The organism is Actinoplanes sp. CA-051413 (assembly GCF_050955795.1).
Lineage (GTDB): Bacteria > Actinomycetota > Actinomycetes > Mycobacteriales > Micromonosporaceae > Actinoplanes.
The window spans coordinates 5,247,768-5,361,334 of sequence record NZ_CP192100.1; the positions used below are offsets into that span (position 1 = coordinate 5,247,768).

101 protein-coding genes and 1 riboswitch (2 of these 102 cut by a window edge) are annotated in these 113,567 nt (G+C 72.6%); of the genes, 47 read left to right on the forward strand and 54 right to left on the reverse strand.

The window, feature by feature from the left end:
* The 3 genes from ACQP2Y_RS24790 to ACQP2Y_RS24800 form a co-directional block, all read right to left on the reverse strand.
* Positions 1 to 113: the beginning of an NUDIX domain-containing protein gene (locus tag ACQP2Y_RS24790; protein ID WP_433717335.1), read on the reverse strand. It extends 304 nt beyond the left edge of the window; 113 of the gene's 417 nt are visible here — the first part of the coding sequence; its start codon is at positions 111 to 113; its stop codon lies beyond the left edge, outside the window.
* Positions 114 to 138: 25 nt separating this feature from the next.
* Entirely contained in the window at positions 139 to 4,692 is a 4,554-nt protein-coding gene (locus ACQP2Y_RS24795) for a glycoside hydrolase family 2 TIM barrel-domain containing protein (RefSeq protein ID WP_433717337.1), read from the reverse strand.
* A gap of 78 nt (positions 4,693 to 4,770) precedes the next feature.
* Entirely contained in the window at positions 4,771 to 6,198 is a 1,428-nt protein-coding gene (locus ACQP2Y_RS24800; RefSeq protein ID WP_433717339.1) for a phthalyl amidase, read from the reverse strand.
* 134 nt (positions 6,199 to 6,332) lie between these two features.
* Here ACQP2Y_RS24800 and ACQP2Y_RS24805 point away from each other — a divergent pair, with 134 nt between their 5' ends.
* Complete coding sequence (locus ACQP2Y_RS24805; protein ID WP_433717341.1) at positions 6,333 to 7,220, forward strand: alpha/beta hydrolase family protein; 888 nt, start codon at positions 6,333 to 6,335, stop codon at positions 7,218 to 7,220.
* Between the two features lie 69 nt (positions 7,221 to 7,289).
* Here the strand turns inward: ACQP2Y_RS24805 and ACQP2Y_RS24810 are convergent, their stop codons facing one another.
* Together ACQP2Y_RS24810 and ACQP2Y_RS24815 are read right to left on the reverse strand one after the other, a co-directional pair.
* A complete protein-coding gene (locus tag ACQP2Y_RS24810) occupies positions 7,290 to 7,667 on the reverse strand; it encodes a hypothetical protein (RefSeq protein ID WP_433717343.1) in 378 nt (125 codons plus the stop codon).
* The gene (locus tag ACQP2Y_RS24815) at positions 7,621 to 8,007 is read right to left on the reverse strand and encodes a winged helix-turn-helix transcriptional regulator (RefSeq protein ID WP_433717345.1); all 387 of its coding nucleotides are present in this window, start codon (positions 8,005 to 8,007) and stop codon (positions 7,621 to 7,623) included. Before ACQP2Y_RS24815 ends, ACQP2Y_RS24810 begins: the two co-directional genes overlap by 47 nt.
* Positions 8,008 to 8,081: 74 nt before the next feature.
* On the opposite strand from ACQP2Y_RS24815, the gene ACQP2Y_RS24820 reads away from it, so the two are divergent.
* Genes ACQP2Y_RS24820 through ACQP2Y_RS24835 form a run of 4 tightly spaced genes read left to right on the forward strand, consistent with a single transcriptional unit; the run spans position 8,082 to position 10,908 of the window.
* Positions 8,082 to 8,537, forward strand: coding sequence for an anthrone oxygenase family protein (locus tag ACQP2Y_RS24820; RefSeq protein ID WP_433717347.1), 456 nt, complete (start codon positions 8,082 to 8,084; stop codon positions 8,535 to 8,537).
* Positions 8,538 to 8,565: 28 nt separating this feature from the next.
* On the forward strand, positions 8,566 to 9,414 hold the full coding sequence (locus tag ACQP2Y_RS24825) for an alpha/beta fold hydrolase (RefSeq protein WP_433717349.1): 849 nt from the start codon (positions 8,566 to 8,568) through the stop codon (positions 9,412 to 9,414).
* A gap of 1 nt (position 9,415) precedes the next feature.
* Complete coding sequence (locus tag ACQP2Y_RS24830) at positions 9,416 to 10,174, forward strand: DUF427 domain-containing protein (protein ID WP_433717351.1); 759 nt, start codon at positions 9,416 to 9,418, stop codon at positions 10,172 to 10,174.
* Entirely contained in the window at positions 10,171 to 10,908 is a 738-nt protein-coding gene (locus tag ACQP2Y_RS24835) for a 3-keto-5-aminohexanoate cleavage protein (RefSeq protein WP_433717353.1), read from the forward strand. The genes ACQP2Y_RS24830 and ACQP2Y_RS24835 overlap by 4 nt, the downstream gene beginning before the upstream one ends.
* Here ACQP2Y_RS24835 and ACQP2Y_RS24840 read toward each other — a convergent pair.
* The gene (locus ACQP2Y_RS24840) at positions 10,890 to 12,746 is read right to left on the reverse strand and encodes a SpoIIE family protein phosphatase (RefSeq protein WP_433717355.1); all 1,857 of its coding nucleotides are present in this window, start codon (positions 12,744 to 12,746) and stop codon (positions 10,890 to 10,892) included. The two genes, ACQP2Y_RS24835 and ACQP2Y_RS24840, sit on opposite strands and share 19 nt — an antisense overlap.
* Before the next feature lie 286 nt (positions 12,747 to 13,032).
* On the opposite strand from ACQP2Y_RS24840, the gene ACQP2Y_RS24845 reads away from it, so the two are divergent.
* Positions 13,033 to 13,863, forward strand: a complete 831-nt coding sequence (locus tag ACQP2Y_RS24845; RefSeq protein ID WP_433717357.1) for a transglutaminase family protein — start codon at positions 13,033 to 13,035, stop codon at positions 13,861 to 13,863.
* A gap of 12 nt (positions 13,864 to 13,875) precedes the next feature.
* On the opposite strand, the gene ACQP2Y_RS24850 is transcribed toward ACQP2Y_RS24845, so the two are convergent.
* Complete coding sequence (locus tag ACQP2Y_RS24850; protein ID WP_212994587.1) at positions 13,876 to 14,190, reverse strand: type II toxin-antitoxin system PemK/MazF family toxin; 315 nt, start codon at positions 14,188 to 14,190, stop codon at positions 13,876 to 13,878.
* Positions 14,191 to 14,232: 42 nt separating this feature from the next.
* Positions 14,233 to 15,645 carry a diguanylate cyclase domain-containing protein gene (locus ACQP2Y_RS24855; RefSeq protein ID WP_433717360.1) on the reverse strand — a complete coding sequence of 471 codons (1,413 nt, stop codon included), beginning with the start codon at positions 15,643 to 15,645 and terminating at the stop codon, positions 14,233 to 14,235.
* Between the two features lie 160 nt (positions 15,646 to 15,805).
* Between ACQP2Y_RS24855 and gndA the strand changes: the two genes are divergently transcribed.
* Complete coding sequence (gene gndA / locus ACQP2Y_RS24860; RefSeq protein ID WP_433717362.1) at positions 15,806 to 17,236, forward strand: NADP-dependent phosphogluconate dehydrogenase; 1,431 nt, start codon at positions 15,806 to 15,808, stop codon at positions 17,234 to 17,236.
* A 36-nt stretch (positions 17,237 to 17,272) separates the two neighbouring features.
* Here the strand turns inward: gndA and ACQP2Y_RS24865 are convergent, their stop codons facing one another.
* Entirely contained in the window at positions 17,273 to 19,597 is a 2,325-nt protein-coding gene (locus tag ACQP2Y_RS24865) for a putative bifunctional diguanylate cyclase/phosphodiesterase (RefSeq protein ID WP_433717364.1), read from the reverse strand.
* A gap of 175 nt (positions 19,598 to 19,772) precedes the next feature.
* On the opposite strand from ACQP2Y_RS24865, the gene ACQP2Y_RS24870 reads away from it, so the two are divergent.
* Entirely contained in the window at positions 19,773 to 22,259 is a 2,487-nt protein-coding gene (locus ACQP2Y_RS24870; RefSeq protein ID WP_433717366.1) for a histidine kinase, read from the forward strand.
* The gene (locus tag ACQP2Y_RS24875; RefSeq protein ID WP_433717368.1) at positions 22,259 to 22,906 is read left to right on the forward strand and encodes a response regulator; all 648 of its coding nucleotides are present in this window, start codon (positions 22,259 to 22,261) and stop codon (positions 22,904 to 22,906) included. Before ACQP2Y_RS24870 ends, ACQP2Y_RS24875 begins: the two co-directional genes overlap by 1 nt.
* 111 nt (positions 22,907 to 23,017) lie before the next feature.
* Here the strand turns inward: ACQP2Y_RS24875 and pgm are convergent, their stop codons facing one another.
* Positions 23,018 to 24,661, reverse strand: a complete 1,644-nt coding sequence (pgm, locus tag ACQP2Y_RS24880) for a phosphoglucomutase (alpha-D-glucose-1,6-bisphosphate-dependent) (RefSeq protein WP_433717370.1) — start codon at positions 24,659 to 24,661, stop codon at positions 23,018 to 23,020.
* Between the two features lie 162 nt (positions 24,662 to 24,823).
* Here pgm and ACQP2Y_RS24885 point away from each other — a divergent pair, with 162 nt between their 5' ends.
* From ACQP2Y_RS24885 to yaaA, 3 genes are read left to right on the forward strand one after another with little or no spacing between them, the layout of a single operon-like run.
* A complete protein-coding gene (locus tag ACQP2Y_RS24885) occupies positions 24,824 to 26,467 on the forward strand; it encodes a copper resistance CopC/CopD family protein (RefSeq protein ID WP_433717372.1) in 1,644 nt (547 codons plus the stop codon).
* Positions 26,468 to 26,509: 42 nt separating this feature from the next.
* Positions 26,510 to 26,854: an STAS domain-containing protein gene (locus tag ACQP2Y_RS24890; RefSeq protein ID WP_433717374.1), complete on the forward strand. Its 345-nt coding sequence runs from the start codon at positions 26,510 to 26,512 to the stop codon at positions 26,852 to 26,854.
* A 9-nt stretch (positions 26,855 to 26,863) separates the two neighbouring features.
* Entirely contained in the window at positions 26,864 to 27,670 is an 807-nt protein-coding gene (yaaA, locus tag ACQP2Y_RS24895; protein WP_433717376.1) for a peroxide stress protein YaaA, read from the forward strand.
* Between the two features lies 1 nt (position 27,671).
* On the opposite strand, the gene ACQP2Y_RS24900 is transcribed toward yaaA, so the two are convergent.
* On the reverse strand, positions 27,672 to 28,283 hold the full coding sequence (locus ACQP2Y_RS24900; protein ID WP_433717378.1) for an FKBP-type peptidyl-prolyl cis-trans isomerase: 612 nt from the start codon (positions 28,281 to 28,283) through the stop codon (positions 27,672 to 27,674).
* 342 nt (positions 28,284 to 28,625) lie between these two features.
* Here ACQP2Y_RS24900 and ACQP2Y_RS24905 point away from each other — a divergent pair, with 342 nt between their 5' ends.
* From ACQP2Y_RS24905 to ACQP2Y_RS24915, 3 genes are all read left to right on the forward strand, one after another.
* On the forward strand, positions 28,626 to 29,594 hold the full coding sequence (locus ACQP2Y_RS24905) for a hypothetical protein (protein WP_433717380.1): 969 nt from the start codon (positions 28,626 to 28,628) through the stop codon (positions 29,592 to 29,594).
* Positions 29,595 to 29,671: 77 nt separating this feature from the next.
* Positions 29,672 to 32,803, forward strand: coding sequence for an MMPL family transporter (locus ACQP2Y_RS24910; protein WP_433717382.1), 3,132 nt, complete (start codon positions 29,672 to 29,674; stop codon positions 32,801 to 32,803).
* 144 nt (positions 32,804 to 32,947) lie between these two features.
* Positions 32,948 to 34,414: an SDR family NAD(P)-dependent oxidoreductase gene (locus tag ACQP2Y_RS24915; protein WP_433732057.1), complete on the forward strand. Its 1,467-nt coding sequence runs from the start codon at positions 32,948 to 32,950 to the stop codon at positions 34,412 to 34,414.
* Here the strand turns inward: ACQP2Y_RS24915 and ACQP2Y_RS24920 are convergent.
* Positions 34,393 to 34,773, reverse strand: a complete 381-nt coding sequence (locus ACQP2Y_RS24920) for a winged helix-turn-helix transcriptional regulator (RefSeq protein WP_433717384.1) — start codon at positions 34,771 to 34,773, stop codon at positions 34,393 to 34,395. The genes ACQP2Y_RS24915 and ACQP2Y_RS24920 overlap by 22 nt on opposite strands.
* Positions 34,774 to 34,853: 80 nt before the next feature.
* Here ACQP2Y_RS24920 and ACQP2Y_RS24925 point away from each other — a divergent pair, with 80 nt between their 5' ends.
* On the forward strand, positions 34,854 to 35,684 hold the full coding sequence (locus tag ACQP2Y_RS24925) for an SDR family oxidoreductase (protein WP_433717386.1): 831 nt from the start codon (positions 34,854 to 34,856) through the stop codon (positions 35,682 to 35,684).
* Between the two features lie 145 nt (positions 35,685 to 35,829).
* Here ACQP2Y_RS24925 and ACQP2Y_RS24930 read toward each other — a convergent pair whose 3' ends face one another.
* The 5 genes from ACQP2Y_RS24930 to ACQP2Y_RS24950 all read right to left on the reverse strand — a co-directional run bounded on the left by ACQP2Y_RS24930 (position 35,830) and on the right by ACQP2Y_RS24950 (position 41,131).
* Positions 35,830 to 36,474 (reverse strand): methyltransferase domain-containing protein, encoded by a 645-nt coding sequence (locus ACQP2Y_RS24930; protein ID WP_433717388.1) that lies wholly within the window; start codon positions 36,472 to 36,474, stop codon positions 35,830 to 35,832.
* Positions 36,475 to 36,621: 147 nt separating this feature from the next.
* Entirely contained in the window at positions 36,622 to 37,572 is a 951-nt protein-coding gene (locus ACQP2Y_RS24935; RefSeq protein WP_433717390.1) for a pectate lyase family protein, read from the reverse strand.
* Positions 37,569 to 38,531: a pectate lyase family protein gene (locus tag ACQP2Y_RS24940; RefSeq protein ID WP_433717392.1), complete on the reverse strand. Its 963-nt coding sequence runs from the start codon at positions 38,529 to 38,531 to the stop codon at positions 37,569 to 37,571. The genes ACQP2Y_RS24935 and ACQP2Y_RS24940 overlap by 4 nt, the downstream gene beginning before the upstream one ends.
* A 6-nt stretch (positions 38,532 to 38,537) precedes the next feature.
* Entirely contained in the window at positions 38,538 to 39,542 is a 1,005-nt protein-coding gene (locus ACQP2Y_RS24945; protein ID WP_433717394.1) for a pectate lyase family protein, read from the reverse strand.
* On the reverse strand, positions 39,539 to 41,131 hold the full coding sequence (locus ACQP2Y_RS24950; RefSeq protein WP_433717396.1) for a family 16 glycoside hydrolase: 1,593 nt from the start codon (positions 41,129 to 41,131) through the stop codon (positions 39,539 to 39,541). The genes ACQP2Y_RS24945 and ACQP2Y_RS24950 overlap by 4 nt, the downstream gene beginning before the upstream one ends.
* Before the next feature lie 420 nt (positions 41,132 to 41,551).
* Between ACQP2Y_RS24950 and ACQP2Y_RS24955 the strand changes: the two genes are divergently transcribed.
* From ACQP2Y_RS24955 to ACQP2Y_RS24965, 3 genes are all read left to right on the forward strand, one after another.
* On the forward strand, positions 41,552 to 42,247 hold the full coding sequence (locus ACQP2Y_RS24955; RefSeq protein WP_433717398.1) for a M23 family metallopeptidase: 696 nt from the start codon (positions 41,552 to 41,554) through the stop codon (positions 42,245 to 42,247).
* 60 nt (positions 42,248 to 42,307) lie between these two features.
* Positions 42,308 to 42,664 (forward strand): nuclear transport factor 2 family protein, encoded by a 357-nt coding sequence (locus tag ACQP2Y_RS24960; protein ID WP_433717400.1) that lies wholly within the window; start codon positions 42,308 to 42,310, stop codon positions 42,662 to 42,664.
* 257 nt (positions 42,665 to 42,921) lie between these two features.
* Positions 42,922 to 43,968, forward strand: coding sequence for an NAD(P)-dependent alcohol dehydrogenase (locus tag ACQP2Y_RS24965; RefSeq protein WP_433717402.1), 1,047 nt, complete (start codon positions 42,922 to 42,924; stop codon positions 43,966 to 43,968).
* 133 nt (positions 43,969 to 44,101) lie between these two features.
* On the opposite strand, the gene ACQP2Y_RS24970 is transcribed toward ACQP2Y_RS24965, so the two are convergent.
* Genes ACQP2Y_RS24970 through ACQP2Y_RS24985 form a run of 4 tightly spaced genes read right to left on the reverse strand, consistent with a single transcriptional unit; the run spans position 44,102 to position 48,888 of the window.
* Positions 44,102 to 44,500 carry a nuclear transport factor 2 family protein gene (locus ACQP2Y_RS24970; protein ID WP_433717404.1) on the reverse strand — a complete coding sequence of 133 codons (399 nt, stop codon included), beginning with the start codon at positions 44,498 to 44,500 and terminating at the stop codon, positions 44,102 to 44,104.
* Between the two features lie 8 nt (positions 44,501 to 44,508).
* Positions 44,509 to 45,240, reverse strand: coding sequence for a hypothetical protein (locus ACQP2Y_RS24975; protein WP_433717406.1), 732 nt, complete (start codon positions 45,238 to 45,240; stop codon positions 44,509 to 44,511).
* Positions 45,233 to 48,448 (reverse strand): SNF2-related protein, encoded by a 3,216-nt coding sequence (locus ACQP2Y_RS24980; RefSeq protein ID WP_433717408.1) that lies wholly within the window; start codon positions 48,446 to 48,448, stop codon positions 45,233 to 45,235. The genes ACQP2Y_RS24975 and ACQP2Y_RS24980 overlap by 8 nt, the downstream gene beginning before the upstream one ends.
* The gene (locus tag ACQP2Y_RS24985) at positions 48,445 to 48,888 is read right to left on the reverse strand and encodes a DUF5990 family protein (protein WP_433717410.1); all 444 of its coding nucleotides are present in this window, start codon (positions 48,886 to 48,888) and stop codon (positions 48,445 to 48,447) included. Before ACQP2Y_RS24985 ends, ACQP2Y_RS24980 begins: the two co-directional genes overlap by 4 nt.
* A 94-nt stretch (positions 48,889 to 48,982) precedes the next feature.
* On the opposite strand from ACQP2Y_RS24985, the gene ACQP2Y_RS24990 reads away from it, so the two are divergent.
* A complete protein-coding gene (locus tag ACQP2Y_RS24990; RefSeq protein ID WP_433717412.1) occupies positions 48,983 to 50,251 on the forward strand; it encodes an MFS transporter in 1,269 nt (422 codons plus the stop codon).
* Here the strand turns inward: ACQP2Y_RS24990 and ACQP2Y_RS24995 are convergent.
* From ACQP2Y_RS24995 to ACQP2Y_RS25020, 6 genes are read right to left on the reverse strand one after another with little or no spacing between them, the layout of a single operon-like run.
* Positions 50,248 to 50,730 carry an SRPBCC family protein gene (locus tag ACQP2Y_RS24995; RefSeq protein ID WP_433717414.1) on the reverse strand — a complete coding sequence of 161 codons (483 nt, stop codon included), beginning with the start codon at positions 50,728 to 50,730 and terminating at the stop codon, positions 50,248 to 50,250. The genes ACQP2Y_RS24990 and ACQP2Y_RS24995 overlap by 4 nt on opposite strands.
* The gene (locus tag ACQP2Y_RS25000; protein ID WP_360554457.1) at positions 50,727 to 51,050 is read right to left on the reverse strand and encodes an ArsR/SmtB family transcription factor; all 324 of its coding nucleotides are present in this window, start codon (positions 51,048 to 51,050) and stop codon (positions 50,727 to 50,729) included. Before ACQP2Y_RS25000 ends, ACQP2Y_RS24995 begins: the two co-directional genes overlap by 4 nt.
* Positions 51,051 to 51,060: 10 nt before the next feature.
* A complete protein-coding gene (locus tag ACQP2Y_RS25005) occupies positions 51,061 to 52,344 on the reverse strand; it encodes a cytochrome P450 (protein WP_433717416.1) in 1,284 nt (427 codons plus the stop codon).
* Positions 52,337 to 53,572, reverse strand: a complete 1,236-nt coding sequence (locus tag ACQP2Y_RS25010; RefSeq protein ID WP_433717418.1) for an ATP-grasp domain-containing protein — start codon at positions 53,570 to 53,572, stop codon at positions 52,337 to 52,339. Before ACQP2Y_RS25010 ends, ACQP2Y_RS25005 begins: the two co-directional genes overlap by 8 nt.
* Positions 53,573 to 53,583: 11 nt before the next feature.
* The gene (locus ACQP2Y_RS25015) at positions 53,584 to 54,609 is read right to left on the reverse strand and encodes an alpha/beta hydrolase (protein WP_433717419.1); all 1,026 of its coding nucleotides are present in this window, start codon (positions 54,607 to 54,609) and stop codon (positions 53,584 to 53,586) included.
* Positions 54,610 to 54,650: 41 nt separating this feature from the next.
* The gene (locus tag ACQP2Y_RS25020) at positions 54,651 to 55,001 is read right to left on the reverse strand and encodes an STAS domain-containing protein (protein WP_360832783.1); all 351 of its coding nucleotides are present in this window, start codon (positions 54,999 to 55,001) and stop codon (positions 54,651 to 54,653) included.
* Positions 55,002 to 55,338: 337 nt separating this feature from the next.
* Between ACQP2Y_RS25020 and ACQP2Y_RS25025 the strand changes: the two genes are divergently transcribed.
* From ACQP2Y_RS25025 to ACQP2Y_RS25035, 3 genes are all read left to right on the forward strand, one after another.
* The gene (locus ACQP2Y_RS25025; RefSeq protein ID WP_433717422.1) at positions 55,339 to 56,826 is read left to right on the forward strand and encodes an amino acid permease; all 1,488 of its coding nucleotides are present in this window, start codon (positions 55,339 to 55,341) and stop codon (positions 56,824 to 56,826) included.
* On the forward strand, positions 56,823 to 57,704 hold the full coding sequence (locus ACQP2Y_RS25030) for a universal stress protein (protein WP_433717424.1): 882 nt from the start codon (positions 56,823 to 56,825) through the stop codon (positions 57,702 to 57,704). The genes ACQP2Y_RS25025 and ACQP2Y_RS25030 overlap by 4 nt, the downstream gene beginning before the upstream one ends.
* A 70-nt stretch (positions 57,705 to 57,774) precedes the next feature.
* On the forward strand, positions 57,775 to 58,392 hold the full coding sequence (locus ACQP2Y_RS25035) for a hypothetical protein (RefSeq protein WP_433717426.1): 618 nt from the start codon (positions 57,775 to 57,777) through the stop codon (positions 58,390 to 58,392).
* A 4-nt stretch (positions 58,393 to 58,396) separates the two neighbouring features.
* On the opposite strand, the gene ACQP2Y_RS25040 is transcribed toward ACQP2Y_RS25035, so the two are convergent.
* The 5 genes from ACQP2Y_RS25040 to ACQP2Y_RS25060 all read right to left on the reverse strand — a co-directional run bounded on the left by ACQP2Y_RS25040 (position 58,397) and on the right by ACQP2Y_RS25060 (position 63,758).
* Positions 58,397 to 59,386 (reverse strand): serine/threonine-protein kinase, encoded by a 990-nt coding sequence (locus ACQP2Y_RS25040; RefSeq protein WP_433717428.1) that lies wholly within the window; start codon positions 59,384 to 59,386, stop codon positions 58,397 to 58,399.
* A 94-nt stretch (positions 59,387 to 59,480) separates the two neighbouring features.
* Positions 59,481 to 60,350 carry a hypothetical protein gene (locus ACQP2Y_RS25045; RefSeq protein WP_433717430.1) on the reverse strand — a complete coding sequence of 290 codons (870 nt, stop codon included), beginning with the start codon at positions 60,348 to 60,350 and terminating at the stop codon, positions 59,481 to 59,483.
* 2 nt (positions 60,351 to 60,352) lie between these two features.
* Positions 60,353 to 60,766, reverse strand: a complete 414-nt coding sequence (locus ACQP2Y_RS25050; protein ID WP_433717432.1) for an S-adenosylmethionine decarboxylase — start codon at positions 60,764 to 60,766, stop codon at positions 60,353 to 60,355.
* 1,050 nt (positions 60,767 to 61,816) lie between these two features.
* Positions 61,817 to 62,731 carry a hypothetical protein gene (locus ACQP2Y_RS25055; RefSeq protein ID WP_433717434.1) on the reverse strand — a complete coding sequence of 305 codons (915 nt, stop codon included), beginning with the start codon at positions 62,729 to 62,731 and terminating at the stop codon, positions 61,817 to 61,819.
* 91 nt (positions 62,732 to 62,822) lie between these two features.
* Entirely contained in the window at positions 62,823 to 63,758 is a 936-nt protein-coding gene (locus tag ACQP2Y_RS25060) for a sulfotransferase domain-containing protein (RefSeq protein ID WP_433717436.1), read from the reverse strand.
* Positions 63,759 to 64,651: 893 nt separating this feature from the next.
* On the opposite strand from ACQP2Y_RS25060, the gene ACQP2Y_RS25065 reads away from it, so the two are divergent.
* The 6 genes from ACQP2Y_RS25065 to ACQP2Y_RS25090 all read left to right on the forward strand — a co-directional run bounded on the left by ACQP2Y_RS25065 (position 64,652) and on the right by ACQP2Y_RS25090 (position 73,676).
* Positions 64,652 to 65,602: a glycosyltransferase family 2 protein gene (locus tag ACQP2Y_RS25065; RefSeq protein ID WP_433717438.1), complete on the forward strand. Its 951-nt coding sequence runs from the start codon at positions 64,652 to 64,654 to the stop codon at positions 65,600 to 65,602.
* A 50-nt stretch (positions 65,603 to 65,652) separates the two neighbouring features.
* On the forward strand, positions 65,653 to 66,609 hold the full coding sequence (locus ACQP2Y_RS25070; protein ID WP_433717440.1) for a glycosyltransferase family 2 protein: 957 nt from the start codon (positions 65,653 to 65,655) through the stop codon (positions 66,607 to 66,609).
* Positions 66,606 to 67,997, forward strand: coding sequence for a glycosyltransferase (locus ACQP2Y_RS25075; protein ID WP_433717442.1), 1,392 nt, complete (start codon positions 66,606 to 66,608; stop codon positions 67,995 to 67,997). The genes ACQP2Y_RS25070 and ACQP2Y_RS25075 overlap by 4 nt, the downstream gene beginning before the upstream one ends.
* Before the next feature lie 70 nt (positions 67,998 to 68,067).
* The gene (locus ACQP2Y_RS25080) at positions 68,068 to 71,793 is read left to right on the forward strand and encodes a hypothetical protein (protein WP_433717444.1); all 3,726 of its coding nucleotides are present in this window, start codon (positions 68,068 to 68,070) and stop codon (positions 71,791 to 71,793) included.
* Complete coding sequence (locus ACQP2Y_RS25085) at positions 71,790 to 72,707, forward strand: hypothetical protein (RefSeq protein WP_433717446.1); 918 nt, start codon at positions 71,790 to 71,792, stop codon at positions 72,705 to 72,707. The genes ACQP2Y_RS25080 and ACQP2Y_RS25085 overlap by 4 nt, the downstream gene beginning before the upstream one ends.
* Positions 72,707 to 72,790: riboswitch (ZMP/ZTP riboswitch) on the forward strand. It overlaps the preceding gene by 1 nt.
* Positions 72,791 to 72,806: 16 nt before the next feature.
* Positions 72,807 to 73,676, forward strand: a complete 870-nt coding sequence (locus ACQP2Y_RS25090; protein ID WP_433717448.1) for a bifunctional 5,10-methylenetetrahydrofolate dehydrogenase/5,10-methenyltetrahydrofolate cyclohydrolase — start codon at positions 72,807 to 72,809, stop codon at positions 73,674 to 73,676.
* Here the strand turns inward: ACQP2Y_RS25090 and ACQP2Y_RS25095 are convergent.
* Together ACQP2Y_RS25095 and ACQP2Y_RS25100 are read right to left on the reverse strand one after the other, a co-directional pair.
* Positions 73,666 to 74,715, reverse strand: a complete 1,050-nt coding sequence (locus tag ACQP2Y_RS25095) for a glycoside hydrolase family 26 protein (RefSeq protein ID WP_433717450.1) — start codon at positions 74,713 to 74,715, stop codon at positions 73,666 to 73,668. The two genes, ACQP2Y_RS25090 and ACQP2Y_RS25095, sit on opposite strands and share 11 nt — an antisense overlap.
* A complete protein-coding gene (locus tag ACQP2Y_RS25100) occupies positions 74,712 to 75,524 on the reverse strand; it encodes a polysaccharide deacetylase family protein (protein ID WP_433717452.1) in 813 nt (270 codons plus the stop codon). Before ACQP2Y_RS25100 ends, ACQP2Y_RS25095 begins: the two co-directional genes overlap by 4 nt.
* Positions 75,525 to 75,827: 303 nt before the next feature.
* On the opposite strand from ACQP2Y_RS25100, the gene ACQP2Y_RS25105 reads away from it, so the two are divergent.
* The 4 genes from ACQP2Y_RS25105 (at position 75,828) to ACQP2Y_RS25120 (ending at position 78,691) form a co-directional block, all read left to right on the forward strand.
* Complete coding sequence (locus tag ACQP2Y_RS25105) at positions 75,828 to 76,070, forward strand: hypothetical protein (protein ID WP_360833060.1); 243 nt, start codon at positions 75,828 to 75,830, stop codon at positions 76,068 to 76,070.
* A 66-nt stretch (positions 76,071 to 76,136) separates the two neighbouring features.
* Entirely contained in the window at positions 76,137 to 76,787 is a 651-nt protein-coding gene (locus ACQP2Y_RS25110) for a hypothetical protein (protein WP_433717454.1), read from the forward strand.
* Positions 76,788 to 76,803: 16 nt separating this feature from the next.
* On the forward strand, positions 76,804 to 77,475 hold the full coding sequence (locus ACQP2Y_RS25115; protein WP_433717456.1) for a nucleoside/nucleotide kinase family protein: 672 nt from the start codon (positions 76,804 to 76,806) through the stop codon (positions 77,473 to 77,475).
* A 34-nt stretch (positions 77,476 to 77,509) separates the two neighbouring features.
* The gene (locus ACQP2Y_RS25120; RefSeq protein ID WP_433717458.1) at positions 77,510 to 78,691 is read left to right on the forward strand and encodes a metallophosphoesterase; all 1,182 of its coding nucleotides are present in this window, start codon (positions 77,510 to 77,512) and stop codon (positions 78,689 to 78,691) included.
* Positions 78,692 to 78,700: 9 nt separating this feature from the next.
* Here the strand turns inward: ACQP2Y_RS25120 and ACQP2Y_RS25125 are convergent, their stop codons facing one another.
* Positions 78,701 to 78,988 (reverse strand): DUF1905 domain-containing protein, encoded by a 288-nt coding sequence (locus tag ACQP2Y_RS25125; protein WP_433717460.1) that lies wholly within the window; start codon positions 78,986 to 78,988, stop codon positions 78,701 to 78,703.
* Positions 78,989 to 79,177: 189 nt separating this feature from the next.
* Between ACQP2Y_RS25125 and ACQP2Y_RS25130 the strand changes: the two genes are divergently transcribed.
* Positions 79,178 to 82,639 carry an ATP-binding cassette domain-containing protein gene (locus ACQP2Y_RS25130; RefSeq protein WP_433717462.1) on the forward strand — a complete coding sequence of 1,154 codons (3,462 nt, stop codon included), beginning with the start codon at positions 79,178 to 79,180 and terminating at the stop codon, positions 82,637 to 82,639.
* Positions 82,640 to 82,691: 52 nt separating this feature from the next.
* Here ACQP2Y_RS25130 and ACQP2Y_RS25135 read toward each other — a convergent pair whose 3' ends face one another.
* The 3 genes from ACQP2Y_RS25135 to ACQP2Y_RS25145 all read right to left on the reverse strand — a co-directional run bounded on the left by ACQP2Y_RS25135 (position 82,692) and on the right by ACQP2Y_RS25145 (position 85,087).
* The gene (locus tag ACQP2Y_RS25135; protein WP_433717464.1) at positions 82,692 to 83,096 is read right to left on the reverse strand and encodes a PPOX class F420-dependent oxidoreductase; all 405 of its coding nucleotides are present in this window, start codon (positions 83,094 to 83,096) and stop codon (positions 82,692 to 82,694) included.
* Between the two features lie 33 nt (positions 83,097 to 83,129).
* Positions 83,130 to 84,017: a S1C family serine protease gene (locus tag ACQP2Y_RS25140; protein ID WP_433717466.1), complete on the reverse strand. Its 888-nt coding sequence runs from the start codon at positions 84,015 to 84,017 to the stop codon at positions 83,130 to 83,132.
* Between the two features lie 134 nt (positions 84,018 to 84,151).
* Positions 84,152 to 85,087, reverse strand: a complete 936-nt coding sequence (locus ACQP2Y_RS25145; RefSeq protein ID WP_433717468.1) for a saccharopine dehydrogenase — start codon at positions 85,085 to 85,087, stop codon at positions 84,152 to 84,154.
* 71 nt (positions 85,088 to 85,158) lie between these two features.
* Here ACQP2Y_RS25145 and ACQP2Y_RS25150 point away from each other — a divergent pair, with 71 nt between their 5' ends.
* Entirely contained in the window at positions 85,159 to 86,094 is a 936-nt protein-coding gene (locus ACQP2Y_RS25150; RefSeq protein ID WP_433717470.1) for a helix-turn-helix domain-containing protein, read from the forward strand.
* 17 nt (positions 86,095 to 86,111) lie between these two features.
* On the opposite strand, the gene ACQP2Y_RS25155 is transcribed toward ACQP2Y_RS25150, so the two are convergent.
* Positions 86,112 to 87,593: an amino acid permease gene (locus tag ACQP2Y_RS25155; RefSeq protein ID WP_433717472.1), complete on the reverse strand. Its 1,482-nt coding sequence runs from the start codon at positions 87,591 to 87,593 to the stop codon at positions 86,112 to 86,114.
* A 269-nt stretch (positions 87,594 to 87,862) separates the two neighbouring features.
* On the opposite strand from ACQP2Y_RS25155, the gene ACQP2Y_RS25160 reads away from it, so the two are divergent.
* Entirely contained in the window at positions 87,863 to 88,690 is an 828-nt protein-coding gene (locus ACQP2Y_RS25160) for a GNAT family N-acetyltransferase (RefSeq protein ID WP_433717474.1), read from the forward strand.
* Here ACQP2Y_RS25160 and ACQP2Y_RS25165 read toward each other — a convergent pair.
* Complete coding sequence (locus tag ACQP2Y_RS25165; protein WP_433717476.1) at positions 88,675 to 89,808, reverse strand: alkane 1-monooxygenase; 1,134 nt, start codon at positions 89,806 to 89,808, stop codon at positions 88,675 to 88,677. The two genes, ACQP2Y_RS25160 and ACQP2Y_RS25165, sit on opposite strands and share 16 nt — an antisense overlap.
* Positions 89,809 to 89,885: 77 nt before the next feature.
* Between ACQP2Y_RS25165 and ACQP2Y_RS25170 the strand changes: the two genes are divergently transcribed.
* The 3 genes from ACQP2Y_RS25170 to ACQP2Y_RS25180 all read left to right on the forward strand — a co-directional run bounded on the left by ACQP2Y_RS25170 (position 89,886) and on the right by ACQP2Y_RS25180 (position 94,025).
* On the forward strand, positions 89,886 to 90,461 hold the full coding sequence (locus tag ACQP2Y_RS25170; RefSeq protein WP_433717478.1) for a TetR/AcrR family transcriptional regulator: 576 nt from the start codon (positions 89,886 to 89,888) through the stop codon (positions 90,459 to 90,461).
* Positions 90,462 to 90,509: 48 nt separating this feature from the next.
* On the forward strand, positions 90,510 to 91,550 hold the full coding sequence (locus tag ACQP2Y_RS25175) for an LLM class flavin-dependent oxidoreductase (protein WP_433717480.1): 1,041 nt from the start codon (positions 90,510 to 90,512) through the stop codon (positions 91,548 to 91,550).
* Positions 91,551 to 91,772: 222 nt separating this feature from the next.
* Complete coding sequence (locus tag ACQP2Y_RS25180; RefSeq protein WP_433717482.1) at positions 91,773 to 94,025, forward strand: MMPL family transporter; 2,253 nt, start codon at positions 91,773 to 91,775, stop codon at positions 94,023 to 94,025.
* 66 nt (positions 94,026 to 94,091) lie between these two features.
* Here the strand turns inward: ACQP2Y_RS25180 and ACQP2Y_RS25185 are convergent, their stop codons facing one another.
* From ACQP2Y_RS25185 to ACQP2Y_RS25230, 10 genes are all read right to left on the reverse strand, one after another.
* A complete protein-coding gene (locus ACQP2Y_RS25185; RefSeq protein WP_433717484.1) occupies positions 94,092 to 94,766 on the reverse strand; it encodes an MBL fold metallo-hydrolase in 675 nt (224 codons plus the stop codon).
* 63 nt (positions 94,767 to 94,829) lie between these two features.
* Entirely contained in the window at positions 94,830 to 95,228 is a 399-nt protein-coding gene (locus tag ACQP2Y_RS25190; RefSeq protein WP_433717486.1) for a DUF6232 family protein, read from the reverse strand.
* A gap of 41 nt (positions 95,229 to 95,269) precedes the next feature.
* On the reverse strand, positions 95,270 to 96,292 hold the full coding sequence (locus ACQP2Y_RS25195; RefSeq protein ID WP_433717488.1) for an ABC transporter ATP-binding protein: 1,023 nt from the start codon (positions 96,290 to 96,292) through the stop codon (positions 95,270 to 95,272).
* Positions 96,289 to 97,083, reverse strand: a complete 795-nt coding sequence (locus tag ACQP2Y_RS25200; RefSeq protein ID WP_360829553.1) for an ABC transporter permease — start codon at positions 97,081 to 97,083, stop codon at positions 96,289 to 96,291. Before ACQP2Y_RS25200 ends, ACQP2Y_RS25195 begins: the two co-directional genes overlap by 4 nt.
* On the reverse strand, positions 97,071 to 97,991 hold the full coding sequence (locus ACQP2Y_RS25205; RefSeq protein ID WP_360829550.1) for an ABC transporter permease: 921 nt from the start codon (positions 97,989 to 97,991) through the stop codon (positions 97,071 to 97,073). The genes ACQP2Y_RS25200 and ACQP2Y_RS25205 overlap by 13 nt, the downstream gene beginning before the upstream one ends.
* A gap of 2 nt (positions 97,992 to 97,993) precedes the next feature.
* Positions 97,994 to 99,121, reverse strand: coding sequence for an ABC transporter substrate-binding protein (locus ACQP2Y_RS25210; RefSeq protein ID WP_433717491.1), 1,128 nt, complete (start codon positions 99,119 to 99,121; stop codon positions 97,994 to 97,996).
* A gap of 95 nt (positions 99,122 to 99,216) precedes the next feature.
* Positions 99,217 to 100,317 carry a serine hydrolase domain-containing protein gene (locus tag ACQP2Y_RS25215; protein WP_433717492.1) on the reverse strand — a complete coding sequence of 367 codons (1,101 nt, stop codon included), beginning with the start codon at positions 100,315 to 100,317 and terminating at the stop codon, positions 99,217 to 99,219.
* Between the two features lie 93 nt (positions 100,318 to 100,410).
* Positions 100,411 to 100,941: a hypothetical protein gene (locus tag ACQP2Y_RS25220; protein ID WP_433717493.1), complete on the reverse strand. Its 531-nt coding sequence runs from the start codon at positions 100,939 to 100,941 to the stop codon at positions 100,411 to 100,413.
* Complete coding sequence (locus ACQP2Y_RS25225; protein ID WP_433717494.1) at positions 100,938 to 101,612, reverse strand: ABC transporter permease; 675 nt, start codon at positions 101,610 to 101,612, stop codon at positions 100,938 to 100,940. The genes ACQP2Y_RS25220 and ACQP2Y_RS25225 overlap by 4 nt, the downstream gene beginning before the upstream one ends.
* Complete coding sequence (locus ACQP2Y_RS25230) at positions 101,609 to 102,322, reverse strand: ABC transporter ATP-binding protein (RefSeq protein ID WP_433717495.1); 714 nt, start codon at positions 102,320 to 102,322, stop codon at positions 101,609 to 101,611. Before ACQP2Y_RS25230 ends, ACQP2Y_RS25225 begins: the two co-directional genes overlap by 4 nt.
* A gap of 109 nt (positions 102,323 to 102,431) precedes the next feature.
* On the opposite strand from ACQP2Y_RS25230, the gene ACQP2Y_RS25235 reads away from it, so the two are divergent.
* Positions 102,432 to 103,283, forward strand: coding sequence for a sensor histidine kinase (locus ACQP2Y_RS25235; protein WP_433717496.1), 852 nt, complete (start codon positions 102,432 to 102,434; stop codon positions 103,281 to 103,283).
* A gap of 56 nt (positions 103,284 to 103,339) precedes the next feature.
* A complete protein-coding gene (locus ACQP2Y_RS25240; protein WP_433732059.1) occupies positions 103,340 to 103,945 on the forward strand; it encodes a response regulator in 606 nt (201 codons plus the stop codon).
* A 6-nt stretch (positions 103,946 to 103,951) separates the two neighbouring features.
* On the opposite strand, the gene ACQP2Y_RS25245 is transcribed toward ACQP2Y_RS25240, so the two are convergent.
* Positions 103,952 to 104,440, reverse strand: coding sequence for a MarR family winged helix-turn-helix transcriptional regulator (locus ACQP2Y_RS25245; RefSeq protein WP_433717497.1), 489 nt, complete (start codon positions 104,438 to 104,440; stop codon positions 103,952 to 103,954).
* A 73-nt stretch (positions 104,441 to 104,513) separates the two neighbouring features.
* On the opposite strand from ACQP2Y_RS25245, the gene ACQP2Y_RS25250 reads away from it, so the two are divergent.
* Both ACQP2Y_RS25250 and ACQP2Y_RS25255 read left to right on the forward strand, forming a co-directional pair.
* Positions 104,514 to 106,571: an MMPL family transporter gene (locus ACQP2Y_RS25250; protein WP_433717498.1), complete on the forward strand. Its 2,058-nt coding sequence runs from the start codon at positions 104,514 to 104,516 to the stop codon at positions 106,569 to 106,571.
* Positions 106,568 to 107,455, forward strand: a complete 888-nt coding sequence (locus ACQP2Y_RS25255; RefSeq protein ID WP_433717499.1) for a polyprenyl synthetase family protein — start codon at positions 106,568 to 106,570, stop codon at positions 107,453 to 107,455. The genes ACQP2Y_RS25250 and ACQP2Y_RS25255 overlap by 4 nt, the downstream gene beginning before the upstream one ends.
* Here ACQP2Y_RS25255 and ACQP2Y_RS25260 read toward each other — a convergent pair.
* Complete coding sequence (locus ACQP2Y_RS25260) at positions 107,445 to 108,143, reverse strand: anti-sigma factor (RefSeq protein ID WP_360554549.1); 699 nt, start codon at positions 108,141 to 108,143, stop codon at positions 107,445 to 107,447. The genes ACQP2Y_RS25255 and ACQP2Y_RS25260 overlap by 11 nt on opposite strands.
* A complete protein-coding gene (locus ACQP2Y_RS25265; RefSeq protein WP_360554550.1) occupies positions 108,097 to 108,669 on the reverse strand; it encodes an RNA polymerase sigma factor in 573 nt (190 codons plus the stop codon). Before ACQP2Y_RS25265 ends, ACQP2Y_RS25260 begins: the two co-directional genes overlap by 47 nt.
* Positions 108,670 to 108,815: 146 nt before the next feature.
* Between ACQP2Y_RS25265 and ACQP2Y_RS25270 the strand changes: the two genes are divergently transcribed.
* From ACQP2Y_RS25270 to ACQP2Y_RS25285, 4 genes are all read left to right on the forward strand, one after another.
* Complete coding sequence (locus tag ACQP2Y_RS25270; protein WP_433717500.1) at positions 108,816 to 109,637, forward strand: DUF4397 domain-containing protein; 822 nt, start codon at positions 108,816 to 108,818, stop codon at positions 109,635 to 109,637.
* On the forward strand, positions 109,634 to 110,308 hold the full coding sequence (locus ACQP2Y_RS25275; RefSeq protein ID WP_433717501.1) for a class F sortase: 675 nt from the start codon (positions 109,634 to 109,636) through the stop codon (positions 110,306 to 110,308). The genes ACQP2Y_RS25270 and ACQP2Y_RS25275 overlap by 4 nt, the downstream gene beginning before the upstream one ends.
* Before the next feature lie 311 nt (positions 110,309 to 110,619).
* Complete coding sequence (locus ACQP2Y_RS25280; protein WP_433717502.1) at positions 110,620 to 112,212, forward strand: hypothetical protein; 1,593 nt, start codon at positions 110,620 to 110,622, stop codon at positions 112,210 to 112,212.
* Positions 112,213 to 112,333: 121 nt separating this feature from the next.
* Positions 112,334 to 112,657 carry a hypothetical protein gene (locus ACQP2Y_RS25285; protein WP_360554834.1) on the forward strand — a complete coding sequence of 108 codons (324 nt, stop codon included), beginning with the start codon at positions 112,334 to 112,336 and terminating at the stop codon, positions 112,655 to 112,657.
* Positions 112,658 to 112,750: 93 nt separating this feature from the next.
* Here ACQP2Y_RS25285 and ACQP2Y_RS25290 read toward each other — a convergent pair whose 3' ends face one another.
* Positions 112,751 to 113,567: the 3' end of a putative bifunctional diguanylate cyclase/phosphodiesterase gene (locus ACQP2Y_RS25290; protein WP_433717503.1), read on the reverse strand. The gene runs 1,391 nt beyond the window's last position; 817 of the gene's 2,208 nt are visible here — the last part of the coding sequence; the start codon falls outside the window, past its right edge; the stop codon is at positions 112,751 to 112,753.

Sequence of the window (113,567 nt, forward strand, 5' to 3'; positions counted from 1 at the left end):
GTGTCCCAGGTCCCGGGCTCGTCGCGGGCACCAGCCGAACGCCGGGCGAGCAGGATGCGGCCGGCACCGTCGTGGCAGATGAAGACGCAGGAGACGCGTGGTTCACGGGACATGGCCGTTCATTCTGCCCGACCCGGCTCAGCCGCAGGCGAGCCGGGCGGCGGCCCAGTCGGCGTGGTCGTTGCCGTTGCCGTTGCCGCCGTCGGTGACCCGCAGCTCCAGGCCCTGCACCCCGGTCACGTCGACGTCCAGGCGCTGGGCGGGGTTCGCGCCGGTGAGCACGCCGGTCTGGGCCAGCCGGGTGCCGTCGCCCCAGACCTCGAACGTCACCGAGCCCGCGCTGCCCGTCTCGTCGTCGACGCCCACGTCGGCGCGCAGCCGGGTGCAGTCGCCGCCGAGGCCGACCTGGACCGTGGACGCCGCGTGCACGCCGACGCCCTTGGGGTAGACGACGTCGCCGATGGTCAGCGGGTTGCCGTCGGTGGCGCCCTGTTCGCCGTTGCTGCGGTCCTTCTCGGCCGGGCCCCAGCCGTTCACCGGGGCGGTGAACGGGCGGTCGCTGAGCCAGACGTAGCCCGCCGGCAACGGCGCCTCGGTGGTGGCGGTCGCGGTGGTGGTCGAGGCGAAGCCGTCGGGCGTGGTGGTCTCGGCGGTCGCGGTGAGCCGGTACGTGCCGATGTCGGTACCCGCCGGGGCGGTGACGGTGAACGAGGCCGTCTCGCGGTCGGCGACGGCGCCCAGGTCCACCGAGGCCGGTTGCACGGTCCAGCCCTCGGGCGCGCTCAGCCGTACCGTCGCGTCCCGCAGACCCGCCGCGCAGCGCGCCGCGACCTGGACCTGCACCGGTTCGGCCGTGCTGGGCTCGATCCGGCCGTCCGTGGTAACCGTCAGCTCCGGCGGGCAGGGCGCCGGCACGTCGGCGTCCGGGACGCCGCCCGCGGCGACCTCGGCGCGGGTGAGCGGACGCAGGACCAGTTCGTGCGAGTACGGCTGCGTGGGCGACAGCCGGTACGGCGCCAGCACCGAGTTCGGCGTCTCCCCCATCCCGGTCTCGCCGGCCTCCGCGTGCAGCGTCACCCAGTCCTTGTTGCGCACCAGCGGCAGCTGATGGTCGTACTCGGCGCGGTCCAGGTCGTCGTAGGCGGTCACGCTGACGTCGGAGGTGCCGCCGACCAGCAGCCCGCCGCGCTGGTCGTGCAGGGTGGCCCAGCGGGTGTCGGTGTGGTTGCCGTACGCCTGCGGCCGCGAGTACCGCACGTACTCCTTCTCGACCGTGCTGCGGTAGACGCCCATCGGGGCCCCGCTGTGCCGGTCGTTGTAGGACTCCTGCGGACCGCGCCCGTAGTAGGCGAAGCGCTGCATCGAGTCGGGCACCCGCAGCGAGATGCCGACCCGGGGCAGGTACGGCAGCGCGCCCACCCGTGAGCCCTTCGCGGCAACGTCCTGCCGCAGCGTGACGGTGCCCCGCCGGTCGATCCGGTACGTCAGCGTCTGGTCGAACGACAGCAGCGCCTCAGTCCCGGGGCCGGCCGCGACACTGCGCACCTCCACCACGACAGCGTCGGCCTCGGTCCGGGTGCGCACCCCGCTGACCGTGGTCCGCAGCCGGTCCAGGCCGGTCTCGTGCCAGATCCGCCGGTCGTCGGTGCCCCAGTCGTACGTCTCGTTGCTGGTCGGCGGCCGGTACACGTCCAGCTGGGGCCCGCCGCGCAGCAGTTCCCGGCCGGCCGCGCGCATCGAGGTCAACGAGCCGTCGTCGAAGCGGTAGGCGAAGTCGCGGCCGGACACGGTGACGGTGTCGCCGCTGGTGGCCACGGCAGGCGCGCCGGGCACGGGGAGCGGGAGGATGCCCGGCACCGCGTGGCCGCCGACGGCGAACTGGTCGTACCCGACGATCCAGCCCCGGCGGGCCCAGGCGGTGTCCCGGTTGCTGGCCGCGGTCACGGTGAGGAAGCGTTCCCGGTCGGCCGGGTTGCCCGGCAGCGGCCCGGGATCCAGCTCGGCGGTCTGTCCCGGGGCGAGCCGGATGCGCCGGCTGCCGGAGCGCAGCACGTCGCTCTGCTCCTTGACCTGCCAGCGCACGGTCAGGTCGAAGTCGCCGGCCTGCTGCTCGTTGTGCAGCCGGACCGTGGTGCCGGTGCGGGTGATCCGGACCGGGGCCTGGGCCCAGGCCATCTCGGCGGTCTCCGGCTGCACGTAGCGGTCCGAGCCGACCAGGCCGTCGGTGCCGGACAGGCTGATGCCCAGGCTCAGGAAGTCGCCCTTGCGCTGGAAGCGGTCGAAGTTCAGGGCCAGCACCGCGCCGGCGACCGGGTCCGCGCCCGCGGCGAGCTGCGCCGGGGTGAGCGCGGACGGGTAGATGCGGGCATCGTCGATCAGGCCGCGGCCGAGCCGGATGCTCCACAGGTCGTTGTCCTGCTGGGTGTCGGCGTTGCGGCCCAGGTTGACCTCGAACAGGCCCGGGTCCACCGCACCCGTACGGGCGGTCGTCGCCACCTCGGCGCCGTCGATGGACAGCCGCAGGGCGGTGCCGTCGTAGACGCCGGTGACGCGGTGCCAGGCGCCGTACCAGTCGGCCGGTACGTCCGCCGCGGCCGTCGCCCAGCCGCCCGCGTTCACACCGAACTCCAGGGTGTCGCGGTCGCGCATCTGCAACGCGTACCCCTGGCCCTTGGTCAGGATCGGGAAGCTGCCGGCCCACTCGCCCGGCTTGACCCAGGCGTCCAGCGTCAGCGGACCGGTCAGGTCCAGCCGCTTGTCGCGGAAGACGTCCACGAAGTCGTCCAGGCTGGACAGGGCCACGGCCTGGCCGCGTCGGCCGGGGACCGTGCCGGGCTTACCGACCAGGAACGTCTGGATGCCGTGGGCCGCGTCGGGGGTGGTGATCAGCGGCTGGCGCAGGTTCTGCTCGGCCCAGTCCCAGATGAAGCCGCCCTGCATCGCCGGATACTTGCGGGCCAGCGCCCAGAACTGGTCGAAGTTGCCCAGCCCGTTGCCCATGGCGTGGGCGTACTCGCCCATCACGATCGGCTTGGTGCTGCTCAGGGTGCGGCTCTCCAGCCGGGCCGGGGTCGGGTAGCGGGGACCGTCCACGTCGGCGAACGGGGCGTCGCCGTCCGGGTTGTTGGACTGGTGGTAGAGCAGCCGGGTCGGCTCGTGGGCGTCGGCCCAGGCCGCCATCGCGTAGTGCGCGGCGCCGAGGCCGGCCTCGTTGCCGGTGTCCCAGAAGATGACGCTCGGGTGGTTCTTGTCCCGGGCGACCATCGCCTGGAAGCGGTCGGCGAACGCGGCCTGCCACTCCGGGCGGTCGGCCAGGCAGTTCGACGGGCACGTCTCGTGGCTGTGCGTCTCGATGTCCACCTCGTCGTCGACCCACAGGCCGTGCTCGTCGGCCAGGTCGTACAGGTAGGGGTCCGAGGGGTAGTGCGAGGTGCGGACGGCGTTGAGGTGCAGCCGTTTCATCAGGAAGACGTCGTCGCGCTGGGCCTGCCGGGTCACGTGCCGGCCGGTGTCCGGATCGGTCTCGGCCCGGTTGGTGCCCTTGATCAGGATGCGCTCGCCGTTGACCAGGATCTGCCGGTCGCGGACCTCGATCTCCCGGAAGCCGACCGGCTGCGCGGTCGTGTGCAGGGCCCGACCGTCCGGGCCGAGCAGTTGCAAGACCAGCGTGTAGAGGTTGGGCTCCTCGGCGCTCCACTTCGCCGGGTTGCTGATGGGGGCGGTCAGCGTCACCGCGCCGGTGCTCGCCGCGGCGTTCATGGTGGTCACGGTCCGGCCGCGCCGGTCCTGCAGGGTGCCACGCACGGTGAAGTCGCCGGGCGCGCCGGTGACCTCGACGCGGGCGCTGAGCGTCGCATCCCGGTACGCCGCGTCCAGGTCAGTGGTGATGGTGGCGTCGCGCAGCCGGGTCTGGGCGAAGCGGTAGAGCCGCACGTCGCGGAAGATGCCGCTGTAGCGCCACTGGTCGACGTCCTCGAGGTACGCGCCGCTGCCCCAGCGGTGCACCTGGACCGCGATGCTGTTGCGGCCCGGACGCAGCCGCTCGGTGATGTCGAACTCGGCCGGGGTGTAGCCGCCCTGGTCGTAGCCGACGTACCCGCCGTTCACCCAGACCAGGTAGTTGCTGGTCACGCCCTCGAAGCGGAGCAGGACCCGGTCGCTGTCGCGGGTCCAGTCCGCGGGCAGGTCGACGGTGCGCAGGTACGCCCCGGTCGGGTTGACGTCGCGGGGCACCTTCGGCGGGTCGTCCGGGGCGATGTCGGACGGGATGTTGCGGAACATCGGGTGGTCGATGAAGTCGGACTGCCAGGTGTGCGGCACCGAGACCGACGGCCAGCCGGACGCGTCGAAGCCGGCGCCGTGGAAGGCCGCGGGCACGTCATCCGGCCGGTCGAAGATCTTGAGCCGCCACTTGCCGTTCAGCGACGTGACGTTGGGGTCACGCGCGTCGTGGCTGGTCACGTCGGCCGCGGCGGCGCGGGCACTGGCGTACGGCCGCAGATCCGTGTGCGGCGCCTCCTGGCCCTCGCCGGTGAGCTGCGGGTCCTCCAGGTAGCGGTAGACGTCCGCCACCGTCTGCGGGCCCGCCCCGGCCGGCGGCGCTGCCGTGGCGGCGGCCGGCGGCGCCACCAGGGGCAGCACGAGAGCGACGGTGATGGCGGCACGGAAGATCCACGACGGGGCACGGCGCATCGGTCGCTCCTGACGGCTCGGGATGCACGAAAGCGCTTCCATTGAACACTTTCAATGGGAGCGCCTCCGTGTCAACCGTCATCGCCGGCCGGCAGCACCCGTCTTTACGGGGCACACGGCACCGAAGACGGCCCGCTCCCCGACGGTGTAACGGCAGCCGAAGCCCGCCGCCGCCACGGTGCGCCGGTTGAGGATCGCGTCCCCGCCGGGGCGGTGGCCGCCGCGGACCCAGGTCACCAGGTCGTCGAAGCCCTGGCGCAGCTCCGCCTGGGTGAAGTCGCAGTGCCCGACGCCCCGGATCGCCCGGGAGACGAACAATTTGGCGCGGCCGTTCTGCAGGGCGCGGCGGGCGTACACCTGCTCCATCGAGAACGGTACGAACAGGTCACCGATGTCGTGCAGCGAGAGCACCGGCACCGGCGGCCGGCCGTCCACCCGCGGCACGCCGTCCAGGCCCCGGCTCGGCCGCGCGGTCGGCGCCACCCGCAGCACGTCCCGGTTGAGCTGCCACTCGGCCCGGGTGGGCAGGAGCCGGTCGGTGCTGCGGTACAGCGTGAACCGGTTGTCGGTGAGGTTGCCCTCCGCGATGTTGGCGGTGCCGCCGGACAGCCCCGGGTAGAGACCGAAGATGAACGGCAGATCCGCGGTGGGCGCCGAGGAGGGCGCGGCGTTCCAGTACGCGAACGACGCGGCGAAGCCCGGCCGCTCGCCCCCGGTGCGCCGCTCGACGACGTCCGCCCAGGTCCGGCCCGCTTCGGTGAGCACCGGCGGCTTGCCCGTCGTGACGCCCAGGGCCGGCAGGATGCGCTTGACCTGCTCGCGCCACCGGTCCGCGAAGCCGGCGTCCGGGGTCAGCGGGAAGTCGATGTCGACACCGGCGAGCGCGGCCGCGGTGACGTTGGAGTCCAGGAAGTAGTCGAACAGCTCGGCGTCACCCAGCACCCCGCAGACCGGCATCGCGCCGACGAACGAGCGCGGGTGCTCCTCGATGGCGACGGCGGTGATGTGGCCGCCCATCGAGGCGCCGGTCATGTAGACCGACCGGGCGCGCTGGGCGGTGACCTGGCGGAAGAGGTCGATCAGCGCGTACGAGTCGCGGACGCCCTGGCCCACGTCGTAGCCGTTGGTCTGGTAGCTGGAGGCGGCCCAGGCGAAGCCCCGGGCGATGTAGTGCGCGCGCAGCGACGGGCTGTCGACGTACACGGTGGTGCCGGTGCCGCGGTAGCCGTGCGCGTAGACGACCAGCTGGCCGTTCCAGGCTTTCGGCACTTCGATCCGGTACGCCGCGCCGTCGCGGATACCGGTGTGCACGACGGATTCCGGCGTGGCGGTGAACGGGGTGCCGTTCGGCTCGCAGGCCGGGTCGGCGACCAGGTAGCCGGGCTGGGTGGTGCTGGCGACGGGCGCGGCGCAGGTGGGCGCGGCAGCCGACGCGGGGGCGGCGAGCACGCCGGCGATCAGGGCCGGCGCCACAGCGAGCGCGAATTGTTTCCGGCTGATTCTCACAGGGTTACCTCCGAGTAACACTCAAGAACCCCAGCCGGTCGCTGTCAAGGCCGGTGATTTCACCGATGTGTCCGGCCGAGGTCCGGCCGAAGACTGACGCTCGTCGATCCCGTCCCATCCGAGGAGAGTCCGACGTGCAGTCACCCACCATCCCCGCCCGGTCCCGGCGGTTCTTCGTCACCGCCGCGGCCACGCTGGCTCTGATCGCCGGCTCGCTGACCGGTGCCACCAGCGCTCAGGCGGCCAGCCCGTACGAGCGCGGCCCGGCCCCGACCACGGCCAGCCTGGACGCCAGCCGCGGGCCGTTCGCCACGGCTCAGCAGAGTGTCTCCAGGATCAGCGTCTCCGGCTTCGGCGGCGGCGTCATCTACTACCCGACCAGCACCGCCGAGGGCACCTTCGGCGCGGTCGCCATCTCGCCCGGCTACACCGCGAGCTGGTCGAGCATCAGCTGGCTCGGGCCGCGGATCGCCTCGCACGGCTTCGTGGTCATCGGCATCGAGACCAACTCGACCCTCGACCAGCCCTCCTCCCGCGGCAACCAGCTGCTGGCGGCGCTGGACTACCTGACCCGCAGTAGCTCGGTGCGCACCCGCATCGACGCGAGCCGGCTCGCCGTGGCCGGGCACTCGATGGGCGGCGGCGGTTCCCTGGAAGCGGCCAAGGACCGGCCGTCGCTGCAGGCCGCGGTGCCGCTGGCGCCGTGGAACCTGACCAAGTCCTGGTCGGGCCTGCGGGTGCCGACTCTGATCGTCGGCGGCGAGAGCGACACGATCGCGCCCGTCTCGTCGCACTCGATCCCGTTCTACAACAGCATCCCGTCGGCCACGGAGAAGGCGTACCTGGAGCTGAACAACGCCAGCCACTTCTTCCCGCAGACCACCAACACCCCGACCGCCCGGCTGACGGTGGCCTGGCTCAAGCGCTTCGTCGACGACGACACCCGCTACGACCAGTTCCTCTGCCCCGGCCCGAGCAGCTCGGCCATCTCCGACTACCGCAACACCTGCCCGCTGTCCTGACCACTCTGTCCTGATTCACCATGGGACCGGAGCCGGCGGGCGCGTGCCCCGGCGGCTCCGGTCTCATGATCAGGAGTTGACGAGTTTCAGGAACTCGGCCGGTCGCTCGATATGGGGCGAGTGGCCGCAGTTGTCGTAGACGATCTCGCGGTTGTCCTCGCCGACGGCGGTACTGAGCATCGACGTGAGCAGCAGCTCCTCGTCGTCACCGAGCGATGCCAGGTCGGCCACGTACGCGGAGCGCAGCACCGACAGTGGGCTGGTCCGCGCCGCGGCGCTGCGGTCGCCCGCCTCGATGCGGGCCACGAAGTCGGGGTTGGCGCTGCCGCCCCCGGTGCCGGCCACGTCGTCGGCGAAGTCCCGCAGGCCCCGGGTGGCGGCCGGCCCGCCGACGAGCACGTCATAGGTGACGCCGCGGGCCGGGCGAAGCCACTCGATGTTCTCCATCGGCCGATCCTGGCACGGCTCGGGCCAGGTGCGCTTCTCCCCACCGGCACAGCTGCGCGACGAGTGGCACGAGAGTCCGGCCGTACTCCGAGATCGAGTAGGTGACGCGGGGCGGAACCTCGCGCGCGTCGTGCCGGTCGATGATGCCGTCGGCCACCAGTTCCTGCAGGTGCCGGATGAGCATGCGTTCGGTGATGTCCGGGATGCTGCGCCGAAGTTCCCCGGTGCGCATCGGCCCGTCGACCAGACGCCACAGGATCGTGCCCTTCCAGCGACCCGCGATGACGCTCACCGCGGCGTCGACCGGACACTGTGCACTCTCGGGGAAACCCTGACTCATGGAGCCACCGTAGTTCAGTACTGACAAAATTGTCAGTACTAGCGCGATTTGCAGTGCCAGGGTCTCATGAGGATATGAATCTTGTACTGGCCGTCGCCGCGCTCACCGTTGCGGGCGTCATGGTGGGCGTGGAATTCAGCGTCGCCGTCTTCGTCAACCCCATCTTCGACCGGCTACCGGGCAACGGTGGTCTGGCCGGACGGGCCGACGGCGGACGCGTGCTCGGCCGCGTCATGCCGGTCTGGTACATGGCGTCGCTCACCCTCACCATCGTGCTGGCCGTGATCCACCGTCACGACCCAGGCCTGAGCGCTCTGGTCGGCGGGGCAGCACTGTTCGTGCTGAGCGTCGTCATGTCCGTCGCCGTGCTGGTGCCCATCAACAACCGCTCGAAGAACTGGACGCCCGAACAAGCACCGGACGACTGGCGCGAGCAGCAGGCCCGTTGGGACCGATACCACTACGCCCGCGTGGCCGTCATCATCACAGCCTTCGTCCTCGTCACGATCGGCGTCATCCAGACCTCGTAGGCCGGCGCCCAGCCGCCAGAATCGAGGCATGCCGACCTACTCGGGCGCCGACGCCACGCCGCTGTCCTACGACGACACCGGCGGTGACGGTCCGCCGCTGGTCACCCTGGCCGGCGGCTCCGGCCGGCACCCCGCGTACCTGGGTGACCTGGCCGGTCTCGGCCGGCACCGGCGGCTGATCACCCCGCACCTGCGCGGGGTGGGCCGCTCCCCGCTGCCCGCCGATGTCACCGTCGGCTCGTTCTGGCAGCAGGCAGCCGACCTGGAACGCCTGCGGCGGCACCTGGGCGTCGAGCGGCTGCGGCTGCTGGGCCACTCGGCCGGGACCCGGCTGGCCGTCAGCTACGCCGCCCGGTACCCGGAGCGGGTCGGCTGCCTCGTGCTCGTCACACCGCCGGTGACCTGGCTGCTCGACGTGGCGTCCGACACCGACCAGGTGAGCGAGCGCCGCCGCGGTGATCCCCTGTTCGAGGCGGCCCTGGCGGCGTCCCGGCAGGGGCTCACCCGGCGCGACGACGAGGGGTTCAACGACTTCATGACCCGCGTGGCGCCGCTCGGCTACGCCACCTGGGGTCCGGCCGAGCAGGCGCACGCTGTCCTCGGCCGGTTCAGCTACGCCGCGAACCGGGCCTGGCCCAGCGTGGACCCACCGGCCGACCTCGCCCGCCGGCTGGCCGCCGTCACCGCGCCCGTGCTGGTCATCGCCGGTGCCGAGGACGCCATCACGGGTTGCGCGCCGGCCGTCGCGCTGACGAAGCTGTTCGGGGACGGCACCGCGGAGGTGCTCGACCGGTGCGGGCACTACCCGTGGGTCGAGCAGCCGCAGGCGTTCCGGCGGGCCGTCGACGAGTTCCTGGACGCGCGGGTGAAGGAGTGACATGGCGGGCTACCCCGGACTGATCACACCGGTCGGGCACCGCGAGCCGGTGCCGCGCCGGATCCGCGGCATGCTCGGTGACCGGGTGGTGCTGGACACCACCCGCGCGGTGTACGTGTGGGAGTGGCCGCCGTACCCGCAGTACTACGTACCGGCCGCGGACCTGGTGGCGGAGGTGCTGATCGACGAGGAGCAGGTCACGGAGGGCACCGCCCGGCGGGTGGGCCTGCGTTCCGGCGAGGTGACCCGGTCGGCCGCCGGGCACCTGCACACCGGAGGGGAGCTGGCCGGGCTGGTCCGGTTGGAGTGGGACGCCCTCGATGCCTGGTTCGAGGAGGACGAGCAGGTGTTCGTCCATCCCCGCAACCCGTACGCGCGGGTGGACGCACTGCGCTCGACCCGGCACGTGCGCGTCGAGCTCGACGGGGTACGGCTGGCCGAGTCCGCGACGCCGGTGATCGTCTTCGAGACCGGGCTGCCGCCGCGCTACTACCTGCCGCGTACCGCCGTCGACTTCACTGCTCTGGTGCCCAGCGAGACGGTCACCGCCTGCCCGTACAAGGGGCGCACGACGGCGTACTGGTCGGTGCGCGCCGGTGGCACCCTGCACGCCGACCTGGCCTGGTCCTACGACTTCCCGACCCGGGAGCTGCTGCCGATCGCCGGGCTGGTCAGCTTCTACAACGAGAAGGTCGACATCTTCCTCGACGGCGAGCCGCTGGACCGGCCGCGGACCCCGTTCTCCCCGGAGGACGCATGATCCGGCGGATCAAGGCCTGCCTGAACGGCGGCCGGGCCCGCGGCGAGCACCCGGCCGTCCCGGTGACCCCCGCCGAGCTGGCGGTGGCGGCGGCGCAGGCGGTGGCGGCCGGGGCCGAGGCGGTGCACGTGCACCCGCGGGGCGCGGACGGTGCGGAGAGCCTCGACCCGGCCGACATCGGCGCGGCGGTGGCCGCCGTCCGGGCGAGCTGCCCCGGTACGCCCGTCGGGGTCTCCACCGGACTGTGGATCACCGGCGGGGACGTCGCGCGGCGGCACGCCACCGTGGCCCGGTGGGCGGATCTCGGCGCTGACCAGCGGCCCTCGTTCGCGTCGGTCAACGTCGGCGAGGACGGTTTCGCCGAACTGGCTGCGCTGCTGCGGGCAGCCGGGGTGGGGGTCGAGGCGGGCGTCTGGTCACCACGGGACGCCGAGCGGCTGGACGGCGTACCGGTCGACCGGATCTTGATCGAGATCCTCGACACGCCCGCCGCGGACGCGGTGGCCGCAGCCGACGCCATCCTCGACCGGCTCGCGGTCACCGGACCGCGGCTGCTGCACGGTGAGCAGGACGCCTGCTGGCCGCTGATCGCCCACGCCGGGCGCCTCGGCCTGCCCACCCGGATCGGCCTCGAGGACACCCTGGTCACCGACGACGGCCGGCCCGCGACCGGCAACGCCGACCTGGTCCGGCGGGCGCTGCGGATCTGGACCGCTCAGCGCGAACGTAGATAGCGGCGCAGGTCCTGGGTCTCCCCCGTGGTCGGACGCACCGCCAGGATGCACGTGTCGTCGTCCGGATTGGCCTGCCGCAGCCGGCTGACCAGCTCCGCGAGCGGCTGCCGGGGCGCCGCGGCCACGGCCTCGTCGACGGTACGGATCACCGTGTCCAGCCCCTCGTCCAGGCTGCGGCAGCGGTACTCCACCAGCCCGTCGGTGTAGAGCAGCAGCAGGTCGCCGATCGCCAGCCGCAGCTCGGCGCACTCGTAGCTCGCGTCCTCCACCACCCCCAGCATCGGCCCGCTGGGACGCGGCAGCGGCTGCGTACGGCCACCGCGGCTCAGCAGCGGCGGCGGATGCCCGGCCTGCGCCCAGGTCAGCCGGCGCAGGGCCGGCTCGTAGCGGGCCACGATCGCGGTCGCCGCCGTCTCCGGCCGCTCCTCGTCCAGGTCACAGGTGATCCGGTTGAGGTGCCCGAGCAGCTCGGCCGGGTCGGTGGTGGTCACCGCCAGCGCCCGCAGTGAGTACCGCAGCTGCGCCATGGTCGTCGCGGCCAGCGTGCCGTGCCCGGCCACGTCACCGATCGCCAGCAGCACCGAGCCGTCCCGCAGCGCCGCCGCGTGGTACCAGTCGCCGCCGACCAGGCTCTCCTGGCCCGCCGGCAGGTAACGCACGGCCACCTTGATGCCGGGCAGCTCCACCGGGCGTTCCGGGATCGGCAGGATGATGTGCTGCAGCCGGGCCGCCAGCTCGTGCTCGGCGTGCAGGCTGCGGCGGTGCTCGGCGAGCTGCTGCTCGACCTCGGCCAGCCGGCGCGCGCTGTTCTCCCGGGCGGTGACGTCCTGCACGATGCCGTACAGCCGCAGGGGCCGGCCGGCGCCGTCGCGGGTGGCGTCGGCGACCGTACGCAGGTGCTTGATCCGGCCCTTGATCCGGACCCGCAACGTCACGTCGACCCGCTCGCCGCGTTCGAAGGCCTCCGCCGCCGCCAGCCGCAGCGGGGCGTCCTCGGCCACGGCGAGCGCCTCGGTCTCCTCGGTGGACAGCGGGCCGAGGGCCGGGTCCCGTTCGTAGATCCGGTACAGCTGGGCCGACCACCGGACCTCGCCGCTGATCAGGTCCCATTCACCCCAGCCGAGGTTGCCGAGCTGCTCGGTGCCGGCGATCCGGTCACCCTCGTCCGGGCCGGCGCCGTGCCGCACCCAGGTCATGAACAGGCCGGAGCCGAGGCGGTGGGCCCGTACGGTGAAGCGGTGGTCGTCGACCATGAACGGCCCGAGCTGCACGGGCTCACCGGTTTCCAGCACCCGCTGGTAGGCCGCCCACCGGTCGCTGACCGGGGCGTGCGGGAACTGCTCGGCCATCCGGGTGCCGACCAGCTGCCGGCCGCGGAGCCCGTCGGGCGTGGTCGCCTCCGGGGTGGCCGCGGCGTAGATCAGGTCGACCAGCTCCCCGACCTCGCCGCGCACCGGCGTGAGCAGCGCGGACTGCCCGGGCAGCAGGTCCAGCACGGCCTGCACGACCGCCAGCCACGGCTCGACCGGGCGGACGTCGGCGTTGGCGCGCCGGGGCGCCAGCAGCATCGAGCGCAGCGGCGGGCCGCGGTCGTCGGCGGGCTCCGGGATGTCCAGCATGCTGATCACCCCGGCCGCGACGTCGACCACGTCGCGGTTCTGGTCGGCGGCCATCTGCAGCAGGTGACGGTGGGCCTCCGAGAGCCGGCACCGGGTACGCCCGGCCAGCAGCCCCACAGCCCGGTCCATGGTGGCGCGTGAACCGTCCCCGGTGGCCGGACGCGCCACCGAACGCAGGTTCTCCATCGCCTCCAGGTACGCCTGCTGCCTGCCGCCCATACCGCTCCCACCTGCCGGAATTCACCACTACGGTTCCCTGCATACGCCAGCGCGGCGCGCAGCGTCATCCCCCGTTCACCTGCCACCGGGGTCGACCTGCGGCGCAGCGCGGCCGGGTCACCCGGAAGGACGACCGGGGCCCGGGGGCCGTCCGGTGGCGGCCCCCGGCCGCCCGGTTCCCGCAGGTCACCGAACGGACCGCGGCGCCGGTCCGATGCGGTGCGGTGCTGCCGGCCCGATCCGGTGCGGTGATGCGCCGGAAACAGCGATGCCGGATCATGGCGGGATGGACCTCGACGGGGCGCGGCGGATCGGCTTCCGGGTCGAGCAGAGCTTCCGGTACGCCTACCGCGAACCGGTGACCGCCCTCGCCCAGCGGCTCGTGGTGGTGCCCCGGCGCCGCCACGGCGACCTCTACCGGCGCAGCCACCGCCTGGCCGTGACCGGTGCCGCGCACGCCCGGCGCTCGCGGCTGGACGCGGCGGGCAACACGGTGGTGCGGGTGGTGGCCGCCCGGGTCGAGCAGGCGGTCGAGTTCCGGCTCACCGCCACGCTGGACCGGGTGGTCGGCGAAGGCCCGCCGCAGCTGCCGCCGGCGGCGCTGCACGACCCGCGCCTGCTGCGCGCCACCCGGCTGACCGCGCCGGACGAGGCGCTGCGGGAGCTGGCGGACGGCTGCGCCGCGGCCGACAACGAGGAGACGGCCGAGCGGGCGTGCGCGCTCGCGCACACAGCGCTGACCTACGAGTACGGCGTGACCTCGGTCAGCACCACAGCGGCGCAGGCGCTGGCGGGCGGCCGGGGCGTCTGCCAGGACTCGGCGCACGTGATGCTGGCGATGTGCCGCGTGCTCGGCGTGCCGTCGCGCTATGTCTCCGGGCACCTGATCGGTCAGGGCGGCACGCACGCCTGGGTCGAGGTGCTGGTGCCGCGGGGCGATCGGGCGGTGGCGCTGGCCTTCGACCCGTGCCACGGCCGCCGGGCCGGCAACGGCTACGTCACCGTCGCGGTCGGGCGCGACTACGCGGACGTGGCACCCACGTCGGGCACCTACGTCGGGGCGCCGGGCGGCACGCTGACCGGCACCCGCGAGGTCAGCGTGGTCAGCGTCGAGTAGGGCAGGCCCTGTTCACAGCTCGAACAGCTCGCGCATGGCCTCGGCCAGCCGGGCCATGCTGGAGCCGGTGACCATGCCGATCCGCTCGGCGCCAACCGAGGCCGGCAGCCGGCGCATCCGGTTGACCACCACGACGCCGGTGATCGGGTCCTGCTCGGTGAGGGCCACCGCGTACGGCGGCAGCTCGGTGGCGCCGCGCTGGCGCACGATCGGCGCGCAGAACGGCGACGGGTTGGCCCGGTCGTTGTAGTTGTCGGAGGAGAGCACGAGGACCCGGTAGCGCAGGTCGGTGCGGCTGCCGATGGTCCAGATCTCGCCGCGCTTCACGCACGGAGCGTACCGTCGGACCGATCTTCGGCCCACCGCGCGTCAGGCCGCGGCGTGCTGGCGTTGCTTGGCCCGGTACATCGCCTGGTCGGCCCGGGTGATCAGCTCGTCGGCGCCGGTCCGGCCGTCGGAGAGCACGGCGCCCACACTGCAGCTCGCCCGCACCTGGGTGCCCGCCAGCACGAACGGCTCGGCCAGGGCGCTCTCCACGTATCCGGTGAGCCGGCGCGCGGCCTGGGCCTGGTCCGGTTCCTCGCACAGCACGAGGAACTCGTCGCCGCCGTAGCGGGCGATGGTCTCGTGGGCCCGCAGGCCGGCCCTGATCCGCGCGCCGATGCCGGTCAGCAGCTGGTCACCGACGGTGTGGCCGAGGCGGTCGTTGACGGCCTTGAAGCCGTTGAGGTCGCAGAACAGCAGCACGACGGCGGGTTGCCCGGCGGCGCGCTCGCGGGCCAGGGCGGCCTGCAACCGGGTGATCAGCTCGGCCCGGTTGGGCAGGCCGGTCAGCGGGTCGTGGGTGGCCTGATGGCGCAGCGCCTCCTCGGCGGCCCCCCGTTCGGTGGCGAGCCGGCCGATCCGGACCATCACCAGCGGCACGATCAGCACGGTGCCGACGGCGAGCAGCAGTCCGTCGGCGTGCAGGTCGAGCACCTGCCGCAGGCCGGCGACCAGCGGGTTGGCGGCCAGGGTGGCGCCCAGGAAGACCAGCCGGCCGGTGGAGAGCCGGTCCACCGGAGCCGGACCGGCGCGTTGCAGCTCCGGCACGGAGGCGTCCAGCGGGGCCAGGCCGACGAGGATGTAGGCCAGCAGGAAGAACATCTCGGTCCAGCCGGGCCGGCCGGTGGTCATCGTGCCGGTGCTGAGCGCCAGCAGGATGTTGCCGGCCAGGGCCAGCAGCAGCGCCCCGAGCAGCATGACCAGGGCCGGCAACCGGGTCTCGGCCATCCGCCACACCCGGGCCAGCGCCCCGAGGACGCCTAGCAGGATCAGCATGCTCATCAGCAGCGTCATCTGCTCGCCCTGCGGCGTGTCCAGGCTCCGCAGGCGCGGGAAGACCAGCGCGGTCCAGACCAGGCCGCCCAGGCCGATCGCCGTCACCGAGACGTCCAGCAGGCCGCCGATGTCGTTGCGGCCCCGGCGCAGCACCAGGCTGACGGCCGCGCCGAGCAGACCGGCGTGACCGACGGTGAGCAGCAGCTCGGCTGGCAACCGCATGGCGGTACCGCCGATCGTGGTCACCGCATTACCGGCCGTGAGCACCACCATCGCGGCGGCGAGCATCCACCACATCCGGGCCTGCGCCCACCCCGACCGCCGGGCCAGCGCCGTGAGCGGCACCACGGTGCAGGCCGAGACCACCAGGTACGTGACCGAGCGGACGTCGGCGGGCAGCAGCGGATGCGCCACCGTCAACGTGCCGGTGACGCCCAGATACCAGTTCCGGCCCCTGCTCACGTCCTGCTCCATCGGCGCGCCGGAGCCCCTGGTGAGGGTTCCGGGGTAACCGGGAGACGGGACAGTCGAACCCTCGGACCCGCAAACACGTAAGAATGAGCGCGACGGCTTGCGATCGCCGGGACCCATACTCCGGCGCTCGCGTGGAGGAAGGACGTTCATGACGGAAAAGGCCCAAATCGGGGTAACCGGGCTGGCGGTGATGGGTCGCAACCTGGCCCGCAACTTCGCCCGCCACGGCCACACGGTCGCGCTGCACAACCGCAGCTACGGGCGCACCAAGGAACTCGTGGAGTCGTACGGCCACGAGGGCACGTTCATCCCCTCGGAGAGCGCCGAGGACTTCGTCGCGAGCCTGGAGCGCCCGCGGCGCGTGGTGATCATGGTCAAGGCCGGCAAGGCCACCGACGCGGTCATCGACGAGTTCGCCCCGCTGCTCGAAGAGGGCGACATGCTCATCGACGCCGGCAACGCGCACTTCGCCGACACCCGGCGGCGCGAGGCCGCGCTCAAGGAACGAGGACTGCACTTCGTCGGCACCGGCGTGTCCGGTGGCGAGGAGGGCGCCCTGCACGGCCCGAGCATCATGCCGGGCGGGTCCAAGGAGTCCTACGAGTCGCTCGGCCCGCTGCTCGAGGACATCTCGGCCAAGGTCGACGGCGAGCCGTGCTGCGTGCACGTCGGCCCCGACGGCGCCGGGCACTTCGTCAAGATGGTGCACAACGGCATCGAGTACGCCGACATGCAGCTCATCGCCGAGGCGTACGACCTGCTCCGCTCGGTCGGCGGGCACTCGCCGGCGGAGATCGCGGAGATCTTCAAGGGCTGGAACGAGGGCCGGCTGGGCTCGTACCTGATCGAGATCACCGCCGAGGTGCTCAAGCAGACCGACGCGGAGACGGGTAAGCCGTTCATCGACATCGTGGTCGACCAGGCCGAGCAGAAGGGCACCGGCCGCTGGACCGTGCAGGCGGCCCTGGACCTGGGCGTGCCGGTCTCCGGCATCGCCGAGTCGGTCTTCGCCCGGGCGCTGTCCGGCGACCCGAAGGTCCGCGCGGCGGCGGCACACCTGCCCGGCCCGACGGCCACCGCGGGTGCGGGTGGCGCCGACCTGCAGGCCGACGTCGAGCAGGCGCTGTTCGCCTCGAAGATCGTCGCGTACGCGCAGGGCTTCCAGCAGATCCAGGCGGCCAGCGCGGAGTACGGCTGGGACATCGACCCCGGCCAGATGGCCAAGATCTGGCGGGCCGGCTGCATCATCCGGGCCAAGTTCCTCGACTTCATCAAGCAGGCCTACGACAAGTCCCCGGACCTGCCGTCGCTGCTGGTCGACGAATACTTCCTGGACGCCGTCAGCGGCGCGCAGGAGGCCTGGCGGCGGGTGGTCGCCACGGCGGCCCAGCAGGGCATCCCGGCGCCGGGCTTCGCGTCGGCGCTGGCGTACTACGACGGCCTGCGCGCCAAGCGCCTGCCGGCGGCCCTGATCCAGGGGCAGCGCGACTTCTTCGGCGCGCACACGTACCGCCGCGTCGACAAGGACGGCGCCTTCCACACCATGTGGGGCGCCGAGCGCAACGAGGTCTCCGCGTAAGAGCGCCGGGCCGGCCCGTTCACGCGGGCCGGCCCGTCACGCCGCGGTGAGCGGCAGGACCGTACGGATCATCAGCTCGGCCATCTCGGCCGGCGGCAGCGGCCTGGCCATGAAGTAGCCCTGGCCCAGCCGGTAGCCCATCTCCCGCAGCCGCTCGGCCTGCGCCGCCGTCTCGATGCCCTCCGCGACCGCGTACAGGTCCAGGTATTCGGCCAGCTGGGCGACCGCCGCGGCCACCGCCAGCCGGCCGCGGTCCTCGCCGTCGCAGATGCCGTCCACGAACGACTTGTCCAGCTTCAGCACGTCCACCGGGAACGCGCGCAGCAGGCTCAGGCTCGACTGGCCGGTGCCGAAGTCGTCGAGCGCCAGCCGCACCCCCAGCTCGTGCAGGGCCTGCAGGGTCTCGCGGACCTGCCGGCCGTCGAGCACTGAGGACTCGGTGACCTCCAGCACCAGGTTGGCCGGGATCAGCCCGGTGTCGCTGAGCACGGCCGCGACCTCGTCCACGAAACCGGACTCGCGCAGCTGCCGGGCCGCCACGTTGACGTTGATCGAGCGGATGGCGGCGGCGCCGTACTCGGCGTGCCACTTGGCCAGCTGCTCGCAGGCCTCGCGCAGCACCCAGGAGCCCAGCGGCACGATCAGCCCGGAACGCTCGGCGACCGGGATGAAGTCGGCCGGCGAGACCAGCCCGCGTACCGGGTGCCGCCAGCGCACCAGCGCCTCGGCGCCGGACATCAGGCCGGTGACCAGGTCGAACACCGGCTGGTAGGCCAGCTCCAGCTCGTGCCGGATGATGGCGTTGTGCAGCTCGCTGCCGAGGCGGGCGTGGTTGACGACCTCGCTGTGCATCCGCGGTTCGAAGCGGGCCCAGGACGCCTTGCCGGAGGCCTTGGCCGCGTACATGGCGATGTCGGCGTTGCGCAGCACCTCGTCGGCGTTGTCCCCCGGCCCGGCCAGGGCGACGCCGATGCTGGCGTGGGCCAGCAGCTGGTGCTCACCGACCCGGAACGGCACCGCGAGCGCGGCCAGGATCCGCGCGGCGGCCTCCTCGGCCACGGCCGGCTCGTCGGCGTCGAGCAGCACCGCGAACTCGTCCCCGCCCAGGCGCGCCGGCAGGTGGCTGACCGCGCTGTGGTGGCGCAGCCGCTGGGCCACCTCGAAGAGCAGCTGGTCGCCGACGGCGTGCCCCATGGTGTCGTTGACCATCTTGAAGTCGTCGATGTCCACCAGCAGCACACTGGCACTGCGGTGCGCGTCGAGGCGCTCGGCGAGAACGGTGCCGAAGCGGGCACGGTTGGCCAGTCCGGTCAATGGGTCATGCATTGCCAGGTGCTCGAGCTCCGCCTGCTGCCGGCGGATGCCGGCCAGCATCCGGGCGTTGGCCCGCAGCCCGAGCAGCTGCCGGGCCACCACGAAGGCGGCGATGAGCACGGCGCCGATGATCACGACGCGCTGGTGCCAGCCGAGCTGGCGGGCCGAGACGGTGATCACCAGGGCGGCGGTCGCGATGACCGCGACCAGCGGAAGCGCGTTGTAGATGCTGCGCGACGACGATGCGGCGGGGGCCGCCGCGGGGCGGCGCAGGACAACTTCCTGACGGTACGCGGCCAGCGCCATCGCCGCGCCGACCAGCGGTACGCCCAGCACCGAGATGATCAGCCGTCCGGTGTCCCCGCCGGCGATGAGCAGCACCGTGGTGGCCACGGCGACCAGCGGCGCGACGGTCAGGATGCGCAGCGACACCGAGTCGACGGCGCTGGCCGGGCTCATCGCCGCGCGGCCGATCACGACCAGGGCGATCAGCGAACCGACCCCGGTGACGGCGGCGCCGTTCTGGGTCAGCGTCGAGGTCGCCGCGGTGGCGAGGTCGAGGACGACGTACCAGTAGATCAGCGCACCGGCCACCGCGACGGTCGCGCCGTCGAGCATGAGCTGCGCCCAGCGCAGCAGCGACCGCTGCTCCGTCGGCAGCCGCAGGAAGGCCAGCACCACCATGACGACACCGAGCATCGTCGGCACGGCCATGTACGGCGACAGCCCGGGATCGTTGTTGGCGAACGCGAACGCACCGACCGAGCCGATCCCCAGGCAGATCGCCGCGTGCGAGAAGAGCCGCCAGAAGCCCCGGATCGGCCGCGGCACCACGATCATCGAGCCGATCCGCCGGCAGGCCAGGAACGCGGCGACCATGGCCACCGGTCCCCCGGCGTACCCGGGCATCACAGTGCCCCCGCGGTGCGTCACCAGCCACCCCAGCACCCAGGCCACCGCCAGCAACGCCAGGGCCAGCGGGAGCACGCCCGGACGGGCGGGCCGCACCGCGCGCCGGCGGCCTACCCGCTTGTCGGCTGGACTCATCGCTGCGCTCGGCTCCCTGGTCTCTGTCACTCCTGGCGCAGTACCAGTCGGCGATGGGGAGCCGAAGCTGAGCGTTCCCGCCGCGGGCCAGGCCGTCTCCACCCTTGGATATAGACGCCGGTGGCACCCGGGACCGATGCGGGGTGTGGCCGGGCACCCTTAGGGTCGGTGCGTCATGGAGCGCATTCCGGTCTGGTTGCTGCCGCTGGTTCTCGCCGTCACCCAGCTGGCGGTCTGGCCGGGCATCCCGCTGGCCTCGGACGACCGGCTGTCCGCGCCCGCCGTGGCGACCGGCGTCGCGGCCACCCTCGTCGCCACGGTGGCGCTGCTGTGGCGGCGGTCGGCCCCGCTGGCCGCCCTCGGCGTCGTGGCCGCGGCGCTGACGGTGGGGACGTACGGCGTGCCGACGGACGCGCTGCTGGTCGTCTCACTCGCCGACCTGATCGCGCTCTACAGCATCGCCGTACTGCGGCCCCAGCGGCTGACGCTGGGTATCGCAGCCGCGGTGATGCTCTGGCAGGCCACGCTGATCGCCACCACCACGGGCCTGAACGACGAGTACGCCCTCGAGCTGGTGAGCATCCTGGTGGTCTACTCGACCGTCGTCGCGTTCGGCCGGGCCCGGCACCGCTGGCACGCCGAGCGCACGAAGGCCGCGGGCCGGCTCGCCGAGGCGGAGGACCGGCGGGCCCGGGCCGCCGACACCGAACGGCACCGCCTGGCCCGCGAGCTGCACGACGTGACCGCCCACCACCTCACCTCGATCGTGGTCATCGCCTCGGCCGCCCAGCGCCTCGGCGGCACCCGTCCCGACCTGGTCGCCGAGGCCCGCGAGTTCGCCGCCCGGACCGGGCGCGACACCCTGGCGGCGCTGCACCGGCTGGTCGCGCTGCTGCAACGGCCCGACGAACGGCCCGGCCCGGTCACCGCCCGCCTGCAGGAGCTGGCCGAGGGCTTCCGGCTGCTCGGCCAGCAGGTCACCGTGCAGGCCGCCCCGGACGACCTGCCGCCCGCGACGACCGAGGCGGTCTGCGGCATCACCCGCGAGGCCCTGACCAACACCCTGCGGTACGCCCCGGCCGGCGGCGTCCGCATCCGGCTCGCCCCCGTGACCGACGGCCTGGAGCTCACCGTCGACGACGACGGCGCCCACACGGACAGCGTCACCGGCATGGGCTCCGGACGAGGCATCACCGGCATGCGGGAACGCGCCACGGCACTCGGCGGCACCCTGACCGCAGGCCCCCGCCCCGGCGGCGGCTGGCGCGTCCGCGCTGTGCTGCCGGTGACCAGCGCTCCGGCCTTGGCCCCTCGCCGCCGGCAGCTGCCCGGTGCTGAGCACGTCATCGACGTGGTCGTGTTCCTGCTGGCGTTGTTCGTGCCGGTGGGAGCACTGCTGATCTCCGACGACGACCCCGATATGGCCGGCGCGCCGGTGCCCCTGCTGATCCTGGTCGCGTCGGCCCACGCCGTACCGGTGATCTGGCGCCGGACCCACCCCTGGCCCGTGCTCGCCGCGGTGGCGCTCACCTCGTGGCTGCTGCCGGCGCTGATGGTGGCGGGCCTGGTCGCCCCCGCGCTGGGCTGGTTCATGCTGGCCGGCCTGGGGGCGGAAGCCGCCGCGGTGTACGCGGTCGCCCGCTACGCCCGCCGCAACAACCTGACCGCCCTGGCCATCCCGGCCGCGCTCACCGCGGCGGTGCTGGCCGGCGGGGTCACGATGGCGCTGGACGCACCGCCGGAGGAGGAGATGCCCTTCATCATCTGGGTGATCTTCATGTCCGCGGTCATCGGGTGCCCGTTCGGGGTGCCGATGGTGGGCTCGTGGCTGGCCGGCTTCCTCGTCCGCAGACGCCGTACGAAACTCGAGGCCCGCGAGCACGACCTGGTCGCCACCTCGACAGCGCAGGCGATCTGGGAGGCCGGCCTGGAACGCGCCCGGGTGGCCGCGGGCCTGCAGACGGCGGTCCTGCGCGACACGGCCCGGGTGGCGACGGCGGCCGACGCGGGCGACCTCGACCAGGTGCTGACCTCGGCCCGGACCGCCCTAAACGCGATGCGCGGCCTCCTCAACGGCCTGCGCGCCGAACCGGACCCGGCCCGCGACGCCGGCGACCGCGACCCGCAGCCGACGACGGCGGCCCTGCCCGGGCTGGCGGACCGGTGGCGGGCGCACGGGCGGCAAGTCGGCCTGGAGATCCGCGGTGCCGGGCGGGTGCTGCCGGCGGACGTGGACCTGTCGGCGTTCCGGGTGGTGGAGCTGCTACTGGCCGGGGACACCGGGGCGGTGAGCGTGCGGGTGGATCTGAGCGGGGACCCGCTGCGGATCAGCGTGCGGCCGATGCCGGCGGACGAGGGTGGGGAGATCGCGGCCGGGTTGCGGGCCCGGCTGACCGCGGTGGGCGGCAGCATGGCCGCCGCGGGCGACGGCCTCCCGGAAATCCTCCTCCCGGCACCGGCCCGGTCGGAACGTGAACCGACGCAGGCCGTCAGCGCAACCGGCGCAGAGAGCGCGACCGGCGCGGAGGCCGCGAGCAGCCCGACCGGCGCAAGCAACCCGGCCGGCGAGGCTGAGGGGCCGGCTGGGACCATTCCTGCCGACGACGGGCCGGGTACGCCGGCCGGGGACGACAAGGAGGTGGCGTCATCGCCGTCCGGGTGATGGTCGTTGACGACCAGCTCATGGTGCGCGCCGGGATCGCCGCCATCGTCGATGCCGAGGAAGGGCTCGAAGTTGTCGGTGAGGCCGCCGACGGGCAGGCCGCGCTCGACCTGGCCGCCCGGCTGCGGCCCGACGTGGTGCTCATGGACATCCGGATGCCCGGCATGGACGGGCTGACCGCCACCGCGCAGCTCACCGCCGCCGCGCCGGAGACCAAGGTCCTTGTTCTCACGACGTTCCATCAGGACCGGTATGTCTATGAGGCGTTGAAGGCGGGCGCGGCCGGGTTCGTGCTCAAGGATGTGCTGCCCGCCGATCTGCTCGCCGCCATCCGGGTCGTCGCCGACGGCGAGGCGATGCTGAGTCCCGCTGTCACGCGACGGTTGATCGACGCGTTCGCCAGCGGTGGGCTGTCCGGCCCGGCCGAGCCCGGGCGGCGGCTGGAGGGCCTCACGCCCCGCGAGCGTGAGGTCCTGGTCAGCATCGCCACCGGCATGTCCAACGCCGAGATCGGCACCGCCCTGGGCATCACCACCGGCACGGTGAAGGTGCACGTCAACGCGCTGCTGGCCAAGCTCGGCGTGCGCGACCGCGTGCAGGCGACGATCGCCGCCTACGACCTCGGCCTGGTCCGCCCGAACCCCTGAGCCGCAGCCGACCTCCAGACCCCGGGACCGGACAAAGCCCGGCCCGGACCGTGAGCGGTCCAGGCCGAGCGGGATAGGCCGTGCGGGGCAGGACGGGCTGGATGTCGGGATTCAGCCCTTGAGGGCCGCCGAGACCACCGCCCGCGCCTCCTCCTGGATGCGCGCCAGGTGCTCCGGCCCCTTGAACGACTCCGCGTAGATCTTGTAGACGTCCTCCGTGCCCGAGGGCCGGGCCGCGAACCAGCCCGACTCCGTCGTCACTTTCAGGCCGCCGATCGGTGCGTTGTTGCCCGGCGCCGACGTCAGCACCGCCGTGATCGGTTCGCCGTCGAGCTCCTTGGCCGTCACCTGCGACGGCGACAGCTTGCCCAGGATGGCCTTCTCGTCGCGGGTCGCCGGGGCGTCGATGCGGGCATACGCCGGGTCGCCGAACTTCGCCGTCAGGTCGCGGTAGTGCTCGCTGGGCGTGCGGCCGGTCGTCGCCACGATCTCCGAGGCCAGCAGGTCCAGCAGGATGCCGTCCTTGTCGGTGCTCCACGGGCTGCCGTCGCGGCGCAGGAACGACGCTCCCGCGCTCTCCTCGCCGCCGAAGCCGACCGAGCCGTCCAGCAGGCCGGGGACGAACCATTTGAAGCCGACCGGCACCTCGTCCAGTTTGCGGCCCAGGTCCGCCGCCACCCGGTCGATCATCGACGACGACACCAGGGTCTTGCCGATCGCCGCCGCGGCCGGCCAGTCCGTGCGGACCTTGTACAGGTACGAGATCGCCACGGCCAGGTAGTGGTTGGGGTTCATCAGGCCACCGTCGGGGGTGACGATGCCGTGCCGGTCGGCGTCCGCGTCGTTGCCCGTGGCCAGCTGGAACTTGTCCTTTTGGGCGATCAGCGAGGCCATCGCGTACGGCGACGAGCAGTCCATCCGGATCTTGCCGTCCCAGTCCAGGGTCATGAAGCCGAAGGTCGGGTCGACGTCCGGATTCACCACGGTCAGGTCCAGGCCGTACCGGGAGCCGATCTCGCCCCAGTAGGCGACGCTGGCGCCGCCCAGCGGGTCCGCGCCGATCCGGATGCCGGCCGAGCGGATCGCCTCCATGTCGATGACCGAGCTCAGGTCGTCCACGTACGTGGCCAGGTAGTCGTAGCCGCTGACCAGCTCCGAGGTGCGGGCCCGGGCCGCCGGCACCCGGCGTACCTCCTTGAGGCCGGCGGCGATCAGCGCGTTCGCCCGGTCCTGGATCCACTTGGTGGCGTCGGTGTCGGCCGGCCCGCCGTGCGGCGGGTTGTACTTGAAGCCGCCGTCGTCCGGCGGGTTGTGCGAGGGGGTGACGACCACGCCGTCGGCCAGCCCGGAGGTGCGGCCCTTGTTGTAGGTCAGGATCGCGTGCGACAGCGCCGGCGTCGGGGTGTAGCCGTCGCGGCTGTCGATCAGCACGCGCACGTCGTTGGCGGCGAAGACCTCCAGGGCCGAAATCATCGCCGGCTCGCTGAGCGCGTGCGTGTCGCGGGCCAGGTAGAGCGGGCCGTCGGTGCCCTGCTCGCGGCGGTACTCGACGATGGCCTGGCTGGTGGCCACGATGTGGTCCTCGTTGAACGCCGTCTTCAGGCTGGAGCCGCGGTGCCCGGAGGTGCCGAAGGCGACGCGCTGCTCCGCGACCCCGGGGTCGGGGTGGTCGGTGTAGTAGCTCAGGACCACCCGGGGCACGTCGATTCGGTCGCGGGATTCGGCGGGGGTGCCGGCGCGGGGATGCACGGACATCGAGGAGCCTCCTTGAGGGCGTGGACCTGCCCGGGATCGTATCGCCGGGTGGTACCCGGCCGGGCGGATCGGTAAGCCGCCGTGCGCGGATTGAACCTTTCCCCCCGATGATCCGAACTACCTGTCGTGACTGGGGCTGCAGCGGCTGGGGGGCCGCGGATCGTGCGCGTGCTCATCGTGGCCATGATCGGACTGGGTGCGGTGCTGCTTCCGGCGGCGCCGGCGAGCGCGCACGCCGCGTTGACGACGGCGACGCCGGAGCCCGGCAGTGTGGTGGCGACGGCTCCCGGCGAGATCACGCTGACGTTCACCGAGGGCATCACCCCGGTGCCGGACCGCACGCAGGTGCTCGCGCCGGACGGCAAGCGGATCACCGGCGCGGTCGCCGCTGTCGGTTCGACGCTGCGGATCCAGGTGCGGCGCGCGGACCAGCCGCTGGGCACGTACCTGGTCAGCTATCGGATCGTCTCCAGCGACAGCCACCCGGTCGGCGGCGCCATGACCTTCTCGGTGGGCGCGCCCTCGGCGCGCCCACCGGAGAGCGATCCCGGCAGCGTGCACCCGTCGGTCGCGGTCGCGGTCCCCGCGCTCAAGTTCATCGGGTACGCCGGACTGACCCTCATCATCGGCCCCGCCCTGCTGCTGGCTCTGCTGTGGCCCCGCCGCCTCTCCCGCCGCGGGCCGATCCTGCTGGTCCGCGGCGGGGTGATCGGCACGGCGGCGTCGACCCTGGGCGCGCTGTGGACGCAGGCACCGAACAGCAGCGGCGCCCCGCTGTGGGACGTCTCGGTCACCGAGCTCGCCGACGTGCTGGCCAGCCCGTTCGGCGTCATCCTGCTGGCCCGCCTGGCCGTGCTCGCCGCGGCCACCGCGCTGCTGCTGCCGGTCCTGCACGGCACCGGTAAGCGGTGGCACGGCGGGTTGCTGCTCGCGCTGGCCGCCGCCGGGCTGACCACCTGGCCGCTGACCGGGCACGCCGCCGACTCGCCGCTGGCCGCGGCGATCGTGACCGCCGACGTGGTGCACCTGGCCGCGATGGCGATCTGGCTGGGCGGGCTGATCACGCTGGCGGTGTTCCTGCTGCGCGGCGCCCATCCCCGGGTGCTGGGCGTGATCCTGCCGGCCTGGTCACGCTGGGCGGCGCTGGCGGTGGTGTGGCTGGTCGGCGCGGGCACGGTGCAGGCGGTGGTCCAGGTCGGGTCCGTCGGCGCGCTGTGGGGCACCGGGTACGGCCGCCTCCTGCTCGGCAAGATCGCGATCCTGGCCGGGGTGCTCGCCGCGGCGGCCTTCGCGCGCAGCATGGTACGGCGGGCCCAGGTGCGCGCCGGCGGGGTGGCCACGTTGCGCCGTACGGTCGGGGCCGAGGTGGCCGCCACCGTGCTGGTGCTGGGGCTCAGCGCCGTACTGGTGCAGGTCACGCCCGGCCGCAGCGCCACCGGTGAGCGGGACGCGAGCACGGAGAAGGGGGTCTCGCAGACCCTCACCTCGGAGCTGTTCACGCTGCAGTACTACGTCTACCCGGTCGAGCTGGGCGAGAACAACACCGTTCACGGCTTCACCTACACGCCGGAGGGCAAGCCGCTGCCGGCCCCCGAGTGGACCGTCACGACCCGCCTGCAGGGCCAGGATCTGGAGCCGGTGTCCGAGCCGATGCTGCCGCTCACGCCCCGCAACGACGCGGTCGGCGCGCTGACGTTCCCGCTGCCCGGCACGTACGAGATCAGCTTCACCGTCCGGGTCAGCGAGATCGACCAGGCGACGGTCCGCACGACGATCACGGTGCCACAGGTTCCACCGGCCTCGTGACTGGGCAGAAAGAGGTCTCCGTCGTGCCCGGGAGGCCCAGTCGTGCAAGTGTCCGTCATCGGTGACCCCGACGACACCGTGATCATCTCCGTGCGGGGCGACCTCGACGGTGGCACCGACACCGTGCTCGGCACCACCCTGGAGCAGGTCCTGGACCGGCCGGTGCCGCGGGTGGTCGTCGACGTCTCCGGCATCGGGTTCTGCGACTCCACCGGGCTGCGCTCGTTCATCAACGGGCACGAGCGGGCCGTCGCCGCCGGTGGCTGGCTGCGGCTGGCCGCCCCGGGCGACCAACTGCGCGACCTGCTGCACGTCGCCGGGCTGCTGCCCGTGCTGGAGGTCTATCCCAGCGTGGCCGACGCGCTGGCCACCGAGCCGGACTTGTAACCTCGCGGCGTGCTCATCCTGCTGCCGCCGTCCGAGGGCAAGACCGCACCGGCCGCCGGTGCCCCCGCCGAACCCGCGGAGCTGTGGCTCCCCCGGCTCGCCCCGGCCCGGCGCCGGGTGCTGTCCAAGCTGGTGGCGCTGTGCAGGCGTACGAGCGCCCGCGGCGTCGCCGATTCGCTGGCGGTGCTCGGGCTCAGCGCCGCCCAGCACGCCGAGGTCGCCCGCAACGCCGGGCTGGCCACAGCACCGGCCGCGCCCGCTGCGCAGGTCTACAGCGGGGTGCTCTACGAGGCACTCGCCCCGGCCGGGCTCGCGCCACCGGCCCGGGCGTGGGTCGACGAGCGGGCGGTGGTCTTCTCGGGGCTGTGGGGGGTGCTGCGGCTGACCGACCGGATCCCGGCGTACCGGTGCTCGGTCGGGGTCTCGCTGCCCGTGCTCGGCGGGCTCACCGCGTACTGGAAGAAGGCGCTGAGCCCAGCGCTGGACCGTGCGGCCGCCGACGGCCCGGTGCTGGATCTGCGGTCCGGCGCCTACGCGGCGATGTGGGCGCCCTCGGGCGCGCTCGCCGGGCGCACCGCCACCGTGCGGGTGCTGCACGAGCGGATCGTCGGCGGGGAGCCGCGGCGCTCGGTGGTGAGCCACTTCAACAAGGCCACCAAGGGCCGGCTGGTGCGCTCGCTGGCCGAGGCCGGGGCGCGGCCGGCGTCGGTGGACGAGCTGCTGGCCGCGCTGCGGGACCTGAAGTACACCGCCGAGGAGCGGCCCGTCGCGGCGGGCCGCCCCCGGCAGGTGGACGTGATCGTGCGGGAACTCTGAACTACTGGGCGGCCAGCACGTCGACGACGAAGCGCAGGTCGCCGCCGGGACGGCCCTCGGGGGCCGGGTCGCCGTAGGCCATCTTGGCCGGGATGTCGAGCTGCACCCGGCTGCCGACGGCCACGCCGACCAGGCCCTTGTCCCAGCCCTCGATGAGCTGGCCGGCGCCGACCGGGAACTGGGCCGGCTGCCCCGTCTTCCAGGAGGAGTCGAACTCCTTGCCGTCCTTGTAGGTGACGCCCACATAGTTGGCCTGGATGGTCTGGCCGGCCTTCAGCTTCGGGCCCTTGCCGGCGATGATCTCGGTGACCTTGAGCTCGGCGACCTTGCCCGTGCCGGCCTTGACCACCGGCGGCTGCTGCAGCGCCGGGTCCAGCGGGACCTGCGCCGCGGCCGGCGGCTGGCTCGGCGCGGGGGCGGGCTCGGTCGGCGCCGCGGCGGCCGGGTCGGCGGGAGCGGAGGCGGCCGCCGGGGTCGCCGGCTTGTCGTCGCCGTCGGACACCTGGATGCCGATATAGACCGCGACCAGTACGGCGATCACGGCCACACCCGCGAAGGCGCCGGTCAGGGCCTGGCCCCGGCGACTGGTACCGGTCTTCTCCTGGACGCTCATCTGTATCGGACTCTCCTGTCGGACGGGACATGCTGGCAGACTCCGGACACCGTACTCGCCGCGCCTGCGGGACCCGGGGCGAACCTCCACCGAACCGCCGACCCCGGTGATCATCCGGACGGCTTGGTTACTCATTTCGCTCTTCTCCGTCACTCACGGAAGGTGAGACGGTGTACCTCCCCACAGCACCACGGCGACCGCTCGTCGCCGGCACCGGCTCAAGCAGCACAGCACTCGGGACAACCCGCCCGGCCGCCACCGGCGGTCGGCGCGCGCCCGCGAACGACCGGGGAGGGTCGGTTGCCGGACGACGACCGTACGACAGGTCGCCAGCCTGAGTCCGTGGGACGACCGGCCGACGTGGGGCACCGCAGGCCCTACCCAGCCGCGCCGAACCCGCGCACCAGCTATGGCTACCGCACGACCGGCCGCCGGGGGGCGGCCGTGCCACCGTTGCTGCTCGACGACGGGCGGCGCCGGCTGACCGAGTTCCTCATGCCCGCCGCGGTCATCCTCGCGGGCGTGCTGATCGTGGTGGCCTTCGGCTTCATCATCAGCCGGGCGATGCGCGACGACGACCAGCAGGCGATCCCGCCGGTGCAGCCGCCCGCGCTCGGGGACGTGTCGCTCAACCCGGCCGACCAGTTCCCGATCCCGCTGCCCAGCGCCTCCGACGACAACTCGCCGTCGCCGTCACCCACACCGTCGAAGGGCCGGACCACGCAGCCGGCGCCCACGACGACCAAGCCGAAGCCGCCGGACCAGGGCTCGGTCAAGGTCGACCGCAACGACGTACCGTCCCGGGTCGACCTGACCGGCGAGGGCAGCCGCGACTGGGTGCACTGGGGTGAGCAGAGCACGTTCTCGCTGGAACGCCGGGCCGACGGCGACTTCCAGATCCTCGAGGGCTCCCCGACCGCGCCGCGCTTCCGGCACGGCTTCAGCGACGAGCTGTTCAGCTGGCGCGACGGCTCGCCGGTGAACAACAGCGACGGCACGCCGACCGGCATCCGCACCTGCGGCAAGGGCAACGGCTTCACCATCTCGGCCCCGGCCGGCACCTCGGCGCGGACCCTGCGGCTCTACGTGGGCGCGCTGGCCGGCCGCGGCAAGCTGACGGCGAAGCTGACGACCGGCTCGGCCTCGGCCACCTCGACCTTCGAGGAACGCAGCAACAATCTCGACACGGCGGTCTTCGTGATCACGTACCGGGCGCCGAAGAACGGCAGGATCAACCTGAGCTGGGTCACCGAGGAGGCGTTCAGCCAGGACTGCGGCGGCGTCGCGCTCGAGGCGGCCACGCTGCGCTGAAGTGAACCGGCTTCCCCTGGGGTGGGGGGATCCGGGCGTTCCGTGGGGTGCGGGACGCGGGTGTTAAGGAGATCGTTGTGTTCGCCGCCTGGGGATCATGGGTGGCCCGGTTCCGGTGGCCGGTGCTGGTGTGCACGGTCGTGGCGGTGGCCGCGGCCGGGATGTGGGGGCTGGGCGTCTTCGGCCAGCTGACCGAGGGCGGTTACAACGACCCCGGCAGCGAGTCGACCCGGGCCGCCGAGGTGGTCCGCGAGGAGCTGGGCGCGCAGGGCGGCGACGTCGTCGTCATCTACACGCCCACCTCGGGCACCATCGACGACGCGGGGCTCGGTCAGCGCGTACGGACCCGGCTCGAGGCGCTGCCGCCGTCGGCGGTCACGGCCGTCGCGTCGTACTGGCCGGACAAGGTCGCGCAGTACGCGTCGGCCGACCGGTCGCGGGCCGTGGCGGTGCTGACGCTGGCCGGCGACGACGAAGGCGCGAAGCTGGAGGCGTACCGGGAGATCGACGACAAGCTGTCGGTCGAGGGTGCGAGCATCCAGCTCGCCGGGGGCGCGCCGCTCAGTGACGCGTCGTCCACGCTGTCGACGCAGGACCTGGCGTTCGCCGAGGCGGTGTCGCTGCCCATCGTGCTGATCCTGCTGCTGTTCATCTTCGGCTCGCTGGTCGCCGCGTCACTGCCGGTGCTGGTGGACGGGTGCGCGGTGCTGGGGTCGCTGGGGGTGCTGCACGCGATCGCGTACGGCCACGACGTCAACTCGTTCGCCGTCAACGTGGCCAGCCTGCTCGGGCTGGGCATGGCCATCGACTACGGGCTGTTCATGGTCGGGCGGTTCCGGGAGGAGCAGGGGTTCGGGCGTACGCCGGGCGAGGCTGTGGCCCGTACCGTCGCGACCGCCGGACGCACCGTGATCTTCTCCGCGACGCTGCTGATGATCGCCCTGGCCGGGCTGCTGCTCTTCCCGCAGGGCTTCCTCAAATCGCTGGCCTACGGCGGTCTCGCCGCCGTCGCCCTCGCTGCAATCCTGTCGCTGACGCTGCTGCCCGCCCTGCTGGCGGTCCTCGGCCCCCGCGTCGACAAGCTGCCGGTGCGGCTGCCCCGCCGCGGCAGCAACCGGCCGGCCGGCACCGGCTGGGCCCGCCTCGCCGGGGCGGTGCTGCGCCACCCGGTGCTGGTCGCCCTGCCGATCCTGGCGGGGCTGCTGGTGCTGGCCGCACCGATCACCGGGGTGCGCTTCGGCGAGAACGACGAGCGCATCCTGCCGGCGGGCAACCCGGCCCGGCAGGCCATCGAAACCCTCAAGACCGACTTCCCGGCGCTGAGCAGCGCGGGCGTCCAGGTGGTGCTGCGCGGCACCCGCGGTGCCGCACCGGCGGCCCAGGACGGTACGGCGTTCGCGAACGAAGTGAAGAAGGTCCCGGGCATCGCCGCGGTCACGCCCACGGGCAGCGGCGGCGACGTCCTGCTCTACACCGCGACCCTGACCGGCACCGACCCGTTCAGCACGGCGGCGCGCGACGCGGTCGAGGACATCCGGTCGCTGCGCGCCCCGCCCGGCACACAGGTCCTGGTCGGCGGCACAACCGCGCGCAACGTCGACAGCCTGAGCGCGACCGCGGACCAGCTCCCCCTGATGATCGGCCTGCTGGTCGGCGCGACGCTGGTGCTGATGTTCCTGGCCTTCGGCTCGATCCTGCTGCCGGTCAAGGCGGTGGTGCTGAGCGCGCTGAGCCTGAGCGCGACGTTCGGCATCCTGGTCTGGATCTTCCAGGACGGCCACGGCGCGGACCTGCTGCGGGTCACCCCGGCGCCGCCCGAGGTCGGCATCGTGGTGCTGATGGCCGCGGTGGTCTTCGGCCTGTCCACCGACTACGAGGTCTTCCTGCTGTCCCGCATGGTCGAGGCCCGCACCCGCGGCGCGACCACGGCCGAAGCGGTGACCACCGGCCTGGCCCGCACCGGCCGCGTGATCAGCGCGGCGGCGATCCTGCTCATCGTGGTGACCGGAGCGTTCGCCCTGTCTTCGGTGACCACAATGCGCTTCATCGGCGTCGGCATGATCGTGGCACTGTTCCTGGACGCGACCGTGGTCCGGATGCTGCTGGTCCCGGCAGTGCTGAAGCTGATGGGCGACGCGGCCTGGTGGGCACCGGGCCCGATGCGGCGCCTGCAGCAGCGGGCCGGGCTCCAGGAGTACGAGGACGAGGAGCTCTTCCCGACGGTGTCGGTGGGGAGGCATGCGGCTCCGGAGGCGGCGGGTTCGCGGACCGCTTCCGGTGGCCGGGTGGCGGAGCCGGTGCGGGCTTCGTCCTGGTTCGAGCCGCCGGCCGAGGCGGGTGGCACGGCGTCGGCGTGGCCTCCGCAGCCGGCGTCGCGATCGGTGTCCCCGGCGGCGCCTCTGGCCGATGCCTCCGCGCCGGACGCCCCGGTGTCGCCCGGAGCGGGGACCTTCATCGCGACCGCTTCCTCCGGGGCCAGCGGCGTGACGGGGTCGGATGGTCCTGACCGCTCGGTGGAGCACTTCTCCGGAACCGCATCGGTCTCCCCCGCCGCATCGCAGGTCTCGGCCGCGGGGTCGGGCTCGCCCGCCGCGTCGGGGTCTCCGGCCGCAGGGCCGGTCTCGCCAGCCGGGTCCGGGACTTCGGCCGCCGGGTCGGACTCGGCGGCGTCATCCGGACGGCGATTCTCCGCCAGCGCGCCCGTGTCGGGCGGTGCCTCGTCCGGCTACCCGGTGGCCGGGTCGGCCCCGCATCCCTCGTCCGCACGGATCACGCTGGACGAGCGGGACGACGCGGACACCTCGTGGAGGCCCCGCACCACGACGAGCGAATCCGTTCCTCGTGCCGGCTCGGCGCCGGATCCGGATCCCGCCCCTGCCGCCGGCCGATCGCCATCCTCCGCTGGTAACTCGCCGCCGCCTTCCGGTGAGCGCGCCGCGTTCCTGGCGCCGACGAGTCCTCCAGCTCCGCCACCCTGGCCACCGGCGACCGAACGCCGCCGCGCCGACGCCGACGCCGACGCCGACCCACCGGTCACGGTCGACCTCTCCGGCCGAGTCACCCCGGCCGACCACTCCCCGGCTGACCGCTCTCCGGCCGGTGGCGACGACGATCCGGCCGGCGACAACGACGCCGAGCGCCGCGAACCCGGCGTCGACACCACCGCCATCCTCGAACTGCCCCCAGGCCGGCCGGAGTCGTCCTCCTGACCACGACCGGCTAACCGTTTCGGCGGTCTTGCGGCTACTGTGGCCCGCCGGGCCGTACGGATCAGCCGTGCCCCCGGCGCAGTCAGTACCATGCCCCGGGGAAGTTGAGGTTCTACCGGGACGGGAATGAGCATGACCGCGACCATGGACGAGTCCGCCACGTCAGGCGGCTACGCCGACGCGCCCGAAGACACCACCCGCATCGACCCCGAGCGGCTCGCGCTGTGTCTGCAGGTCATCGCCGAGGCCGAGGAGCTGGATCCGGAGCACCCCGATGCTGTGGCCGTACGCCGGGCGACCGCCGGTCTTTTCAAGACCGTGAAGCTGCGCCGCCGCCGGGACCGCCGCGACGCGATCCTGGAAAACGACCGCGCGGTGACCGCCGCGACCGCGACCGGTGCGCCCAGCCGCATCGACGACGAGACCGCCGGCATTCCGCTGGCCACCGCGACCACCACGACCAGCGCGGGCGTCCTGCGCCAGCCGCGCGGCTGCTACATCTGCAAGCAGCGCTACGTGCAGGTCGACGCGTTCTATCACCAGCTCTGCCCGGCCTGCGCGGCGAAGAACCACAGCCACCGCGACGCCCGCACCGACCTGACCGGGCGCCGGGCGCTGCTCACCGGCGGCCGCGCCAAGATCGGCATGTACATCGCGTTGCGGCTGCTGCGGGACGGCGCGCACACCACCATCACCACGCGGTTCCCGAACGACGCCGTGCGGCGTTTCGCCGCGATGCCGGACAGCGCGGACTGGCTGCACCGGCTGCGGGTCGTCGGCATCGACCTGCGGGACCCGGGGCAGGTGGTCGCGCTGGCCGATTCGGTCGCGGCCCGTGGCCCGCTCGACATTCTGATCAACAACGCGGCCCAGACGGTACGGCGTTCGCCCGGCTCGTACTCGGCGCTGGTGGCGGCCGAGTCGGCGCCGCTGCCCGACGGTCCGCTGCCGGAGCTGGAGTATCTCGGCGGCCACGCGATGGCAGCGCACCCGGCGTCGCTGACCGACGGCTCGTCCTTCAGCCCGCACGCGCTGACCGCCCTGGCGCTGACCAGTGGCTCGGCGAGCCCCGACCGGATCGCCGCGCTGACCGCGATCGACGCCGGCGGGCTGGTGCCGGACCTGGCGCCGACCAACAGCTGGAGCGACCGGGTGCACGAGGTCGACGCCCTGGAGCTGCTGGAGGTGCAGCTCTGCAACGTCACGGCCCCGTTCGTGCTGGTCAGCCGGCTGCGCGCGGCGATGACGGCGTCGCCGTTCCCCCGCCGGTACGTAGTGAACGTGTCCGCGATGGAAGGCGTGTTCGCCCGCGGCTACAAGGGCGCCGGCCACCCGCACACCAACATGGCCAAGGCGGCGCTGAACATGCTCACCCGCACCAGCGCCGAGGACATGTTCACCGACGGCATCCTGATGACCAGCGTCGACACCGGCTGGATCACCGACGAGCGCCCGCACCCGACGAAGATGCGGCTGGCCGACGAGGGCTTCCACGCCCCGCTGGACCTGGTCGACGGCGCGGCCCGGGTGTACGACCCGATCGTGCGCGGCGAGCAGGGCGAGGACCTGTACGGCTGCTTCCTGAAGGACTACGCCCCGATCGCCTGGTGACCGTCGTAGTCGGCGCGGGCCTGCTCGACGCTGCCCAGGTGGACTGAGCCCCAGTCGGCCAGGGCTGCGAACAGGGGCGCCAGGGTCAGGCCGAGCTCGCTGATCTCGTACTCGACGCGGGGCGGCACCTCCGGATGGTAGGTGCGGGTGATCAGCCCGTCGCGTTCGAGCTGGCGCAGCCGCTGGGTCAGCACCTTCGGGGTGATGGTGGCGATCCGGCGCTGCAACTCGACGAAGCGCTGCCGCCCGTACTCGTGCAACGCCCACAGGATGGGCGTGGTCCAGCGACTGAAGACGATGTCGACCACGGGCCCGATGGGGCAGGCGATCTCGGGCGGGGCCGCACGGCTGGGCTTCACGGGATAGTCACTTTCCTCTAGGTACCTACTATCCCGGCGATGTTAGCTTCCCTTCCTCAACAAATGACGGAGGGAACGACATGATCGTGGTGACGGGGGCGACGGGGAACGTGGGCGCCCCGCTGGTGGCCGAGCTGGCCGCGGCGGGCGAACAGGTGACGGCGGTGTCGCGGCGGCCGGCGGTGCTGCCAGCCGGGATCCGGCACGTGCCGGCCGACCTGACCGATCCGGACTCACTGCGTCCCGCGCTCGACGGCGCCGAGGCGCTGTTCGTGCTGGTCGCAGGCGGCGGGGCCGGGATCGACCCGGACGCGGTGCTGGGTGCGGCGAAGGCGGCGGGCGTGCGCCGGGTGGTCCTGCAGTCTTCGCAGGGGGTACGGACCCGGCCGGGCGCGGCATCACACGCGCACCTCGTGACGTTCGAGGCGGCGGTGCGGGGGTCCGGCCTGGAGTGGACGATCCTGCGGCCGGGCGGTTTCGCTCCCAACGCGTACGCGTGGGCGCCGTCGGTGCGCGAGCGGCGCCTGGTCGCCGCGCCCTTCGCGGACGTCGCGCTGCCGGTGGTCGACCCGGCGGACCTCGCGGCGTGCGCAGCGGTCACTCTGCGCGGCGGACACCAGAGCCAGGTGTACGAGCTGACGGGCCCCGCCCCGATCGCACCCCGCGCGCAGGCGGCAGCGATCGGGGCAGCGATCGGCGAGGAGGTGACGTTCGTGGAGCTGACCCGAGGGGAGGCGGCGGCCGCGATGGGCGCCTTCATGCCGCCGGAGGTCGTGGAGGGCACCCTGGACATCCTGGGCTCCCCCACCCCGGACGAACAGCAGGTCAGCGGGGATGTGGCGAAGCTGCTCGGCCGTGATCCGCGCTCGTTCGCCGCGTGGGCGGCCGACCACGCGGCGGCTTTCCGGTGACCCTCCCCATCAAGCGGACTCACGTCCCGGTCGTCGCCCGGCCCGGCCAGCCGACATAGGCACGGCCCGAGCAGCCGGGCGGCAGCGGGGCGTGGGCGGCATGCGGGCCACGCGGTCGGGCAATTCCGCGGCGCGGCCGGTCGGATCAGGGTTGGGCCGGTTGCTTTTCCGGGACGAAGGTGAAGATCCGGTCGGCGCTCTGCAACGCCCGCGGTGGGTGGCAGAGGCGGTGCGCACCCACCCCGAAGCCGGCCGCCGGGTCGCTCACGTACACCTGCTCGAAACCCCGCGCCGAGAACCAGTCCGCGATCACCGGGACCAGATCCGGCGGCCGACGGTGCCGGGTCCACACCACCGTGCCGCCCTCGCGGCACAGCTGAGCACACGCCTCGACCGTGCGCAGCACGTCCGCGTCCGTCAGGTTGCCGAACACCCCGCAGGCCAGCACCAGGTCCACCGGCGCCACATCCCGGTAGTGGCGCATCAGCCCGGCGTCACCCGGCACGACCGTGATCCCGGTCAGGCCCGCCTCTCGGGCGCTCTGCTCGGCCACCGCTGTATTGCGCGGGTCGAGCTCTACCAGCCGGGCCCGCACGTCGTCCCGGCGCGGGTGGGTCGCCAGCGCGCCGATCAGGTCGCGGCCCTGACCGGCGCACATGCTGATCGCGGTCAGCGGGCCGGGCGGCGCCTGGTCGAGCGCCGCCCGGATGACCGCCTGCACCGCCGCGAGCCGCCCGGCCAGCACCGAGTCCGGGTTGTCGTAGCCGGCATGCCAGGCGGCCCAGTCCATGCCGGTCACCTTAACGGCCCGACCGGGGGCGCCGGTGTGCACCGACACCGCCCGCGGTTCAGAACCGGGGGCCGGGCCGGTGGTGCACCGGCGCCGGCCAAGTCTGACCGTGGGCGGCGCCGGCACATGACCGGCGCCGCCCGCGGTTCAGAGCCGGCCCGCGCCGGCCCCGGACGCCACCAGGCCCGGCACGGACGTCGCCGCGTCCAACGTGTACGCGTAGAAGGTCCTCGGCTCCACCACGGTCCCGCCCGCCTCGCACGGTCCGGAGCCCACGAACACGTTGGCCCGCTGCACCAGCCGGCCGGGGCCGCTGTCGGCGTACCCGCTCGTCGAGTGGCAGGGGTACGGCACCGAGGCGAAGTAGTTGCCCTCGACCAGCACGCCCGCGTTCTCCGTGGACGCGGTGCCGTAGAGCTCGTTGCCGAGGAAGTAGTTGTTGTAGACGTGCACCGGCTCCCCGAAGCGCACCCGCGGGTGGCGCTGGCGGGAGTTGTCGAAGAAGTTGTGGTGGATGCTGACCTTCAGGTGACCGATGTCGGTGGACGCCGCGCCGTCCGAGTGGCCGATCAGCATGCTCTTGTCGGTGCCGGCGAAGTGGTTCCAGGACACCGTCACGTAGTCGGCGCCGCGGACGATGTCGATCGAGCCGTCCGCCGGGCGGCGGAAGGTGTTGTGGTCGATCCAGATGTGGTGCGACTGCTGCCCCACGTTGACCGCGTCGTCCTCCGCGTCGGTGAAGGTCAGGTTCCGCACGATCACGTTCGACGAGCGGTAGAAGTCGAAGCCGCCGCCGGTGATGACCGCCGTCGAGCCGAGGCCCACGATCGTCTTGTTCGGCCGTACCCCTTGCTTGCTGGTGATGGCGATGGTCCCGGCCACCTGGATGGTCATCGGGCCGACCGTGTCGATGGCGGTGAGCAGCTCGTCGGTGGTGTCGACGGTGACCGTCGGCCCGCCGACGCCGCCGGTGGTGCCGGACAGGCCCAGCGCCGCCACGGAGGCGAAGCCGTCCGGGGCGCCGGCCGGGGCCGCCTGGGCAGGGCCGGCCAGGGTCAGGCCGGCCGCAACCAGAACTACACATAGAGCGATTCTCATGACACCCTCCCCACACCGGCACCGGCGGTGACCGCGGCGGGCACGGACGACGCGGCGTCGAGCTGGTACGCGTAGTACGTCGACGGCTCGGTGACCGTCCCGCCCGCCTCGCAGACCCCGGAGTTGACGAAGGCGTTGGCGCGTTGCACGAGCCGGCCCGGATCGCTGTCGGCGTAGCCGCTCACCGAGTGGCACGGGAACGGCACATTCTCGAAGTAGTTGCCCTCGGCCACCACGCCCGCGTTCTGGGTGGATGCGATCCCGTAGAGCCCGATGTCGCGGTAGTAGTTGTTGTAGACGTGCACCGGGTCGCCGAACCGGGCCCGCGGGTGGCGCTGGTTGCTGCCGTCGAAGTAGTTGTGGTGGTAGGTGACCTTGAGGTAGCCGACGTCGGCGGAGTACGAGTCGGAGTGGCCGAGCAGCATCGTCTTGTCGGTGCCGCGGAAACGGTTCCAGGAGACGGTGACGTAGGTGGACTTGCGCTTGATGTCGAGCGAGCCGTCATAGCTGGGCAGGAACTCGTTGTGGTCGATCCACACGTGGTGGGCGCCGTTGGTTACGCTCACCGAGTCGTCCGAGGCGTTGCTGAACTTGATGTTGCGGATGATCACGTTGTTGCCGGGCCGGGTGGTCGAGCCCAGTTGCAGGCCACCGCCGGTGATCTCCGCGGTGGAGCCGACGCCGATGATGCTCTTGTCGGCCACCACGGTGATCATGTCGTCGACGGTGACGCGGCCGCTGACCAGGATCGTGTACGGGGAGTTCGTGCCGGCGTACTGCTCCAGCGCGGCGCCCGTGGTGACCGTGACCGTCGGTCCCGCGGCGCCACCGGTGGTGCCGTTACGCCCCAGCGCGTTGACACTCGCGAAACCGTCCGCCTGTGCGGCCACGGCCGCGTTTCCCGTGCCGGGCACCAGGACCGCGGCGCCGAACACGGCGATGACCAGGAGTCGTCTCATGGTGGGTCACACCTTCCCGGTGCCGGCACCCGCCGGCACGATCGTGGGTACGCTCGACGCGCTGTCCGCCGTGTAGGCGTAGAAGGTCCGCGGATCCGTGACGGTGCCCCGTACCTCGATCGGGTGGTTGCACTCCACGAGGATGTTGTCGCGCTGGACCATCCGCCCGAGCGGGCCGCTGAAGTCGACCCGGCCGGGGTTGTTGACGCTGAAGAAGTAGTTGCCCTCGACGAACAGGCCGGCGTCGTTGGTGGACGCGACGCCGTAGCTGTTGTCGCGGTAGTAGTTGTTGTAGACGTGCACCACCGGTGCGAAGCGGACGCGCGGGTTGCGCTGGTCGGAGCCGTCGAAGTAGTTGTGGTGGTAGGTGGTGCGCAACCGGCCGGCGTCCTGGGCGCCGTTGTCGTCGTCGTGGCCGAGCAGCAGCGTCTTGTCGTGGTCGTGGAACCTGTTCCAGGAGACGGTCACCAGGTCCGAGCCGCGTTTGATGTCGAGCGCGCCGTCGTCGCCGTCGGAGAAGTCGTTGTGGTCGATCCACACGTGGTGGCTGAACATCTGCACGTTGATCAGGTCGTCGGTGGCCCCGGTGAGCCGCAGGTTGCGGATGATGATGTTGTGCACGGCGCCGGCCGGCGGCGTGGTGACGTCGTCGTCGACCGGGAGGCCGATGTTGAGCCCGCCACCGACCAGCGCGCCGGTCGAGCCGAGGCCGACGATGGTCTTGTCCGAGGTCACGTCGTGCATGCCGTCACGGGAGCCGGTCGGCAGGGTGATGGCGCCGGACACCTGGATGATCAGCGGGCCGGCCTGGGCGATCGCGGCGAGGAAGGCCGCGGGGGTGGAGACCGTGACGGTCGGGCCGCCGGCACCGCCGGTGGTCGTGGCCTGGCCGTAGCCGGCCACACCGGCGAAGCCGTCCGCTGCGGCGGGTGCTGCCGCGACCTGCGTGGAGGGCACCTGTACGGCGGCAGCCACGGCCAGGCCGGCGACGACAATCGCAGCCGTCCTCATGCCGGAACCCGTCCGACGCCGGCGCCACCGGTGACGATCGCCTTCACGGAGTTCGGGTCGTCCAGGGTGTACACGTAGTAGGCGCTGGCCTCCTGCACAGTGCCGGAGCAGTCCGGGGCGCCCGACTCGCCGACGAAGACGTTGTTGCGGGCGACGCACCGGCCCGCGGGACCGGCGTACGTGTTGGTCACCGGCTCCTCGACGTTCTCGAAGTAGTTGCCCTCGACCAGGCAGCCCGCATTGTTCTGGCAGGCCACGCCGGTGTCGGTGTTGTAGAAGTAGTAGTTGTTGTAGACGTGCACCGGCTCGCCGAAGCGGACCCGCGGGTTGCGCTGCGGCGTCGCGTCGAACCAGTTGTGGTGGTAGGAGACCTTCAGCCGGCCGGTGTCCTGCGCCCCGTTGTTGTCGTCGTGACCGAGCAGCATGTTCTTGGTGTGGTGGTGGGTGTGGTTCCACGACACGGTCACGTACGAGGAACCGCGCTTGATGTCGATCAGGCCGTCGTAGCCCTGCGCCAGGTCGTTGTGGTCGATCCAGACGTGGTGCGAGAACATCTGCACGTTGATCGAGTCGTCACTGGCCTTGCGGAACGACAGGTTCTGGATGATGACGTTCTGCACGGCGTCGGCCGGCGGTGTCGTCGCCGTGGAGACCGGCAGGCCGATGTTGAAGCCGCCGCCGGTGATGCCCGCGGTGGCGCCCACGCCGATGATCGACTTGTGCGACGCGACGTCGTACATGCCGGCCGGCAGGGTGATCGGGCCGCTGACGCAGATGGTCAGCGGCTCGGGCCGCGCGATGGCGCCCAGCAGCTCGGCGGCCGTGTCGACCGCGATCGTCGCACCGCCCGCTCCGCCGGTCGTGGTGGCCCGGCCCCAGGCGTTCACCGCCGCGAAGCCGGTGGGTGTTCCGGCGACCCGGCAGGAGCCGGGGTCGGGCGGCGTGGTCGGCGGGGTCGTGCCGGTCGGGTCGGGGCCCGGCGCCGGGGTCTCGACCACCACGTCGTCGAAGGAAGCGGCGGCGTACGAGGTGACCAGTCCGATCCGGCCCGAGCCGAAGGTCGCGTCGCTCGCCTGCACGACCTGGGCGCCGTTCACGGAGCCGGCCAGGGTGGAGCCGGTGACCCGCAGGGCGAGGTCGTACCAGGTGCCGGTGGTGACGCCGACGGCCGCCGAGCCCAGCACGGTGACCGTGCCGTTCGCGACGCGCTGCAACTGCGCCGCGCCGCCGCCGGTCAGCACCAGCGCGTAGTAGCTGCTCATCGTGGTGCTGCGGGCAGTGATGCCGGCCGAGCGGGCGGAGGTCGCGAAGGCGGTCGGCTTGACCCGGGCCCGCACGGTGTAGTCGGACCAGGCCAGGTCGCCGGTCTGGGTCTTGGCGTTGGCGCCCGTGCTGGCCTGCCGGTAGGCCGGTGAGCCGTCGGTGACGACCGACCAGCTGCCGCCGGTCTTCGTCCAGCCGTTCGCGTCGCCGTCGTCGAAGGTGTCACCGAAGAACGCGTCGGCGAAAGCGGCATTCGTGCCGGCGAGCGCGACCATGACGGTCAGGGCGGCCGCGACGGCGGTGGCCAGCAGGGGATTCTTGGGCATGGCGAATTCTCCCGAGTGACGACAGGTGGGGGAAATGGCGCGATCAATTGACCGAAACTTCGACGAAACGTCTACGAAAAACATAGGTAAGTTCATCGTCGGGAGTCAATGCCGCCGATATGCAGGTCTGTTGCATGCGACAGACCCGGCATTCATCGGCCCGACGGCCGTACGGTCGAGAAGAAAGCTTTGGGCCCGGTTTGCGCCCGGGCCGCTCTTCGGTTGTTTGCACCGGGGGTTTCAGGGAGCCCGGCAAAGCTTTGCGCCGAGCTAAACCCCTGAGCGGCCAGGACGTCAACCGGACTGCCCCGCTCTGGACCACTTTGCGCCAAATGGCAGGGCTGCTACACGGCAAACGTTTGCAGCGCGGTCGATGCGTCCCGCCGGTACGGTGAACGATCCACGAACCGGGGGAAGCGCATGTCCGATCTCGACCAGGTCACCCTCACGCTGCCGTTCCGGGGCACCTGGCTGGCGCGCAACAGCCCGGCCCGGCGGGTGCCCAGCCACGGCACCCACCTGTTCGCCACGACCTACGCGATGGACTTCATCGCCGTGCGGGGACGGCGTACGGCCGGCGTACGGGACTGGCGCACGCTCGTGGCCACCGAACCGCCAGACCGGTTCTACGCGTTCGGCCTGCCCATCCTCGCCCCCGCCGCCGGCACGGTCGTCGCGGTCCACGACGGCGAGCTCGACCACGAGGCCCGGCGCTCGCAGCTCACCCGCGTGGCCTACGCGGTGACCCAGGCGGCCCGGGCGAGGCAGGGTGCGGGGGCCATCGCCGGCAACCACGTGATCCTGCAACTGCGGGACCAGCGGCGGTACGTGGTCCTCGCGCACCTGCGCGCCGGCTCGATCCAGGTCGGGCCGGGCGACGAGGTCGACACCGGCGAGCCGCTCGGCGACTGCGGGAACTCGGGCAACTCGCTCCAGCCGCACCTGCACATCCAGGTGATGGACAACGTGGACCCGTTCACCGCGCGCGGCGTACCCATGGCGTTCGGAGGATATCGCGCCCACCGGCGGCCCGGCGCCACCCCGGTCCTGGTCGCGCAGGGCGTACCGCACGAGTCCGAGATCGTCGAAACGGTGGCCGGGGAGTTCCCGGCCTGAGCGCTAGGGTGACCCGGTGACGCGCTGCCGCGGCAGCCTGGCCCGGACTCGAGGAAAGTCATGACGGACGAGATCCTGACCCTGCAGGCCGCATTCGACGACGCGGAACTACACGGCGACACCGGCCGGCTGGAATCGCTGCTGGCCGACGATTTCCGGTCCATCGGCGAACAGGGATACGTGCTCGGCAAACAGCAGTGGATCGCCCGCCACGACGATTTCCGGTTCCTCGCCGTCGACAATTCCGAAACGGACGTCCGGCACTACGACGGCACCGCGATCGTCCGCGGCGTGCAGCGGTGCCGGGCCACCTGGCAGGGCACGCCGATCGACCTGACCGTCCGGGTCAGCCACGTGTGGGTCCGGCAGGCCGGCGCCTGGAAGCTGGCCGCGGTCCAGTACAGCTCGCTGAGCTGACCTCGTCTTCCAGCGCCCCAGGTATGATCTTGAGGCTCTCGTCGTGGTCCCGCCGCACCTCCATCGCGGTGCTCCTCCGACAGGCATAACGGGACCTCGGGTGGGCACCTACAACCGGGCGCGGTGTTCCGCCCCGGACGCTGTGCCGGGCCGGGCCGCGCTGGGAGGTTCCACCAGTACCTCCATCGTCAGGCCCTCCCACATCCGGACGGCCGGCGGTTACCTGGACACAAAGCACCGGAACACCGAGGAGAACCGTGACCACCACCGTGAAGGCATACGCCGCCCCGTCGGCCACCGAGCCGCTGGCGCCGACGACGATCGAGCGTCGCGACGTCGGCCCGCACGACGTCCGGATCGACATCAAGTACGCCGGCATCTGCCACTCGGACATCCACACCGCGCGCAGCGAGTGGGGGCCGGCCCCGTACCCGATCGTGGTCGGGCACGAGATCGCCGGGATCGTCGCCGAGGTCGGCGCCGAGGTGACGAAGTACGCCGTCGGTGACCGCGTCGGCGTCGGCTGCATGGTCGACTCCTGCGGCGAGTGCCGGTACTGCACCGCCGGCGAGGAACAGCACTGCGCCAACGGCAACGTCGGCACGTACGCTGGCGTCGGCAAGGACGGCCGGCCGACCCAGGGCGGCTACTCGCAGAGCATCGTCGTCACCGAGGGGTTCGTCGTCCGCATCCCCGACAGCCTCGAGCTCGACGTCGCCGCACCGCTGCTGTGCGCGGGCATCACCACGTACTCGCCGCTGCGCCACTGGCAGGCGGGCCCCGGCAAGAAGGTCGCCATCGTCGGCCTGGGCGGCCTCGGCCACGTCGCCGTGAAGATCGCCCACGCCATGGGCGCGGACGTGACGGTCCTGTCCCAGTCGCTGAAGAAGCAGGAGGACGGCCTGCGCCTGGGCGCGAACGCCTACTACGCGACCTCCGACCCGGACACGTTCACCGAGCTGGCGGACTCGTTCGACCTGATCATCAACACGGTGAGCGCGTCGCTCGACCTGGACGCGTACCTGTCGCTGCTGGCCGTGGACGGCACGATGGTCAACGTGGGCGCCCCGGAGAAGCCGCTGTCGCTGCAGGTCTTCTCGCTGATCCCGAAGCGGCGTGCGTTCGCCGGGTCGACGATCGGCGGGATCCGGGAGACGCAGGAGATGCTCGACTTCTGCGCCGAGCACGGCATCGGGGCGGAGATCGAGACCATCCCGGCCGAGCAGATCAACGAGGCGTACGAGCGGGTCGTGAACTCCGACGTGCGCTACCGCTTCGTCATCGACGCGGCAACCTTCGCCTGATCCTGCCCGCCGCAGCCGGCCCGCTCCCCGCAGCCGGCCCGCTCCCCGCAGCCGGCCCGGCCGCCGCAGCCGCCCGCCCACCGCAGCCGGTCCGGTCGATGGCCGGGCCGGCTGCGCGCACGCCGTCGAGCGGTCAGCTCGGCGTGACGTAGTCCCGGAGCTGGACGATCAGCCCGTCACGCACCCGGAAGATCTGCACTAGCGACATCGTCGCCCGCTCCCCCGGCGGCGTCACCAGCACAGTGTCGATCTCGACGACGAAGACGTCGGGATCCGCCGTGTCATGCAGGACATAGCCGGAGCGCTCGAAGTCCACAGTGACCTGGAAGGCCGGATACCGGTGGTAGGCGCCGATCCCGCCGCGGATCTCCTCGCGGCCGGCCAGGCGGCGCGGCAGCGGATGGCCGGGTGGCACCAGCGGCGCCTCGTAGACACCGTCGTCGGTGAACAGCGCCGCGACCGCGTCGGGGTCACGCCGGATCGCGCCGGCGGACAGATACCGTTCGAAGATTTCTTTCTGCGTCTGGCTCACTCTCCAGGCTATCCCGGCAGCGCCCGGTACGCGGGACGCAGCGCCTCGATCAGCGGCATGCCGCCCGGGCGCAGCTGCGGCGGGTCGAGCTGATCCAGCAACAGATCCGGCCGGCCGGCGTCGGGCACCGGGAGGGTCATGGTCGTGGTGGCGCCGCCCCAGAAGTCGGCGATCTCGCCCAGACTCGCGTCCGCCGCCGCCTCCTGCGGCTCCGGCGCGGGGGTCGTCGTGCCGCGCAGCTGACTGAGCCGGGTCAGCAGCTCGTCACGGCCCCGGCCCCGCCACGTGAAAGCGCCGAACGGATCGGACTCGAACGAGTCGGCGAGCGCGTAGAAGGTCGCAGCGAGATGCACGCACGGCATCGGCCAGCGCTCGCACGAGCAGTCCATCGCCACCTCGTTCAGGGACAACGGCAGCAGGGTCAGTCCCGCCCGGGTGAACACCTTGTCGATGTCGTCCGGCATCCGCCCGGCGAGCAGGTCGGCCACGTACCGGGCCTGGGCCGCCAGGTCGTCCTCGATCCGCGCCCATTCCGCGGCCCCGAAGGCCCGGACCGCGATCCGGGACCGGAACGCCGCCGGGTCGTCCGGGCCACGCACCTGCGCCGCGGCCAGGCTGCCGGAGATCGCCAGGTGCCGGACGTTCCCGGCCCGGGCGTCGCGGCGGCCCCGGGCGAACGTCGGCGCCATCCGCAGGGACTCGAACATGGCGATGAACGGCGCCGAGAAACGGTCACTCACCGACGGCCTCCGGGGACAGCGCCAGCAGCGACCGCAGGTCGTCGGTGCTCAGGCCGGTCAGCCAGCCCTCGCCGTTGCCGACCACCCGCTCGGCGAGCACACCCTTGTCGGTGATCAGCCGGTCGATGCGTTCCTCCAGGGTGCCCAGGCAGACCAGGGTGTACACCTGGACGTCCTTGTGCTGGCCGATGCGGAAGGCCCGGTCGGTCGCCTGGGTCTCGGTGGCCGGGTTCCACCAGCGGTCGACGTGCACGACGTGGTTGGCGGCGGTCAGGTTGAGGCCGGTGCCGCCGGCTTTCAGCGACAGCACGAAGATCCCGGGACGACGGTCGGCCTGGAACGCCGCCACCATCGCGTCGCGCTCGCGCCGCGGCGTGCCGCCGTGCAGATAGCGCACTGGTACGGCGAACCGGGCGGCCAGGTGCGGCACCAGCATCGCGCCGAACCGGGCGAACTGGGTGAAGCACAGCACGCTCTCCCCGTCGGCCAGGGCGGCGTCGAGGATTTCCTCCAGCCGTTCGAGTTTGCCGGAGCGCCCGGGCAGCGGGGATCCGTCGCCGAGCAGCTGCGCCGGGTGGTTGCACACCTGTTTGAGCTTGGTCATCGCGGACAGCACGATGCCCTTGGTGCGGATCTCGGTCTCCTCCTTGAGCCGCTCGCTCATCTCGTTGAGCACCGCCTGGTAGAGCGTGGCCTGCTCGACGGTCAGCCCGCACAGGTGCCGGGTGTGCCGCTTGTCCGGCAGATCCTGGATGACGGCCGGGTCGGCCTTGACCCGGCGCAGCATGAACGGCCGGGTGGCGTGGCGCAGCCGGGCGGCGGCGTCCTCGTCGGCGTACCGCTCGATCGGGACCGCGTAGCGGGCGCGGAACGTGTGCGCGCTGCCCAGCAGCCCGGGGTTGAGGAAGTCCAGGATGGACCACAGCTCGGCCAGGCGATTCTCCACCGGGGTGCCGGTGAGCGCGACCCGGTGCCGCGCCGGGAAGCGGCGGACAGCCTTGGCCACGCCCGCCGCGCTGTTCTTGATGTGCTGCGCCTCGTCGAGAACCACCCGGTCCCAGGCCACGGCGGCCAGCTGGTCGGCATCGCGGGCGGCGATCGCGTACGTCGTCAGCACCACATCCGCCCCGTCGAGCAGCTCGGCCGGCTCGGGCCGGTCAGCGCCGTGCAGCACCCGGACCCGCAGCCCGGGCGCGAACCGTGCGGCCTCACGCTGCCAGTTGCCCAGCACGGACAGCGGGCAGATCAGCAGCGTCGGCCCGCCCCCGCGGTGCAGCAACAGCGCCAGCAGTTGGACCGTCTTGCCCAGACCCATGTCGTCGGCCAGGCAGGCGCCCACCCCCAGCCCGTCCAGGAACGCCAGCCAGGAAAAACCCCGCAACTGGTACGGGCGCAGCTCACCGGCCAGCCCAGTGGGCGGCTCCAGCAGCTCGAGCCGCTCCCCCAGCCGCCCGGAGAGCAGGTCGGCGAGCCACCCGTTGCCCCCGAACGCGGTCACCGGCAGGGGCAGCTCCTCGGGCGGCAGCAGCCGGATCAGGCGCAGCGCCTCCCCGGCGGTCATCGTGCCGCCGCCGCGCCGCAGGAACTCGAGCCCGGCCCGCAGCCGTTCCGGGTCGAGGTAGACCCACCGGCCGCGCAGCTTCACCAGCGGCACCTTCACCCGGGCCAGGTCGGCCAGTTCGTCCTCGGTCAGCGTGCGCCCGCCCAGCGCGAGACCCCAGTTGTAGCCGACGATGGTGGCCAGGTCGGCGGCGTCGTCTCGCAACACCGGGGCGGTCTCGTCACGGGGCCGGACCTCCAGCGCCAGGCCGAGACTCTGCGGCTCACGCCACCAGGCGGGCAGCAGGACGCCGTAACCGGCCTGTTCGAGCAGGGTGGCGTGGCTCAGGAAGCGGTGCGCGCCCTCGGTGTCGAGCACAAGCTCGGTGGGCCGGGCCACGCGCAGGGCAGCGTCGAGGTCACCGAACAGCCGGGCGGCGCGACCGAGCCCGGCGAGCAGCCGCTCATGCGGGTGGTGGGTCCAGCGTCGCAGCGGCGCACTGCGATCGCGCCACACGTCCTCGGCGGTGACCAGCAGGCTGGGCTCATCCAGCGGCTGCAACAGGAACTCGAGCAGCCAGGCATCCTCGGCCGCGACCGGCTCGGGGGTACCGGTGGCATCGGGCTCCTCCGGCTCCAGGTCGTCGAGGTGGGTGAGCCGGAAGCAGAGCCGCACGGCGGCGCCGCTGGTCGCCTCGGCATGCCAGGCGTCGAGGGCGTCGGTGAGCGGATCGAGCTCTCCGGGCCGCGCGTCGAACTCGGGCTCGGCGGCCAGGGCGGTGAGCCAGGCGGCCCCGTCGAGGGACACGCCGGCCTCGGCGAGCCGGGTGCGGACCAGCCCGTCGACGAGCCGGTGCAGCGCGGCGTGCAGGGTGTCGGCGGCCGGTAGCCCGTCGACGTCTCCGGGGCGGGCGCGCTCGGCCCGGCAGGCGGCCGGCATGCGGCGCAGCAGGTCTCCGTGCCGGGCGGCGTCGGCCCCAGTGAGCACAGGTCGCCAGACCGCGCGGGGGCGTGGGCCGTCGCGCAGCACGCCGGGCAGGACGCGGCCGCGGGCGACGAGCGAGGCGGCGAAGGCACATACCTCGACGAGGTAGCTGAACGAGGGGGCGGCGCGACCGCCGTATTCGTCGGCGAGGTCGTCGGTCACGAACGGCACGGTGACCGCGGGCACAGACCAGGCCCGCAGGCGGGGTTCGCCCCGTCGCGGCGGCAGACCGAGCTGCGGCGAGGGCAACGGTCCGGTGCTCGTGGACGGCAGCACCAGCGTCGCGGCGTGCCCCGGCCCGGCCAGCCGCAGGGCGAAGTCGTGCTCGTGCGCGGCCCCGCGCGGCCGCGCCCGCTTGGCGCCGGAGCGCCGCTGCACGGCTGCGGAGGCACGCCCGAAGCCCTCAGACAGGGCTGTCGGACCCGCAGAGGTCCCAGAAACCGCGCCGGGCAGCGCCGGCCCGGCTACCGCGCCGGGCGAGGCTCTCGCGGGCACCACGCCCGCCGAAAGACCGCCGCCCTCCGCGACGTGGCCGGTCTCGGACGCGGCGTGCGGGAAGGCGTGATTGCCCTCCGGAACCCCGCCCGGCGGGGCGTGGTCGGTTTCGGCCCAGAGGCAGAGAGCGCCGTCGCGGGCGATGAAGCCGTGCAGGACCGTGACCCCGTCGGCCCCGGGTGCCGTCATGCGAGCTGCCAAATGATGTCGGGTGGGCGTACCCGGGCGCAGCGTGGACCGCCCGCCGCGTCGGTCAGACCCAGCCGGGCCACCAGCGTGCCGCCGTTGTCGTGCGCCGCGCGCAGCAGCGGCGTCGGTATGTCGCCGAACATCAGCTTGGCCCGCCGGAATCCCGCGAACGTCTCGCCGTGCACCGCGCCCCAGCTCAGGTACAGGAAGCGGGCCCCGGGCCGGCCGTGCACGTAGGGCCCGCCGACGTCGAGCAGGCCGTCGACCTCGCGGCTGGTGACCTCGAACTCCCAGACCGCGGCGGCCGCGGTGGCGCTGATCCGTTCGACGACCTCCTGCTTGCGCTGGACGCCGACCTGCACGTTGCTCAGCCGCAGCTCGTCGGCCTGCGCGCCGGGGCGGCGCCCGGGCAGGTCGCTGCCCTCGATCCGGATATGCACGACCTGAACTCTAGGCCGACCCACCGACAATTCCGCCGTGGCGCCGATCTCCGTGGGGCATCGCGCGGGCTCGCTCGCATGCCACCATGGCCCGGTGACTTCGCTGCCGCCCGACGCCGCTGCCGATGCCCTTCCGCCGACGCCGGCCGGGGCGCCGGGCGCGGCGCCGGTTGTTCGCATGTCGGTGCTGGTCCTGGCCTATTTCGCCTTCATCAGCCTCGGCCTGCCGGACGGTCTGCTCGGGGTCGGCTGGCCGTCGATGGCCGCGGAATTCCGGGTCGGCACCGACACCGTCGGCCTGCTGCTGTTCGCCGGTACGGCCGGCTACCTCGTGTCCAGCGTCGCGGCCGGTTTCAGCATCGCGCGCCTCGGGGTGGGCCCGCTCCTCGCGGTCAGCACCGCGCTGGCGAGTCTGGCGCTGGCCGGGTACGCGATCTCGCCGGCCTTCGCGTTCCTCGTGCCCTGTGCCCTGATCGCCGGTTTCGGGGGCGGGGCCATCGACGCCGGGCTCAACGCGTACGCGGCCGGCGCGTTCGGGCCCCGCCACATGAACTGGTTGCACGCGTTCTTCGGTCTCGGGGTGGCCATCGGTCCGCTGATCATGACCGCCGTGCTCAGCGGCGGGCTGTCCTGGCACTGGGGGTACGGGATCGTCGCCTCCGGCCAGGCGCTGCTGGCAGTCGCGTTCGCCCTGACGCGCCGTTCCTGGGCTCAGCATCGCACCCGGCCTGCCACCGCGGAGCAGGCGGCGGGCACCGCGGCACCCACGCCGACGCGGATCGCCGTGACTTTGGCGATCCCCGCGGTGTGGATCAGTGCGGCGGCCTTCGCGGTCTATGTTGCGCTGGAGATCAGCGCCGGGCTGTGGGCGTTCCTGTTCCTCACCGGCGAGCGCGGAATCAGCGCGACGGTCGCCGGCATCTGCGTGTCGGCGTACTGGGCGAGCCTGTTCGTCGGCCGGGTCGTGCAGGGGTTCGTCGTCGAGCGGGTAGGCACCACCCGCATCCTGGTCGGCAGCCTGCTGGGCCTGGTGGCGGGGTCGGTGCTGGTGGCGCTGCCCGGGCCGGGCTGGCTGGCGGTGGCCGGCCTGATGGTCATCGGTTTCGCGGCGGCGCCGGTGTTCCCGTTGCTCACGCTGACCACCGCCGACCGGGTCGGGTCGCTGCACGCCGACCGGACGATCGGCGTGCAGATCGGCGCGTCGGGCCTCGGCGGCGCGCTCATCCCGGCCGGCGTCGGGGTGCTGATCGACCGGATGGGCGCGCAGGTCCTCGGCCCGGCGCTGATCGTGCTGTCGCTGCTGCTGCTCGCCTTGTACGCCATCACCCGGCGGCGCCCCGCCGCCGCCGGGGTGCCCGCCTAAGCCTCCTGGTCGATGAGGGCGGCGTAGCGGTTCAGGTAGAGCGGCCAGCCCTCGTCGTGCGCGACGCCGTCGCGGACGGACTCCCAGCCGGGGCCGTGCCGGTCGAGGTGGCGGTGCTCCAGCTCGACCCGGGTGCGTTGCGGGGTCTCGGCGACGAAGCGGACCTCCACCTCGCTGGCGTGCTCCGGGTCGGTCTCGAGCTGCCACTGCGGGCTGATGTCCCAGCTGAAGACCACCCGGTCCGGCGGGTCGCAGGCCAGTACGCGCGCCCAGCGGCACTCGCTGCCGTCGGCGGCCCGGTCGTAGATGTGCCCGCCGGGCTTGGCCTCGAACACGGTCTCGACGATCGGCGCTCCCAGCAGGTTGTGCTCCTTCGGCTTGAAGTCGCCGAAGCGTTCGGTGAACAGGGTGAACGCGCGTTCGATGGGTGCCTGCACGACGATCTGCCGGCGGACCACCTGCTCAGCTGTCTCGGTCATGACGTCTCCTCGGTCGGTTGGTCGGCGACGTCCTGATAGCCCTCCAGCGCGCGGGTCCAGAACGTCTCGAGCTGGTCGCGCAGCGCACCCACGCCGGCCGGGTTGAGCCGGTAGACCCGGCGGGTGCCGGCCGCGCGATCGGTGACGAGCCCGGCTTCCTTGAGCACCTTCAGGTGCTGGGAGACCGCCGGCCGGCTGATCGGCAGCTCGTCGGCGAGCTCCCCGACGGCCCGGGGCCGTACGGCCAAGCACTCGAGGATGGCGCGCCTGCTGGGATCGCCCAACGCGTCCCAGCCGTCCTCCGCTTGGTAAGTAGCCACGAACGGAAAGCTACGACTTACCGACGGCCCCCGTCAAGGGGCGGGTACGGGCGCCACTACGGACCGGGAAGTGGATGGGGCCGCGGACGATGCTGGACACGCGCCGCCGCAGCGGTCCCGTCCGGTGCAGATCCGGCAGGCGTTCGGCGAGGCGCCGCAGCGCGATCTCCGCCTCCAACCGAGCCAGCGGCTGTCCCACGCAGTAGTGGATCCCGCTGGAGAAGGCCAGGTGGTCGGCGGTCTGCTCGCGCCTGATGTCGAAGGTGTCGGGATCCGGGAAGGCCTCCGGGTCGCGGTTGGCCGCACCGATCAGCGTGACCACGTACTGGTCGCGCCGCACCAGGTGGCCGTCCAGGTCGACGTCCTCCAGGGCGCAGCGGGCGGTGCGCTGCACGGGCGGGTCGTAGCGCAGCGTCTCCTCCACCGCGGGCCCGGCCAGCCCGGCCGGGTCGGCGCACAGGGCCGCCCACTGCTCCGGGTGGGCCAGCAGCGCGTTGACCGCGTTGCCGACCAGGTTGACTGTGGTCTCGAAGCCGGCCACCAGCAGCAGGTTGCACATCGGGACCATCTCGTGCGGCTGGATCTTGTCGCCCTCGGCGGCCACGATCCGGCTGACCAGGTCGTCGGCCGGATCGCGGCGGCGCAGCGCGAACAGGCTCTCGAACAGCTCGCGCAGCTCACGGTTGGCGGCCTGCAGGCGGGCGGCGTGCGACAGGGAGTGGACGCCGTCCAGGGCACTGGCGATGACCGTGCCGTAGCGCGCGAAGCGGTCCGCGTCCACGTCCGGTACGCCGAGCAGGGCGGTGATGACCTGGATCGGCAGCGGCGCCGCGTACGCGGACACCAGGTCGAACTCCCGTCCCGGCCCGACCCGGTCGAGCAGCTCGTCGACCGTGCTCTCGACCAGCGGCCGGTAGCCGGCCATCTGCTTCGGGCTGAACGCCGGCTGAGCCAGGCGCCGCAACCTGGTGTGGTCCGGCGGGTTCTTGTCGAGGAACGACATGTCGAACTCGTCGGTGGCCTTCGGCGCGGTCATCAGGTCGGCGGCGCGCACCCCGAAGCGCCGGTCCCGCAGCACGGTGTCGCAGATCGCGTGGCTGGTCGTCACCCAGTTGCCGATCCGGGTGGGGCCGAAGCGGGGCATGCCGCGGTAGATCGCGTACGGGTCGTCGCGCCCGGGCCGCAGGTGCAGCAGCGACATCGGGTCGCGCCGCACGTAACCGTGGTAGGCGAAACCGAGCCGGCTGCCGTAGAGCCCGGCGGCGAACGCGACGGCCCGGCGCAGCTCAGCCATGGTCGCGCAGCCAGGCGTCGATGAGGCCGTTGAAGTGGCCGAGGAAGCGCTCGTGCTCGTGCGGCGGGTACATCGCCCGGACCGTCTCGCGCAGCAGGGAGCGGAACTCCTCCGAGCCGACCCAGTCGGCGACCATCTCGTCGACGTGGCCCAGGTACTTGGCGCAGAACTCCTCGTACCGCTCGGTCTCGAAGTAGTCGTCGGCGAGCCGGCGGTAGCGGGCGAGCTTCTGCCCGTAGTCCAGCGACGGGTCGTCGGCGATGGCGAAGTACTCCGCGGTGTCGGTGTCCAGCCGCGGCTTGCGCCCGGTGACGACGCAGTAGATCGTCCAGCGCAGCAGGGCCGACATCGCCCACGGGAAGTAGTAGTGCAGCGAGGTCACCGCCACGTCGGGGCAGGCGTTGGCGTAGTCGATGGGGTGCACCTCGGTGCCCTTGACCAGCGACTCACAGCTGTTGAACTCCCACCGGAAGAACGCGTTGACCAGCCGGGAGATGGTGACGACCTCGTCGCCCACCTCGGGGGTGAGGAAGTTGTGGTCCACCGCGTAGCGCTCGTGCATGGGCAGCTCGGGCCGGAACTTCATGACCATGGTCTCCGGGCCGATGGTCAGCGAGCGGGCGAACACGTCGTAGTCCTCGACGGCCGCCTGCAGGTGCATGAGCCGCTCCCCGGACGCGTCGTACGCGGCGTGCAGCTCCGCCACGTTGCGGATCTTGGAGACGCCGACCCAGGCCCCGCCGTCGTACGGCTTCATGTACATCGGGTAGCCCACGGACTCGGCCAGCGCCTCCAGGTCGAACGACTGGTTGTAGCGCGCCGAGGTGTAGGCGTACCGGGAGTTGTCCAGCGGGTTCTTGAACGGCACCAGCACGGTCTCCGGCACCTTGAGCCCGAGCCGCAGCATCGCGCAGTACGCGGCGTGCTTCTCCATCGACTGGAAGGTGAACGGGCTGTTGAGCAGGTACACGTCGTCCATCAGCGCGATCTTCTTGAGCCACTCGCGCGGGTGGTAGTACCAGTAGGCGAGCCGGTCGATGACCAGGTCGTGCTTCGGCGAGTCGCGCAGGTTGAACGGCTCGATGGTGACCCGCACGCTGCGGGTGCGGTGGCTGCGGCCCTGAGCGTCGGTGACCACTCCGACGCGGCGCAGCAACGCCTCGTACGCCCGCGGCCAGTCGTCCTCGGTGCCCAGCAGCAGTCCGATGGTGTGCTCGACGTCGGCCATGGCGCCTCCCGTTAGTGGAACACTGTCTGCAGCAACGTGGTCAGGTGCGGGTCGAGGGCGTCGCGCCAGCCGGTCCAGTTGTGCGCGTCGGGGACCTCGGTGAAGCTGACCGGGTAGTCCTGGCGGCCCAGTGCCGCCGCCATGTCGCGATTGTTCGCCAGGTTCTCCTCCACCGCACCACAGGTGATCACTGTGGGGACCGGACTGGCGAACGAGGGGGCGCGCAGCACCCGGCCGGTGAACCGGACGATGCGCAGGTAGCGCCGGAAACCGGACTCCTGCCGGTCGTAGCGGGGCTGGAAGAAGCTGCCCGACTGCAGGAACAGCCCGGCGAAGCGCTGCGGGTGGCGGCGCTGGGCGTGCAGCATGGCCAGGGCGCCGAGGCTGGCGCCGGCGCCGAGCACCGGGCGGTCGGTGCCGAGCTCGGCGGCGAGCTTGGGCAGCACGTCGCGCGCCAGGGCCCGGGCGTACGCGGGACTGGCCGAATACCACTCGAAGCGCTCCCCCGGCGGCAGCAGCACGAGGTGGTACGGCGGCACGCGACCCGCCCCGATCATCGCCGCGGTGTAACGGCCCAGTTCGCCGTACCGGTGGTAGTCGGGCCCGTCGTGCGCGACCAGCACCCGGTCGGTGGCCGTGTCCGGCGACCAGATCCGGGCCACCATCTCACCGTGCAGCGTGGGCAGCGGCAGGTAGACGTCGCGCCACTGACCGGTGGCCTGCGGCAGGTGCAGCCAGCCGGGCTCGCGGTAGTCGGGGCACCACAGGACCGAGGCGTCACCCTCGCGCCGCGGGTTGTCCGGGTCGGCGACAGTCTCGGTGCTGCCGTCGCCGTGGCCCAGTTCGAGCTGGTACTCGATGCGGTGCACGGCCGGGCGGGGCAGGCGCAGCTGCCAGGTGCGGCTCTGGCCGTCGTAGGCGAAGTCGCCGGCGGCCACGCCGGAACACAGCCGGACGGCGGCCAGCCGATGCTCATGATCTTGGAGCCGGAAGCAGACCTCGGTGCCGTCGCACCACGCCCCGACCGCCGGTTCCATGACGGCACCATAACCGGCCGACGGCCCGCCCGGCAGCAGTCTCAGGGGGTGTATGTCTGCGGGCCGGGCGACGCCGACGGCAGCCCGAACATCTCCGCCAGGCCGGTGATCCGCAGCTGACGGTGCACGAACTCGCTGGGATTGCGCAGCACGAACCGGGTGCCGGTCTCGCGCGCGGCGTTGTAGCCGGAGACCAGCGCGCCGACGCCCATCGAATCCATGAACGTCACGAACGTCAGATCGACGATCATCGAAACCGGGCGCTCGCCGTGCAGGGTGCTGACCAGCGCGTGCCGCAACGCGTCCACGGTGGCCGCGTCCAGCGAGCCGCGCACGTCGACCACTATCGCGCCGTCCGCCTGCCGCCGCGTGGTCATCACGGCCTCGCCCATGGTCTCGTCCTCCGCACCCGGTTACCCGTGGGCCCACGCTACAACGCCCGCCGTTCACCTCGCAGGCTGCCGGACGTTTCCGTGCGCCGAGCGGACAGCCGGTGCGCCGAGCGTCATGGCGACGTCACCCACCGCGAGACGCAAAGAGCAACCGCAGCGGGCAAGTTCGCCACATCATGCAGATCATCTTGCGGTTTCCGCAGGTGAGCGGCCACGGTGACAGCGGTGGCCACCGATGCACCCGCTCGCATCCGGCCACTCCCGGGGCGCGGCCGGGGAGGTGTCCACGACGGCGGTCTCCACGCGGCCGCCGAGGCATGTGGAGGGTGGGCCCAGCATGGTCACAGGCTCGAACCGAAGGCCGGGGATCTTCGCGATCCGCGATGTCCGGTCGCTGATCTCCGAGACCACCGAGGAAGGCCACGGCCTGAAGAAGGCCGTCGGCGCCACCCAGCTGACCGCCATGGGCGTCGGCGCCATCATCGGCACCGGCATCTTCGTGGTCATCGGCGAGGGGGCCGGCGTGGCCGGCCCGGCGGTGATCCTCTCCTTCGTGCTCGCCGCGGTGGCGTGCGCGTTCTCCGCGCTGTCCTACGCCGAGCTGGCCTCGTCCATCCCGGTCTCCGGCAGCGCCTACACCTACACGTACGCGACCCTGGGCGAGATCGTGGCCTGGATCATCGGCTGGGACCTGATCCTGGAGTACGGGGTCTCGGTGGCCGCCATCGCGGTCGGCTGGGGCGGCAACCTCAACGCCTTCCTCGACTCGGCGTTCGGGGTGGCCCTGCCGGACGCGATCGCCAAGTCACCCGAGGACGGCGGCATCTTCAACCTGCCCGCCGTCTTCATCGTGCTGGCGATCACCGCTCTGCTGGTGCGGGGCGTCACGGAGAGCGCCCGGGTCAACCTGGTGATGGTCGGCGTCAAGCTGGCGGTGCTGCTGTTCTTCATCGTGGTGGCGCTGTTCAACTTCGGCACCGGCAACTTCCAGCCGTTCACCCCGAACGGCGTCGACGGGGTCACCGCGGCGGCCGCGATCATCTTCTTCGCGTACATCGGCTTCGACGCGGTCTCCACCGGCAGCGAGGAGGCCCGCAACCCGGCCAAGGACCTGCCCCTGGCGATCATCGGCTCGCTGATCATCTGCACGGTCTTCTACGTGCTGACCGCGGTCGGGGCCATCGGCATCGCCACCCCGGCGCAGCTCGAGGCCACCGACGCGCCCCTGGCCGCGGCCCTGGACCAGGGCGCCGGGATCAGCTGGGCGGCGTCGATCCTGGCGCTGGGCGCGGTCGTCGCGATCACCAGCGTGGTGCTGGTCATCCTGTACGGCCAGACCCGCATCTTCTTCGCCATGTGCCGCGACGGCCTGCTGCCGCAACGCTTCGCCGTGGTCAACCAGCGGTACGGCACCCCGGCCCGGCTCACCATCGGCCTCGGCGTGCTGATCGCGATCCTCGCCGCGCTCGTGCCGCTGTCCGAGATCGTCAAGCTCGTCAACATCGGCACGCTGTTCGCGTTCGTGCTGGTCAACATCGGCGTGATCATCCTGCGCCGGACCCGGCCGGAGATGCCGCGGCCGTACCGGGTGCCGTGGTCGCCGGTGCTGCCGATCCTCGGCGTGCTGTTCGCCGTCTACCTCATGTCCGACCTGCCGCTGAGCACCTGGATCCGGTTCGTCGTCTGGCTGATCCTGGGCCTGGCCATCTACTTCCTGTACGGCTACCGCCACTCCAAGCTGCGCACCCCTCGCCCGGACGACGGCGGGACACCGAGCTGGGCCCGCGACACCACGCCGGAGACGCCGCCCGGGGACCCGCGGTGACCGCCCCGGCGACCGCCCCCGTCATCGTCGGGGTGGACGGCGGCCCCTCCGCCGAGGACGCGCTGACGTTCGGCCGGTGGGCGGCGACCACGCTGGGCGCGCCGCTCGTGGTGGCCGTGGTGCACCCGGCGCCGTCCGCACTCGGCTCGGGCCGGGTGGACGCCGAGTGGGTGGCCGACCGGCACCGGGCCGCCGAGGCGGTCCTGGACCAGGCCCGGTCCGCGCTGGGCGGCGACCACGGTGACGTCACCTTCCGGGTCGTCGCCTCCACCTCGGCCGCGCACGGCCTGCACGACCTCGCCGAGGAGCTGTCGGCGGACACGATCGTGGTCGGCTCGGGCCGGTCCGGCCCCAAGCACCGGCTCTTCGCGGGCAGCACCGCCGACCGGCTGCTGGCCGGCAGCCACTGCCCGATCGCGGTCGCCCCCGCCGGGATGGAGACCCCGCCGGGCGCGCTGGGCCGCATCGGCGTCGCGTACGTGGACACGCCCGACGGCCGCGCGGCGCTCGCGACGGCCGCCCGGCTGGCGAAGCGTACGGGCAGCCCGCTGCGGCTCTACACGGTCGTCGCGGAGACCGACGCGACGCTGCCGTTCCTGGTCGGCCAGGACGCCGAGCACGCGTTCCTGGACACCGCCCGGGAGACCTACGAGCTGTCGCTGAGCCGGGCGGCGGAGGCGGTCGCCGGGGTCGAGGCGGACTGGGAGGTCCGTACCGGTGACGTGGTGGAGTCACTCGCCGACCTGGAGGACGTCGACGTGCTCTTCTGCGGCTCCCGCGGGTACGGGCCGGCCCGGCGGGTGCTGCTCGGCGGGGTCTCGGCCCGGCTGGTGCGCCGGGCCCGGCGACCGGTCGTGGTGGTCCCGCGCAGCGGCTGAAAGATGTCCCGTGCCGCCTGCGGAGCGCTCCCGCTGGGCGGCACGGGCTCATACCTGACATGCTGCGGCAGTGCGCGCGCTCCCCGACGACCAGCCGTGGGTCTTCGACCTGGTCTCACCGGACGACGCCCGGCGGGCGGCCGCCCTGGCCCGGCACGAGGCGCTGCTGGCCGAGGCGCTGATGTCACGCCAGCGCGCCGACGACCTCCGGGTGCGCCACGGCCACAACCGGCCCGCCGAGAACACGGTCCGGCGCCGGCTCGACCTGACCCTCGACGGGCTGATCAGCGCGTTCCGCCGGGCCGAGGACCCGGCCGTACGCGACCACTACGCCCCGTACGCGGTGCTGTTCCTGCGCTGGGAGGAGCGTTTCCTGCCGGAGCTGAAGAAGTCGTGGATCTGCTCGCCGTGGACCACCAAGGACGCGGTGCTGCGCGACTTCACCCGGGGCGGGGTGCCGGCCGAGCAGGAGCCCGCGCTCGCGGAGCTGATCGTGGCGGCGTTGCGGCGGCCGTACCGGTGCAAGGACTGGCGGTACGCCGGCCTGCTGCGCCACGTCACGCCGCCGGCCGAGCGGCTCGCGGAGCTGGACGACGACCGGGCCGGCTTCGCGCGGCACGTGCTCGCGCACCCCGAGCTGACGATCACCCGCTTCAGCTACGACCGCTGGCGGGCCGCCCGGGGCTGACGCGTCAGCCGGCGCGGTGCCGGCCGGGACGGTCGCCGAGGAACGTGGTGTCCGGGTCGGCCTCCGCCGGCAGGGCCATGTTCGTCGGGGCCTCGGCCGCGCGCTCGTCCCAGGCCGACACCCGCGACGGCCGGGGCAGCACCGAGCTCACGTCCATCAGCGGCACGTACACCCGGGCGTCCACGGCCTCGGCCAGCAGCAGCGCGGCGACCAGGGCGGTCGGCCGCTCGGCCGGGTCCCGGTGCAGGCAGCGCGAGCAGAGGTCGAGCACCTCCGGCGCCATGCCCTCGATGACCGGCAGCGGGTCGGGGTCGCGGTGGCGCTGGGCCTCGACCAGCTCGGTGTGGCTGGCGGCCTGCCAGGGCAGCCGGCCGGACAGGCAGTGGTAGAGCAGCACGCCGAGGGAGTACATGTCCGAGGCCGGGGTCGCGGGCAGCCCCTCGAAGCGTTCCGGGGCGACGTAGGCCGGCGTGCCCATGACCGGGCCGTCCGGGTCAGGGTCGTGGCTGCCGACCGCCGCCGCGATGCCGAAGTCCAGGACCTTGGCCCCGGCCGGGGTCAGCATGATGTTGGCCGGCTTGATGTCGCGGTGCACGACGTGCTCGGCGTGGGCGGCGGCCAGGGCGGCCGCGACCTCGGCGCAGACGCGTACGGCGATGCGCCAGTCGAAGAGCCCGGCGCCGAGGTGCTCGCTGAGCGTCTGCCCGTCCACGAGCTCCATGACGATGTACGGCACCTCGCGGCCCGGCGACAGCGACGTGCCGAAGTCGTGCACGCCGGCGACGTTGGGATGGGCCAGCCGGGCGGCCGAGCGCGCCTCGGTGCGGACCAGGTCGACGCCGTTGACCTCGCCCAGCGTGCCCTCGACCGCGGGCGCCATGATCTTGACGGCGACGGGCCGGTCGAGCACCTGGTCGTGTCCACGCCACACTTCGGACATACCGCCGATGCCGATGCGCTGCTGGAGCTGATACCGCCCGCCCAGCGTCCGCATTTCCGCCCCCTGTTCCGTCACCGCGAGTTCGCCCCCCTCGAGGTTGCAGGCGACGTACCCTCGCCTCCGTCAGGGCAAACGCTCTCCGCGGGCATCAGCCGTTCGGGTCGAGGCGGAACACGCCCTGCTCACCCGGCACGACGACAATGTGGTCGTCGACGTCCTGGCCCGTACCGATGCGCAGCGAGACGCCGGCCGCGACCCGCTTGGTGAGCAGCTTGCGGACGCCGTCGCGGCGCAGCGCGGCCAGGCCGGGCCGGGCGGCCCGGCGCATCCGCGCGGCCTGCTCGCGCACGGCCGCCTCGATGGCCGGGAAGTCCATGTGGACGGCGCGGTTCTCGGCCGAGCCGAGGTACTCGAACGGTCCCGAGTCCGCCAGCGTCCGCATCGGCACGCCGATGAGCTTGAGGTTGCGGTACGCGCCCTTGTCGAGCATCGACACCGCGTGCCGTACGCCGTGGCGCCGGCCCATGACCAGGAAGGTGCGGTAGATCATCGTGCTGACCAGCAGGGCCGACCGGCGGCCGCGGTACTGCGGGAGGACCGCGAGGGTGGCGCAGTCCCACACCTTCTCGCCGGTCATGCCGTGCGCGGCCAGGATGGTGGCGACGTCCGCGCCGATGTGCGGCGGGGCGTCGTCGACGGTCTTGACCCCGGCGCCGTGGCTCTCGATCATCCGGGCCACGCCGGCCGGCACGCCGCGCCTGCGGTCGATGACCACGAAGAACAGGCTGCGCGCCTCGTACGGGCCGTACTCGGCGGCCATCACCGCGGCGTCGTTGCCGAAGGTCTCGGAGAAGACCTGGCGTTCCAGGGCCCGGCCGACCGCGGCCAGATCGCTGTCCGGCCCGACGACCGCCGTCACGAAGCGGCCGCTCGTGGGATGCGCGGCCAGGAACTCCGCGGTGATGCGCCGCACCGAGGCGGGGTCGAGGTCGTAGCGGGCGGTCGTCGTCGGGCCCATGCTCAGAACTCCTTGGCGACGAGCTCGGTGGTCCGGAAGTACTCCTTGGTGAAGTCGATGACCGTCTGCGGGTCGAAGGCCTTGCAGGTGTAGATGTCCACGCTGAAGAACGAGATCGGGCGCTCCCACGAGTAGAAGTGCGCGCCGGAGGTCTCCCAGTGGATCCAGCCGGCCCAGCCGTACAGGTCGCTGACGTGGGTGACCGGCTCGATGATCGTGATCATGTCGGTCACGTCCGAGAGCTTCTTCAAGTAGTCCTTGATGTGCTCGTCGGTGATCACGAACGTCGGGTACCCCTCGACGACCATGCGCTGGCGGGTGATGGTCGGGGCGAGGTCCTTGAAATCCAGCATGTCGGTGGTGCCTTCCGGGTGCAGGGGGATCGGGAGCGGGGTGGTGGCGGTGCGGGTCACCACGAGGGAGCCGTGCTGGGCCGCGGCCGCACCGGCGGCTTGGGAGCGCGGTCCTTCACCGACTGTGACCGCATGTCATCACTCTTGGTGGTGGCCTGGGTCGCGGGGAGCGGCATGTCGGTTCCTTCGGGGTGACAGTTGCGCAGCGTGTGGGGCTTTTGGGGGAGAAGCCTGACTCGCTCGCTTCTGTCACCAAATCTACCGCAGCGCTACGCAGGGTCAACTGACCACTGAGCCGCGGTGCCGCTGACCGGGCGGCCATCCCGGCCTGCCCGAACGTGCGGGGTCACGGCACAGGGACCCCACCAGGTCTATCTCGCCTCACAGAATTCGCCCAGCAGCGCGGAAGCGGGCGCCATCAGGACAGGCGGTCGGCAAGCTGGCCGGCGCGGCCCTGACCAGCAGAGACAGATCGTTACGACCGATGTCCGAATAGTCGCAGTGGTACGGATCACTCGCAATGTCGTCACTCTGCGTGCTTCCCGGGGTGCAGCCCGGTTATATCTGGCGCCATCCGGTGCCGACACCACGCAATGTAGTCAGTCGGCCGCTCAGCATGACGCACCGTCCGGCGGATATCCGGTGGTCCGGGCGGCGACGCCTGGCCATACTCGCCGGGTGCGCACTCCCGAGGCGGTTGACACCCTGCAGTGGCTGGCGGAGAAAGGGGTCACTCCCCTGGCCCCGGGCCGCCGGCTCGGGACTCCGGAGACCGGGAGCTGACCGATAACGAGCTGGCCCACGAATGGGCCTACCGCGGCCCTCTGGGCGGCTACCGGCAGCGCATCACCGCTGCGCGCAGTGCTGGCGGCGGGAGCACGCGATCACTATCTCGACCGCGAGCTGTGGCGCCGGGTCCAGCAACCGTGACCGGAGACAGACATGGCGGAGCGCGTCCTCGTGGGACGGGCTCCGCCATGGACGGTCTCTCGGTACTGATCCGCCGGTGATGGTGGCGGGCCCCGGAGACCGGGCGTTATGTGACCGACGCTAGGCCAGGTCGATCATGGGCGGCGCGGCGGGCCCGGCGTTCGTGACCCGCCTCTCACACTCTCAGTAGGCGAGTTCGGTGCGCAGGTCGTGGGCGCCGTCCTGGCGGGTCGCCTCGTAGTAGACGCGCCGGCGGCCGTCGGGCATCGTCACCAGGCTCAGGTAGCGCAGGCCGTTGGGGGCGTACGGGCTGCCCACCGGCTCGCCGTCCTCCGCGGTCAGCTCGCCGAAGCTGCCGTCGGGCAGGCGCACACCGCGGGCCGTGCCGGTGCGCTCCTCCCAGTTCTCCCCCGCGGTGGCCCGGCCGTCGTACGCCGCCACGATGGTGTCGCCGTCGACCGACACCGACGAGACGCGCACGCCGCGGGCGTCCCACTGGCCCGCGCGACCGGCCAGCGCCGTGCCGCGCCAGGTCCAGTGCACGCCGTCGGGACTGGTCGCGTACTCCGTGGTCATCCGGTCGGCGTCGTCCCACGACTCGAGCGGGTGCACCGACGCCCAGAGGTGCCAGCCGTGTTCGTCGTGGTGCAGCACCGGGTCCTTGACGCCGATCGTCTCGTCGCCGGCCAGGACCGTGCGCGGGGTGGCCGTGGCTAGCCCTTCCGTGGTGTCGGCCTCGAGCAGGTCGACGCGCCAGTGCTTGGTGCCGGGGGTGGCGGCACTGACGTAGAGCCGCCACCGGCCCTGCGGGGTGCGGACCAGCGCCGGGCGTTCCAGCGACTCGGCACCGAAGGCGTCCTTGCCCACCTCGGCCACGACCGTGAAGTGCAGGCCGTCGGCCGAGCGGGCGACGACGTTGGAGATGCCCCGGCCCTCACCGATCGGCAGTCGCAACCTGTACGCCAGGTAGACCTCACCGTCCGCGACGATCGAGGACGGTGCGCCGGCCCACGCTCCCGGCTCGTCACCGGGCGGCTCCACCACCACCGTGGCGTCTTCCCAGCGAGGCAACGGCAGGGCTTGAGTTCCGATGGACAAGGCGGCTCCGTTTCGTGGCGTCAGCGACACAGCGAAGAGTATCGGGTCAAGTTTGCATCATCTATGGGGAAGATAGGGATTCCCCGGCAGGTTACCGGGTGCGGGCGTGTCGGTCCACGGAGAGCCAGTCGTCGTAGCTCTCGCCCGTCACGTCCTGCAGCAGCGCTATGTCGTCAACGAACAAGGGCAGCAGCGCGGCACGCTCCTGCGGCTTGGTCACCGGCCGGGCGCCCTGCTTGCGGTGCAGGACGGTCAGGATCGGGCCGCGGGCGGCCAGGCGCAGCGGTACGGGGAACCGGTGGCCGAACTGCCCGCCGGCCCGCAGCAGTCCGCGCAGCACCCGGTTGACGCCGTTGTCCTCGACGACATGGCGGTTCACGTTCTCCCGCGGGATCTCGCGCAGCACGCCGGTCGGCACGCCGAGGAAGTCGCAGACCCGGTCCAGCGTGGCGGCGGGCGCGTCCTTGAGGTCGCGGTAACGCAGCAGCAGCACCTGCTCACGCGGGAACACCTTGTAGAGGTGCTGCACCTGGCGGCCGTAGAGCCCGAGGCTGACGTAGTGCCAGAAGTCGGCCCAGCCGTCCGCCTTGCGCTGCTCCTCGGCCCGGCAGGCGGTGAGGAAGTCGGCCTCCGGCTCCAGGCCCGCGTTCCACAGGTGTGTCCAGTTGGAGTGCGCACGGTCCACCGGGTCGCGCAGCAGCAGGATGATCTTGGCATCCGGGACCAGGGCCTGGATGCGGTCGTGGGCGTCCAGGTCGTACAGGTAGAAGGGGGTGGCCTCGCCCCGCAGCGTGCCCGGCGGCGCGGGCGCGAACAGCGCCTCGTAGTCGGCGCGGCGCCACACGTGCTCCTGGTAGGTCTGCACGTCGCCCGGCCCGCCGAGCCTGGGCGGCGGGCCGTCGGAGAGGAAGAACTTCGGCTCCTTGACCCTGGACAGGTACAGCTGAGGATGCCGGACCAGCGCGGCGTGCAGGGCCGTGGTGCCCGCTTTGGGGACGCCGGCGATCAGGAAGTCCGGGAGCGGCATAGGGGCTACCTCCTCGTACGGTGCGGCGGCGCCACCCGGCGAGGTGCGCGGCGCCCCGCGAAAGTAGAAGTTAGCCTACAGAAACGGTAGGTTTTCGCGACCCGGTGTCCACACCGTGAGCAGGGTAGGTACCCGCCTGCGGCGCGACCACTCCCCCGCGGCCCTCCCGGATCCCGGTCAGGCGCGCCGGTGCCACCAGCGACGACGGCGGTAACGCGGGCACACCTCGAGGCCACAGAAGGTGCATTCGGTGCCGGCGCGATGGTGCTCGTGGGCGGACCGCTGATGGCCGCAGACACACAGCGCGTCGGTCGTCGTCACCGGATCACCCACGGTGTCGACGACCGTGCGGTACGGCGCGGAGCCGGCTCGGACGTCACCGGGACAATTTATCCATCGACCGCCCTGGGCACTGCCCCGCCCCAGATCTAACCCGTTTGCACCCGGGGAACTACAGTGCGTGACACTACCTAGAGTGATTAGGATCACTCGGCTTTATCCGACATTTAGACTATGCCCCATTCACCGCCGAAGATCCATCGAATGGCCCGCAATGACGCCGGAACGCCTCTCTCCGGCCTCCACTGCCCTGGTGTCCGTTACTGGTTGTGACGACTGGGGCTTGCGTACGATCTTGTTGCCCATGTGAATAACCCCAGGTCATTCGATTGGTCAGGGTTCACCGCACGGGCATCGTCACCCTGGCCCTTTGGTTAGTTGACGCTACGTAGCGTGTTGCTAGATTTGGCGGCAGAAGCGAGCGACCTGCGTATCCCTCCCCGGAAACCGCCGATTACGTCGCAACTGCCGCCCCCGAAGGGACCGACATGCAGCTTTCCACGACCTCGGGAAACACGCCGAGTAACGGGCAGCCGTCACCGACCGTAAGCGTCGTGATTCCGACCTTGAACGAAGAGCGGAACCTGCCGCACGTGTTCGCCAAACTGCCCGACGGCATCGACGAGGTGATCGTGGTCGACGGCGGATCCCGGGACCGCACGGTCGCCGTGGCCCGCGAGCTGCGCCCGGACGTGGTGATCGTGCAGCAGACCCGTACCGGTAAGGGCAACGCCCTGGCCTGCGGCTTCGCCGCCTGCACGGGCGACATCATCGTGATGATCGACGCCGACGGCTCGACCGACCCGGCCGAGATCCCGAGCTTCGTCGCCGAGCTGGTGGCCGGCGCCGACTTCGTCAAGGGCTCGCGCTTCGACAAGGGCGGGCACAGCCACGACATCACCAAGCTGCGCAAGCTCGGCAACGACGGCCTCAACCTGGTGGTGAACGTCCTGTTCAAGACCCGGTTCACCGACCTCTGCTACGGCTACAACGCCTTCTGGCGCCGGGTCGTGCCGACCCTGGCCCTGCCCGACCCGGCCCTGCCGCGGCCCACCGACGGCAGCAAGCTCTGGGGCGACGGGTTCGAGATCGAAACCATGATCAACATCCGGGCCGCCGCCGACGGGATGAAGGTCGGCGAGGTCGGCAGCGTCGAGCACGCCCGCATCCACGGCCAGAGCAACCTGAACACCTTCCGGGACGGCTTCCGGGTGCTGCGCACCATCTTCAGCGAGTACGGCCGGATGCGCCGCCAGCGCCGTACCGGCAGCCAGGGCACCGGCGTCATCCTGCACCAGCACCCGACCGCCACCCCGGCCACCACCACGCCGGTGCACGCGCTGAACAAGGTCGTCAACCGCCCGCCGGTCGCCGGCGTCGCCCCGGCCGGCGACCCCCGCCAGCACGTCGCGCACCTCAACCGGGGCCTGCGCCGCGACGACGTCGGCACCCGCCGCACCGACGACATCAAGGCGCTGCAGTCACGCGCCACCCGCGAGGACTGAGCTCTCCCGCCCCCAGTCCCCGTCCCCCACCTGTCCCGAGGAGCACCCGCGTGGAACCCACCCCCCGCCCCGCCGTCAGCATCGTCATCCCGACCCACACCGAGCAGCGCTGGAACGCCCTGGTGCGCACCGTCGCCTCGGCCCGGTCGCAGACGTACGCCCCGGCCGAGATCGTCGTCGTGGTCGACCACAACCCGGCGCTGTTCCGCCGGGCCCGGCGCGACCTGGCCGGCGTGACCGTCCTGGAGAACCTGTACGCCCAGGGCGTGTCGGGCAACCGCAACACCGGGGCGTTCCACACCAGCACCTCGCTGATCGCGTTCCTCGACGACGACACGGTGGCCTGCCCGCAGTGGCTGGAGCTCCTGGTCGAGCCGCTGGCGGCGGACCCGTCGGTGGTCGGCGCGGGCGGCGGCATCAACCCGGCCTGGGAGGGCCCGAAGCCGAACTGGATGCCGGAGGAGTTCCTCTGGGCGGTCGGCGGCTCGTACGCGGGGATGCCGACGACCACCGCGCCGGTGCGCAACGTGTGGTCGGCCAGCATGATCGTGCGCCGCGACACGTTCCTGTCGGTCGGCGGCTTCCGGACCGGCTTCGGCAAGCTCGGCAGCCAGAACCGGCCCGAGGACACCGAGCTGTGCCTGCGGATGAGCGCGCTGGCCGGCGGCCGCTGGATGTACGTGCCCGCCGCGGTGATCCGCCACGAGGTGCCCGCGAGCAGCTCCACCTTCGGCTTCTTCCTGCGCCGCTGCTACGCCGAGGGACGCGGCAAGGTCGCCATGGCCGGCCTGCTGGACGGCTCGGAGAGCCTCGGCTCGGAACGCGACTACCTGCGCTCACTACCCCGGGCGGTGGTCCGCAACCTGGTCGCGGCCACCCGCGGCCGGGGCGCCCACTACGCGCTCAAGGCCGGCGGGGTGCTGGCCGGCGTCGCCGCGGCCGGGGTCGGCGGGGTCGTCGAGACCGTCGCTGCCCGCCGTACGGTCACGGCCGGAGCGACCCGATGACCGCCGGGGTGAACGGGGCCGGCGTGAACGGCAAGGTGTGGGTGCCGGCGCAGCGCACCGACGAGATGATCACCGCGCCCGCCTTCGAGCCCAGCGGCGAGGTGCTGCCCGCCACGGTGCTCGACCTGGAACTGTCCGACCCGCTGCCGGCGGTCGCCGGGGTGGGCCCGGACGGCCGGCGAGTGCTCCAGGCCTGGGTACTGGTCCGGCTGTTCACCGAACCGCTGGGGACTGTGCTCACCGACGTACCGGAGCAGGGTCTGCGGCCCGCCGACCTGGCGGCCGCGATCGGCGCCGAACTCGGCACCGCCCTGGCGCCCCGGCTCGCCGAGCTGGGCCTGTCCGCCCTGCCGATCGACGGCATTACGCCGGCGACCGAGCCGGCGTTCCTGGCCCGCCGCCGCGCGGTGCTGGCCGACGCCCCGCCGATCACCGTCGTGGTCTGCACCCGGGAACGGCCCGGCGCCCTGGCCCGATGCCTGGACAGCCTGCTCGCGCAGGCCTACCCCGACTTCAAGATCCTGGTCGTCGACAACGCGCCGGTCACCGACGCGACCGCCGAGGTCGTCCGCTCGGCGGCCCGCCGCGGCCCGGTCACCTACCTGAAGGAGCCGCGCGCCGGCCTGTCCTTCGCCCGCAACGCCGCGGTGGCGGCGGCACCGGGCGAGATCATGGCCTGGATCGACGACGACGAGTACGCCGACGTCAACTGGCTGGCCGAGGTCGCCCGGGCACTGGTCGAACACCCGGAGGCCGACGTGGTCTCCGGCGTGATCGTCCCGGCCGAGCTGGAGACCCAGGCGCAGCTGTGGTTCGAGCAGTTCGGCGGGCACAGCAAGGGCCGCGGTTTCAAGCCCGACGTGTTCAGCCCGGCGACCGCGCACATCCAGAGCCCGCTGTACCCGCTGCCGCCGTTCGGCACCGGCGCGAACATGACGTTCCGGGCCGGCGTCATCGAAAGCATCGGCGGCTGGGACACCGCCCTGGGCGCCGGCACCCCGGCGATGGGCTCCGAGGACACCCTGGCGTTCACCCAGGTACTGATCAGCGGCGGCACGATCGTCTACCAGCCCACGGCGGTCACCCACCACTACCACCGGCGCGACCTCGAGGGGCTGCACAAGCAGATGGTGGGCTACGGCGCCGGGCTGACCGCCGCGTACACCAGCCTGCTGCTCAAGCGGCCCGGCCTGCTCTGGCCGCTGCTCAAGCTGGCCCCGGGCGCCCTGCGCGACCTGACCAGCAAGGACAGCCTGCGGGTGTCGACGCTGCGCGAGGACTTCCCGCGGGAACTGCTGACGGCGAACCGCAAGGGCATGCTGGCGGGGCCGCGCGCCTACCTGAAGGGCCGCCGGGCGGCCCGGGCCAAGGCCCGGAGCGGCCGCTGATCGTGGCGACTCAGCCGTTCACCGGAAACTTCCCCCCGCACCGGGCATTCTCGGTCAGGAGGAAGCAGATGTGGCGATCGGTCGTCAATGCGTACGCCACCCCGGCTCGACCGACCGGGGTGGCCGCCGCATGCTGAGCGCGCACCCGACCCCGGAACCCGGCGAACCGGACAGGGGGCCGGTGCTGCGCCCGGCGACCCCGATGACGTCCATCCAGCAGTACGAGTCCCCCGACGCCACGGAGGCCCAGCACATGGCGGACCAGCGCGCGGCCGACCAGCGCGCGCCCGAACCGAGCCGGACGCACCACGACCAGGCCTTTTCTGAGCAGCCCTTGTCGGATCAGGCTATTTCGGACCAGGCGGCCCAGAACCGGCCGGTGCCGAGCCGGCCCGGGCCCGATCGGCCGGGGCAGAGCCGGCCCGGCCAGGAGGGTGGCGGGGCGCGGCCGGCGCGCGGGACGGCCCGGGTACGCCCGGCGGCGCCGTCCGGTGCCGACGTGTCCGGGCCGGCGGCGGCTGACATCCAGACCACGTCGGGGGTGCCGAAGGTCGTGATCCCCGCCGCGGTGACGCCTCCCGCTCCAGCTCCGGACGACGACGCGGTGTCAGAGACGTCGAGCGATGAGGAGCCGCGGCCTGAGGTCGCGGACGAGCCGGAAGCTTCGGAGGCGACCGGTGCGCAGGTGCCCTCGGACGACGTCGCCGGGGCGCCCGGCGGCGTTGTCGACGCTTCCGCCAGAGCCGAAACCGTGTCAGCGGCTGAAGCCACGACTGCGACCGACCTGAGCGCCGCGAGCGACGTCGAGACCGCGCCCGCATCCGCGGCTGACACCCAACCGGACTCCGCAGCCAGCGACGCCGAAGCAGGACCAACAGCCACGGCCGAGCCCGAGCCCGAGCCCGCAACCACAGTCAGCGCCGAATCGGAACCCGCAGCCACCGGCGATGCCCAAGCAGAACCCACAGCCACGGCCGACGCCGAGCCCGGGCCCGCAGCCACGGGCGACACGCAACCGCAATCCGCGGCCACGGCCGGCGCGGAACCGGAGCCCGCCGCCCCGGCCGCGCCCGACCTCACGGCCGACGCCGAAGGCGGCCCCGCAGACTCGGTCGCGGCGGAGCAGACGGCGACACCCCCGGCGGGGTTCGCGCCCGAGACCGGACCCGGCACGGACGCCGAGCCGCCCACCGAAACCGGCCTGGACGCCTCTGCGGCGACGGTAGCGGCTGAGGCGGTGCAGGTGAGCGCGGAACAGGATGCGCAAGCGCCGGAAGCCGCCGCTCCCGTTGAGGCCGCCGCGGAGAGCAACGCCGATCCCGCGCCAGAGACCGCAGACTCTGCGACCGAATCGGACAACGAGCAGGTCGCAGAAACGAAAGGTGACGCGAACTCTCAAGCTGAGGTTGAGGTTGAGGTTTCGTCCGAGCGCGAACCTGAAGCTGATGTTGAGGTTGAGACCACACCAGAACTGAGCGATCCCGAAGCGACCGCGGTGCTGGTCCTGCCCGCCGGGACCCTGACCGGCAACAGCCCGCCACAGGCCGCCCCGATCCGGACCGAGCCAGACGAGGCCGAGCCAGACCAGGCTGAACCGGCGCAGGGCGAGCCGGACCAGGTCCAGCCGGACCAGGCCGGAACCGAACAGGAGGAGCCGGAGCCGGAGGGACCGAACCTCGAGGACACGGTCGTTCTGCGCACCGAGCCGACCGTCGAAGACACGGTCATCCTGACCCTGCCAGAGGCCCCGAAGCCGACCCCCGCCGACGAGACCGTAGTCATCGCGCTGCGGGGACCCGACGACACCGTCGTCATCCCGGTTGTCAGCTCGACCGCCAGCGTCGCCCCGCCGACCGATGTCGTCACCGCCGTCATCCCCGTCGTTCCCGGCCGGCGTGACGGTCAGCGGACCGAGGTCGCTCCCCCGCCCGATCCCGGCCGCACGCCCAAACCAGCCCGCGCCCGCCGCGAGCCCCTCGACCTGGGCCACGCCCCCGCCGTCCTGACCATCTCGGCCCTCGGCGTGCTCATGGTCGCCCTGGCCTACGCCGGCGGCCGGGTCAGCACCGGCAACGCCCAGTTCGCGTACTGGGTCGGTCAGGTCGTGGTTTTCACGCCGGTCGTCGTCCGGCTGCTCAGCCGCCGGATGGCCGGGGTCGCCGAGTCGTTCCTGCTCGTCATGGGGCTGGCCCTGCACCAGTATCTGCTCAAGTGGATGTACAGCCCGGATCAGTTCCGGTTCCCCGACGAGCTGCAGCACTGGCTGGCCACCACGATCATCGTGCAGTCCGGGGAGCTGTTCCAGCCCAACCCCGCGCTGCCGCCCGCCGAGCACTTCCCCGGTCTTGCCGAGCTCGGGGCCGCCGTGGCGGAGATGACCGGGCTGCCGGTCACGGCCGCCGGCGTCATCGTCGCCGGTATCGCGCACCTGGTGTTCGTGGGCGTGCTCTTCGCGGTCGTGCTACGGGCCAGCAATTCCCCGGCCGTCGCGGGCGTCGCCTGTGCCACGTACGCGACCGCCCTGCACTACCTGTTCTTCAATTCGATGTTCCTGTACCAGACCGCCGCCCTCCCCTTCTTCATGCTCGCCATCTGGGCGGTACGCCGGTGGCGGGCCGAGGGCGGCCGGATGTTCGCCGCGCTGGCCGTGGTGTCGATGGCCTTGACCACCGTCAGCCACCACGTCACCGCGCTCGCCCTGGTCGCGACCCTGCTGCTGCTGGCCGTCGCCGAGCTGGTCGTGGATCAGCCGCGCCGGTGGTCGGCGCTGGCCATGCCGGGGGCTGCCGCGGTCGTGGTGGCGGCATGGATTCTGCTGGTCGCCACCGATGTCCTCGGTTATCTGGAGGAGCCGGTCGACCAGGTTGTGCGTACGGTGTCGCAGCTCTTTTCCGGGGAGAGCGACCCGGCCTCGACCAGCGCGCCCGTCTCCTTGGGTCAGCTCGTGGTGCAGGGCGCCGGCCTGCTCGGGCTGCTGGTGCTCTATCTCGCGGTCACCCGCGACATGGTGCACCGCCGCGACCGGGACTGGTGGCGGTGGGCCGCGGTCGTCGGCGGGATGGTGTTCTTCGCCGGCAACGGGGTGCGGTTCCTGGGGCAGAACGGCCCGGAGATCGCCGGGCGGCTGTCCACGTTCACCTATATCCCGATCTCCATCCTGGCCGCGATCGGGCTGGTCCGGGGCGTGCAGCTGATCCCGGCCAAGGACGAGTTCGGGCATCGCTGGCGGGCCGCGGCGCCCGCCATCGACGTGGTCATGCCGGGTGGCTGGAACCTGTACAGCCGGGTCGCGGCCGGCTCGGCGATGATCACGCTGCTGATGATCGGGGCGCGGGCCGGTGGCTGGCCGCCGATCGCCTCCATCCTGCCGGGGCCGTACCTGGCCGGCGGGTACGAGCGGTCGGTCGACGCGTACGGGGTGGCGTCCGCCGACTGGCAGCGCACCACGCTGGGCCCGGGCAACCGGGTCGGCGGCGACGCGACGTCGGTCTCGCTGGCTTCCACGTACGGGCGCCAGGATCCCGTACGCGAAGTGGGTTCCCTGTACTACGCCGACGTGTGGGGGCTGGAGCAGGACGACCTGGTGCAGCGCGTCCACGTGCAGTACCTGGTCGTGGACCGGCGGTTGAGCACCCAGTTGCCGGAGAGCGGCGCGTACTTCGAGAGCGACCCGCGCTCCGGGCAGATCACCTCGCCGCTGACTGTCGGGCAGCTCGGCAAGTTCGACACGCTGGCCGGGATGGACCGGCTCTACGACAACGGCACTGTCCGCATCTACCGGACGGGGGTCCAGTGAGCGCTCTGCTTTCCCGGGTCGTGGCCGCGCTGGCTGTCGCCGCCGGTGCGGCTGTCCTGTTCGCGCCGCAGGCCCTGGCCATCGCCGGTGGGCTGCTGCTCGGTTTCGTCCTGCCCGGGATGGCGCTGCTGGGGGTGCTGTTCCGCCGCCGGGCGCTGACCGCGGTCGAGCGTACGGTGCTCACCCCCGCGCTGAGCATGGGCGTGCTGATCGTGGCCGGTCTGGCCATCCACGTCGTGGGCCTGCGCATCGACCGGCTCGCCTGGACCGTGGCCACCGTCGGGGTGACGCTGGCGGCGGTGCTCGCCACCTGGCTGCTGCCGCCGCGCCGGGTGCGCGCGGCGGACAGCGCGGAGCCGCGACCCCGGCCGGTCGGCGAGAAGCTGGTGCGGATCGGCGTCGGCGAGAACACCGTACGGCTTCCGCTGAACGGCATGGCCGAGGCCAACACCGTGGTGATGTCGATCGTGCCGGCGGTGCTGGAGGAGGACGAGCAGCGCGCCGCCGCCGAGGAGAAGGCCCGGCGCCGGCGTCTGCTGCGCCAGTTCCTGCCGCTGGTGGCGGTCGCGGCCGTGCTGGCCGGGGCGAGCTGGCTGTCGTTCACCACGTCGCGGGCCACGCACGACACCGTCGTGACCGCACTGTCGGCGACACCGTCGGGACCGGTCAACGCGGCCGGGAACCGTACGGTGCGGGTGTCGGCGACCGGGCTGGTCGCCTCGGACGGGCCGTACACGCTCAGCGTGACCGGACCGTCGGGGGCCGCGACGGTCAAGCGCACTGTCTCGGTCACCGGGGACGGGACCTGGAGCGAAGCGCTGAGCCTGCCGGGCGCGCAACGGATGCGGGTGAGCCTCTACCGGTACGGGGACACGACCGCCTACCGCACCCTCTACATCAGCGCCGTAGACTGACGCGGACACGCGACTGGCGGCATCGAGGATGGGGACCACCATCGGGGAGCTCGCCGTGGGGGCCGTCCGCCTGGGTGCCCACGCCGGAGTGGAAGCTGTATGTCCGTAGAGCATGAAGCAAGGCTGCTGCCTGGCAAGCCGGTGGCCGACGAGGTCCTGGCCGACGTCGCGCAGCGCGTGACGAAGCTGCGCGAGGCCGGCGTCCAGCCGTCGCTGGCGACCGTGCTGGTCGGCGACGACGACGCCAGCGCCGGGTACATCCGGATCAAGCAGCGCCAGGCCGCCGAGCTGGGTTTCGTCTCGCCGCACGTGCACCTGGGCGCGGACGCGACGCAGGACGACCTGCTGCGGGCGATCGACCAGCTCAACGCCGACCCGGCCGTGCACGCCCTGCTGATCCAGTACCCGCCGCCCGCGCACATCGACTACGACGCGGCGCTGCTGACCGTCGACCCGGACAAGGACGTCGACGGCATGCACCCGCTCAACCTGGGCCGGCTGTCGGTGGGCCTGCCCGGGCCCCGGCCGTGCACCCCGGCCGGCATCGAGGCGCTGCTGGCGTACCACGACGTGCCGGTCGCCGGCCGTGAGGTGGTCATCCTGGGCCGGGGCGCGACCATCGGGCGCCCGCTGGCCATGATGCTGGCGCAGAAGCGGCCGACCGCGAACGCCGCCGTGACGGTCGTGCACACCGGCGTGCCGGACTGGCAGCGCTACACCCAGCGGGCCGAGATCCTCATCGCCGCCGCCGGCGTTCCCGGCATCATCCAGCCCGAGCACGTGAAGCCGGGCGCGACGGTCGTCGGCGCCGGGGTGCGCTACGAGGGCCGGCGGCTGCTGCCGGACGTGGCCGAGGAGGTCGCGCAGGTCGCCGGGGCGATCACCCCGCGGGTCGGCGGCGTGGGCCCGACCACCGTGGCGATGCTGTTCCGCAACGCGATCGAGGCGGCCGAGAAAGCTAACCGCTGAACCGCGCGCTCGCCGCCATCGCCTTGTACGCCGCCAGCGACTCGGCGTCGGTGTCGATGCGCCACTTCTCCTCGTACCCGGGGTGGGTGTCGGTGTCGAACCAGGTCACCGCGCCCACCGCCGGGTGCGCCTCCACCCAGCGCGCGAAGAGCGTGATCCAGTCGGCCTTGGTCCGGCCGCCCCGGTCCACCGAGCCCACCTCGGTGATCATGATGGGCTTGCGCGCGGCATAGGCCTGGTAGATGCCGGCGAACAGCTTGTCCGGGGTCTCGCGGTGCAGGTTGTAGCCGGAGACCCCGACCCAGTCGACGTACTCGTCACCGGGGTAGAGCGCCGCGAAGGTGTTCCACTCCGCGGCCGGGTCGGAGTTCCAGTTCGGGCTCCACACCCAGGACACGTTGGTGGCCTTCTCCTCGGCGAAGATGCGGTGCAGGCGCCGCCACGCGGTCACGTACCCCTGGCCGTCCTTGCCGTTGCGCGCGGCACTCCACTTGTACCAGTCGCCGTTCATCTCCCAGCCCCAGCGCAGCAGCACCGGCCGGCCCTGGCGCTTGAGTTGCCGCGCGGCCCGGGCGATGAGCGCGTCGCTCGCCCCGGAGTTGATGTCGGTCAGCGGGCAGCCGCGCCAGGACACCATCGGGGTGGCCTTGGCCGGCAGGCCCTCGACCGCCTGCGGCAACGTGTCGGTGAAGTCGTAGAAGACGTGCACGATGCGCTCGTCGCGGCCGAGCTGGTTGCGGCGCAGGGCCAGGCTCTCGGTCAGCGACCTGCCCTCCAGCCCCAGGTAGGCGCCGAGCATCGCCTTGCCGGGCCGGAACGGCACCGGTCCGCCGCCCTTGGTGACCACCGCCGGCGTGGGGCTCGTGCTGGGCTTCGCCGACGCGGCCCGGCCCGGTGAGCTGGTGGCCTCGGCCGGGGTCTCGTCGCTACCGATCGCGCGGACGGCGAGGACGGCGGCCGGCACGGCGGCGAGCGCGGCGAGACCACCGACGAGGTGCCGGCGGGTCAGCCCGCGCGCGGCCCGGTGCGCCGGCGTCACGTGAGGTTCCGGCCGGTCGCCCGGGCGACCCGGCGCACGGCCCGCCAGCCGGGCTGGGCGAGCTGCTTGAGCCGCGGGACCAGCGGCGAGCCGCCGCCGGCGACCAGGGCGACGAGGTCGGCGCCGGTCATGGCCGGGGTCGGCTGCAACCGGGGTACGGCGAAGCGCCGCTCCCCCGGCCGGTGCAGCCGCCGGCCGACCTCGGTGGCGTTGTCGTGCCCGGCGGCCAGCACCGCGGCCCGGACCTTGGCGCCGTTGTAGCCGTGCGGGTACGCGAAGCTGCGCACCCGGCGCTGCAGCCGCTGCTCGAGCTCCTCCTTGCTGCGCAGGGTCTCCTCGCGCAGCTGGGCGGCGCTGAGCACGTCGAGCGGGTGGTGCAGCAGGCTGTGGTTGCCGATCTCGATGCCGGCGTCGGCCACCTCGGCGAGCTCGTCCCAGGTGAGCAGTCGGCCGAAGTCGGGCGCCCAGCGGCCCAGCCAGCCGGCCGGTGTCCCGAGGTGACCGACGGAGGCGTAGAGGGTGGCCCGGGCGCCGGCCTCGGCCAGCACGGGCACGCCGGCGGTGAGGAAGTCGCGGTAGCCGTCGTCGAAGGTGACCGCGATCAGCTTGTCGGTGCTGCCGCGCTCCAGCTCGTCGAGCGCCTCGGACAGCCCGACGAGGCGGTAGCCGGCCTCGGTGAGCGCGCCGAGCTGCTGGGCCAGGCGGCTGCGGGGCACGGCGAGATCACTCAGCGGGCCGCCGACGGCGGACACGGAGTGATACATCAGCGCCGGCATGGACTCCCATGCCGGCGGCGCCGCAACGGTCACCGTTCGTTCCTCCCACACCTGACGGACATGACCATTATCGGTCGCCATCCCGGCAAGCTTCGGGGTTCGCGCAACTCGGCCCCGGGCCCGGTCCGCGGCACGTCGTGGCCGTTCAGGCCACGTTACGGCGCAGTTTCCGAGGTGTCCAGCACGGCCGCCGGGCCGCCGATCGACATATCGGCGTCGGTCATTCTCTTCAGCGCCGGCGGATCCGGCACGGGCCGGTCCCTCTACCGAAAGTCATAGCCGCGATCCGGCTGCGGAGGGAAGCGGAACACCCGCCGTCACGGCGAAGGTGTGAGCATGAAACCGGACCGCACGCGACGACTCGCCGAGGCCACCCTCGAGGCTGGGCTCGTCCTCGGCGTCGCCGCGCTGCCCACCGCCTGGCGGGTGCTCGACGCGCGGCTGGCCCTGGTGCTGGCGGGCATGCTGCTGGCGCTCACCGCCGCGACGTACGCGTTACACGCAGTGACATTCGACTGCTTCCTGCTGACGGGCCACCGCGCCCGGCGCCAGTTTTCTTATACCCAGCGTAAGGAGTGAACCGCCGGACATCCTGTTGCGTACCCCCGGTTGCAGCGTCCTCAAAGACCCCGGGGAGTGAACAGGATGTTCCGGCTCATCCAACTCCGAGCACAGCACGGCGTACCCCGCATCGGGATCGACCCCGACGGCTACGGCAGCGAACAGGCCGCCCTGACCCGCTACCGCGAGTCACCGACGGCGTACTTCGGGATCGGCCGCTTCGACGAGGCCGGCCGGCTCGCCGAGATCATCATGGACACCGTCTGCAGCCCGGCCGCCGACTGCCCGCGGCCCGCCATGGTGGTGCACGCCGAGACGTTCCGGCCGCTCTGCGACACCTGCTCGTTCGGCCTCGAGGTGCTCACCGTGCCGGAGCTGGCGCTGCACCTGGGCGTCGTGGTCCGGATGGCGCCGGTGCTGGCCCCTTCCGGTCGCCACGCCGCACCCGACGAGACGTACTCGGCGAGCAACCGGATCGCCCGCGAGTTCGCCACGCACGTCGACGACCCGGTGTGGCGCATGGAGCTGTGCGCGGAACTGGCCCGGACCCCGTCGGCGGTCAACGGCCTGCTGATCGGGGTCGGCGCGCTGAGCCACCGCGACGTCCTCGACCACTATCCGGCGCTGTGCGCGCTCGGCACCCAGCTGCCCGGCGTCATCCACAGCGACCTGGTACGCGCCATGACAAGGCCGCTCTCCCCGGCCGGTGTCACCGCGTTGCGGCTGGGGCTGTAACCCGTACCGTACGGGCATGACCGTCACGTTCGAAGGGCTCGTCGACCGGGCCCGGGCGCTGGTCCGCGACGGCCGCCGGGCGATCCTGGGCATCGCCGGCGCACCGGGCGCCGGCAAGACCACGCTGGCCGAGGAACTGGTCGCGGCACTGGCGAAGACGGCCGGCCCGGAATGGGTCACACACGTCCCGATGGACGGCTTCCACCTCGCCGACGTGGAGCTCGAACGGCTCGGCAACCGCGACCGCAAGGGCGCGCCGGACACGTTCGACCCGCTGGGCTACGCCGCCCTGCTGCGCCGCCTGCGCGAGGACACCGACGAGATGATCTACGCGCCGGGCTTCGAACGCGTCATCGAACAACCGGTCGCCGGCACCATCGGAGTGCCCCGCGCGACCCGGCTGATCGTCTCGGAGGGCAACTACCTGCTGGTCCCGACCGGCGGCTGGGAACAGGTCCGGCCCCTGCTCGACGAGGTCTGGTACGCCGACCTGGACCAGCAGTCACGGCTGCGCCGGCTGATCGACCGGCACCGGCGCTTCGGCAAGAACGAGCACGACGCGGCCCGCTGGGCGACCGGCACCGACGAACGCAACGCGACGGTGATCGCGGCCACCCGGGACCGGGCGGATCTGCTGGTCCCGGCCGCACTGATCCGCAGCATCGGCACCCCACCCCCGCCGCCCTGACCGTCCGCCGGCCGGGCCGTGGCAGACTTCTGCTGTGTCTGTCGGTGAAACCGTCGAGACCGAGCCGCGTCGCCGGCCCGGCCGCGCCCTGCGATTCGGCCTGATCGTTGCCGCCGTGCTCCTGCTGTTGTTCGGCGTGCCCTGGTGGACCCTGGTCTGGTCCGGCAACGACTGGCCCGGCGCCGTCTTCGCCGCCGGCACCGCGCTGTTCGCTGTCGCCGTCGTGGCCTTCCCGTTCCTGATGTTCAGCGGGCACGGCCGGCACCATCGCGACGGCGCCGCCCGGGCCGCCGACACCATGCTCGGCGTCGTCTGGGTGCTGTTCGTCTGGTCGCTGCTCGGCAACGTGCTGCGCGCGGTGCTCGCCCTGGCCGGCGTCGCCGACCCGGCCCGGTCCCGGATCGTCACGGCGTCGGTCGCGGTGGTCGCGACGGTCCTGCTCCTCTGGGGGTACGCCGAAGCGATGCGCGTCTCCCGGGTCCGCCGCATCGACGTGCGCATCCCCCGGCTCGGTAAGGGGCTCGACGGCCTGAAGGTCGTGCTGCTGACCGACACCCACTACGGCCCGATCGACCGGGCCCGCTGGTCGCGTGGTGTCGTCGACGTCGTCAACTCGCTGGAGCCCGACGTGGTCGCGCACACCGGCGACATCGCGGACGGCGAGGTGGCCCAGCGCCGCGAGCAGGCGGCCCCGCTCGGTGACGTCCGCGCCCGGCTGGCCCGGGTCTACGTGACCGGCAACCACGAGTACTTCAGCGGTGCCCAGCGCTGGGTCGAGCACATGGCCTCGCTGGGCTGGGAGGCCCTGCACAACCGGCACGTGGTGGTGACCCGCAACGGCGACAGCCTGGTCGTGGCCGGGGTCGACGACCGTACGGCCGCGGGCTCGGGCGTGCCCGGACACCACATGGACCACGAGGCCGCCCTGGCCGGCGCCGACCCGGAGCTGCCGGTGCTGCTGCTGGCCCACCAGCCGCAGCAGGTCACCGGCGCGGTGGCGCACGGCGTCGACCTGCAGCTGTCCGGGCACACCCACGGCGGGCAGATGTGGCCCTTCCACTACCTGGTCCGGCTGGACCAGCCGGTGCTGCAGGGCCTGAGCCGGCACGGCGAGCGCACCCAGCTCTACACCTCGCGTGGCACCGGTTTCTGGGGGCCGCCGTTCCGCATCTTCGCGCCGAGCGAGATCACCCTGCTCACCCTGCACGCGGCCTGAGCCCGGCGGTCAATTCAGGCGTTCCAGCAGGTGCACGGTCACGCTGGCACCGGCCTCCTTGCCGATGCGGCGGCGCAGGGCCGTCTTCACCGGCAGCTTGTGCCGGCCGTCGCCCAGCGCCATGAACGAGCTGGTGAACGGCTCACCGTCGACCGTGCCGCGGACCTTGACCAAGCCGCGGGTGCCGAAGAGCTCGGCCGAGCCCGGCATGATCACGTACGTCCAGCCGTTGTCCGCGCCGCTCTTCTCCAGCACGGCCGTGAACTCCGTATCGAGCGGTCCGGCGGTCAGTGTCATCGTGTGCTCCCGGTGCCGGGGCGCCTCCGGCGGGCGCCGTCACCCGTGGGTAGAAGCCAGTACCGGTTTTTCGACGTTCCCGCCATGGTGACGCACGTGATAACCCGCGGCCGCGTAATTGCGTTGAGTCCGCACCCGCACGCACCGCAGGATGGAGTCACCGCCTTCCCCTATCCGTGAGGACTTTCGATGCGCCTGCTCCGCGACTTATGGGCGACTTCGCCCCGGCGCACCGGTCTCGTGGCGGTCCTCATCGTCCTGGGCGCGGCCGGGCAGGCCGGCGCCCTCGGCCTCGCCGGCGCCGTGCTGGTCAACCGGTCGGTGCCGCTGTTCACGCTGCTCGCCATCGCCCTGGTGGCGTCCGTGCTCAGCGACGTCATCGTCGGCCTGGTCGTCGCCGGGCTGACCGCCGACTGGGCGGCCACTGTGCGCCGCGGCCTGTGCCGGGTCGCCTTCGGCCAGGAGCTGCCATCCCTGGAGAACACCCCGGTCGGCGAGCTGCTCGACCGCATCGACAGCGACGTCTACCAGGTCGGCTCCGAGCTGCGCGGCAGCGGCGTACGGCTGGCCCAGTCCCTCGCCGTGGCGGTGCTCTCCATCGTCACCGCCTTCTTCGCCTGGTGGCCCGCCGGCATCGGCATGCTGCTCGTCTCGATCCTGCTGGTGGCCGTGCTGACCAAACCGGTCCAGCGCATCTCGCCGCTGCGGGTGCGCGAGGAGGAGGCCTGGTCCGACCTGGCCGCCGTGATGGAGGAGTCCGTCCACGGTCAGGACGACGTCCGCACCAGCCTGGCCGCCCCGTACGTCCGCCGGCTCTACGCCCAGCGCGCCCGCGAGGTGCTGATCCGCGGCCGCAAGGTGTGGACCACGTCGTCGCGGGTGACCCTCAGCGCCGGGGCGATCACCCGGGTGCTGATCGCGGGACTCGTGATCGTCGGCGCCTGGGCACTGACCGCCGGGCACGTCGACGGGGCCCGGCTCACCGCGGTGTGGCTGCTCGCGCTCGGCTTCGGCGGCACGCTGGAACACGTCACCCGGATGGTGCCGGAGCTCCAGAACGCGCTCGGTGCCTGGAGCCGCGTGCAGTCGCTGCGGGCCGTACAGCAGGAGCCGACCGCCGGGCTGCCGCCGGTCGACGGCGACCTGCACGTCCGGGATCTGACCTTCCGCTACGGCGAGGCCGACTCCGGGCGCCCGCCGGCGCTGCGCGGCATCAACCTGTCCTTCGCCCGCGGCCGGTCCTACGCGCTGATCGGGCGCACCGGCTCGGGCAAGTCGACGCTGGCCAAGGTGCTCACCCGGGCCGTGGACGTGCCCCGCGGCACCGTCTTCCTCGGCGGCACCGACATCGTCGACCTGGACGTCGAGGGGCTGCGCCGGTGGACGGCGATCGTCCCGCAGCGCACCGAGATCCTGGCCGGCACCCTGGCCGAGAACATCGCGCTGTTCGACCCGGAGCTGCAGCCGCAGGCCGGCGCCGCGCTGGAGGAGCTGGGCCTGACCTCGTGGGCCGACGCGCTGCCCGACGGCATCGACACCCGGCTCGGCGAGGGCGGCTACGTCCTCTCCGCCGGGCAGGAGCAGCTGGTCGCGTTCGCCCGGATCCTGGTCCGGGACCCGCACGTGGTGATCCTGGACGAGGCCACCGCCCGGATGGACCCGGTCACCGAGTCCTGGGTCCAGCGCGCCACCGACCGGCTGCTCGAGGGCCGGATCGGCGTCATCGTCGCGCACCGGCTGTCCTCGGTGCGCCGCTGCGACGAGGTCGTGGTGCTCGCCGACGGCCAGGTGCTGGAGGCCGGGCCGCTGCGCGCATCGCAGCGCTTCGCCGAGCTGCTCGCGAGCTCCAACGTCACGGCGCCCGCGCGCACGTCCGGCGGGGTGGCCCTGCTCGAACGCGAGCCGGAGGAGCCGCTGCGCACCGAGCTGGGCAACACGCTGCCGCTGGCCGATCCGCCGCCGCTGCCGCCGGTCCCCCGCGCGCACACCATGCGCGAGATCGCCCGGCTGGCCACCAACGACCCGCGGTACGGCCTCGCCGCGATCGCGTTCTTCATCGTCCTGGTGCTGCTCGGCCTGGACGGCGCGATCCTGCCGCTGCTGTGGTCGCAGGTCGTCGACGGCATCGGCGACCCGATGTGGCCGGCGATCGGCATCACCGCCGGGTTGATCGTGGCGATCCCGGCGCTGTACTACACCGGCGCCTGGTTCCCCGAGTGGTGGGTCCGGCAGATGCTGCGGATCAGCATGCGGCTGGTGCACGGCCAGATCGGCCCGCGCCGGGTCAGCAAGTACACCCCGGCCGAGGTCGTGGCCCACGGCGGCGACACCGAACGCGTCGTCATGCTGGCCGACAACCTGATCGACACCTGCGTCAGCCTGGTCATGATCGTGGCCATGACGGCGGCCTCCCGGTCGTTCGTGCCGGCCGCGTTCTTCATCGGCACGATGGTGATCTCCGGTCTGGCCGCGACGCTGTTCGGTCCGCGGCTGGAACGCGCGGCCCGGCACACGGTCGCGGCCCGCGCGGCCTTCGCGACCGCGCTGGTGTCCTCGCTGTCGGCGGCCCGCACGGTGAAGCTGGCCGGCGCGACCAACTCGGTGCTGGAGCATCTGGCCGGGCTGGACGCGTCCCGCAGCGACCGGCAGCGCCGGGAGATCTCGATCCAGGTGTGGGCCCGTTCCACGCCGTCGGTCGTCAGCGGCCTGCTGCCGATCGCCGCCTGGGCGATGTACCTGGCCGGCAACCTGTCGGCGGCGGCGACGCTGATCGCGGTGGCGACCCTGGGCGCGGCCCGGTGGTTCGCGTGGACCACGGCCTCGCTGGTGTCGCACTTCCCGTCGGCCCGGGTGTGGACGCGTCGCACGGTGGCGATGGCCGGGGTGGCGGAGTATTCGTCGGCGGTGCCGGGCGTGGACATCGCGCAGGGCACCGCGGACGCGCCGCCGGCCCCGCCGCGCAACCCGTTGCGCACCTTGGAGCTGTCCGGCTTCAGCGCGGTGCACGAGAACGGCACGGTCGGCGCCCAGGACATCGACCTGGTCGTCGAGCGCGGCCAGCTGGTGCTGGTCGTGGGCCCGGTCGGCGCCGGCAAGTCGTCGCTGCTGCGGGCCCTGGCCGGGATCGTGCACCACACCGGGTCGCTGACCTGGAACGGCCGGCCGGTGGTCGAGCCGGAGGTGTTCCTGCGGCCCAACCAGGTCGGCTACGTGGCCCAGCTGCCCCGGGTGCTGTCCGGCACGGTCGCGGACAACATCCAGCTCGGCCACGAGGTGGATGCCGCCGACGCGGTGAGCACCGCGCAGCTGGAGCACGACCTGGCGGCGGCCGGCGGCGGCCTGCAGCTGCTGATCGGCCACAAGGGCACCCGGCTCTCCGGCGGCCAGCTGCAACGGCTGGCGCTGGCCCGGGCCCTGGCGCCGCGCACGGAGCTGCTGATCGCCGACGACGTGTCGTCCGCGCTGGACGTCACGACGGAGCTGGAGCTGTGGCGGGCCCTGCGCGAGCACGGCGTCACGGTGGTCGGCTCGACCTCGAAGCGCGCGGCGCTGTCCCGCGCCGACAAGGTGGTCGTGCTGATCGGCGGCCGCGCGGTGGCGCAGGGCACCTGGCGTGAGCTGGAGGACAGGTACGGCCACCTGGCCGGCTGAGTGATCGCCGGCGGCGGGATCCCGTCGCCGGCGTTCGCGGTCGCCCGGCCGGCTACCGGCGGACCACGTCCCGCTTGCTCGGGACCAGGGCGTGCGGCTCGCTGTCCGGGTCGTCGATGCCGAAGCTGATGATGCGGCGCGGGTGGATCCGGATGATCGCCTCGCCCTCGGCCGGCTGGACCGCCTCGGCGACGCCCCGGATTTCCAGGCAGCGCACCCGCCACGGGTCCGTCGAGGGCAGGTCGTCGACGACGAAGGCGACCCGCCCGTTGTCCGCGACGTTGCGGTACTTGCGGCTGGCGGCCATGTGCCAGCCGCTGATGTCGATGGTCGCCAGGTCGCTGTTCCAGCGGAAACCGACCGGGCTGACCTGCAGGGTGCCGTCGGGCTGGGCGGTCGCCAGGCGACCGAGCGGCTGGCCGGCCAGGTAGGCGAGTTCTGCTGCGGTGAAGGTCATCCCCACAGTCGACAACCTGCACCCAGCTTCAGGTCAAGAAGCGGCCTGTGTTTGCAGTTGCCGCACCACACTCGTGACCGTGCCGGCCGGGATGGCGAAGCCGACGCCGACGCTGCCGGTGCTCTGGTCGCTGGCCGTGGCGATGGCGACGTTGATGCCGATGACGTTGCCGGAGGTGTCGACCAGGGCGCCGCCGGAGTTGCCCTCGTTGATCGGCGCGTCGGTCTGCAGCAGGCCGGTCAGCTGCTCGGTGCCGGTGCCGACCGCACGGTCGAGGGCGCTGACGATGCCGGAGGTGACAGTGCCCTCCAGCCCGAGCGGTGCGCCGAAAGCCAGCACGGTGTCGCCGACGGCCACGCTGTCGTCCGCTCCGAACGTGGCCGGGGTCAGCCCCGACACCCCGGTCGCCTGCACCAGCGCCAGGTCGTGGGTGCTGTCGGCGGCGACAACCTTGGCCGGCACGGTACGGCCATCGGCGAGCCGCACGCTGACCGTGCCCCCGGAGGCGATGACGTGGTTGTTGGTCAGAATCAGCCCGTCGGCACTGAGCACGACCCCGGAGCCGAGCGCCGACTCGTTCGCGCTGTCGATGAGCACGGTGACGATGCTGGGTGCGACCTTCGCGGCGATCGGGGCGAGACTGTTGCTCTCGCTCACGGCCAATGCGGTGGCGGTGGTCGCCGTGGCGGCGGTGGTGGCCGGGGCCCGGTCGGCGTAGTGCTCGGCTAGGAAGCCTCCCGCCGTACCGCCGCCGGCGATCAGCGCGAGCACCGCGGCGCCGCCGGCGACCCGCCGCGGCCAGTGCCGGTCTCCCCCGCCACGGTGACTGATCACGTCGGGCGGCAGCGGCGGAGCCGGCGGGGTGGTGCCGGTGGACGTCGTGTCCTCGGTGTACGGGGGCCGGGTCAGCAGATCGGTCATGGCGCGCCTCGCCTCATCAGTGAGCGGTGATGACCCCACTGTGGCCCGGCAGGTTGTCAGCGGCCGGTGAGCCCTCTGTGCGTTGCCTGTACAGCCCGGGGCTCCCGGGCAGCTCCGGGAGCACCGCGGTCCGGTCAGCCGAGCGTCAGAAACCGCGGGCTGAGCGCGTTCAGGAAGTCCTTGGGATCGAAGCGCGCCCCCACCGAAGCGACACCGGCCGACGCGCCCTCACCGGCCAGGATCCGCGCAGCCGCTTCCACGACCAGCGGCGCGGTGACCGCGTAGATGTCGCGGCCACTCGCCACCGCCCGGCGTTCCTCGCCACCCGAGCGAGCCACGACCTCCACCAGGAAGGTCTGCGCCGACCGTCCGTGCTCGTCGACCGCAACGGGCCCCGACGGATCGGCGGCGAGCAGGTCGTCGACCGCGTTGCTCGTCATGACCGTGGAGATCTCGGGGACGTCCAGATGGGTCGGGATCACGGCACTGTCGGCCGTCGTGAACTCACCGACCACCGGGCGGGTGCCCACGGGCGCCGGAAAGGTCCACTCGGTGCGGGGCGCGTCGCCGGTGCGGTGCTGCAGCCGGCCGCCGGTGTAGGTGACGCGCCGGCCGTCGCGGCGCTGCGCGGAGACCCGGCCCGTCGCCCGGGTGCCGGGGGTGGGGCGCCAGCTGCTGAGGGCGTACGCGATGGTCAGGTGATCGGCGACCGGCCGGTCCCCCACCGCCGCGGTCGCGAGCAGATCGGCCAGGCCGCCGTAGAAGGCGGCCGCCGGCACGATCGGGATGGCCGCGCCCGGGAAGGCGGCGAAGGTGTCCGCGACGACCTCGAGCTCGGCGGTGACATCGAGATACGGAATCCCGGCCCGGATCGCGGCCCCGATTGTCGGCGCGGCGGTCGCGACGAACGGACCGGCGCAGTTGATCACCGCGTCGGCGTCCCGGAACGCCTGGTCCAGGTCGGTGGCGCGACCGCAGGAAATCGGCGTCATCCCCCGCCGCCGCAGCTCGGCGACGACAAACCCGCCGGTGTGACCCCCGGCGCCCAGCACAGCGATCCGCTCACTCATGGTGATCAGCCTGGCCGACCCGATCCGGTACGGCCAGTGTCCGCAACGCCGTACCCCGTACAGTTTCGGACATGCCCTCCGTCGCCCTGGCCGTCACCCACGGCACCCCGCTGTTCGAGCTCGCCGCGGCGTGCGAGGTCTTCGGCGTGGACCGCGACCTGGCCGCCCCCTGGTACGACTTCACCATCTGCGGCGACGACGGCGCAGCCGTCGGCGGCTGGCTCAAAGCCGGCATCCAGCACGGCCTGGAAGCCCTGGCGCAAGCCGACACGGTGATCGTCCCGTCCTGCCGCGACGCCGCCGAACCCCCACCGCCGGCCCTGGTCGCCGCCGTCCGCGCAGCCCACGAGGCCGGAGCCCGGGTGGCGTCCCTGTGCACGGGCGCCTTCATCCTGGCCGAGGCCGGCCTGCTGAACGGCCGGCGCGCAACAACCCACTGGGCGCACACGGCGCTGCTGAGCGACCGCTACCCGGCGATCGACGTCGACCCCGACGTGCTCTACATCGACGACGGCGACGTGCTGACCTCGGCCGGCAAGGCGGCCGGCATGGACCTCTGCCTGCACCTGGTCCGGACCGACCACGGTACGGCAGTGGCCAACGCCCTGGCCCGCACCCTGGTGGTGCCCCCGCACCGGCAGGGCGGCCAGGCCCAGTTCATCCCGGCCGCGGTGGGCCACGGGCCGGACCACGCGCTGGCGGAGCTGCTGCCGTGGGCGCTGGAACGCGTTGCTTCGCCGCTGACGGTGCGGGAGCTGGCGCGCCGGGCGGGGATGAGCTCACGGAACCTGGCGCGGCACTTCAACGCGGTGACGGGGGTGAGTCCGTTGCGGTGGCTGCTGACCCAGAGGGTGCGGTTGGCGCAGGAGTTGCTGGAGACGTCGGACCTGAGCGTCGAGCAGATCGCGTCACGGACGGGGATGGGCACGGCGACTACGCTGCGGCGGCACTTCAATCAGCAGCTCGGCGTACCACCGGATACCTACCGGCGAACGTTCCGCCCCTGAGCAACCGCGCCGTCGGCTCAGCGGGCCGACCTCGCCCCCTCGGCCTCGCGTTCCGCAGCCCGGCTGTTGCGTCGCCCGTACGTCAGATAGACCACCATCCCGATCCCCAGCCAAGCCAGGAACCGCAGCCACGTCTCCACCGACAGGTTCGTCATCAGATACAGACACGCCAACGCCGACACGATCGGCAGGACCGGGGACAGTGGCACCCGGAACGGCCGGGACAGCTGCGGCCGGGTCCGCCGCAGCACCGGCACCGCCACCGACACCACCACGAATGCGAACAGCGTCCCGATGCTCACCAGGTTCGCCAGCGACGACAGTGGCACGAAGCCCGCCAGCAGCGCGATCCCCACCGTCACCGCGATGGTCGTCCGGTACGGCGTGCCCCAGCGGGGGTGGACCGCCCCCACCTTGGGCGGCAGCAGCCGGTCGCGGGACATCGCGAAGCCGATCCGGCCGATCGCCACGATGTCGACCAGGATGACGCTGGTCAGGCCGGCCACCGCCGCGATCGAGACCAGGGACGAGGCCCAGCCCGCGCCCACCGCGTCGAAGGCCGAGGCGATCGGGGCGCCGCGGTCGATCTGGCGGTAGTCGACCATGCCGACGACCACGAACGAGACCGCGACGTACAGCAGAGCCGACACGCCCAGCGTGCCGAACAGGCCCAGCGGGAGGTCGCGGCGGGGGTTGCGGGTTTCCTCGCCCAGGTTGGCCACGGCCTCGAAACCGGTGTACGCAAAGAAGACCACCGCCGCCGCGGTCAGCACCCCGGCCACCCCGAACGCCGACGGGTCGATGCCGAACAGCAGCTGGGACAGCGGGCGGGTCAGGCCCGACGCGTCGTCCTCGGCCGGTTGCGACGGCGGGACGAACGGGGTCAGGTTGGCCGCCTTGATGAAGAAGGCACCGGCGATCACCACGAAGACGCAGATCGCCACCTTGACGGCGACCAGCAGGTTGGTGACGCGCGACGACTGGCGGATGCCCATCGTGGCGACCGCGCCCAGCAGCAGCACGATCGCGACCGCGCCCAGGTTGACGACGCTGTCCTCGCCGAAGAACGTGCCGGGCAGGGCGAAGAGTTCGGCCAGGTAGCCGGACCAGCCGCGGGCGACCACGGCGGCGCCCAGGGCGAACTCCAGCACCAGGTCCCAGCCGATGATCCAGGCGACGATCTCGCCCATGGTCGCGTACGCGTAGGTGTAGGCGCTGCCCGCGGTCGGCACGCTCGACGCCAGTTCGGCGTAGCAGAGGGCGGCGAGCAGGCTGGCCACCCCGGCGAGCGCGAACGCCACGATGACGGCCGGGCCGGCGTGGTCGCGGGCCTCGATGCCGGTCAGCGTGAAGATGCCCGTACCGATGACGATGCCGATCCCGAAGCCCATCAGGTCCAGCGGCCCCAGCCGCCGGCGCAGCCGCCCGTCGCCCTCGCGGCCTTCCTCGGCCTGGTCGCCGCTCTGGGCCAGGACGACCTCGATCGGTTTGGTCCGCATCATCGACACGGTGGGCTCCCCTCTGTCCGGGACGGCTGGCGCGGCTTGCGGTTACCCCCGCTGCGGCCCGACCATGCCTATGGTGATGCGACGCGGCAGCCGCACCGACGAGAGGGCTCCGGATGGTTTCCCGGCCGGAGATGGGCCGTGGCGATCGCGACACTCCTGGTCGGACCCGGCTGTGGCCTGCCGTTGTGGCTGGCGTTGCAACAGGTCGGACGCCCGGACAGGACCTGAAATCCGGTTGACCGGCGTGATGGGGTTGCACCGTGATCGACCTTTCTCGCGGGCTGTCCCCGGCAGCTCTCAGCGCCATCGAGGACCTGGAACGCCGGGTCGTCGCGGCCGACGGCGGCCGGCTCAAGCTGGAGTGGAACGCGCTGCGCCACCGCTCCGGGCAGGACGTCGAGGACGTGCTGTGGTGGGACGGCGAGCGGCTGCTCGGTTTCCTGGGCCTCTACGCGCACAGCGCGCCCACCATCGAGCTGGCCGGCATGGTCGACCCCGCCGCGCGACGCCACGGCATCGGCACCGCGCTGCTGGACGCCGCGCTGGAGCTGTGCCGGCAACGCAAGCCCGGCTCGGTGCTGCTGGTCGTGCCCCGGCACTCGGCGGCGGGGCGGTCGCTCGTGCAGCGCCGCGGCGGCAGCCTCGACCATTCCGAGCATGCTCTCCAGCTGCTCGATGAGCCGGCCGAGGTGCCCGCCGATCCGCGGGTCGCCGTCCGCCCGGCAACTCCCGCCGACACGGACGCCGTCCGGGAGCTGCTGCGCCTGGGCTTCGGCTGGGAGCCGCCGGAGTCCGCCGGCCAAGACCCCAATGCCCTCGTGGTCGAACGGGACGGCCGGGTGGTCGGCACCGCCCGGGTCAATCGCGAAGACGACCGGGCCGGGATCTACGGCTTTGTCATCCACCCCGACCTCCAGGGACGCGGCATCGGGCGGGACGTGCTGCACCGCATGTGCCGTACGGCCCGGGCCGAGGGCGCGGCAGTCGTCCACCTGGAGGTGGCCACCGACAACGACCGGGCCCTGAACCTCTACACCTCCCTGGGCTTCCAGCCGGTGATCACCGAGGACTACTACGCGCTCGCCTGACGGGGGCCCGGGCCGGTGTTGGCCAGGCTCGCGTCGCCGCCGTAGTGGGCCAGCACCCGGCGGTCCATCAGGCGCCGCCACACCGGGGGCACCAGCGCGGCGACCAGCATCGTGGCGTAGCCCGCCGGCAGTTGCGGGGACACGTCGAAGCTGCGCAGCACCTGGTAGCGGCGCAGCGGGTTGGCGTGGTGGTCGCTGTGACGCTGCAACTGGAACAGGAACACGTTGGTGACCAGGCGGTCGCTGTTCCAGCTGTGCCGCGGGTCGACCTTCTCGTAGCGCCCGGCCGGGTTGCGCTGCCGGCGCAGGCCGTAGTGCTCCAGGTAGTTGACCACCTCCAGCAGTGAGAAGCCGACGACGGCCTGGGCGAGCAGGAACGGCAGGACGCCCGGACCGTACGCGACGGTGAGCGCGACGACCAGCACCACCGTCATCGCCCACGCGTTGAGGACGTCGTTGCGCGGCGTCCACGGACTGCGGGAGCGGATCCGGAAGCGCTGGGTCTCCAGCCGCCACGCCGAGCGCAGGCTGCCCAGCACCGTACGCGGCCAGAACCGCCAGAAGCTCTCCCCGAGCCGTGAACTGGCCGGGTCCTCCGGGGTGGCGACCCGCACGTGGTGTCCCCGGTTGTGCTCGACGAAGAAGTGGCCGTAGCCGGTCGGCGCGAGGGCGATCTTGGACAGCCAGCGTTCCACGTGCTCGCGCTTGTGGCCCAGTTCGTGAGCCGTGTTGATGGCCACGCCGTTGACGATGCCGATGGTCAGCACCAGGCCGAGGCCGCCGACCAGGCTCGGTCCGCGCGTCCAGACGGCGCCGGCCACGATCAGCGCGGCGTACTGGGCGGGCAGGTAGAGGTAGGTGATCCAGCGGTAGTAGGGCGAGCGTTGCAGCGCCGGCACCAGGTCCTCGGGCGGGTTGGCCCGGTCCTCGCCGATGAGCAGGTCGATGGCGGGGATCAGGCCGAAGACGACGACCGGGGTGAGCAGCCAGGCCAAGCCGGTGTCCCAGCGGGCGGCCACGGCGAGCGAGACGAACGGCAGCGCGGGGATCACCAGGGCGAGCGGCCACAGCGGGCGCTTGGTGTCCCGCCAGGCGGGGGCGGTGACGATGGGAGCCATGCCGTCATCCTTTACACGAGCTATGCTCGTGTCAATATTTTGGACATGTCCATGCGTCGCGTCTAAGGTTTGCCGCGATGAGTTATCGCGAGGAGAAGAGCCGGCAGCTGCGTGAGGCGATAGTGGACGCCGCCCGGTCGGCTGCCGTGTCGCAGGGCTGGGCGGCGGTGAAGATGGCCGACGTCGCCGACGCGGTCGGGGTGAGCCGGCAGACCGTCTACAACGAGTTCGGTAACAAGGCCGGAGTGGCCGAGGCTCTGACCGCCCGTGAGGTGAGCCGGTTCGTCGACGCGGTCCGGGCCGAGCTGCTCGCCCACGGCGGCGACATCCGGGCCGCGGGCGAGGCCGCCATCCTGCGCACGCTCACCGAAGCCGCCGACAATCCGCTGGTCAAGGCCATCCTGACCGGCACCGAGGGCGACGACGGTCTGCTGCCGTACCTGACGACCCGCTCCGAGCTGGTGCTGACGACGGCGAGCGCGGTCGTCCGGGACTGGGCGTCCGCGCACGTCCCGGAGGCCGGCGCGGACACCGTGGCCGCCGCCGCCGAGTCCATCGTCCGGCTGGTACTCAGCCACGTCGTGCTGCCGTCCGCCCCGGCCGAGCAGACGGCCGCCGTGCTGGCCGACACCCTGGTCCGGCTGCTGCGCTGAAACCCCCGGACCGGGAATCCGGCGCCACCGCGAGTGGTTCGCACCGGGGTGAAGAAGATCGGTTTCCTGTCCTTCGGGCACTGGCGGGACGCGACCGGCTCGCAGACCCGCAGCGGCGCCGACGCCCTGCTGCAGACCATCGAGCTGGCCGAGGCCGCCGAGGAGCTCGGCGTGGACGGCGCGTTCGTCCGGGTGCACCACTTCGAGCGGCAGCTGGCCTCGCCGTTCCCGCTGCTGTCGGCGATCGGCGCGCGGACGTCGCGGATCGAGATCGGCACCGGCGTCATCGACATGCGCTACGAGAACCCGCTCTACATGGCCGAGGAGGCCGCGGCGGCCGACCTGATCAGCGGCGGCCGGCTGCAGCTGGGCGTGAGCCGGGGATCGCCGGAGACCGTGCTGCGCGGCGCCGAGGTTTTCGGCTACCGGCCGGCCGAGGGCCAGAACGCCGCGGACGCCGCCCGGCAGAAGACCGAGATCTTTCTGACCGCCATCGACGGCGCCAAGGTGGCCCGGACCGACCCGGCGCGCACCGGCTTCAGCGGTGGCCTGGCCGTGCAGCCCCAGTCACCGGGCCTGCGCCGGCGGATCTGGTGGGGCTCGGGCACCCGGGCGACCGCGCAGTGGGCCGCCCGCGCCGGCATGAACCTGCAGAGTTCCACCCTGCTGTCCGAGGACACCGGGGTGCCGTTCGACCAGCTCCAGGCCGAGCAGATCGAGCTGTACCGGCAGGCGTGGCGCGAACAGGGCCACGACTGGGAGCCGCGGGTCTCCGTCTCCCGCAGCGTGCTGCCGATCACCGAGGAGATCGACCGGATCTACTTCGGCGAGCAGGCCCACGACGACCAGGTGGGCCTGCTGGAGGGGGTGCGGTCGCGCTTCGGGCGCACGTACGCCGGGGAGCCCGACCGCATCGCCGAGGAGCTCGCCGCCGACGCGGCCGTCCAGACGGCCGACACCGTGCTGTTCACCGTGCCCAACCAGCTCGGCGTCGCCTACAACGCCCGCATCCTCGAGACAATTACCCGACACATCGCCCCGGCCATCGGCTGGTCCGCGGCGCAGCCCGTGGCCCCGGGCAAACCCTGAGGCCGCCTCGGGGTCACCGGCGGCCGGCTCCTCCCCCGGGCTGAGCCCTGACCCCGACCGGCGTCCGGTACCGCCGTTTCGCCGCATTCCTGCCGCGCGGGGCGACCCGAGCCGGGCACCCGGCCGGCTCCGGGTCCGGCGCGGGTCCGACCCGGATGTTCCCAGCTCCCCCTCTGCCTAGGTTCAGGTTCGACACAGGAATCGACGCAGGGGGAACCAGCGATGAGCAAGCGACCGGTGACGGTTCGGGTGGCACGGTGGAGTGCCGAGCACCCATGGCGGGCGGTGGCGCTGTGGGTCGTGTTCGTCGCGGTCTGCTTCGTCGGGGGCAACGCGGCCGGCCTGCAGGAAGCCACGGCACAGGACCAGGCCGTCGGCGAGTCAGGACGCGCCGGCGTCATGATCGAAGAGGGCAAGTTCCCCGACGAGCCGGCCGTCGACAATGTCCTGATCACCTCCCGTTCCGGCCCGCTGGACCAGAAAGCCGCCGGGGCCGCGGCCACCGCCGCGGCGGCCCAACTGCGCACCGTCCCGGGCGTCGCGGAGGTCGGCGCGCCGGTCAAGGCCGTCGACGGCACCGCGCTGCTGCTGCCGATCACCATGAGCGGAGACCCGGAGACCGCCTCCGAGCGGGTGGAGCCATTGCGTACGGCCACCGCGCGGGTCCAGGAGCAACACCCGGCCCTGCGCGTCGAGCAGGTCGGCGGGCCCTCCATCAACAAGGCTCTCGACGACACCCTGGGCGCCGACTTCAAGCGGGCCGAGATCCTCAGCCTGCCGGTGACCCTGGCCATCCTGATCGTCGCGTTCGGCGCGCTGATCGCCGCCGGCATCCCGGTCCTGCTGGCCCTGTCCTCGGTGGCCGCCGCGATCGGCTTGTCCACTCTGGCCTCGCACCTGGTGCCGTCCAACGACTCCACCTCCAGCGTCATCCTGCTCATCGGCATGGCGGTCGGCATCGACTACTCGCTGTTCTACGTCCGCCGCGAACGCGAGGAACGCGCCAAGGGCCGCGGCCACGTCGACGCGGTGGAGATCGCCGCGGAGACCTCCGGGCACGCGGTCGTCGTCTCCGGTACGGCCGTCGTCATCGCCATGGCCGGGCTGTTCCTGGCCCAGGACGCCATCTTCTCCTCGCTGGCCGTGGGTTCCATCCTGGTGGTCGCCGTCGCCGTCATCGGCTCGCTGACCGTGCTGCCCGCGCTGCTGGCCAAGCTGGGCCGCTGGGTCGACCGGCCCCGGGTGCCGCTGCTGTGGCGCCTCACCGCCCGCCGCACCGGAGCCGACGGCGTCGTGCAGCCCAGCCGCTTCTGGACGCTCGTGCTGCGCCCGGCCCTGCGCCGCCCGCTGCCGACCCTGCTGATCAGCGTCGGGCTGCTGCTCGCCCTGGCCGCACCCGCGCTCGGCATGCAGCTCAAGTTCCCCGGCACCGAGGACCTGCCGCGCACCACGCCGGCGATGCAGGCGTACGACCGGCTGGCGGCCGCGTACCCGAGCAACGGCACCACCCACCTCGTGGCCGTGCAGGCCTCCGCCGAGCAGGCGCCCGCCGTCAAGGCGGCCCTGACCCAGCTGGCCGCGAGCACCCAGGGCGACCGGCTGTTCGCCGCGCCGGAGCAGGCCGGGCCGGAGATCGAGGTCTCCCCCGACTCCCGGGTGACCGTGCTGGAGATCGCCACGCCGTTCTCCTCGCGCAGCAACGAGGCCGAGCAGTCACTGCACCGGCTGCGGGAGACCCTGGTCCCGGCCGCGCTGGGCGGTCTCAGCGGTGCCTCGTACGCCGTCGGCGGTGGCGTCGCCGAGAGCGAGGACTACGCCGCCCACGTGTGGAACAAGCTGCCCGTCGTCGTCGGCTTCGTCCTGCTGCTGACGTTCCTGGTGATGGCGTGGACGTTCCGCTCGGTGGTGGTGGCGCTGACCTCCATCCTGCTCAACCTGCTCTCCGCCGGCGCCGCATACGGCCTGCTGGTGCTGGTCTTCCAGAACACCTGGGCCGAGGGCGTGCTGGGCTTCACCTCGATGGGCGCGATCGTCACCTGGCTGCCGCTGTTCCTGTTCGTGGTGCTGTTCGGACTGTCGATGGACTACCACGTCTTCGTGGTGAGCCGGATCCGGGAGGCGGTGCTGCGCGGGGTCCCCAACCGCGAGGCGGTGGCCGAGGGCATCACCGGCTCGGCGGGCGTGGTCACCAGCGCCGCCATCGTGATGGTCGCGGTCTTCTCGATCTTCGCGACGCTGTCCACCATCGACATGAAGCAGCTCGGCGTCGGCCTGGCCGCGGCGATCCTGCTGGACGCGACGCTGATCCGGGCGGTCGTGCTGCCGTCGCTGATGACGCTGCTCGGCCCGGCCAACTGGTGGGCGCCGCGCCTGCTGCGGGGACGCGGGCGGCACGCAGCCGGCGGACCGGCGACCGGCAACGGTGACACCCCGGCGCAGGACGAGCAGACCCCGGAGCTGATCGGCGCCCGCTGACCAGTACGGGACGCGCCGGCCGGAAGCCACGGGGTTCCGGCCGGCGCGCTGTGCGCAACCGGTCGATCAGACGGCGGCGAACTCGCGGAAGCGGTCCACCGCCCGGCCGGAGATGGCCCGCCCGTGCCCGAAGACCGCGTGCTCGAACTCCAGCCCGGCCAGCTTGGCGACGCTCCGGGCCTGCTCGTCGAGGTCGGCCGTGACCATCTTGGGCGTGCTGCCGACCCGGCCGCCCCGCTTGCCGGCGGCGGCGTCCCCGGCGAAGAGGATGCCGCCGGAGCGGTCGAGCAGGAACGACAGGTGCCCGGCGGTGTGACCGGGCGTGTGCACGGCGGTGAAGCCGGGCAGGGGCGCATAGCCATCGGTGGTGACGACGTCGTCGACCGGGGCGGGCTCGGGAGTGCCCATGATCAGCGAGGAGAACTTCAGGAGCGGATGGCTGTACACGGCTCGCTCGGCGCCCGTCACGTACGGCACGTCGGCCTGGTGGGCGACGATCCGCGCACCGGACCGGCGGCGCACCTCGGCGAGGCCGCCGGAGTGGTCGGGATGGTGATGGGTGAGCAGCACCGTGTGCACGTCACCGATCGAACGGCGCATCCCGTGCAGCACCTGGGCGATCTTCACGGACCGGCGCGGCAGGCCGGTGTCGACGAGCACCACCCCGTCGTCAGTCACCACCAGATGCACGTTGACGTACCCGATACCGACCTCGAAGACCCCGTCGACCACTTCACGCATCCGAAGATCTTCGCACCCGGCTGCCCCGCCGGGCCGCCACGACCCGGCCGCGGGACGAAAACGTCAGTGGCGGGCGTCCTCGATCGCGCGTTGCAGCGCCCGGCTCACCTGGTTGAACACGCGGGGGTCGGCCGAGCTGTAGACCGTCACCTCGGCGTCACCGCGGTACGCCGCCCGCAGCGCCCAGGACCGGGTGTGCGACGGCCACCCAGCCAGGGCCAAGGCCGCCAGGAGCGCGCCGATCGCGACGTACCATCGGCCCGGCAGCGCGAGCCGCGCCCAGCCGGCGCCGGCGACGGCGAGCAGGACCGCCGCGACCACCCGCTTGACCCGGCCGCCGTCCTGGCGCACCCGGGCGACCTGGCGCAGTTCGGCCACCACGAAGGCCTTCGTCGTCCCGGCCTGCCAGATGAGCAGTTCGTCGGTGACTGCGGCGTCGGGCCCGCGGTAGTAGGTGCGCACATGTCAGTAGAGCAAGGCGCCGGGCGTGATCGCCATCGTCGTCAGTCCTGCAACGCCACCGGAACCGGCCGCAGCTCGATCCGGACCGGGGTGCCGACCGTCAGCTCCGCCAGCGACTCGCCGCTGACCTGGGCCACCACGACGCTGTCGCCGACCTCGACGGTGACCCGGCTGGTCGGGCCGAGGAACGCCGTGGACAGCACGCGGGCCTGGCCGTCCGGGTCGGGCACGACGCCGACCGACTCCGGGCGCACCAGGGCGGTCACCTCCGGACCGCCGGTGGACGGCTTGACCAGCGGCAGCCGGGTGCCGAGCACGGTGACCGTGTCGCCGTCGACGTGGCCGGGCAGCCGGTTGCTGAGCCCGACGAAGTCCGCGACGAACGCGCTCGCCGGGCGCAGGTACACCTCGGCCGGCGCGGCGAGCTGCTCCAGCCGGCCGGAGCGCATCACCCCGACCCGGTCGGCGATGGCCAGCGCCTCCTCCTGGTCGTGGGTGACGAACAGGGTGGTGGTGCCGACCTCGGTCTGGATCCGGCGGATCTCGTCGCGCAGCTGCACCCGGACCTTGGCGTCCAGTGCGGACAGCGGCTCGTCGAGCAGCAGCACCTGCGGCTCGATGGCCAGCGCCCGGGCCAGCGCCACCCGCTGCTGCTGGCCGCCGGAGAGCTGGTGCGGGTAGCGGGCGGCGTGCTCGCTGATGCCGACCAGGTCCAGCATCGCCGCGGCCCGGTCACCGCCGGCGCGCCGGCGCAGCTTCAGGCCGAACTGGACGTTCTCCAGCGCGGTCAGGTGCGGGAAGAGGCTGTACGCCTGGAACACCATGCCCATGTCGCGCCGGTTGGCCGGCAGGCCGGTGATGTCCTTGCCGCCGACCAGCACCCGGCCGCTGTCCGCGTCCTCCAGCCCGGCCAGGATGCGCAGCGCGGTGGTCTTGCCGCAGCCGGACGGGCCGAGCAGGGCGATCAGCTCGCCGGGCTCGATGTGCAGGTCCAGCCCGTCCAGGGCGTGCACGGCGCCGAAGGTGCGGCGCAGGTCGTTGAGGTGGACGGCGACACCGTTCATCGGGACGCCTTTCTGCGATCGCCGAACAGGGACAGGAGCAGCAGCAGCACGAACGCGAGGATCAGCGCGGCCAGCGACACCGCCACCGACATGGTCGCGCTGCTCTTGCCGAGCAGGTTGATGGCGACCTGCAGGTTGGTGCGGTTCAGCAGCGAGGCGATGGTGAACTCGCCCAGCACCAGGGCCACGGTGAGGAACGCGGCGGACAGCACGGCCGAGCGGATGTTCGGCAGCACCACCCGGGCCATCACGGTGAACCAGCTCGCGCCCAGCCCGCGGGCGGCCTCGGCGAGCGTCTTGACGTCGATCGCCGACAGCCCGGCGTCGATCGCCCGGTAGGCGTAGGGCAGGACCAGGATCGTGTACGCGAACGTGAGCGTCAGCGACGAGCCGCCGAGGAAGTAGTTGACCCACGCGTACACCGGGGCCAGGCCGACGACCAGCACGATCGCCGGGATGGTCAGCGGCAGCAGGCAGATGAACTCGACCAGCGGGCGCAGGCCGGGCAGCCGCAGCCGGACCCAGATCGCCGTGGGCACTAGCAGCACCAGCATGAGCAGGGCGGTGAGCAGGGCCTGGCCCAGGGACGCGACGATCCCGTCGGCCAGGTCGGGGTAGGTCTCGCTGAGCTTCGGCCAGTCGGCGAGCAGCGACCAGGTGCCGCTGTCCCCGCGGGTGGTGAACTCCACCATCGCCGCGAGCGGCAGCAGGAAGAAGACCCCCATGACGGCCAGGACCGTCCAGCGGAACGCGGACTGCCGGCGGGCCCGGCGCGCCCTCAGCCCAGCCATCGTGCGGTCCGCTTCTGCAGCAGGGCGTACAGGGTCATCACCACGGCCACCACCACGACCATGCCCAGCGCCATGGCCTTGCCGAGGTTCTGCTGGCCCAGGACGACCTCGCTGGTCAGGGCGCTGCGGATCTGCAGCGGCACGATCGGGTTGCCCTGGCTGACCAGGGCCGCCGCGGTCGCGTACGCGGAGAACGCGTTGGCGAACAGCAGCAGCGTGGAACCGAGGAACGCGGGCGCGAGCAACGGTCCCGCCACCTTGGTCCAGTACTGCCAGGTGGAACCGCCGAGGCTCTCGGTGGCCTCGCGCCACTGCGGGCGGATCCCGTCGAGCGCCGGCAGGAAGACGATCACCATGAGCGGGATCTGGAAGTACGTGTAGACCAGCACGAGGCCCGGCAGTTCGAAGAGCCAGACGCCACCGGAGTAGATGTCGACGCCGAGGTTGTCCCGCAGGAACACGGTGACGAAGCCGGACAGGCCGAGGGTGGCGATGAAGGCGAACGCCAGGGTGACGCCGCCGAACTGGGCCAGCACCCCGGACGCGGCGGTGACGATGCGGCGCAGCAGCCCGCCGGGCCTGGCGGTGGCCAGCGCGTACGCCAGCACCGCCCCGAGCACCGCGCCGAGGAGCGCGGTGACCGCCGACAGCAGGATGCTGCGCCCGAACGCGTCCAGCACGTAGGAGTCGCCCAGCGCGGTCACGTTGGCCAGGGTGAAGCCGCCGTCACCGGCGAACGCCCCGATCGCCACCACCAGGGTGGGGATGACCAGGAAGACGGTGACGTAGGCGAAGAACGGCAGGGTGCCGAGCAGGCTGCGCACCTGGTTCAGGCGCAGCCGGCCCCGGGGGGCCCGGACCGGCGGCACGGGTGCCGCCAGCTCCGGGCCGTCGAGGACGGTGGCCATGCTCAGCCGATGGCCTTGGCCCAGTTGGCCGCCAGGTACTCCTTGGCCTTGGTGGTCTGCGCCTCGGTCTGGAAGACCGGGGTGCCCTCGACCTTGGGCAGGGCCGCGAACGCGGTGGCGTCGATCGTGCCCGCCTTGACCATCGCGTCGGCGCGCACCGGCCGGGCGCCGCCCTTGAGCCACAGGTTCTGGCCCTCGTCGGAGTACAGGAACTCCTCCCACAGCCGGGCGGCCGCCGGGTGCGGGGCGTCCTTGCTGATGGCCTGCACGTAGTACGAGCCGAGCACCGCACCGGCCGGCACCACGGTCTTCCACTGGATCTTGCCGCTGAGCTTGGCGCCCTGCGCGACGTTGAGGTAGTCCCAGTCGATGACGACCGGCGTCTGGCCGGACTCGACGGTGGCCGGGGTCGGGTCGACCGGCAGGAAGTTGCCGGCCTTCTTCAGCTGGCCGAAGAAGTCCACGCCCGGCTTGATGTCGTCGGCGGAGCCGCCGTTGCCGAGCGCGGCCATGGCGACGCCGGCGAACGCGGCCCCGGCCTGGGTCGGGTCGCCGTTGAGCGCGACCTTGCCCTTGTACTCGGGCTTGAGCAGGTCGGCCACGCTCGCCGGGGCGGGCACCTTGGCGCTGTCGTAGCCGATCGACATGTAGCCGCCGTAGTCGTTGGTCCAGGTGCCGCCGGCCTCCTTGAGCGCGTCCGGGATGTCGGCCCAGGTGGCCACCTTGTACGGGGCGAACTTGGCCACGTTGGCGGTCGCGACGGCGCTGCCCAGGTCGAACACGTCGGGCGCCTTGTCCTGGCCCTTGAGCTGGTCCGCGGCGTTGATCTCGTCCTGGCTGTTGGCGTCCGGCTGGGCCGAGTTGACCTTGATGCCGTACTTGGTGCCGAAGGCCTTGATGATCTCGCCGTAGTTGGCCCAGTCCGGCGGCAGCGCGATGACGTTGAGCTGGCCCTCCTTCTTGGCCGCGGCGACGAGCGCGTCCATGCCACCGAGGTCGGCGGCGCTGGCGGCGGTGGCCGCCCCGGTGCCGGCGGAGTCGCTCTCCTTCTCGGGCGGGGAGCAGGCGGTCAGGCCGGCGAAGGTCGTGACCGCCAGCAGGGCCGCGGCGGTACGGGCAAGGGTCCGCACGTGGGTTCCTCCATCTCATCGGCACCGCCGAGCCGGCGGTGCCGCTGTGGATCATCAGAGTACGGGGTATCGGGCGGGCGGGCAGCGGACGACGGTCAGGCGTCGGCGGCCTGAACGACAGCCGTCACGAACTGGTCGTTCTCCACCGCACCGCCACCGTGGGGCTGGGCGAGGCGGTCACGGGCGTAGCCGTACGCGACTCCGCTGCGCGGATCCGCGAAGCCGAGCGAGCCTGCCGCGCCGAAATGGCCGAACGCGGCCGGGCCGAGAAACGGATAGGGGGTCGTCATGGCCTCGAAACCGAGGCCGAACTGGGCACCGGAGCCGCCGGACAACAGGTCGGGCGCGGTGTCGCCGGCGGTGCCGAAAGCGGCTGTGGTCGCCGGGCGCAGCAGCGGTTCCCTGCCGTTGAGGCCCGACACGGCCGCAGCATACAACCGCGCGACGCCGCGGGCGTTGCCCACACCGCCGGCCGAGGCCTGCCCGTGGGCCCGGACCATCCGGCTGTTGGCGAAAACGGTCAGGTCGGTCGGCGGGTCGGCGTGCAGGTTCAGCGCGATGCCGGTCAGGCTGCCCGGATCCGGTCCCGGCTCACGCCCGACCGGCGGGGCGAGCGGGCGGAAGCGCGGTTCCAGCTCCGCGGGCAGACCGAGGAACAGGTCGATGTCGTACGGGACGCGGACCCGGTGCTCGTACGTCTGCTGCAGTGACCGGCCGGTCACCCGGCGCACGATCTCACCGACGAGCGCCCCGATCACCAGCGCGTGGTAGCCGTACCCGGAGCCACGGGACCAGTACGGCCGCTGCTTGGCCAGTCGCTCGGCGATGATCCGGTCGTCGGCGAGCTCGGCGGGCCCGAAGCCGCCGTCCACCCCGATCAGCCCGGCCCGGTGCCCGAGCAGCTCACGCACGGTCACGTCCGGGGTGAACTGCGGCCAGTAGTGCCGCACCGAGCGATTGACGTCGATGACGCCGTCCTGCACGAGCAGCGCCACCACCAGGAAGGCCGCACCCTTGGTCACCGACAGCAGACCCATCAGCGCTTCCGGGTCGATGGTCCAGAGATCGACGACCTGCCTGCCGTGCCGGTACACGGCCAGCTGGGCGCCGACCTCACCGAGCCGGGCCAGCTCGGCGGCGAAGACCTCCCGGACCTTCTCGTAACCCGGGGCGACTGTTCCGTGCACCAGCGACATCGCCGGGCCTCCTTCCGCCTCCCCCATCGTGACGCAAACCGGGTGCGGAAGTCTCCCCCGCCACGCGGCCGCCCGTCCGAAGACGATCAGGGGTCAGGCGTCCCGGCGGACGACCGTGACCGTGGCGGCGAGCACGGCGGCCACCGTCCATCCGGCCGGGAGCCACAGGCTGTCGTCGACGCGGTCCCGGACGAACGGCCCCAGCACGTAGTAGTAGCCGAGCACCACCACGACCGCCGCCAGGGCGTGACGCAGCAGGGTGCCCACGGCCGCCGCCAGCACGGTGGTCAGGACGAGGTAGACCGGATCGCCGCTGCCGGCGATGAGCACGGTCACGGCCGCGACCGGGACGGCGGCCAGGGTGAGGACGAGCGTCCTGGTGAGCTGCAGGCGGGCCCGGCGGGGCGTGCAGAGCAGCGTGGTGTGGATCTGGCCGCCGTCGTACTCGGAGGTGGCGGCGAGCACGCCGAGGACCAGGAAGCCCGCGCGGGCCATCGGGATCGGGTCCGGGCCGTCCCGGGCGACCAGCGCGATCAGCGTGGTCACGGCCCAGGTCAGGGCCACGGTCAGGGCCAGGGCGGGCAGCGTCGCCAGCTTCAGCAGCTCGGCGCGGACCGTGTTCACGCGTCGCGCCGGTGGAAGACGTACGCGGCGACCCCCAGCAGGACGGCGACCCAGGCGCCCATGACCAGGCCGGCCGTCACCGGGGTCAGGTCGGTCACGACGTCGTGGGGCTCGATGAACATCTGCGCGCCGGCCAGGTCCGGCAGGTAGGCCGCCAGCGGGGTGAGCTTGGTGAGCAGGAAACTGACCGAGACGACGGTGGAGTTCACGATCAGGACCGTCAGCGGCAGGACGCCGCTGCGGGTCAGCAGGGTGATCCCGTACGCCAGCAGCGCGTCCAGCACCCAGTAGACGACAACGCCGGCGATCCGCGGCCCGGGCCCGCCGTCGAGCACCCCGGCCACCGCCAGCGTCACCACTGCGCTGACCGCCGCCGTCACCGCCACGCTCAGCACCAGCGCCCCGGTCTTGGCGGTAAGCAGACGCATCCGCGACGGCACACAGACCAGGCTCGTCGCGATCTGCCCGCCCCGGTACTCGCTGCCGGCGGCGACCGTGCCCAGCACGAGCGGCCCGAGCACCCCGACGGTGAGCTCCAGGAAACCGCTGTCGGGCGTGCTCGCCGCCGCCCGCGAGTTGAGCAGCACCACGAGCGGCGGCAGGAGCAGGCTCAGCGCGACCGCCACCCACACCGACGGCAGCCCGGCCAGCTTCAGCAGTTCCGCCCTCACCACCGGCCCCGCGTCCCGGTCGAGGTGAGCGCGAAGTAGGCGTCCTCCAGGGTCGGATGGTCGCCGGTGACCCCGGCCAGGGTCCCGGCGGCGATGATCCGGCCCCGGTCGATGACCACGACGTCGTCGACCGTCTCGGCGAGTTCGCCCATCAGGTGGCTGGAGAGCAGCACCGTCGCACCCTCGGCAGCCCGCCGGCGCAGGAACTCCCGCATCCACCGGATACCGCCCGCGTCCAGCCCGTTCACCGGCTCGTCGAGCACCAGGACCGCCGGGTCCCCGAGCAGCGCCGCCGCCAGCCCCAGCCGCCGGCCCATGCCCAGCGAGTACGTGCCGACCCGCTTGCCCGCCGCCGAGGTCAGGTCCACCAGCTCGAGCACCTCGTCCACCCGCGAACGCGGCAGGCCATTGGTAGCGGCCACCCAGCGCAGGTGTGCGCGGCCGGTCCGCGAGCGGTGCGCTCCACTGCCGTCGAGCAGCGCGCCGACGACCGTCAGCGGCCGCCGCCACTGGCCGTACGGCCGCCCGGCGACCAGTGCCGTGCCCTGCTGGGCGCGGTCCAGGCCGAGCAGGATGCGCAGGGTGGAGGACTTGCCGGCGCCGTTGGGGCCGAGGAAGCCGGTGACCCGGCCGGGGCGGGCCGTGAAGCCGACGTCGGTGAGGATCGGGGCCCGGCCGCGCCGTTTGTGGACGTGCTCGATGGTGATCACCCCGCCAGTCAAGGCGCCCGCCGGTCCGGCCACATCGGACCGTGGTCGGGACCGCGAGATCGGACCGTGGTCCGACGCCGGACACGCGGACCGCACGTAGGGTGCGGGGGTGCAGGAGGTACGGCAGCGGCCCGCCCGCCGGTCCCGGGTCTGGCCGGTCACCGGGGCGACCCTGCTCGCCCTGGTGCTGATGCTGCTGCTCGTCGGGGCGGATGGGGTGCTCGCGGCGGTGATGCCGTCGCTGATCGCCGTGGGCGCGGTGGCCCTGGCGGCCTGGGCGATCTGGCGCAGTCACACCGACCGCGTGGCCTACGAGGCCCGGCTGACCCGCTGGGCGGCCTCGGAGGCGGTGCTGGCCGAGCGCCTGCGCCTGGCCGGGGACCTGCACGACATCGTCTCGCACGGCCTGGGCCTGATCACCGTGCGGGCCGCCGCAGCCCGGCTCTCCGGCGACCCCGGCGAGGCGCGGGAGGCGCTGTCCGACATCGAGTCCGCCGGCCGCGAGGCCACCGCCGAGCTGCGCCGGATGCTCACCGTGCTGCGCACCGCCGGCGACGCCGGGCCGCGGCAGCCGGCGGAGGATCTCGGCCGGCTGCCCGCGATCGTGTCCGACGCCAGGGCCACCGGGGTGCGGGCGCGCCTGACGCTCGAGCCGATGGGGCCGGTCTCGCCGGGCGCGCAGGTGGCGATCTGCCGGACCGTGCGGGAGGCACTGCACAACGTGGCCCGGCACGCCGGCCCGAGCGACGTGCGGGTGCACGTCCATCGCGACGGCGACACCGTGGTGGCGAGCGTGCACGACAGCGGGCCGGACGGACCGTGGCCCGGCACACCCGGCGCCGGGCACGGGCTGATCGGTGTCCGCGAACGGGTCACCGGTCTCGGCGGCACCCTGCACGCCGGGCCGGTCGAGCAGGGGTTCCGGGTGGTCGCGCGGATCCCCGACCGGGAGCCCGGATGAGCGCCGTACGGGTGCTGCTCGTCGACGACCAGCCGTTGCTGCGGCACAGCCTCGCGATGATCATCGGCAGCGCGCCGGGCCTGGCGGTGGTCGGCCAGGCCGGTGACGGCGCCGAGGCGCTGGAGGTGGCCCGGCGCACCCGGCCCGACGTGGTGCTGATGGACGTCCGGATGCCCCGGCTCGACGGGTTGCAGGCCACCCGGCGGATCTGCGCCGCCCCGGAGCTGGCGGCGACCCGGGTGGTCGTGCTGAGCATGTTCGAGCTGGACGAGTACGTCTACGAGGCGCTGCACGCCGGCGCCTCGGGTTTCCTGCTCAAGGACGCCCGGCCGGAGGAGCTGATCACCGCGATCCGCCGGACCCACGCCGGCGAGTCGCTGTTCGCCCCGTCCATCCTGACCCGGCTGGTCGAGCACTACGTCGCGGTCCCCCGCACACCTCGGGCGCCGGCGCCCCGGCCGCTCACCGCCCGCGAGACCGAGGTGCTGACGCTGATCGGGCGCGGGCTGTCCAACGACCAGATCGCCGCGCGGCTGACCATCTCGATCAAGACGGTCAAGACGCACGTGTCGCACCTGCTGACCAAGCTGGCCGCCCGGGACCGCGCCCACCTGGTGATCGCCGCCTACGACGCCGGGCTGGTCACGCCCCGGCCACGCTAGGCCGGGTCACTCCGCCGCGCGTACTTCGGTGTGGTGCTCGGCCAGTGCGACGTTCATGCCCTGCAGGAAGCGGCGCACCAGGGCCAGGTCGTCGTCGCTGAAGCCGGCCATCACGTCGTCGGTGCGCTTGCCCAGCGGGCCGAAGAACTCCGTGGCCAGGGCCATGCCGGGCTCGCCGTAGCGCAGGTGCACGACCCGGCGGTCGGTGCTCTCCCGGGTGCGGCGCAGGTGGCCGGCGCGTTCCAGCCGGTCGATCGCGGCCGTGGTGGCGCCCGAGGAGAGCCCGATCGCCTCGCCGAGCCGGCCCGGGGTGAGCGGCGTGCCCCGGCCCTCGGCGTGCATCACCGCGATCAGCGCCTGCAGGTCGGTGGGGTGCAGCCCGTGCCGCTGGGCGAACGCGTGCCCCACGTGCTGCGCCTCGACGCTGTACGTGCGCAGCAGGTTGACGATCTCCTCGCGGAGCCTGTCCCGCTCCGTCTTGCGCGCCCGGTACACCCGCTCAGTGTTGCAGATGCCGTCGCACTGGTGGAGACTCTCGATGGTCGAGATTCTTTGTCGTGGAGGAATGATGGTGCTTCGGACACTCACCGGACGGCTCACCGCATGGCTGGTGCTCGTGGTCGCCCTGCTGCTCGGCGGCTCGGTCATCGCGGGCGCGGGCGAGGTCCGCACCGCCAACGACCCGACCGCCTCCCTGCCCTCGGCGGCCGAGTCCACCAAGGTCGCCGCGCTGCAACGGCAGCTGCCGTCGGGACAGAGCAACCCGGCCCTGGTCGTCTACAGCCGCGACGGGCAGGCGCTCACCGCCGCCGACGTCGCGAAGATCGAGGCCGACGCCAAGGCCTTCAAGACGCAGAGTCCGCCGGTGTTCTCCGACGAGCGGGACGCGGCGCTGGTCGCCGTACCGTTGCCCGCCGACGCCCCGGCCGACCGGACCATCGCCGCGGTGGCCGAGCTGCGCGACACCGCGCGGGCCGGGCTGCCGGACGGGCTGACCGCTCAGGTCACCGGGGGCGCCGGGTTCGCCGCCGACATCGCGGACAGCTTCACCGGGGCCAACACCAACCTGCTCCTCGTGACCGTGGTGGTCGTGGCGCTGCTGCTGCTGATCACGTACCGCAGTCCGGTGCTCTGGCTCGTGCCGCTGGCCGTGGTCGGCCTGGCCGACCGGGTGGCCAGCGGGCTGGTCGCCCTGCTCTCCCGGCACACCGACCTCACCATCGGCGACTCCACCGTGGGCATCGTCACGGTCCTGGTGTTCGGCGCGGGCACCGACTACGCCCTGCTGCTGATCTCGCGCTACCGCGAGGAACTGCACCGCCACGCCGACCGGCGTGAGGCCATGCGCCGGGCCCTGCGCGGCGCCGGCCCGGCCATCGCGGCCAGCGCCGTCACCGTCGTGCTGAGCCTGCTCACCCTGCTGCTGGCCAGCCTGGGCGACACCGTCGCGCTGGGTGTCACCGCGGCCCTGGGCATCGCCGTCGCCGCGCTCTTCGCCCTGATCGCCCTGCCCGCCGCGCTCGTGGTCTGCGGCCGGGGCCTGTTCTGGCCGTTCATCCCGCGCGTCGGTGCGGGCGGCACCGAGCAGGAGCGCGGCATCTGGGCCCGGGTCGGCCGCGGTGTCGCCCGCCGCCCCGGCCTGGTCACCGTGGTCGCGCTGGTCGTGCTCGGCGTGCTGTCGACCGGCCTGATCGGCACCCGGCTCGGGCTCTCGCAGACCGAGCAGTTCCGCGTCGAGGCCGAGTCCGTCGACGGCCTGACCACCCTGAGTCGCTACTTCCCGGCCGGCGCCGCGGACCCCACCGTGGTGATCACCGCCCCGGCCACCGCCGACCAGGTCCTCGCCGCCGTGTCCGGCACGCCGGGGGTGGCGCAGGCCCGGATCGCCGAGCGGGCCGGGCAGTCGGTCAGCATCACCGCGGTACTGACCGCCGCACCCGACACCCCGCAGAGCTACGGCACCATCCGGGCGCTGCGCGACGCGGTCGGCGACGACGCCCTGGTCGGCGGCAGTGTGGCGATCGCGATGGACACCCGGGACGCGTCGCGGGTGGACCTGCGGGTGATCGTGCCGGTCATCCTGCTCGTGGTGCTGCTGGTCCTGGGCCTGCTGTTGCGTGCGGTCGTCGCCGCAGTGCTGCTGATCGGCACCGTCATCGCCAGCTTCGTCGCCGCCCTGGGCGCCGGCTCGTGGCTGTTCCGCGAGTTGCTCGGCTATCCCGGCCTCGACAACCAAGTGCCGCTGTACGCGTTCCTGTTCCTGGTGGCGCTCGGCGTCGACTACAACATCTTCCTGGTCACCCGGGCCCGGGAGGAGGCCATGACCCGCGGCACCCGGGCCGGGATGATCCACGCCCTGGCCGCAACGGGCGCGGTGATCACCAGCGCCGGCATCCTGCTCGCGGCGGTGTTCGCGGTGCTGGGCGTGCTGCCGATCATCACGCTCACCCAGATCGGGGTGATCGTCGGCCTCGGCGTGCTGCTGGACACGCTGCTGGTGCGTACGGTCCTGGTCCCGGCCCTGGCCACCCTGCTGGGCGACCGGTTCTGGTGGCCGGCCGACCCGGCGGCCCCGCACCGCGCGCACCAGGCGGGACCGGTGGAGCAGCCGGCGGCGGTGGCATGAGCGCCGACGGCCTCGCCGCCGCCGAGGCGCTGCTGACCGAGGCGCTCGACGGCGTCCCGGTGTCCTTGCGGGAGCCGTGCCGGCGGATCGCGCAGGCCGGCGGCGAATGGCTACGGGCCGGGCTCCTGCTGGCGGTCGCCGGCCGGGCCTGGCCCGGCACGTCGCGGCGCACGGCCACGGCCGCGGCCGCCGTCGAGCTGCTGCACCTGGCCACGCTCGTGCACGAGGACCTGCTGCACGAGGCCCCGGTACGCCGTGGCGTGCCCACCATCAACGCCAAGGAAGGCACCACCGTCGCCCTGCTCACGGGTGACCTGCTGATCGGGCTCGCCCACCGGCTCGGTGCCACCGCCGGGGCCGGCCCGCTGCTCGGTGATGCCCTGACCGAGCGCTGCACCGGGCTGTCCCTCGAGGCCGACAACCGCTTCCACCCCGAGGTGGACGCGACGACCGCGTTGCGCATCGCCGAGCTGAAGACCGGCACCCTGCTGGCCGCGGCCGGCCGGCTCGGCGCGGTCGTCACCGCCGCACCCGAGGACGGTCTCCAGGAGTACGGCGTCGCGTACGGCACCGCGTTGCACCTGCTCGACGACATCCTCGACCTGGGCTCGTCCTTCGCCGCCGGGATCGTCACGCTGCCCGCCGTGCACGCTCTGGCCGCTCACCCGGAGCTGCGCCGCCTGCTGCGTCCCGGCCTGGACGAGGCACACCGTCAGCAGGCCGGCGAACTGCTGGCCACCGGCGTGCCACCGACCCTGACGACGATCACCCAGCTGCTCGACCGAGCTGACGCGGCCCGGCCGGAGCTGGCGGAAATGACGAAGCGGTGCCGGGACAGTCAGCTCGCGCTGATGCCCCGGCACCGCCCTGTGCTCAATTCGTGAGCGTGCCCCGCAGCAGGCTCTTGCCGGAATGCGCGGCGTCGCCGTCGTACGCCTCCGCGGACACGTCCACCAGCCGGTAGCGGTTGAGATCCGCACCCGGCGGCAGCGGCAGCACCACGTCGGCGGCACCCGAGAGCGCGGCACTGGACAGGTTGCCCATCGCCATCATCCTCGTCGTGTCGTCCGGGTCGATGAGCCACACCTCGTAGTAGCCGGTCGTCAGCGGCAGGTTGCGCACGTCCAGGCGCAGCTTGCTGCCACCGATGACCTCCGCCGCTCCCCCGGCCGCCACCGGCGCACCGCCGAGCCGGGCCAGGCTCGCCTTCGCGGTCACCCTCGGCGGTGCCGGACGGTCGGTGAAGCGCTGCACCGTGACCGTGCCGGCGATGGCGAGCACTGCAGCGGCCGCCGCCGCGAGCACGGGCAGCACCCAGCGCCGTTCCCGCCGCTGGGGCAGGCGCCGCACGGGTGCGGTCACCGCGGCCTCGATGCCGGCCCAGACCCGTTCGGGCGGCGGCGGCAGCGCCCGCAGGCCCTGCGTCTCCGCACCCAGCTCGGCGACGTGCCGCAGGTCGTCGATCTCCGCCCGGCACCCCGGGCACTCGGCCAGGTGGACGGACTCGTCGGTGTCCGCCGTTTCCTCAGAGAGCGCGAGTAGGACCAGCCGATCGGGATCCAGATGCTGCACCGTCCACCTCCCACCGTCGTCGTAGATTGGCCATGCCACGCCGGATGTGACTCTTGACCGTGCCCAGGGGCAGTCCGGTCAGGGCCGCTATCTGCGGATGAGTGAGGTCGTCGTAGAACGCCAGCTCCAGGCTGCGCCGTTGCTCGGCGGGCAGCTGGGCCAGCTCGTCGGCCACGACCAGGCGGTCCAGCACGCGTTCGGGGCTCTCCTCGTCGGCGACGGGCTGGGCCCGTACCGTCGAGGCCACCCGCTCCTCGCGCGCCGCCGACCGCAGCCGGTCGACCGCCTTGCGCCGGGCGATACCGAGCAGCCAGCCGAGCATCCCGCCACGTTCCGGATCAAACGTACCGCGACCCTGCCAGGCCGCCACGAAGGTCGTCTGCGTGACGTCCTCCGCATCGGCTCTATTGCCCAGCAGGCGTACGCCGAGATAGAGCACCGCGCCGCCGTAGCGGTCGTACGCCAGGCGCAGCGCATGCTCGTCGCCCGCCCGGAAGCGTTCGGCGAGTTCGTCGTCGGGATTCATCGGCCCCCTTTCCACCTGCTCATTCGCTCCCCGGCCGGGCCGTGGATGCAGCGGGATCGATTTTTTCCGTGGTGCATCCAGCCGTGCCGGACCCAGCGAAACCACGGGTTGTCCGAACCCGGATACCCACTCGCTAGGAGAATTAGATGCGTCTTGTGCCCCTGCGCCGCGTGACCGCCGTCGGTGCGGCCACCCTGATCGCCTTCGGCGGTCTCGGCGCGCTGACCGCCACCCCGGCCTTCGCCGCCACCTCCCAGGTCTCCGTCGTGCACGGCATCCCCGGGCAGAACGTGGACGTCTACGTCAACGGCAAGAAGACCCTGCCGGACTTCGCTCCCGGCAAGGTGGCGGGCCCGCTGTCGCTGGAGGAGGGCAGCTACGACATCGCGCTGACCAAGCCCGGTGACGATATCAGCAAGGCCCTGCTCAAGGTGGACGACGCCGAGATCCCCGGCGGCGCCAACATCAGCCTCGTCGCGCACCTGAGCGAGGACGGCGAGCCGGCGCTGACCCCGTTCGCCAACGACGTCAAGAAGGTCGCCGCGGGCCAGGCCCGGATCATCGTGCGGCACACCGCCGCGGCCCCGGCCGTCGACGTGCGCGCGGGCGGCAAGCCGGTCTTCGAGGACCTGACCAACCCGAAGGAGGCCAAGGCCGACCTGCCCGCGGGCTCGGTCGAGGCCGACGTGGTGCTGGCCGGCACGGACACCGTGGCGATCGGCCCGGCGGACCTCAACCTCAAGGAGGGCACCGCCACGATCGTCTACGCGGTCGGCTCGGCCGAGGACAAGACCCTCGACCTGGTCACCCAGACCATCACCGGCCTGCACTCCGCACCGGGTGGCGTGCCCAGCGGCAGCGGCGGCCAGGCCGACCGTGGCCTCGGTCTCGCCTGGTACGCGCTGGCGGCGGCCGGTCTGCTGATGCTCGCCCTCGGCGCGCGCCGGCTGGTGCCGGGTCGCCGATGACCGTCGGATCCCCGGGCGCGACCCGCAAGGGCCGCGCCCGGCTCCTCGTCGTGGCCGGGCTGGTGCTGCTGATCGTGGTGGGGGTGGTCGCGTACCTGTCGCGGCCCGAGCCGTCCGTCGGTTCCTCGGCGGTCGCCGCCCTGGAGTCGGCGACGCCCACCACGTCGTCCGCTCCCCCGCCCGCGGCTGTTGTACCCGAGGCGAAGGCCCCGGCCGAGGAGGTGGCCCCGGCGCGGCTCGAGATCCCCGCGCTCAAGCTCGACGCCACCGTGGCCGAGGTCGGCGTCGACGCCAAGACCGGTGAGTTCGACGTCCCGCCGAGCGTCGACCGGGTCGGCTGGTACCGCTTCGGCCCGGGAATGACCGCGACGGCCGGGTCGATCGTCGTGGCCGGCCACGCGGACAGCGCCGATCAGGGCAAGGGCGCATTCTTCCGGCTCAGCAGCCTGGAACCGGGCGACAGAATGACGCTGGCCGGCCCGGACGGCACCGACCGCGCATTCCAGGTCGTGGCCCGGGAAAGGTACAGCAAGACCCGCATTCCGCTGGACAAGTACTTCGCCCGCGACGGTGCTCCGCGGCTGACGCTGATCACCTGCGGCGGGCCGTTCGACAGCAAGACCCGGCACTACCGCGACAACATCGTCGTGACCGCTGAACCCGTGTCCTGACAGCGATCTGCCCGCTCGGTCGACGCCGGGCGGGCAGATCAGCGGGTACGCTCACCGCAACGGCCCGTGTCCGCCGTATCCCCCGTTCGGTGGAGGCGGGACATCGGCCGAACGGTGGATGCCGAGGGTTCGGAATGCGACCCATATTTTTGCATTAATTTGAGCCTAAGAAAGCCTCAATTTTCGCTGGGAAATTGGTGTGGACGGGCGCCGGCTCTTAACGTCTGCATGCCGGTACCCGGCCGGGCCACCAAAAGGGCTCGCGGACCGGCTCATCCGCCAATGAAATGGTTACAGAAGAGGTGCCACCCATGCGAAGGCCGACTTACCGTCGGGCCGCCCAACGCCGGGGCCCGGACCGTCGCATCATCGCCGCGGTCGCCGTACTGATCGCCTTCGGCGGGGTGATCGGTGTCACCCAGATCTCCAACGCGGACGAGAGCAAGACGGTGGCCTGCGAGGCCCCCGCCGCCGACCCGGCCGCGCCGGCCGGCAAGAGCGCCGCGACCGACCCCAAGGTCGGCACCTACACGGACAAGGACGGCGACGTCCAGCACAAGGGCGACGGGCAGCTGGCCAAGGGTGAGAAGGCCCCGAAGCCGCAGCCGGTCGAGAACTGCACCACCGGCAAGACGACCGCCAAGCAGGTCAACGGGCTGCAGATCCTGGCCAACAGCTGCGAGGACAGCAACCTGGACGCGCACGACGGCTTCCAGAAGGGCGACCGCTGCGTCTCCACCGAGTTCGGTGAGGTCGGCGAGCAGGCCAAGAACCCGACGCTGCTGATCACGGACTTCCCCAAGTCGGTGAAGGCGAACACCCCCTTCACGCTGAAGGTGAGCACCCGCAACCTGGTCCGCGACCGCTTCCTCGCGGCCGGCCTGGGCGGCTACTACGTGGAGAGCTCGGTGCTAACCGCGGAAGGCCTGGTCCGCGGCCACTTCCACACCGCCTGCCGGATGCTCGCCGCCACCAACGAGGCTCCCGACCCGGCCCCGGTGCCCGCGTTCTTCGTGGCCACCGAGGACAAGAAGGGCGGCGCGCAGCCCGACACCGTCACCATCCAGGTCCCCGGCCTGCCGCAGGAAGGCATCGCGCAGTGCGCCTCCTGGGCCGGCGACGGCTCGCACCGGATCCCGATGATGCAGCGCGCCAACCAGACCCCGGCCCTGGACGCGGTGCGCGTCAAGGTCGAGGGCGGCGACGAGGAGCCGCCCGCCGAGGAGCCCCCGGCGAACCCGCCCGCTGACAACGGCGGCGGCAACAACGGCGGTGGCGGCAACAACGGCGGCGACGGCCAGGGCGACGGCGGTCAGAACAATGGCGGCGACGGCCAGGGCGACGGTGGCCAGAACAACGGCGGCGGCCAGAACAACGGCGGCGGTCAGGGTGACGGCGACCAGGGTGACGGGGATCAGGGTGACAACGGCGGTGCCGCTAACCCCGGTGCCACCGCGACCCCGAAGACCGAGACCGGCACGACGCCGCCGAAGACCGGCACCGTGACGATCCCGCCGAAGAACGACGCCGACGCGCCGAAGCCGGCCAAGACCACCAAGCCGGCGCCCGCCAAGGAGCCGGAGAAGGCCGACAACAACGAGTCGGCCGACAACAACGAGTCGGCGGACGACGACTCGGATAGCCCGGCGCAGGCGGTGGCCGGCAAGACCACGAAGCCCCGCGCCACCCAGCAACCGGCGGCCCAGGTCGTGACCAACGACGACAGCGACGACGGCGCGCCCGACCTGCAGGCGGAGCAGAACGTACAGACCGGTGACGCCTCGAAGCTGGCCCTGACCGGGGCCAACTCGATGACGTTCATCCTGGGCGGCGCGCTGCTGATCCTCTGCGGTGCGGTGGTCCTCGGCGCGACCCGGCGCCGCCGGGCAGCGACCCGGGACTGACGACAGCGGCAAGATGTTCGCGCGGTCACCGATCCGGTGACCGCGCGAACTGCCGTTCCGGCCTGCGGTTAATGTCCAGCCCGTGCCAGGACTCAGGAGAACGACGCCGGCCGGCTGCACGGTGACGGTGTGCCGGGACTGTTGCTGCGGCAACGCCCGCAAGCACCCGAAGGTCGACCACGACGGCCAGCTGGTCCGGCTGCGCGAGTCGCTGCCGGCCCCGCATCAGGTACGGGTGAGCGAATGCCTCGACGCCTGCGCGGAGGCGAACGTCATCGTGGTCCACCCGGAGCCCGGCGCCCGCCGCCGAGGTGCCCGGGCGGTGTGGTTCGGCCTGGTCGGCGACGACTCGATCGAGGAGGACATCGCAGCCTGGGTCCGCGCGGGTGGCCCGGGCGTGGCCCCGATGCCGGCCATCCTGGAGCTCTCCGTCCTCCGCCGCTGACCCCCACTCACCGCCCCTGCGCGGCTCCGGCCCGGCGCGGCCGCGCCGCGAGGGCCACCCGGGCCGGACGCAGAGGTCGGCCGGGGCGCGGCGTCAGAGGTCGGCCGCAGCCGGCTCGCGGGCCAGCAGGCCGGTCACCGAGGCCGCGTCGCCGGGCCGCCCGAACAGATATCCCTGGCCCTGGTCGCACCCGATCTGCCGCAGCATCATCCACTGCCCGTCGGTCTCGATTCCCTCGGCGACGGTCTGCAGCCGCAGCGCCTGCCCCAGCCCGACCACCGCGTCCACCAGCGCCACGTCGTCCGCGTCCGTGTCGACCTGCTCGACGAACGTCCGGTCGATCTTGATGATGTCGACCGGCAGCTGCTTGAGGTAGTTCAGGGACGAGTAGCCGGTGCCGAAGTCGTCGATCGCCAGCCGTACGCCCAACGCCCGCAGCGCGCGCAGCGTCTCGATCGCGCCGGTGATGTCCTCCATCAGCATCGACTCGGTGATCTCCAGGGTCAGCGAGCCGGCCGGGATGCCGGCGTCGTCGATCGCCGCCGCCACGTCCGCGACCAGGCCCGCGTACTGGAACTGCCGCGCCGACAGGTTGACGTTGACCTTGAGGCCGGCCGCAGCCGGCGTCTCGCGGCGCCAGCGCGCCAGCTGCGCGCAGGCTTCGCGCAGGACCCACCGGCCGAGCGGCACGATCAGGCCGTTGGCCTCGGCCGTGGCGATGAACTGGTACGGACTGAGCAGCCCGTCCTCGGGGTGGCGCCACCGCACCAGCGCCTCGACCCCGGTCATCTGCTGCGTGGTCATGTCCACCACCGGCTGGTAGAGCAGGACGAACTGCTCCTGCTCCAGCCCCAGCTCCATGTCGACGCGCTGCTGCGCCTCCTCCAGCACCGAGCGGGACATCGACGGC

Coding starts and splice junctions, on each gene's coding strand:
- ACQP2Y_RS24945 (WP_433717394.1), bottom strand. CDS start 39,542: ATGAGGACGGCTGCGATTGTCGTCGCCGGCCTGGCCGTGGCTGCCGCC.
- ACQP2Y_RS25135 (WP_433717464.1), bottom strand. CDS start 83,096: ATGACCTTCACCGCAGCAGAACTCGCCTACCTGGCCGGCCAGCCGCTC.
- ACQP2Y_RS24810 (WP_433717343.1), bottom strand. CDS start 7,667: ATGGAGAACATCGAGTGGCTTCGCCCGGCCCGCGGCGTCACCTATGAC.
- ACQP2Y_RS24870 (WP_433717366.1), top strand. CDS start 19,773: ATGGAGCGCATTCCGGTCTGGTTGCTGCCGCTGGTTCTCGCCGTCACC.
- ACQP2Y_RS25275 (WP_433717501.1), top strand. CDS start 109,634: ATGACCGTCGGATCCCCGGGCGCGACCCGCAAGGGCCGCGCCCGGCTC.
- ACQP2Y_RS24925 (WP_433717386.1), top strand. CDS start 34,854: ATGATCGTGGTGACGGGGGCGACGGGGAACGTGGGCGCCCCGCTGGTG.
- ACQP2Y_RS25280 (WP_433717502.1), top strand. CDS start 110,620: ATGCGAAGGCCGACTTACCGTCGGGCCGCCCAACGCCGGGGCCCGGAC.
- ACQP2Y_RS25150 (WP_433717470.1), top strand. CDS start 85,159: ATGCCCTCCGTCGCCCTGGCCGTCACCCACGGCACCCCGCTGTTCGAG.
- ACQP2Y_RS25040 (WP_433717428.1), bottom strand. CDS start 59,386: ATGCGGACGCTGGGCGGGCGGTATCAGCTCCAGCAGCGCATCGGCATC.
- ACQP2Y_RS25020 (WP_360832783.1), bottom strand. CDS start 55,001: ATGGGCGAGGCCGTGATGACCACGCGGCGGCAGGCGGACGGCGCGATA.
- ACQP2Y_RS25255 (WP_433717499.1), top strand. CDS start 106,568: ATGAGCGCCGACGGCCTCGCCGCCGCCGAGGCGCTGCTGACCGAGGCG.
- ACQP2Y_RS25060 (WP_433717436.1), bottom strand. CDS start 63,758: ATGCCGCTCCCGGACTTCCTGATCGCCGGCGTCCCCAAAGCGGGCACC.
- ACQP2Y_RS24960 (WP_433717400.1), top strand. CDS start 42,308: ATGACGGACGAGATCCTGACCCTGCAGGCCGCATTCGACGACGCGGAA.
- ACQP2Y_RS25140 (WP_433717466.1), bottom strand. CDS start 84,017: ATGACCGATCTGCTGACCCGGCCCCCGTACACCGAGGACACGACGTCC.
- ACQP2Y_RS24795 (WP_433717337.1), bottom strand. CDS start 4,692: ATGCGCCGTGCCCCGTCGTGGATCTTCCGTGCCGCCATCACCGTCGCT.
- ACQP2Y_RS25200 (WP_360829553.1), bottom strand. CDS start 97,083: ATGGCTGGGCTGAGGGCGCGCCGGGCCCGCCGGCAGTCCGCGTTCCGC.
- ACQP2Y_RS24830 (WP_433717351.1), top strand. CDS start 9,416: ATGGCGGGCTACCCCGGACTGATCACACCGGTCGGGCACCGCGAGCCG.
- ACQP2Y_RS25005 (WP_433717416.1), bottom strand. CDS start 52,344: ATGGCTGAGCTGCGCCGGGCCGTCGCGTTCGCCGCCGGGCTCTACGGC.
- ACQP2Y_RS25270 (WP_433717500.1), top strand. CDS start 108,816: ATGCGTCTTGTGCCCCTGCGCCGCGTGACCGCCGTCGGTGCGGCCACC.
- ACQP2Y_RS25170 (WP_433717478.1), top strand. CDS start 89,886: ATGAGTTATCGCGAGGAGAAGAGCCGGCAGCTGCGTGAGGCGATAGTG.
- ACQP2Y_RS24950 (WP_433717396.1), bottom strand. CDS start 41,131: ATGCCCAAGAATCCCCTGCTGGCCACCGCCGTCGCGGCCGCCCTGACC.
- ACQP2Y_RS25155 (WP_433717472.1), bottom strand. CDS start 87,593: ATGCGGACCAAACCGATCGAGGTCGTCCTGGCCCAGAGCGGCGACCAG.
- ACQP2Y_RS25180 (WP_433717482.1), top strand. CDS start 91,773: ATGAGCAAGCGACCGGTGACGGTTCGGGTGGCACGGTGGAGTGCCGAG.
- ACQP2Y_RS24865 (WP_433717364.1), bottom strand. CDS start 19,597: ATGAGTCCAGCCGACAAGCGGGTAGGCCGCCGGCGCGCGGTGCGGCCC.
- ACQP2Y_RS25145 (WP_433717468.1), bottom strand. CDS start 85,087: ATGAGTGAGCGGATCGCTGTGCTGGGCGCCGGGGGTCACACCGGCGGG.
- ACQP2Y_RS25125 (WP_433717460.1), bottom strand. CDS start 78,988: ATGACACTGACCGCCGGACCGCTCGATACGGAGTTCACGGCCGTGCTG.
- ACQP2Y_RS24955 (WP_433717398.1), top strand. CDS start 41,552: ATGTCCGATCTCGACCAGGTCACCCTCACGCTGCCGTTCCGGGGCACC.
- ACQP2Y_RS25110 (WP_433717454.1), top strand. CDS start 76,137: ATGTTCCGGCTCATCCAACTCCGAGCACAGCACGGCGTACCCCGCATC.
- ACQP2Y_RS25075 (WP_433717442.1), top strand. CDS start 66,606: ATGACCGCCGGGGTGAACGGGGCCGGCGTGAACGGCAAGGTGTGGGTG.
- ACQP2Y_RS25205 (WP_360829550.1), bottom strand. CDS start 97,991: ATGGCCACCGTCCTCGACGGCCCGGAGCTGGCGGCACCCGTGCCGCCG.
- ACQP2Y_RS25240 (WP_433732059.1), top strand. CDS start 103,340: ATGATCATCGGCAGCGCGCCGGGCCTGGCGGTGGTCGGCCAGGCCGGT.
- ACQP2Y_RS24935 (WP_433717390.1), bottom strand. CDS start 37,572: ATGAGAATCGCTCTATGTGTAGTTCTGGTTGCGGCCGGCCTGACCCTG.
- ACQP2Y_RS24840 (WP_433717355.1), bottom strand. CDS start 12,746: ATGGGCGGCAGGCAGCAGGCGTACCTGGAGGCGATGGAGAACCTGCGT.
- ACQP2Y_RS24940 (WP_433717392.1), bottom strand. CDS start 38,531: ATGAGACGACTCCTGGTCATCGCCGTGTTCGGCGCCGCGGTCCTGGTG.
- ACQP2Y_RS24930 (WP_433717388.1), bottom strand. CDS start 36,474: ATGGACTGGGCCGCCTGGCATGCCGGCTACGACAACCCGGACTCGGTG.
- ACQP2Y_RS25185 (WP_433717484.1), bottom strand. CDS start 94,766: ATGCGTGAAGTGGTCGACGGGGTCTTCGAGGTCGGTATCGGGTACGTC.
- ACQP2Y_RS24835 (WP_433717353.1), top strand. CDS start 10,171: ATGATCCGGCGGATCAAGGCCTGCCTGAACGGCGGCCGGGCCCGCGGC.
- gndA (WP_433717362.1), top strand. CDS start 15,806: ATGACGGAAAAGGCCCAAATCGGGGTAACCGGGCTGGCGGTGATGGGT.
- ACQP2Y_RS25090 (WP_433717448.1), top strand. CDS start 72,807: ATGTCCGTAGAGCATGAAGCAAGGCTGCTGCCTGGCAAGCCGGTGGCC.
- ACQP2Y_RS24815 (WP_433717345.1), bottom strand. CDS start 8,007: ATGAGTCAGGGTTTCCCCGAGAGTGCACAGTGTCCGGTCGACGCCGCG.
- ACQP2Y_RS25115 (WP_433717456.1), top strand. CDS start 76,804: ATGACCGTCACGTTCGAAGGGCTCGTCGACCGGGCCCGGGCGCTGGTC.
- ACQP2Y_RS24980 (WP_433717408.1), bottom strand. CDS start 48,448: ATGACGGCACCCGGGGCCGACGGGGTCACGGTCCTGCACGGCTTCATC.
- ACQP2Y_RS24845 (WP_433717357.1), top strand. CDS start 13,033: ATGGACCTCGACGGGGCGCGGCGGATCGGCTTCCGGGTCGAGCAGAGC.
- ACQP2Y_RS25250 (WP_433717498.1), top strand. CDS start 104,514: ATGGTGCTTCGGACACTCACCGGACGGCTCACCGCATGGCTGGTGCTC.
- pgm (WP_433717370.1), bottom strand. CDS start 24,661: ATGTCCGTGCATCCCCGCGCCGGCACCCCCGCCGAATCCCGCGACCGA.
- ACQP2Y_RS25010 (WP_433717418.1), bottom strand. CDS start 53,572: ATGGCCGACGTCGAGCACACCATCGGACTGCTGCTGGGCACCGAGGAC.
- ACQP2Y_RS24875 (WP_433717368.1), top strand. CDS start 22,259: ATGGTCGTTGACGACCAGCTCATGGTGCGCGCCGGGATCGCCGCCATC.
- ACQP2Y_RS24900 (WP_433717378.1), bottom strand. CDS start 28,283: ATGAGCGTCCAGGAGAAGACCGGTACCAGTCGCCGGGGCCAGGCCCTG.
- ACQP2Y_RS25215 (WP_433717492.1), bottom strand. CDS start 100,317: ATGTCGCTGGTGCACGGAACAGTCGCCCCGGGTTACGAGAAGGTCCGG.
- ACQP2Y_RS24820 (WP_433717347.1), top strand. CDS start 8,082: ATGAATCTTGTACTGGCCGTCGCCGCGCTCACCGTTGCGGGCGTCATG.
- ACQP2Y_RS25015 (WP_433717419.1), bottom strand. CDS start 54,609: ATGGAACCGGCGGTCGGGGCGTGGTGCGACGGCACCGAGGTCTGCTTC.
- ACQP2Y_RS24995 (WP_433717414.1), bottom strand. CDS start 50,730: ATGACCGAGACAGCTGAGCAGGTGGTCCGCCGGCAGATCGTCGTGCAG.
- ACQP2Y_RS25130 (WP_433717462.1), top strand. CDS start 79,178: ATGCGCCTGCTCCGCGACTTATGGGCGACTTCGCCCCGGCGCACCGGT.
- ACQP2Y_RS25105 (WP_360833060.1), top strand. CDS start 75,828: ATGAAACCGGACCGCACGCGACGACTCGCCGAGGCCACCCTCGAGGCT.
- ACQP2Y_RS24915 (WP_433732057.1), top strand. CDS start 32,948: ATGGACGAGTCCGCCACGTCAGGCGGCTACGCCGACGCGCCCGAAGAC.
- ACQP2Y_RS25025 (WP_433717422.1), top strand. CDS start 55,339: ATGGTCACAGGCTCGAACCGAAGGCCGGGGATCTTCGCGATCCGCGAT.
- ACQP2Y_RS25265 (WP_360554550.1), bottom strand. CDS start 108,669: ATGAATCCCGACGACGAACTCGCCGAACGCTTCCGGGCGGGCGACGAG.
- ACQP2Y_RS25165 (WP_433717476.1), bottom strand. CDS start 89,808: ATGGCTCCCATCGTCACCGCCCCCGCCTGGCGGGACACCAAGCGCCCG.
- ACQP2Y_RS24825 (WP_433717349.1), top strand. CDS start 8,566: ATGCCGACCTACTCGGGCGCCGACGCCACGCCGCTGTCCTACGACGAC.
- ACQP2Y_RS25045 (WP_433717430.1), bottom strand. CDS start 60,350: ATGGGCCCGACGACGACCGCCCGCTACGACCTCGACCCCGCCTCGGTG.
- ACQP2Y_RS25195 (WP_433717488.1), bottom strand. CDS start 96,292: ATGAACGGTGTCGCCGTCCACCTCAACGACCTGCGCCGCACCTTCGGC.